The following is a 110662-nucleotide window of genomic DNA, read 5'->3' on the forward strand; positions in this document are numbered from 1 at the left end:
AATGGGACATGGGCTCAACTATCAATATGGCCTGTTCCGCCAGACCTTTGATGATGGGCAGCAAAAAGAGGCACCGGACGACTGGCAGCGTGATAGCTATCCCTGGTTTCGCCATAACGCCGCGCAGGATGTGCAGGTAGGCATTGGCGGTAAAGTGAAGAAAAATGAAGATGGCACGCTGCAATGGCGGCCGAAATTTCATTTAAAGGGAGAAGCCTGGGATTTGCCGGTGGTGGGTTATCGTAATGGCGTGACCTTACCGCTACGGCTGTGGAAAGCCACCAGCGCACACCCGTTTGATCTCACCCTGTTCAACAATGGTAAATTCCTGCAGGCCGAGCAGCCAGGGATCGACGCCGATAAACTGACCAAGGTGCTCTATCCGAATGATAATCATGCGGAAGGCAAGCGACTGCGCCTGATGCAGCAGTATTTCCAGTGCGCCTGTGCGGTGGGAGATATCCTGCGGCGTCATCATTTTGCCGGGCGTTCGATTCACAGCTTGCCTGAGTTCGAAGTGATTCAACTCAACGATACCCATCCCACCATTGCCATCCCGGAAATGCTGCGTGTGCTGCTGGATGAACATCAACTGAGTTGGGATGAAGCCTGGCATATCACCAGCCGGGTATTTGCATATACCAACCACACGTTAATGCCAGAAGCGCTGGAGCGATGGGATGAACAACTGGTTCGCGACCTGCTGCCGCGCCATATGCTGATTATCCGTGAAATTAATCAGCGCCTGAAAAAAGTGGTGAAGAAGCAGTGGCCGGGTGATCGCGAGATTTGGCATAAGCTGGCCGTGGTGGCCGAAGGGCAAGTGCGCATGGCAAACCTGTGCGTGGTGAGCTGCTTTGCGGTTAACGGTGTTGCCGCGCTGCACTCTGAACTGGTGGTGAAAGATCTGTTCCCGGAATATCACCAGCTCTGGCCAAACAAATTCCATAATGTCACCAATGGCATCACGCCGCGTCGTTGGCTCAAACAGTGTAATCCCCTGTTATCTAACCTGATTGATGAAACACTGCAGGTCGAGTGGGCTAACGATCTGGATGCGCTGGAGTGGCTGGCACCTTACGCACGTAAGAAGGCCTTTCGTCAGCAGTTCCGCACCATTAAGCAGCAAAACAAGCTGCGCCTGACGGTATATATCAAACGCGTCACCGGCATTGATGTGAACCCCGATGCGCTGTTTGATGTGCAGATTAAGCGTCTACATGAGTACAAACGCCAGCACCTCAGCCTGCTGCATATGCTGCACTGTTATCGCCAGCTACGTGAAGATCCGAAAAATCCTGACGTCGTACCGCGGGTGTTCCTGTTTGGCGCAAAAGCCGCGCCGGGTTATTACCTCGCTAAAAATATTATCTATGCCATCAATAAAGTGGCAGAAGTGATCAACAACGATCCGAAGGTGAGCGATCGGCTCAAAGTGGTGTTTATTCCGGATTACCGCATCACGGCGGCGGAATTGATGATTCCCGCCGCCGATCTTTCTGAACAGATCTCCACCGCCGGTTATGAAGCTTCTGGTACCGGTAATATGAAGCTGGCGCTCAACGGGGCGCTCACCATTGGTACCCTGGACGGTGCCAACGTCGAAATTGCCGATGCGGTGGGCGAAAAGAACATCTTTATCTTCGGCAATACCGTCGATGAGGTGAAGGCGCTCAAAGCCAACGGCTATAGCCCGAAAAAACTGCGCAAAAAGAACCCGTATCTTGATGGCTTGTTGAAGGACCTGGAGAAGGGCAAGTTTAGCGATGGCGATAAACAGGCGTTTAATTTGCTGCTCGATAGCCTGACCAAAAATGGCGATCCCTGGCTGGTGCTGGCGGATTTCGATGCATACATCGCCGCGCAGCAGCAAGTGGAAGCACTGTGGAAGAATCCAGAGGCTTGGACCAAGGCGGCCATCCTTAATACCGCGCGTACCGGGCGTTTTAGTTCGGATCGATCCATCCGCGATTATCAACAGCGTATCTGGCAGGCCGCACGCTGATGTCAGGTCGCCCTTAATGGCGACCTGACAACGCGATTACACGATTTTGTAGGGTGCGCATTTATGCGCACCGCGCCAGAGGAGAAAACCATGACGCTCAGCAAACTGGATCAGGACGCGCTGGCCGCCGGTATCGCCGTGGAATTTATCAATGCTAAAGGTGAACCGGAAAGCATCAGTGATGTGACTAAACGAGCCCTGCTGGCGGTAATGGATACGCCAGTAGGTAAGGTGCCGCCGCTGCCACCGGTGCAAGTCTTTACGCCGCGCGCCAAACGGCAGCTTACGCCTCAGGGCAAAGGCGAGTTTAGTTGGCAGCTCCAGAGCGAACAGGGCAAAACCTTCAGTGGGACCCTTCAGGGTGGGGAAGCGTTAGCGCTCCCGCCGCGCCTGCCGCAGGGCTATCACAGCTTCACGTTGCGTCAGGGACGCAAACAGTGGCAAACGCGCATCATTATCGCACCACGCCGTTGCTATCTGCCCGAGCCACTGCAACAGGGTGAAAAGCGTTGGGGCGCCTTGGTGCAACTTTACACGCTGCGATCTGACAGCAATTGGGGCATCGGTGATTTCGGCGATTTGCAGCAGATGCTGGAGCAGGTTGCGGCCAACGGCGGTGATTTTGTTGGCCTCAACCCTCTGCACGCCCTCTATCCGGCTCAACCGGACCATGCCAGTCCTTACAGCCCAACGTCGCGTCGCTGGCTGAATGTGCTCTACATTGACGTCAACCAGGTGGCAGCCTTCGCACAAAGTGAAGAGGCGCAGCGCTGGTGGGAGCTCGCGAAAACCCGTACCGTATTAAAACAAGCTCGTGCCACTGATTGGGTGGACTACAGTGCGGTCGCTGCGCTGAAAATAGCGGCATTACGTTTTGCCTGGCAAAGCTGGAAACCCGATGCCGATTTTCAGCAGTTTGTTGCTGAGGGCGGTGACGCGCTGCGCTATCAAGCGGCTTTTGATGGCATCCTTGCGGAACGTGCCGCCAGTCATCCTGACGAATGGGGCTGGGAGAAATGGCCGGAAGGTTGGCGTCACGCGCACCAGCCTGAGGTGCAGCAGTGGTGTGCCGATCATGAAGATGAGATTCAGTTCTGGAGTTGGCTGCAGTGGCTGGCGCAGCAACAGTTTGCGGCCTGCTGGCAGCGAAGCCAGCAACTGGGTATGGCGGTTGGGCTGTATCGTGATTTGGCGGTTGGGGTAGCGCAACACAGCGCAGAAACCTGGCTGGACCCGCAGCTCTATAAGCTTGGCGCGTCAGTGGGCGCACCGCCCGATCGTCTGGGGCCGCTGGGGCAAAACTGGGCGTTGCCGCCGCTCGATCCGCATGTGATGCGTGCACGGGGATATCAGCCGTTTATCGACCTGCTGCGTGCCAATATGCGTGACTGCGGCGCGTTGCGTATCGACCATGTGATGGCGCTACTGCGGCTGTGGTGGATCCCTTATGGCGAAGGTGCTGACAAGGGCGCGTACGTTTCGTATCCGGTCGACGAGTTGATGGCGATCCTCGCACTGGAAAGCCAGCGGCATGGCTGCATGGTGATTGGCGAGGATTTAGGCACGGTGCCGCCGATGATCGTTCGTATGTTGCGTAGCCACGGCATCTTTTCCTGGAAGGTTCTCTTTTTTGAACAGGAAAGAGATGGCCGATATCGCCCACCTTCTGCCTATCCTCGCCAGTCGATTGCCAGCGCCAGTACGCATGATTTGCCGACGTTAAGTGGATTCTGGCAGGCCGGTGATTTGACGTTGGGCGAGAAACTGGGGATGTACCGCGGAAGCGTACTGCAATCACTGCAACAACAGCGGGTCACGCAGAAGCAAGCGTTACTGGATGCATTACAGCAGGCGGGGGCACTGTCTGCACAAGGCACTGAGCTAGCGAATGAACAATCCCTCACACCCGCGCTGAATTTGGCGATGCATCGTTTTCTTGCTCAGACGGGAAGCGCTTTACTAGGACTACAACCGGAGGATTGGCTGGGAATGACTTCGCCAGTCAATGTACCGGGTACAGTGAATGAATATCCGAATTGGCGACGGAAGTTGAGCATCACGCTGGAAGAAATGTTTGATGATAAAGCGGTACAGCAGGTGATGAAAGCGGTCACCGTGGGGCGCAAAGAGGCATAAGAGAGCGGCAGCACGGATGCGCTGCCGCCACAAAATCAGTAGTAAGAGTGCTCGCCGCGCTGGTGTTCGGTGAGGTCACGCACACCTTTCAGCTCAGGGAAGGCTGCCAGTAGCTCTTTCTCGATACCATCTTTCAGCGTCACGTCGATCATTGAACAGCCGTTACAGCCGCCGCCAAACTGCAGAATGGCATAGCCGTCATCGGTGATTTCCATCAGCGATACGCGACCGCCATGGCCAGCCAGTTGCGGGTTGATCTGCGCCTGCAGCAGATACTCTACACGCTCAACCATTGGCGCATCGTCAGACACTTTGCGCATCTTGGCGTTCGGCGCTTTCAGCGTCAGCTGGGAACCGAGGTTGTCAGTGACAAAATCGATCTCGGCATCTTCCAGATAAGGAGCGCTCAGCTCATCGATATAAGCTGACAGCTTTTCGAACTTCATTTCGGTGTCAGTGGCTTCTACTGCATCGGGTGGGCAGTAAGAAACGCCGCATTCCGCGGTCGGCGTACCCGGATTAATGACGAATACGCGAATTTGCGTGCCGTCTTCTTGTTTCGACAGCAATTTCGAGAAGTGCTCTTGCGCAGCATCAGTAATAACGATCATGGCGATTGCTCAATAGTTGACTAAATTACTTGGTTATAATACGCCCAACACCGACGCTCTACAAGGTACGGCACAGGCAGCCAATATGTACGCTGGACGCGCCTTGCGCCAGCAGGATGCGGCTGATTTCTGCCACCGTGCTTCCGGTGGTCACCACATCATCGATGAGTAAGATATGACGTCCGCGCACCGACATTTCAAGGCGAAACGCGCCGCGCAGGTTCTTTTTACGGGCAGTGGCACGCAACGCATGTTGTAAAGCACCCTGCCTTCGACGGCGAACGCCTTCGCGATATTCACAGCCTAACCAGTGCGCCAGCGGTTTTGCCACCAACCCGGCCTGATTGTAGCCACGTCGCCAGGCTCGGCGGCGATGCAGCGGTACACTCAACACTAAATCTATGCGTGGTAAAAGGTTATTGCGCCGATTTGTTAATAATTTTAACAAAAGTAGCCGTGCCAGCATCACTCTAAGTGCGGTGGCGCGGGAAAATTTTAGCTGCAATACCCAATCGCTGACCGGTGGCTGGTAATCACTGACGCAGGTTAAGCTCTGCCACGGCAGCGGATGGCGGATGCAGCGGCCGCAGAGCTGGGTACCGCAGGCGGGTAGTCCACAACAAGGACAGAGTGTGGGTAAGGGGGGAATCTGCCTGATACAACGGCTGCATATGCCATGTCCCGCGATCTGCAGCGGCAAGCGGCATAGCCAACACAGTGCGGGGATTGATAGCATAGCGGCCTCTTTTTCACTTTTCGGGAGTGTAACCGATGAGTTCGCTTTACTGGCACACTACAGGCGAAGGCGATCGCGATCTTGTGCTGCTGCACGGCTGGGGACTAAACGCGGAAGTGTGGCAAAACATCGTTCCTCGACTCAGCCCGCATTTTCGCCTGCATTTGGTGGACCTGCCGGGCTTTGGCCGCAGCCAAGGCTTTGGGCCGCTTACCTTGGCCGATATGGCGCAACAGCTGCTACCGCAACTGCCCGCGCGTGCGGTGCTGCTAGGTTGGTCGTTGGGAGGATTGGTTGCCAGCCAAATCGCCTTGAAGCAGCCGGAACGCGTTAGCGCATTGATTAGCGTTGCCTCTTCGCCCTGTTTTACCGCTCACGGTGAGTGGCCTGGCATCAAGCCGGAAACGCTGGAAAGCTTTCAACAGCAGCTAAGTAATGACTTCCAGCGTACCGTGGAACGCTTCCTGGCGTTACAAACCATGGGCACGGAGAATGCACGCCAGGATGCACGTCAGTTGAAGGAGGTGGTGCTGTCGCAGCCGATGCCTTCGGTTGAAGTGCTTGAGGGCGGGCTGAAGATCTTGCATGAGGTGGATCTGCGTGCTGAGTTGCCGCACCTGACGCCGCCATTGCTGCGTTTGTACGGAGCGCTGGATGGCTTGGTTCCACGTCGTATTGCGCCGATGCTGGATGAAGCATTACCAACTTCCCCATCAATCGTGATGGAAAAGGCGGCACATGCGCCATTTATCTCTCATCCTGACGCATTTTGTCAGCATATTATTGAGTTCATCCAATCAGTTGAGCGTTAATTCTGTTGCTGCGGTGGCAAATTTGTCACCAGCGGCAATACTTTTGACGTGAGCTGCACCGCTGCTTGGTGTGAACCTGTCTTTTTCTCGCCTGTTGTGCTTCGCGGACGCTTACATCCCAATAATGGAAAATATGGATGAGGGTAATGCTATGAAGATGATGAAATGGGCTGTGGCTTCTCTGGTGATGAGCGCGGTGTCGTTTTCAGCGTTCGCTGCAAAGGAAGTGACCAAAGAAGAAGTGCAAAAAATGAATCTTGAGAAAATCGGTACGGTGACAACTTCGGGAGAAGCGACTTCTCCGATGGATGCTAAACGTGCTCTTTCTAAAGCGGCTGACGAGAAAGGCGGAAAATACTTTCTGGTGATTGCGGGTCGTGAGCATGGTAAGTTCAGCGCCACGGCGGATGTCTATAAGTAATCAACCGCGCAGCCACATAAACTGCCAGGCAGCGAGCGTGAATGGCTCGCTGCCATCTACTTTTTCCCCACTGATCACGTCCTGATAAAGTTTTGATTGCGGCAACTGCGTCGTGATGTCGCGGCTGCTGAGGTTAAAAATGCAGAGTAACCCCTCGTCGCTACCTGTTTGATGGCGACGTAGCATCAGCAGTGCATTTTCACTCTCTAATAACGTCATCGGGTTGTCGGGATGAAAGGCAGGCTGGCGCGTGCGGAGCTGAATCAAGGCGCTCAGGCGTTCATACACCTGCTGACGCAGCGTGTTGCCACCGCTGATCCATGCTTCCATGTCATGCAGGCTGTATTTTTCTCGATTGATCGCGCGGTTATGTCCGGCGGCATGCACGCCTTCGTTATCATTGCGCGAACCGAGGATGCTCTGGATGTAAATCGCGGGCACGCCGGGGAATACCAGCAAAATGGCGTGTGCGAGCAAGAATCGACGTAAACGCGTGTCATCATCATCAGTTTGATGGTTGAGTGCATCGAGGTAGGTCACGTTGATTTCATAAGGGCTGGTGGTGCCATCCGGATTGTTCTTGTAAGAGACCAGAGCGCCCTCCAGCGCTAACTCACGCACCAGCGCCACAATTTCGATTTCCGACAAAATCCCGCGAGCCGGGTTTAGGCCTATGCCATCGTGCGAAGCGAGGAAGTTGAAGAAAGTGGTGGTGCCATTTCCCGTGTCCAGCGTGCTGGCCCACTGGCGTAACGCACGTGATGAGCCAGAGTGAATGGCGTGCAGCACCAACGGCGGCAGGGAGAACTGATAGACCATTTGCGCTTCGTCATGACCGTTGCCAAAGTAGCTGATGTTGTCCTTATGCGGCACATTGGTTTCGGTGACAATCACCGTGCCGGGCGCGACCTCGTTGGCGATGGCACGAAACAGCTTCACTAACTGGTGCGTTTTAGGCAGATGGATGCAATTAGTGCCTGGCGTTTTCCACATATAGCCAACGGCATCGAGTCGCACATAATCGGCGCCTTTGTTGAGGTAATCCAGTAGCACGCCCACCATACGAATCAATACTTCCGGGTTGGCGAAGTTGAGGTCAATTTGGTCGGCACTGAAAGTGGTCCAGATAAAGCGTGTTTCGCCGTTAGCCAGAGTGAAAGGGGTGAGCAGCGGTGAGGTGCGTGGCCGCGTGACCGCACTAAGGTCCGTGGCGGGCGGCATGCTGATAAAAAAGTCATTCCAGCCGGGGTCCTGCGCGAGGAAATGTTGAAACCACTGGCTGTGCGCGGACATGTGATTACAGACGAAATCGAACATCAGCCGGGTTTCACTGTGCAAGGCAGCAATATGCTGCCAGTTGCCGCAGATCGGATTGACCTGGTGATAATCAATCACCGAGAAACCGTCATCAGACGAATAAGGGAAAAACGGCAGCAGGTGCACCAGGCTGAACGTCGATTGTAAGTGCTGCTGATAAAAGCGTGAGAAGCTGGCGAGCGTGGGCTGATCGGGTTCGCGGAACTGATCGGCATAGCTGATCAACACCACATCTTTTTCATCCCAGTGCGCTTTGCGTGGCAGTTTGGCGGTATCACGCGCAGCGCGAATGTGCGAAAGCAGGCGCTCACGTGCGGCGACGGGAAAGCGGCCTTCGTAAATCTCATCAAGTAATGCGTTGATTTTGTCCATCAGATCGTTGGGCCACGCGGAAGGTCATTTTTTCACACGGATTTTTTCAGCGTAGACGGTAGGGGGGATTTATCAACTTGAGAGGGTCATGCAGAGGCGCGTTTTAGGGCGGCATGAAGGCCGCCCTACACATGATGAGTTTAGCGCTTTTTACCGAAAGCCGCGGCCAATGCATCGCCCATGGCGCTATTGCCTGCTGGCGCACTGGCGGGTTTGCCGCGAGCTTTGTTGTGAGCAGTTGGGCGGTTCTGCTCTTTGCCACTGCTGCGGTTATTACCGCCGCGCGCATTGCTTTCGCCAGGTTGCTCATCCAGACGCATGGTGAGGGCAATACGTTTGCGCTGCATATCCACTTCCATCACCTTCACTTTGACAATGTCGCCGGCTTTCACCACTTGATGCGGATCTTCAACGAACTTGTCGGAAAGTGATGAGATGTGAACCAGACCATCCTGGTGTACGCCGATATCGACAAAGGCACCGAAGTTGGTGACGTTGGTGACTGCGCCTTCCAGAATCATGCCTGGCAGCAAATCATTCAGCGTTTCTACACCTTCAGCAAACTGCGCGGTTTTGAATTCAGGACGTGGATCGCGGCCCGGTTTCTCCAGCTCTTTAATGATGTCAGTGACAGTCGGCAGACCAAAACGCTCATCGGTAAAGTCACGCGCGTTGAGGTCACGCAAACCACCAGGATTGCCCATCAACTCGTTCAATGCCTGCTCGGTTGCCGCCAGAATACGCTCAACCAACGGATAGGCTTCTGGGTGCACCGTTGAGGCATCCAGCGGGTTATCACCCTGGTTGATGCGCAGGAAGCCCGCACACTGCTCAAACGCTTTTGGCCCAAGACGGCTGACTTTTAACAGCTGCTGACGGTTCTGGAAGCGACCATTCTCATCACGCCAGCTGACAATGTTCTGCGCCATCATGCGCGTCAAGCCTGCTACACGGGTCAACAGCGCCACCGAGGCGGTATTGAGGTCAACCCCTACGGCGTTCACGCAGTCCTCTACCACGGCGTCCAGTTTCTTCGCCAGCTGGCTTTGGCTGACGTCGTGCTGATACTGGCCCACACCGATAGATTTCGGGTCGATTTTTACCAGTTCGGCCAGTGGATCTTGCAGACGGCGTGCGATGGAAACGGCTCCGCGCAAAGAAACGTCTAAATCGGGGAACTCCAGTGCGGCCAGTTCAGAAGCCGAGTAAACGGAGGCGCCCGCTTCACTGACGATCACTTTCTGCGCGTGGATTTGCGGGAACTGCTTCTGCACGTCGAGGAAGAAGCGCTCGGTCTCGCGTGAAGCGGTACCGTTGCCGATGGCCACCAGTTCAACCTGATGTTTGGCACAGAGCGCGGCAATTGAGTTCGCTGCTTTTGCGACTTGTCCGGTGTGCGGATAAATCGTGTCGGTCGCGACTAATTTGCCGGTGGCATCCACCACGGCGACTTTTACGCCGGTACGCAGGCCTGGATCGAGGCCCATGGTCGCGCGCATGCCAGCCGGAGCAGCCATCAGCAGATCGTGCAGGTTGCGGGCGAAGACATTAATTGCTTCATCTTCAGCGCGTTCACGGATGGTGCCCATCAGCTCGGTTTCGAGGTGCAGCAACACCTTGATGCGCCAGGTCCAGCTCACCACGGCTTTACGCCAGCTATCCGCCGGAGCGTTATTCAGTCGCAGTTGCAGGTGTTCGGTAATCAGTGTCTCTCCGTGGCTTTCACGGGGTGCTTCATCAAATTGCGGATCGGCATTCAGCGACAGTTGCAGCACGCCTTCATTGCGACCACGGAACATCGCCAATGCACGGTGCGAAGGCACAGAACTCAGGGCTTCATGATGATCGAAGTAATCGCGGAATTTCGCGCCTTCTTCCTCTTTGCCTTCCACCACGCGGGACACCACGTGCGCATTCTTCCACAGATAATCTCGCACTTTCGCCAGCAGCGTTGCGTCTTCGGCAAAGCGTTCCATCAGGATGTAGCGTGCGCCGTCCAGTGCTGCGCGCACGTCGGCAACGCCTTTATCCGCATCGACATAACCCGCTGCCAGTTGTTCTGGGTCCTGTGAAGCATCGTGCCACAGCGTTTCAGCCAGCGGTTCCAGACCGGCCTCAATGGCAATTTGACCACGGGTACGACGTTTCTGCTTATAAGGCAGGTAAAGGTCTTCCAGCTCGGTTTTATTCAGTGTGTTATGGATCGCGCTGGCGAGTTCTGGAGTAAGTTTGCCCTGTTCGTCGATGGATTTTAGAATCGACTGACGGCGATCTTCCAGCTCACGCAGATAGCCAAGACGGCTCTCAAGCTGACGCAACTGGGTGTCGTCCAGCCCACCGGTCACTTCCTTACGATAACGTGCGATAAACGGCACGGTGTTCCCTTCATCCAGCAAGCGAACGGCTGCGTCAACCTGGTCGGCGCGCGCCTTCAGCTCACTTGCGATAATCTGGCTCAGTGAATCTTTCATCATCATTAACAATGCTTACACAGGGTTGGAAATAGGGGACAGTTATACGGATTGAGACTGCAAATTGCCAGCCGGGGGCAAGTGAATCCGTCTTTTTCTGAATGCAGCGCGCACATTGTTGGGCACGCCTTGCTGAAGGCTGAACAGTCGCTTATTGTTGGCTTCCTGACGACCTGAAATGCTGTTACCACGAGTAGATGTGATGAAAACTCAATTGATTACCCGCGAAGGCTACAACAAATTACGTGCCGAGCACGACCATTTGTGGAATGAAAAGCGTCCGGAAATCACCAAAATTGTCTCCTGGGCTGCGAGCCTTGGCGATCGCTCGGAAAATGCCGATTACACCTATAACAAGCGTCTGTTGCGCCAGATTGATCGCCGTGTGCGCTATCTGCGCAAGTGCCTCGCCGATCTCAAAATCGTTGACTATGCCCCACAGCAGGAAGGCAAAGTGTTTTTTGGTGCCTGGGTGGAGGTGGAGAATGAGCAGGGCGAGGCAAAGCGGTTTCGTATTGTTGGGCCCGATGAAATTTATGGTGAAGGGATAAAAGATTACATCTCAATTGATTCGCCGATGGCGCGCGCGTTGATCAAGAAAGAAGTGGATGACGAGGTGACGGTGAACACGCCAGAAGGACAAAAGATCTGGTTTGTGAACAGCATTGAATACGTTAAGGATACGGAATAAAAAAGAGGCGGAGAATAATGGCTTGGGTAAAAAAGCCTTGGGCGCTACTTATTCTCCGGTGGCGAAATGGGCTGGCAGTAAAAAGGGAAAAGCGCCGTAGCCTTGCCGCGCTCTGAAGATACGAATTATTTGCCGGGCGTGGTGGCTGTGGTGGTAGACGTGCTGCTTGAGCCTTTGTCACCCCCACCCATGGTGGCTAATGCCACGCCAAGCAGTGCACCAACGGCACCGACGCCAATGGCGTCTGAGTTACCTTTAGCGGTGGTTGAGGCTTGTGCCCCTGCCGCTTCGCCCGCGCTGGTGGCAGCCTGCGCCTGAGAAAGGCTGGTCAGAACCAGTGCACTCAGCAAGACCATCGTTTTTTTCATTTTTCTTTCTCCAAATAGACGCAATATCTGCAGGAACTCGTGCAGTTTCTGAGATCCATGTCTGAGAGGAAAGTGATGTTTACTCACTGATTAATCTGTCTTTATTTAATACTGGACTTGATTGGGGCGGGTTTGGCAATGTTCCGAGAGCAGTCAGGTACCTAAAACAGAAAGTGCCAGATAATCTGCTGTGATTATCCCTATATCGAAAGATACTTCCCTGGTGACTTAAGCCAAATGGCGCGGCATAGCCACGTGCGTTGCGGCTAAAGGCAAAATGATCCAGACGCGAACAGAAAACCGCGTGAATTTTCAGATAAGGGCTAAGCGGGTTGAAAGTACAGACAAAAAGCGCGAGACAATGCGCATTTCAGGGCTAAAATTAAATATAAGCTGCTGTTTAATATGCTTTGTAACAATTTCGGCTAGAATATAAACCATTAATGACTGTCACATGTAGGCATCTTTTTTACACAATATTGGCTCAGGCAATGGCGCCTTTGGGAGTTGAACATGCAAGAGAACTACAAAATTCTGGTCGTCGATGATGATATGCGTTTGCGCGCACTGCTCGAACGTTATCTCACCGAACAGGGCTTTCAGGTGCGCAGTGTCGCCAACGCCGAGCAGATGGATCGTCTGCTGACTCGTGAATCATTCCATTTAATGGTGCTTGATTTAATGCTGCCAGGCGAAGATGGCTTATCCATCTGCCGTCGCTTACGTAGCCAAAGCAACCCGATGCCGATCATCATGGTCACCGCCAAGGGTGAAGAGGTCGATCGTATCGTTGGGCTGGAAATCGGTGCCGATGACTACATTCCTAAGCCGTTTAACCCACGTGAGCTGCTGGCACGTATTCGTGCCGTGTTGCGTCGTCAGGCTAATGAGCTGCCGGGTGCACCTTCACAAGAAGAAGCGGTTATCGCCTTTGGTAAGTTCAAGCTGAACCTCGGTACGCGTGAAATGTTCCGTGAAGATGAGCCAATGCCGTTAACCAGTGGTGAGTTTGCCGTGCTGAAAGCCTTGGTGAGCCATCCGCGTGAGCCGCTGTCACGTGACAAGCTGATGAACCTGGCGCGTGGTCGTGAGTACAGTGCGATGGAGCGTTCTATCGACGTGCAGATCTCGCGTCTGCGTCGCATGGTAGAAGAAGATCCGGCGCATCCACGCTACATTCAGACCGTATGGGGTCTTGGCTACGTCTTTGTTCCGGACGGCAGCAAAGCATGAGGCGATTGCGCTTCTCTCCTCGCAGTTCGTTTGCCCGCACTTTGCTATTGATCGTTACCTTGCTGTTCGTCAGCCTGGTAACGACCTATCTGGTGGTGCTGAATTTCGCCATTCTTCCTAGTCTGCAGCAGTTTAATAAAGTTCTCGCTTACGAAGTCCGTATGTTGATGACTGACCGGTTGCAGCTGGAAGATGGTACGCAGTTGGAAGTGCCTCCGGCATTTCGCCGTGAGATTTATCGTGAGTTGGGTATTTCGTTGTATACCAACGCGGCGGCGGAAGAGAGCGGCTTGCGCTGGGCGCAGCATTACGAATTCCTCAGCGAGCAGATGGCGCAACAGCTTGGCGGCCCGACCGATGTGCGTGTCGAGGTGAATAAGAATTCCCCAGTGGTCTGGCTGAAAACCTGGTTGTCGCCAGACATCTGGGTGCGCGTTCCACTGACGGAAATCCATCAGGGCGACTTCTCGCCGTTGTTCCGCTACACCCTGGCGATTATGCTGCTGGCGATTGGCGGTGCCTGGCTGTTTATTCGTATTCAGAACCGACCCCTGGTCGACCTGGAGCACGCAGCGCTGCAGGTCGGTAAAGGCATTATTCCTCCACCGTTACGTGAGTACGGCGCCTCTGAAGTACGTTCAGTGACGCGGGCATTCAATCAGATGGCTGCGGGGGTCAAGCAGTTAGCCGATGACCGCACACTGTTGATGGCTGGCGTCAGCCACGATTTGCGTACGCCATTGACGCGTATTCGTCTCGCGACTGAGATGATGGGTGAGCAGGACGGTTATCTGGCTGAGTCGATTAACAAGGATATCGAAGAGTGCAATGCCATCATTGAGCAGTTCATCGATTATCTGCGTACTGGTCAGGAGATGCAGACCGAACGTGCCGATCTGAACAGCGTGTTGGGTGAAGTGGTGGCTGCGGAGAGCGGCTACGAGCGTGAGATTGAGAACGCGGTGATGCCAGAAGAGTTAATGCTGGATATTAACCCGCTATCGATCAAACGCGCAGTAGCGAATCTGGTGGTCAATGCGGCACGTTATGGCAATGGCTGGATTAAAGTCAGTAGCGGTCAGGAGCTGAATCGCGCCTGGTTCCAGGTGGAAGATGATGGCCCGGGCATTAAGCCGGATCAGCTTCAACATCTGTTCCAGCCGTTTGTTCGCGGTGATAGTGCGCGCAGTACCAGTGGCACCGGCTTAGGCCTGGCGATTGTGCAGCGTATTATTGATGCGCACGATGGGTCGCTGGAGATTGGTGACAGTGAGCATGGCGGATTGCGTATCCGCGCGTGGCTGCCGATTCCCGAGCATAGTGCACCGGCGTTGATCAGCAATCATCAAAGTTAAAAAAAGTAGCGGCGCAATTTATTGCGCATCATTCAGCGATATTACCGCTTCAGGTATGCGCGATAAATCGCGCCGCTACCGAATTTGCGCCCAACGAGCCGCCTTCTGGCGGCTCGTTCATATCACAACTGCGGGCCAGCCTGCACCAGCGCCTTACCTGCATCGTTATCGGTGTACTTCTCGAAGTTAGTGATAAAACGCTGCGCCAGATCTTGCGCGGCTTGCTGCCATGCGGCTTCGTCCTGCCAGCTGCGACGCGGATCCAGAATCGCATCGTCCACCTGCGCCAGCGAAGTGGGCATCTGCAGGTTAAATACCGGTAGTGTCTTCGTCTCGACGTCATCCAGCTCACCCGTCAGAATCGCGTTGATAATGGCACGCGTCTCTTTCAGCGAAATACGTTTACCACTGCCGTTCCAACCGGTGTTCACCAAATACGCTTGTGCCCCAGCCGCTTCCATACGCTTCACCAGCACATCAGAGTACTGCGTTGGGTGTAACGTCAGGAAAGCGGCACCAAAGCAGGCAGAGAACGTTGGAGTGGGCTGCGTGACACCGCGCTCGGTACCCGCCAGCTTGGCCGTAAAGCCAGACAGGAAGTGATACTGCGTCTGTTCCGGCGTTAAGCGTGAAACCGGCGGCAGCACACCAAAGGCATCTGCCGTCAGGAAAATCACGCGCCTGGCATGCCCGGCTTTAGAAACCGACTGCACAATGTTGTCGATGTGCTCAATCGGATAGGAGACTCGGGTATTTTCGGTCTTGCGGGCATCCGCATAATCAACGCTACCGTCGGCGCGGACCACTACATTCTCCAGCAGAGCATCACGGCGGATGGCGCGATAGATTTCCGGTTCGGCTTGCTCAGACAGATTGATGGTTTTAGCGTAGCAGCCACCTTCAAAGTTAAACACGCCATCATCATCCCAACCGTGTTCGTCGTCGCCAATTAACTGGCGATCGGGATCGGTGGAGAGGGTGGTCTTGCCGGTACCAGACAGGCCGAAAAACACCGCGACATCGCCAGTTTTACCGACGTTTGCGGAACAGTGCATGGCAGCGATGCCTTTTAACGGCAGCAGGTAGTTCATGATGGCGAACAGGCCTTTCTTCATCTCACCACCGTACCAGGTGCCGCCAATCAGCTGCATGCGTTCGGTGAGATTGAAGGCGACAAAGTTCTCAGAGTGCAAACCCTGCGCCTGCCAGTCTGGATTCGTGCACTGTGCCGCGTTCATCACCACGAAATCGGGCTTGAATGCCGCCAGTTCCGCTTCACTTGGGCGAATAAACATGTTTTTGACGAAGTGCGCCTGCCATGCCACTTCCATCACAAAGCGCACGCTGAGGCGGGTGTCCGGATTTGCGCCGCAGTAAGCGTCCACAACAAACAAACGCTTGCCCGAGAGCTGTGCGGTGCAGCGGTCTTTCAGCGCCTGCCAGGTTTCCTGTGACAGCGGCTGGTTGTCGTTCTTGCCGTTGCCGACGTCGTTCCACCACAGGGTGTCACGCGTGGTGTCATCCCGCACAATGTACTTATCTTTTGGCGAGCGCCCAGTGAAGATGCCGGTATCCACGGCAACAGCGCCGCTCTGCGTCAGGATGCCTCGCGCATAACCTTCCAGTTCCGGGCGGGTTTCTTCCTGAAACAGCGTATCAAAGTCAGGGTTGTACACCACTTCCGTGGTGCCGCTGATGCCCAAAGTGGCGAGGTCTTGCGATGTCAGGCCGTTAGCGCGCATGTGGCTGCTCCTTAAATCGTACTTCATAGCATTTTATGTGGGGGATTCTGCGTCCTGCCTCGCATAGCCGGGCAGGGCAGATCGCGCGCAGTCTACACGTCTCGGCGGGCTGTAAAAGTGAGGATAGTTAAAAATGCGAGCTGGAACGTGACAAGCAGCGAAATCTGCCACTTAAGAAATTAAAGTCAGCGTAAATTAGTTAATTTTCGCCGGGAGTGATGGGGGAATGTCTGAAGAAATGCGGGCGGCATCACCGCCCGACAGAGAATTAATGCACTTGATCGCTGTTGTTGGTTGGTGCATTGCGAATAGCTGCAATGTCTACCGCATCGTACACATAGTGCGAACCGCAATAGTCGCAATGCATATCGATTTTACCGTCTTCCTCAAGGATCTCGTCCACTTCCTCAACAGGTAACGTATTCAGCACTTCGCCGCAGCGTTCGCGTGAGCAGGTGCATTTGAAGCTGACTGGTGTAGGGTCAAATACCGTCGCTTCTTCCTGATGGTAGAGGCGCCACAGTACATCGGTCGCAGGCAGTTCGATCAGCTCTTCGCTCTTCACGGTTTCGGTCAGCGTGGCGAGATGGTTGAAGTCATCCTGGCTTGATTCCTGCGCAGGCAACACCTGCAGCAGAATACCGGCTGCGCCTTTCTCGCTGGTGCGAATAAACAGACGTGTTGGCAACTGCTCAGAGCGCATGAAGTAATCTTCGAGGCAGCCTGCCAGCGTATCCGCTTCCAGACCGACCACGCCCTGATAACGCTCGCCTTTTTCAGGTGAAATGGTGATCACCAGATAGCCGTTGCCGACCATCTCTTTCAGGCTGCTGCCTGGGGCAATCTCCGCGTCTTCTTTCACGCGCGCCACACCGCGCAGTTCCTGATTATTATTGCCATTAATCACTGCCAGCGTCAGCGGGCCATCGCCCTGTAACTGCACAGTGATGTCGCCGTCAAATTTCAGCGTAGCGGTCAACAGGCTGGTCGCAACCAGCAGTTCACCCAGCAGGATTTTTACCGGCTCAGCATAGTTGTGGTCCTTGACGATTTCGCGCCAGGTTTCAGAAACGTTGACCAGCTCGCCGCGCACGGCGACGTTTTCAAACAGGTAACGGTGCAGTTGATCTTGAACAGACATAGTGTTTCTCTCGTTGGGGCGGATATTACTCATCGCCCGACAATTTAAATTTCATCAGATCGCGACGCTCTTTCTTATCCGGGCGGCGATCGGGATGCGGCATCGTAAGGGCGTTCATCTTGCGTGCCAGCGCGGTTTTCTCACGCTTCTCAATACTGGCGGCAGTTTCCGCGTACATCTCTTGCGCTTCACTGGCGGGGCGGCGTTGCTCACCAATCGCTGTGATGATGACCGTGCGCTCATCGTTGCCCTGACGCAGCGTTAGCTCGGCCTGCAATTCAACGATTTTGCTCGGTTTGCTGCGTTGACCGTTGTAATGCACTTTGCCGCCTTCGATCATTTCGCGGGCGATGGCGCGGGTTTTATAAAAGCGCGCAGCCCACAGCCATTTGTCGAGGCGGACGCCTTCGCTGGTTTTCTCTTTCATTGCGGCTCCTGCTTTAGCGCAGCGTTTCACACAACTGGCGATAGTCTCGCACTGCCGTATGACGCTGGAAAGTTTGATCGGGCCGACCGGAATCCGGGTTGCTGACACCTAAGCACCAGCGAATCCCCCAACGGGCAGCCGCATCCAGAATCGGCTCGCTGTCATCAATGAAAAGCGTGCGCGTACTGTCGAATGCAGTTTGCTGCTGAACGGCCTGCCAGAGACGTGGATCCTCTTTCGGATACCCAAAGGTATGGGTGGAAAGTAATAAATCAAGGTGGGCAGCTAATCCGGTCTGTTCCAGCTTCACATCAAGATTGTACGGGTGTGCATTGGTCAGCAAAATGGTGCGCTTGCCCGCAGCCCGCAGCGCCTGCAAAAAAGGCACTGTGTCATCACGCATCGCCGCGCGGTGGCGTTTTTCCCACGTCATGGCGCGGATATCCAGCGCCAACTCCTGTGACCAGTAATCAAGACAATACCAGTTTAGCGTATGCGCCACGGCTTGATACTTTTGCTGAATCAGCTGATGCGCTTCCGCCAGCGTGATGTCACGTTCGCGGCTCAGGGTTTCCGGAACATGTTCCAGCCAGAAATGGCGATCAAAGGCGAGATCAAGCAACGTGCCATCCATATCCAGCAGCACGGTATCGATCTCAGACCAGTTAAGCATTGGCATCTTCACCCCCTAAAAACAGGGCGACAGGGTAGCACAGAAGGAAAGGGCTCAGAACAGGGAGCGCACGCTCTGCATAGTGCTGAGATTGTGGTTGAAGCACTTGTCGTAATATTGCTGGATTTCCACCATCCGTAGGCGATTTCGGTGAATGCGGCGCAGAGCCAGCAAGCCGTTGGTGACACCACAGAGAATCAGCACCAGCATCAACAAGGCGGTACCCAGATAGCGCCACTGCGCCATGGAGTCGGGTTCATTATGCAGCGCAATGTGACGCGTGCCGTTGGCGTCAGTGGTAATGCTGGTAATGATGCCATTGGCGGCGAATGGCGTATGTAACAGCATGCCGGACATGCGTTGCAATTCACGCCACTGAGACGGCGCATCAAGGTCAAACAGCGAGACTGACGGCTGCGGCTGTGTCACCATCTGACGGCCCTCATCGCTGATAATCAGGAAACCACCGGGTGGTGGGCTATTCAACGTTTCCGCTGCGCGACGGGTTTCACGTGAGAAGAAAGTGGAGGTGGCGGTATTGACCAGATTCTCCAGCGCTTCGGCGCTCACCGGACGCAGCAGAACGTTCATACCGTTGAGCTTGCCCGTATCTGCGCGATGGATGAGTGAATCCCAGTCTTTCGCATTACCCAAGTTCACCAGCGCGTTCTTCAACCGCACACAGTCTTGCTGCTGGCTGCACAGATCCTGCGTTTTCAGCACCAGATCGGAGAAGTCATCCAGCAGAATCATGCCTGACTTTTGAATGGCAGAGGCGAGCTGCGGGTTGAGTTTAGGATCGGTATTGGTTTCCGGATGCAACTGGCGCGTGGTGGTATCCAGCAGCGCGGCAGCCTTATCAATGATGTCAGACTGAGGTTGCGGCAAAGGTGCTGCATTGTTCCAGTAAATCGCTGAGCAGTCGAACGGCATATAAGCATAGCTACGATTGCTCTGGTAATTTCCTGGCACTGAACACATGCCGGTACCACTCACTTTCAGGTTGTCGCCAATGTGCAGCGGCAGTGCACTTAGCTTATCGACGCTATTGACCTCAATGCTCTCTGTGCCTTTTACCCACGCGAGACTGAGCTTGATCGGCATGCCCAGTGGAATCCAGGTAAACAGCATCACCAGTACCAGCAGTGAACCACAGGCCAGCACCAGATTTCTACGCCAGCGCTGCACGGGGAAGTTGCGCACTTCATCATGGAGTGAGAGGAAGCGGCCCTGGCGCACGACCTGGCGGTTAAGGTAAATATCGACATCCGTCATCTGACCCAAGTCATGTGCAACGTAGGGCTGCCAGTGGGTCGGGTAAACTAAATCGATAATACCGAGTGAGATGTTGCTCTGCTCCTGATTGGATTCACCAAACAGGCCCCAGCGTTTTGGCGCGCCGCGCAGGCAGTGCACTTCTCGCAATCCTTTCTCGCCAGGGAAACGGTAGAGGAACCATAAACTGGTGGCGATGATCAAGCCGGCGGGCAGGGCAATCCACACCATCAGGCTACCTGGCAGCACCAGACTGAGGAACAACAGCAAGAAAGCGAAACAGATCGCGACGGCTTCGCGTGTGCCGTCCGGACGTGACAAACGATACTCTTCGGGCGTTTCTTTACGCACCTGCAGCAATTCGACATTTTCACTCTCTTCCTTGCGGATGGAGGCGTTCGTCGACATTGACCGCACCAATGGCGGCAGCGCAGGCTGCTCGATGGCATAGTTCACCAGTGAGTGACCGTTGAGAGAGATCACCAGCGGCATTGTCTGCGTGCGAATCAGTTCTACATAGTTCTCTTCAGCGATGTACTGTTCCCACAACGGAGGAAGATGGACTTCCACTTCATCCAGGTAATAGCGCCATTGATGGGCGTCATCGGTAGAAAGGCCGTAGCGGGTAATAGAACGCGTGACGGGATAGACATTGTTGCTTTGCGCGGTAAGCGTCAGGGCTTCTGGCTCTCGGGACTTCTTAGAGGAGCGGGCATCGCTGCGTTGTCGCTGTTTCGCCAGTGACGCAATGTAGGTTTCCACTGCACTGCGTTCTTCATCGGTGAGTTTACGGCAGGGCGGACTAATAAACGGCAGTGGTTTCGCCAACGGCGGACGATGCCGCATAGCGTACCAGTAGCCAATGCCTGCTACTAATGAGCAGACCAGCATGACAGCCAGAATGATGATAAAAGTGCTCATGCTTTGCTCAATCCAGCCAAAAAACTGCCTTCACGTTTAAGATGTACTCCCGGTGGAACCATCAATACAAGTCAATTTTGGCGAGCAGAAGTCATTCTGACAAGAAAAAACTCAGATAAAATAACGCACAAAATCATTGAATTATAAATTATTAGATTATTCCTTAGTGGGATGTTAACCAGGCGGCACTCAATTAAATATCGGTATTTTCTGAATTTAGTCAAACCCGGTTGACTTATTGTGAAAATTTAAGTCTAGCGATAACAAGAAGTTGTTAGCAGCGGTAAGTGGATATGTGTCACCATGCTTTCCATTCGTTGCGTGTCGCACAATGCTTCGGGCTTCGGTATGCTGGCATTATCGCGTTTCACAAGGTTGTGCAAAGTTTGAGGCTGATATGAAAATGACATTGAAAAAACCTGACATCCTCAACGTGGAAGCTGTCGCTCGCTCCCGATTATTCACCATCGAAGCGGTTGATCTCGCTTTCAGTAATGGTGCACGCCGCGTCTATGAACGTATGAAACCTTCCGATCGTGAAGCGGTGATGATCGTGCCGATTATCGGTGAGGATGTCATCCTGATTCAGGAATATGCCGTCGGGTTGGAAAGCTACGAGTTGGGCTTCCCAAAAGGGTTGATTGATCCTGGCGAAAGCGCCTTTGAAGCGGCCGACCGTGAACTCAAAGAGGAAGCGGGTTTTGGTGCCAGGAAGCTGGAAGCGCTGGGCAAACTCACCATGGCACCCTCCTATTTCTCCAGCAAGATGAACATTGTGGTGGCGGAAGAGTTATATGAAGAGAAGCTGGAAGGGGATGAACCGGAACCGCTGATTGTCCGGCGTTGGCCGCTTAACAACCTGCTGGCACTGCTGGACGAGCCGGATTTCCGTGAAGCGCGTAACGTCAGTGCGCTGTTTTTGGTACGTGAATGGCTGGTGAAGCAGGGGCGTTTAACCTACTGATTTACGCCCTGCACAGATAAAAAAGCCGGCAAACAGTGCCGGCTTTTTTCATTAGAACAGTTCGTGGCTTTCACCGTTGTCCATGATAGTGGTGCCGACATCATGGGACGAGTACTCGGTGGGCTGAGTACCGTTGATAAAGTACTCCTGACGGGTATTGCCTCCGCCGTTAGCCAGTTTGCCGGTACCACGATCGATGGTCACGGTGACCACGCCATCCGGCGGTGTCAGAGGCTGCACAGGCACACCATCCAGAGCGGATTTCATGTAATCATCCCACGCTGGCTGCGCACTTTTCGCGCCACCCTCATAGCCAGAGATCTGATCTGGAATGGCACCTGACATGGTCGAGCGGCCCAGCGCACGCGAATCATCGAAACCGATCCACACCGAGGTCACCACGCCCGGGCCATATCCAGAGAACCAGGCGTCTTTCGAGCTGTTGGTGGTACCGGTTTTTCCGCCGATATCATTACGCTTTAGATCGCGGCCTGCACGCCAGCCCGTTCCCATCCAGCCCGGTTCGCCAAAGATATTGGAGTTCAGCGCGCTTTTGATCAGGAATGACAGCGGCGTGTTAATCACGTGCGGTGCATATTGCTGATCGCCAGCCGGCTGTGGCTGAGCGGGTACTTGCTCCAGTTCCGGTTGTGGCACGGTCTGATTTTGCGATTGATCGGAAGTCGAAATGTTTTCCACACTCTCTTCGTTCAACGCCACGGATTTCTTGGTTTCACCGTAAATCACCGGCAGGTTGCACTGCGGACAGGCAATTTTCGGCTTCTCTTCAAATATCACGCCACCCTGTTCATTTTCAATTTTGGTAATGAAGTAAGGGTCGATCAGGAAGCCACCGTTCGCCATCACCGAATAACCGCGCGCCATTTGCATTGGTGTAAATGAAGCCGCACCTAAAGCCAGTGACTCGGTATGGATAATGTTTTGCGCCGGGAAGCCGAAGCGCTGCAAATATTCAGCGGCATAATCCACGCCCATGGCGCGCATCGCACGGACCATCACCACGTTTTTAGACTCGCCCAGGCCCTGACGTAAGCGAATGGGACCCGCGTAAGTCGGTGGTGAGTTTTTCGGACGCCAGTCGGCACCGGCACCGGCATCCCAACGCGAAATCGGTACGTCGTTAAGGATAGAAGCCAGCGTCAAACCACGGTCCATGGCGGCGGTATACAGGAACGGTTTGATGTTTGAACCCACCTGACGCAGCGCCTGCGTTGCGCGGTTAAACATACTTTGGTTGAAGTCAAAACCGCCGACCAGCGCGCGTACCGCACCGTCTTCCGGATTGAGCGACACCAGTGCTGAGTTCACCAGCGGCACCTGACCTAACCACCAGTCATTATTCACTTTGCGCACCCAAATCTGCTGGCCGGTTTGCAGCACCTGCGTCACGCTGCGCGGCGTTGGACCCTGCAACGTGTCAGATTTGTACGGACGCGCCCAGCGGACGCCTGCCAGGCTCAGCGATACGCTGCTGCCATCTTTCATCATTGCAGTCGCTTCATCAGCGCTGGCGCTGGTGACCACGGCGGCATTCAATGGGCCGTAAGTCGGCAAGTCTTTCAGGGCGTTTTGAATACGGCTCTTATCCCAGCTGGCTTCACCCACTTTCCACAGCACGTTGGTGGGGCCGCGGTAACCATGACGCATGTCGTAAGCCATCACGTTATTACGCACGGCTTGCTGCGCGGCTTCCTGTAGATGACGAGTGACAGTGGTATAGACCTTGTAGCCATCTTCGTAGGCGCTATCACCGTAACGCTTCACCATCTCCTGGCGCACCATTTCGCTCAAATAAGGGGCAGAGAACGCAATTTCGGGGCCGTGGTAGACCGCGACCAGTGGCGTATTGCGCGCCTCATCATACTGCTGCTGGGTGATGTAATTCTGGTCGAGCATACGCGCCAGCACCACATTACGACGCGACAGCGCGCGGGCATGTGAGTAAAGCGGGTTGAACGTTGAAGGTGCTTTCGGCAAACCAGCGATCATCGCCATTTCGCTTAACGACAGCTGATCAACGGGTTTACCAAAATAGACCTGTGCCGCCGCCCCTACGCCATAGGCGCGATAGCCGAGATAGATTTTGTTGAGATACAGCTCGAGGATTTCATCTTTACTCAGCAGCTGCTCAATGCGAATCGCGAGGAAGGCCTCTTTGATCTTACGCATCAGCGTGCGTTCAGGACTAAGGAAGAAGTTACGCGCCAGCTGTTGCGTAATGGTACTCGCACCCTGTGAGGCGTGTCCGGATACCAGCGCAATGCTGGCGGCACGGAAAATCCCCACCGGATCGACACCATGGTGCTCGTAGAAACGGCTGTCTTCGGTCGCAATGAACGCTTTAATCAGCTCAGGCGGCATCTGTTGCAGGGTGAGCGGCACGCGGCGCTTCTCACCATACTGGGCGATCAACTCGCCGTCAGCGCTGTAAACCTGCATGGGGGTTTGCAGACGCACGTCTTTCAATGTGTTCACGTCTGGCAGCTGTGGCTCAATGTACTTGTACAAGCCATAGACCGTGCCGGCTCCCAGCAAGATGCAACACACTGCAAGAATCAATAAATACTTTACGAACTTCACCTGAGAATTCCCATCTGTTGTCGTTTGGGCAGTTTATAAACAATCGCGCGGTAGTATAAAGGCAAGCCTGACGCTTTGATATACCCGTCATACTTCAAGGGGTAGGTGCGCCAGGGTAGACCTTTTTTTACCTTTAAAGATAAGGAGATCGCGCACATGGCTTTTCAGCGCTGGCAAATCGGACTGGACATCCAAAATGGACAACTCTGCGCCTTGGGCATTGAACGCCGACGTCATGGTTGGCAACTGCGACACTGGTGGCAGCAACCGGTGCCGCACGATACGTTACGCAACGGCGTGTTGCAAACGACCCCGTTGTTACAGGAGATGTTAACGCGCTGGCAGCGTCATCTGCCTAAGCGTTATTCTCTCCGCGTTGGGCTGCCTCCACAGTTGGTGCTGCAACGCACGTTGCCGTTGCCGGAGACTTCTCTGAGTGAGCCGGCCATGAGCCGCTATGTTGCCTCTTCGGCGCAACGTTTATTTCCTGTCGAGCCCGCTTCGCTGTCAATTGACTACCGAGCCGCAGGGAAAGCTTCGCAGATATGCATCACCGCCGCGCGGCGCGAGGTGATTGCACAGTGGCTCTCACCGTTGAAGCAATCCGGCTTGCGGCCTGATGTGTTTGAACTCAGTAGCCTGGCGCTAACCCAGATTGCCATGCGCATGCCACTGCAGCGTGACCAGCTGTTGATCCATCCTCTGCACGACCACTGGCTGTGGACGCTAGCGGGCGAACAGACCACATCAGGTGCCGGGTCTGAACCTTTGACACTGGCGCAATTACGCGACACTTTCCCGCAGGCCGCTGCAGTATTCTGTACCTCTTCGCAAATACTGTCTGAACCCGGCGTGACCTGCTGTAAACCCCTCTCATTACTGCAATATCGACAGCCGCCGTTGCCTGCTCACGAAGGTGACTTTTCAATTGCGCTTGGTTTAGCGCTGCGTCCAGAGGATGCATGATGCTGGCCGTCAATCTGCTTCCCTGGCGCAGACAGCAGTGGCAGCGTCGCCGTCGGCAGAGCGTTGTGCTGTTGGGATGTAGCCTGACAATAACGGGGATTGCTTTACTGGCAGGGTGGTGGCGCAGCAGCGAGGCCTTGTACCAGCAACAGGCGAGGTTAAACGAAGTCAGCCATCTTCGAGACGGTCTACAACAACAGCTCACGCTACAGTATTCACTGCTTCAGCAGCGTGACGCACTCCTGCGTACGCGCTTTGTCTGGCAACAACAGCAGGCAGAACATCAGCGTTGGCAGCTATTCTGGCAACAGTTGCCCGCGTTGATGCCAGACACGCTGTGGTTGAATCGAGTGGAGCGGCGGCAAGGCGTGCTGGTGCTGGAAGGGCAGGCACAGAGCATGTTGTCAGTAAGAGATTTCCGCCAGCAACTGATGACGCAACCGCTGTTGGCCAAAGTCAGGCCGGGCCACGTGCAGCGTCTGTCTGGCGGTGATTATCGCTTCACATTACAAGCACGTGTACAGGAGATAGCGAATGAATGAAGCGCTGCTTCGTTGGTTGGCACTCTCTCTGGCCATACGCATGGCGTGCCTGGTCATGATGTCAGCGCTGCTGCTGGCGCTGGCGTGGTGGGTTCTGTTGCGGCCACTACAGCAGCGGCATGATGTGCTGGTGCGACAGCAGGATGACATGACACAGCAGGTTCACCTGGGTCAGCAGCAACTCGCCGCGCGCCCACCCATCAATACGTTAGAAAGTGAGATCGCGCTGTTATTGCAGCCCGCGAGGGCAAACGTCGTGCGGCAAACCCTCGAAAATCTGGTGGCGGCACGTGGAACACAGCTGGAGAGCTGGCAGCCCACGAGCCAACCTCAGCAGCTGCATCTGCGGCTTGACTGGCCGCAATTTCTACCTCTCTTCGATGAGCTGGCACAGGCGCACGTTTCTGTTCCGCAGCGCTTTGAGCTGCGCACAGAGAAGGGGACGCTGATAACGCAGATGTGGCTGGAGGATGAAAATGCGGATTAGTGTCGGGCTGTTGCTGCTGTGCAGCAGCCTGGCGCTGGCTCGCGATCCTTTTCAGTCGTTGACAGAAAGGCTCTGTCTGCCGCAGGCGGCAGAACCCGATGGCTGGCGTTTGCAGGGCATTGTCGGGACGTCGCAGCGTTATGTCGCCTGGCTGGTTTCACCACAGGGCAAAAGTCATCGCCTCACGACGCAGGCCACATTGCCACACACCGCGTGGCAGGTTACAGAACTCACCTCGCGTAGCCTCACATTGCGTGCAGCACAGCGTTGCCCGCCACAGCAAATCACTTGGGTAATAAAAGGAGGATTTTATGAAATGGATGGCCCTGACATTATGGCTGATCCTGAGCGCGCCACTGCTGGCCCGTGAGGATCGGTTAAGCCTGGTGTTTGATGATGCGCCGGTTGAACGCATTTTGCAGGCATTGGCCGATTACCAGCAAACCAACCTGTTGATTGCACCAGGCGTTGAAGGGCGACTATCACTGCGCCTTGAGGATATCGGCTGGGACCGCGCGTTGGCGTTGGTGACGCAATTGGCAAAATTGACCGTGGTACAGGAAGAGGGCGTGCTATTGGTGTATCCGGAGAGCTGGCAGCAAATGCAGACGCAGCAGGCTAAAGCGGAGCAGGATGAGCGACAGCAGCAGTTACCCCTTGAGCAGCAGACCATCATGTTGCATTACGCGAGTGCCAACGATATTTATCGCAGTTTACTCGCAGAGCGCTCACTACTGACGCCTCGCGGTAGCGTGACGGTGGATAGCCGTACCAACAGCTTGCTGCTGCGAGACACCGCTAAAGCACTGCAAGACACCACGCGCTGGTTGAAGGCTTTGGATAGGCCACTGGAACAAATCGAGTTAGCGGCTCACATCATTACCATTAATGAAGAACACCTGCGTGAGTTAGGTGTGAGCTGGAACACATCTCCGGCTCAGAGTGTGACAGCGGCGTTGCGCCAACCTCAGTTAGCCATTCCCCTAGCGTTGGATAATCCCGCTTTGCGCGCAGGCGTGACGCTTGGCCAGGTCAGCGGTGAGTTACTTAACCTTGAGCTCAGCGCGCTGGAGCAGGAAAACCACATCGAAATCATCGCTAGCCCGCGCCTGTTTACCTCTAACCAGCAGACCGCTTCTATCAAACAGGGGACTGAGATTCCTTATCAGGTGAAGTCCGGTAATAGCGGCGCGACGGCGATTGAATTTAAAGAAGCGGTATTGGGCATGGAAGTGACGCCAGTGGTGTTGGGCAATGGGCGTATCCAGTTAAAACTGCGATTAAGCCAAAATATGCCGGGACGCAGTCTGAACGTGGGGGAAAACAACGTGTTGAGCATTGATAAGCAGGAAATTGAAACCCAGGTGACGCTGCGCGATGGTGAAACCCTGGCGCTGGGCGGTATTTTCCAGCAACAGCGTTCGCAGGGTGAAAAGCGTGTGCCAGGCTTAGGCGACATCCCCCTTGTAGGAGGGTTGTTCCGTCAGCAAACGGAAGAGCATAAAAAGAAAGAACTGGTGATCTTCATTACCCCTCGACTGGTCAGGGAAGCAGCGCTTACTGCAGGATAAAGCGGAAAATTCACTCTGAATGACCAACTGCGTTGACGCAGGGCAGGAATTAGCTTACAAGGTTTAGCGATTTTTAAAACGGTGTAACGGAACGCGGCAGGATAACCTTCCGATGGGCGTCAGTCACAAGCGATACTGGCGTCAGAATAGATTTTCCCTAAAAAAATCGAGTTAAAGTTCGATGGCAAAAACGTGAATTCCAGCACTGATAAGCATCAGTTATTGGAATGCTCACATGCGGCCAACACGCTTGTAGCTTGAAGTGTGAGGGAAAAAAGGAGGGGCGTTACCGTCTCGCGAACCACAGACCGGTCCTGTTCGTAGGTCGCCGGGGGCAATTTATTCGGTTGCCAAACGGCCATGAGTGTTGAGATAATTTTCCGTCTGACTCTTGTTAATGCTCATGAGGTCTCAGTTCCTGTCCCGCCAGCAACGCTGAACGCGGGGTATCATCAACGAATTCTTAGTAATACCGATAAAATGGCAGAGAAACGCAATATCTTTCTGGTTGGGCCGATGGGTGCCGGCAAAAGCACTATTGGTCGTCAGTTAGCTCAGCAACTCAATATGGAATTTTTCGATTCCGATCAGGAAATTGAGCGACGTACCGGAGCGGATGTAGGCTGGGTATTTGATGTGGAAGGCGAAGCTGGCTTCCGCGATCGCGAAGAGAAGATCATCAACGAACTGACCGAGAAGCAAGGCATTGTCTTGGCAACCGGTGGTGGTTCTGTCAAATCCCGTGAAACCCGCAATCGTCTCTCCGCCCGCGGCGTGGTCGTGTATCTCGAAACCACTATCGAGAAGCAACTTGCTCGTACTCAGCGTGATAAAAAACGTCCGCTGTTGCAGGTTGATGAGCCACCGCGTGAAGTACTGGAAGCGCTAGCTGGCGAACGTAATCCGCTTTATGAAGAGATCGCTGACGTCACCATTCGCACTGATGATCAAAGTGCAAAAGTTGTCGCCAATCAGATCATCAACATGCTGGAAAAAAATTAATCCAGCGCCCTGAGGGCTCAGCAAATAGGTATCGGTCATCATGGAGAAGATCACTGTCTCACTCGGGGATCGCAGTTACCCCATCACCATCGCTGCCGGACTGTTTAACGATCCGGCTTCTTTTTGGCCCCTAAAGGCAGGCGATAACGCCATGCTGGTGACCAATGAGACGCTGGCCCCGATCTACCTTGATAAGCTCTCGTCACTGCTTAGCCAGGCGGGAGTAAAGGTGGATCAGGTGATTTTACCTGATGGCGAGAAGTACAAGACGCTGGCCGTCATGGACGAAGTCTTTACCGCATTGCTGCAGAAACCACACGGCCGTGATACCACGCTGATTGCGCTTGGTGGTGGTGTGATCGGTGATCTTACTGGATTTGCAGCAGCCAGCTACCAACGTGGCGTGCGCTTTATCCAGGTGCCTACCACGCTGCTCTCTCAGGTCGACTCCTCTGTCGGCGGCAAAACGGCCGTCAATCATCCGCTTGGCAAAAACATGATTGGTGCTTTCTACCAGCCCGCTTCTGTGGTGGTGGATACCCAATGTCTGGCGACGCTACCCGCACGCGAACTGGCGTCGGGTCTGGCGGAAGTGATCAAATACGGCATTATCCTTGATGGTGATTTCTTCCAGTGGCTGGAGCAGAATCTTGATGCGCTGCTGGCACTGGATGAAAAAGCTATGGCGTACTGCATCCGCCGCTGCTGTGAACTCAAAGCCGAAGTGGTTGCCGCCGATGAACGTGAAACCGGTCTGCGTGCACTGCTCAATTTGGGCCATACTTTTGGTCATGCGATTGAAGCGCACATGGGGTATGGCAACTGGTTACATGGTGAAGCGATCGCGGCGGGCATGGTGATGGCAGCGCGCACTGCTGAACGCCTGGGGCAGTTCTCATCTTCAGATACCGATCGCATTATTGCGCTGCTGTTGCGCGCTGGATTACCGGTGCATGGCCCGGCCAGCATGAAGGCAGAAGAGTACTTGCCGCACATGATGCGTGATAAAAAAGTGCTGGCAGGTGAAATGCGTTTGGTGCTGCCTCTCGCAATTGGTCGCTCTGAAGTGCGCGCCGGTGTTGCGCATGATATGGTGCTGGCAGCGATTAACGATTGTAATAATTCCTAATGAAGACCCTCATCATTCGAGTCGCAGCCAGTCGATAATTGAATGTGTGATTAAGCACAGCCAGCCTGGCAGCAGCTTGAAGTATGACGGGTACAGCGGTGAGTTGTGATGCGGTGCGTGGGAAGCGTGCCGTTTTACGGAGGAGGCTAGATGGATGAGTTCAAACCGGAAGATGAGTTAAAACCTGATGCCAGTGACCGCCGTCCAACGCGGCCTCGCAAACAGTCTTCCGCCCCGAAAACCAAGGTGCCGGTATCACGTCAGCATATGATGATGGGCATCGGGATCCTGGTGCTGCTTTTAGTGGTGCTGGGCATCGGTTCTGCATTAACCGGCCCGGATGAGAAGAAACCCGCGGCTACAGCCAGCAATGGCAGCGCGGCGCCAGCTTCTGGTGGCGGTGAAAAAAGCATCGACCTTTCCGGTTCGACGTCCATGAGTGGCCAGCAGAACGCCGCGCCGTCTGCAGACGGTAGCGCGCCTCAGGCTCCTGCGGGTACGCAAGCTCCTGCGAACAGCGATTCCAACGCCATCTCGATGCCTGCGGTCTCCTCGACGCCGACTCAGGCTGCGCCAGTGGAGACTCCCGCTAATCAGCAACGTGTGACATTGCCGGGCGATCTCAACAGCGCGTTGAACAATCAGCAAGGCCAGGTGGATAACGCCGCTCAGGGTGCGCAGGGCAATAGCTCTTTACCGACTGCACCGGCGACGGTCAGTGGCAACGGTAAAGCGATCACTCCGCCAGCCATGCGCTCTGAAACACCATCTCGCACCAGCAGCAACGGCACGCGTGAGACGCACAACAGCACCACGCACAAAGCACCAGCGGCGAACACCAAGCCCGTGCCAGTGGTCAAAGAGAACAAAACGCATACCACCGCCGCGCACAATGCACCGGCTGGTGCCAGCAAGTCTATCCCAACGGGCGGCAACTACACGCTGCAGTTGAGTGGTGCTTCAAAAGAAGAGAGCCTGAATGCGTGGGCGAAGAAACAGAATCTGAGCGGTTACCACGTGTATAAAACCACGCGTAACGGTGAGCCGTGGTATGTGTTGGTGAGCGGTGCTTATGCCACTCCAGCAGATGCCAAGCGCGCGGTGGCGTCACTGCCTGCCGAAGTGCGTGCGGCAAATCCGTGGGTGAAACCGCTGAGCCAGGTGAAAAAAGAAAGCCAGTAATTGATGTGGGGCTGCGGACACGTGGCCCCGTTTAAAGCGCAGAGCTGCTGTCGGTTCCACCACAGCCAATAATTAAGATGTAATAACCACGACAGCATGAAGAAAAATCGCGCTTTCCTTAAATGGGCCGGAGGGAAATACCCGCTGCTTGACGATATCCGTCGTCATTTGCCACAAGGTGATTGTCTAATCGAACCCTTTGTCGGTGCCGGTTCCGTATTCCTCAACACTGATTATGACCGCTATCACCTGGCGGACATTAACGGTGATCTGATCAATCTGTATAACATCGTCAAAACCCGCACTGCAGACTTTATTGACGATGCGCGTCTGCTGTTTACGCCTGAAGGTAATATGGCGGAGACCTACTATGCGCACCGCCTGGCGTTCAACGCCAGCAAGGATCCGTATCAGCGCGCGCTACTGTTCCTGTATCTCAATCGCCACGGCTACAACGGTCTGTGCCGTTATAATTTGCGCGGTGAGTTTAACGTGCCTTTTGGCCGTTATCGGAAACCTTACTTCCCAGAAGCAGAACTGCTGTGGTTTGCCGAACGGGCACAAAAAGCGACCTTTGTCTGTGAATCGTACGATGTTACTCTGAACAACGCCCCTGCTGGTTCAGTGGTTTATTGCGATCCGCCGTATGCGCCCTTGTCAGCGACGGCCAACTTTACCGCATATCACACCAACAGTTTTAGCCTGCGCGAGCAGCAGCATTTGGCTGAACTGGCCAACAAGCTGGCGCAGGAAAACGGTATACCGGTACTGATTTCTAACCACGACACGCTGCTCACTCGCGAGTGGTATCAGAATGCGGTGTTAAATGTAGTCAAAGCCCGGCGTTCCATCAGCCGAAGCATAAGTGGTCGCACTCAGGTTGACGAACTGCTGGCGCTTTTCCGCTAGTCTGTTTCGTCCGCGACCAACGCATTTCGCCAGCTGTGGCTGGCGCACAACATTGGGAGAATCGGATGAAACAATTTTTGCTGGCCCCTTCAATTCTTGCTGCTGACTTTGCCCGCTTAGGTGAAGACACCGCGAAAGCACTGGCAGCAGGAGGGGATGTGGTTCATTTCGACGTGATGGACAACCACTATGTTCCCAATCTGACCATGGGGCCAATGGTGCTGAAAGCGCTGCGCGATTACGGCATCACCGCGCCCATTGATGTGCATCTGATGGTCAAGCCGGTTGATGCGCTGATCCCTGAGTTTGCCAAAGCCGGTGCGACTTACATTACTTTCCATCCTGAAGCCAGCGAGCATGTGGATCGCACACTGCAACTGATTAAAGAGCACGGTTGCAAAGCCGGTCTGGTATTCAATCCCGCCACGCCACTCGATTACCTCGATTATGTGATGGATAAACTCGACATTATTCTGTTGATGTCAGTGAACCCAGGTTTTGGTGGCCAATCCTTTATTCCGGGTACGCTGGATAAGCTACGCCAGGCGCGTCGTCTGATTGATGTGAGTGGCTACGATATCCGCCTGGAAGTGGATGGTGGTGTGAAGATCGATAATATCGGTCAGATCGCGGCAGCGGGCGCGGACATGTTCGTGGCCGGTTCAGCTATCTTTGGTCATCCTGATTACAAAAAAGTGATCGACGAAATGCGTGGCGAACTGGAGAAAGTTAATGGCTCATTTCACTGATATCCGTGCCTTAGCCTTTGATCTGGATGGCACGCTGGTGGATAGCGCACCAGGTCTGGCACAGGCCATCGATCATGCTTTGGGCGATTTGCAGCTGCCACCGCCGGGTGTGGCACTGGCTTCAACATGGATTGGCAACGGTGCCGACGTGATGATGAGCCGCGCACTGACATGGGCCTTAGGCCGTGAGCCGCATGCCGAAGAGCAACGCGATGCGCGTACGCTGTTTGACAAGTATTACGCCGAAACGGTGGAAGCCGGCAGTACGCTGTTTCCACAGGTAAAAGAGACGCTGGCCGCATTACACGCGAATGGCTGGCCGATGGCGATTGTGACGAATAAGCCGACACCCTTTGTCGCGCCATTATTGCAGTCCCTGGGCATTGCCGATTTCTTCACGCTGATTATTGGCGGTGATGATGTGGTGGTGAAAAAACCGCATCCCGCAGCGATCTTCCTTGTTTTGGGTCACTTTGGCGTACTGCAGAAAGAATTACTGTTTGTGGGTGATTCCCGTAATGATATTCACGCGGCCCAGGCAGCGGGTGTACCGAATATCGGCATGACGTTCGGCTACAACTACGGTGAGCCGATCGCTGCCAGCCAACCCGATTTAACTCTCGATACTTTTAGCGAACTTTTGCCCGCTCTCGGGCTGTAATTATCAGGACATATTATGAGCAAACCCATCGTTTTCAGCGGCGCCCAGCCTTCCGGTGAACTGACCATTGGCAACTACATGGGTGCGCTACGTCAGTGGGTGCAGATGCAGGATGATTTCCACTGCATTTACTGCATCGTTGATCTGCACGCCATCACCGTTCGTCAGGATCCGACTGCGCTGCGTAAAGCCACGCTGGACACCCTGGCACTGTACCTGGCTTGTGGTATCGACCCGGCGAAAAGCACCATCTTTGTTCAGTCGCACGTGCCAGAACATGCGCAGCTGAGCTGGGTGCTGAACTGCTACGCCTACTTCGGCGAGCTGAGCCGTATGACGCAGTTCAAAGATAAGTCTGCACGTTACTCAGAAAACATTACTGCGGGTCTGTTCGATTATCCGGTGCTGATGGCAGCGGATATTCTGCTGTATCAGACTAACCAGGTTCCGGTGGGCGAAGATCAGAAGCAGCATCTGGAACTGAGCCGCGATATCGCTGGTCGTTTCAACGCCCTGTATGGCGATGTCTTCAAAATCCCTGAGCCGTTTATTCCAAAATCTGGCGCCCGCGTGATGTCATTGCTGGAGCCGACTAAAAAAATGTCCAAGTCGGACGACAACCGCAATAACGTGATTGGTCTGCTGGAAGACACCAAAGCGGTGGTGAAGAAGATCAAACGCGCAGTAACTGATTCCGCTGAGCCACCCGTGGTACGTTACGATGTGAAAGAGAAAGCCGGAGTGTCAAACCTGCTGGATATTCTGTCTGGCGTCACCGGCAAATCTATCCCGCAGCTGGAGCAAGAGTTCGAAGGCAAAATGTATGGCCACCTGAAGGGCGAAGTGGCTGAAGCGGTTTCTGGCATGCTCACCGAACTGCAGGAGCGCTATCATCGTTTCCGTAACGATGAGGCATTCCTCAATCAGGTGATGCGTGATGGCGCGACCAAAGCGCGTGCACAAGCGCAGGAAACGCTGAAGAAAGTCTACGAAGCCGTGGGTTTTGTGGCACAGCCATAAACCATGCGTGAAATGATCTAAAAAGGCGAGTCATTATGACTCGCCTTTTTTGTTTAGAACCAGCGTAACTGGCTGCGCAGGCCCACCACGTGCCCGACAATGATCAGCGCCGGGCTGGCAAACTGCTGTGCCAGCTGACTGAGTTCTGCCAGGGTGGCGGTTTCCACCTGCTGTTGCGGGGTGGTGCCATTCTGCACAATCGCCACCGGCGTGTTGGCGTCCATGCCATGTGCCAGCAGTTGACGCTGAATCTCTGGTGCCTGCGTCAGCCCCATATAAAACACCAGCGTCTGTTGTTCTGCGGCCAGTTTTCCCCACTCCATTTCACCCTGCTGTTGCAGATGCCCGGTGACAAAACGCACGCTCTGCGCGTGATCGCGATGGGTCAGTGGAATACCGCTGTAGGCCGCGCAGCCGGAAGCGGCCGTGATACCCGGCACCACGCTGAAGGGAATGTTGTGCTGTGCCAGCACCTCCAGTTCCTCACCTCCGCGACCGAAAATAAAGGGATCGCCACCCTTTAGTCGCACTACGCGTTTGCCGCGCTGTGCCTGCTCGAGCAGGAGCTGATTGATTTGCGATTGGGGCACACAGTGATTACCCGCCTGTTTACCGACAAAGATGCGTTCCGCGTCGCGACGCACCAGATTGAGGATCGGATCCGAGACCAGGCGGTCATAAACCACAACATCGGCCTGCTGGATACTCTGCAAGCCTTTCAGCGTCAGTAAACCCGCATCTCCTGGACCCGCGCCCACCAGCACCACCTCGCCCTGCTGGGTCAGTGGCGCGTCAAACAAGGTATCGACGATGTGGTTCGCACGCGGTTTATCATGATTAGCCAGTGTTTGTGCCAGGCGATCGCTGGCAAAGAAGCGTTCCCAAAATGCACGTCGCTGCGCCATGCTATTGAAGGTCTGCTTGACTCGGCCACGTAACGAACCGGCAAGGGAAGCCAGTTGACCAAGATGCTGTGGCAGCATCGCCTCCAGCTTTTCCCGTAGCAGGCGAGCCAGCACCGGCGCACGGCCACCCGACGAGACGGCAATCATCAGCGGCGAGCGATCAACAATCGATGGCATGATCGCGCTGGCTTCCTGTGGCGCATCCACCAGATTGCAGAAGATACGGCGCAGCTCGGCTGCATCCCCCACTTGTTGATTGACGGCGTCATCATCGGTGGCGGCAATCACCAGCCAGCAACCTTCCAGCCAGCTCTGCTGAAAGTGGCCGGGCAGTAACTGTAACTTTCCCTGTTCAGCCCACTGTTGAAAAACAGGGGAGAATTCCAACGCACCGACATGCAGATCGGCACCGGCATCCAGCAGCAAACGCGCTTTGCGTTCTGCCACATCACCACCCCCGACCAGCAAACACCGTTTACCCTGCAGACGGCAAAACAGGGGGAAATAGTCCATCGCTCATCCTCAAAAAAGCCCGCGAGCTGCGCGATGGTTATCCATTAATCAACCTGGTTTCAGCTGGCACAATCGGTAGCGGCGCGATTTATCGCGCAGGGGTTAAAACACGCGCAATAAATTGCGCCGCTACAAATCTGTGTGACCTTAGGATTGATAACGTGATTCACATAACAACACTTGCGGGCTCAGAAATATTTAAACCGATTTAAGCGCAGCGGCTTGTGTTGCCGCTTGCGGTCTCTGAGCGTGTGGTGTGGCGTACCAGTAACCAAGGCCCATCAATACCATGCCGGAGAACATGTTACCCAGCGTGACCCACAGCAAGTTATGGCCGATTCCACCCAACGTCAGGTCGGCATTATGCTGGCCAAACCACGACAGTGCAAAGACCGTCATATTCGCTACCGAGTGCTCATAACCGGAAGCGATAAACGCCAGCAGGCACCACCAGATGGCGATAAATTTCGCTGTGCCTTCGGTGCGCACCGCCATCCAGATTGCCAGACAAACCAGCCAGTTGCAGAGTGCACCTTTGAAGAACAGTGCCATCGCGGGTTGCGTGGTTTTCGCCAGCGCTGCGCTGTGAATCAGTGCGTTAGCATTCGGCAGCATAGCACCCGCTGCGTAGTAGTAGAGCAGGGCGACAAACACCGAGCCAATCAAGTTGCCCAGCCAGGTTTGTGGCAGTACGCACCACATTTGCCCGTGGCTGATGGTGCCAGACTTAGCGCCAACCATCAGGAACATCGTGTGGCCAGTGAACAGCTCCGAACCGGCGATGATCACCAGTGTTAAAGCGATACCAAAAGTCGCGCCCATGATCAGCGGTCGATAGGCCGGGTCCGCAAGATTACCGAGGGTAAAAATCAGGATGATAGCCAAGCCAACATAGGCACCAGCCATGGCTGAGCTGATCCAGAAGGCCAGCGGGCTCTGCTGTGCAGTACGCACGATGCGCGCCGCATTGGCGGCGCATTTGTTCAGGGTGTCAGTAAACATAGTGACGTCTCATAAAGTGAAGGAATTCTGTCAGGCGCACACTTCGACCAGCCCCTCACTGACGCGCACCGGATAGCTCGCCACTGAACGGGATTCATCATCCATGCAAACACCATCGCTCAAGCGGAAGCGCTGTTTTTTCAAGGGGCTGGCGACCCACAACGTCTTCTGGTGCTCGGCAATCAGGCCGCGCGATAACACGCTGGCTTCAGAAAAAGGATCGATATTGCTTAATGCAAACAGTTGCTCATCGTCACGCGGACGGAAGATGGCGATCTGCTGGCCTTTGACCAGCGCACAGACGCCGCTGGCAGGCAGGATTTGCTCTATTTCACACACCGGATGCCACTGGCTCATGCGTCGATCTCCTCAATCATGGCAACGGCAATGCGCTCGGCGGGACGTGCCGGGCGATGTTGATCGCGCTGGTGAATGTGCTGTATCAGCGGATCTCGCTGATCGCTGTTGATAAAGGTGCTGAAGTGGCTTTGCTGCTGCGGATCGTTCACCGTCGCAGTCCATTCGCATGCGACTTCACCGCGCAGGCGGGTCAGTTCGCTTTCCAGCTGCGCATTGATGCTGAGTTTGTCGTCGATGATCACGCTACGCAGATAGTCGATGCCGCCTTCCATGCTCTCCAGCCACAGCGAAGTGCGCTGTACGCGGTCTCCGGTGCGGATGTAAAACATCATGAAGCGATCGAGGTAGGTCAACAGCGTGTCGCGATCGAGATCGGCGGCCAGCAGATCGGCGTGGCGCGGCTTCATGCCACCGTTGCCACAGACGTACAGGTTCCAGCCTTTCTCGGTGGCGATGATGCCCACGTCTTTACCCTGCGCCTCCGCACATTCGCGGGTACAACCTGAGACGCCAAACTTCATTTTGTGCGGGGTACGGATGCCTTTGTAGCGATGCTCCAGCTCGATGCCAAAACCGAGGCTGTCGCCGACACCATAGCGGCACCAGCTGCTGCCGACGCAGGTTTTCGCCATACGCAGCGCTTTGGCATAGGCCTGGCCGGTTTCAAATCCCGCATCGATGAGCTGAGCCCAGATAGCGGGCAGATCGTCACGCTGTGCGCCAAACAAGCCAATACGCTGTGAGCCGGTGATTTTGGTGTAGAGGTTGTACTGACGCGCCACGGCACCCACGGCCATTAAGCCTTCAGGGGTGATTTCACCGCCGGGTGAACGTGGGATCACGGAATAGGTGCCATCTTTCTGGATATTGCCGAGGAACAGATCGTTACTGTCCTGAAGCGGTGCATGCTGCGGTTTCAGCACATACTCATTCCAGCAAGACGCCAGCAGCGAGGCCACGGTGGGTTTGCACACCTCACAACCGTAACCCTGGCCATATTTCGCCAGCAGCGCCTCGAAGGATGTGATCTCTTCAACGCGCATCAGGTGATACAGCTCCTGGCGCGAATAGGGGAAGTGCTCACACAGGTTATGATTGACTTCAATTCCCTGACGGCTCAGTTCCGCATTGAGAACTTGGGTGATCAGCGGGATACAGCCGCCGCAGCCGGTGCCGGCGCGGGTTTCAGTTTTCAGCATCGCCACGGTATGGCAGCCGCCTTGCACTGCGTTGATGATATCGCCTTTGCTGACATCGAAGCAGGAGCAAATTTGCGCGCTGTCCGGCAGCGCATCCACGCCCATCACCGGTTTGTCGCCGCTGCCAGCGGGCAGAATCAGTCCCTCCGGTTGGTCTGGCAGTGGGATGTTATTCAGTGCCAGCTGCAGCAAATTGCCGTAGTCGCTGGTATCACCCACCAGCACTGCGCCGAGCAGGGTGCGGTTGTCTTCGCTGACGATCAGGCGTTTATAGATGTGTTTCTGCTCGTCGAGCCACATATAGCTGCGTGCGCCCGGCGTACGTCCCTGCGCATCGCCAATGCCGCCCACGTCGACGCCCAGCAGCTTGAGCTTGGCGCTCATATCCGCCCCGGCGAAGGCATTGTCACGGCCCAGCAACACGTCACTGGCAACCTGCGCCATTTTGTAGCCTGGCGCCACCAGGCCGAAAAGACGATTGTTCCATGCGGCACACTCCCCGACGGCGTATATGGCCGGATCGCTGGTCTGGCAGCGTTCGTTAATGGCGATACCGCCGCGTTGGCCAAGCACCAGCCCGCACTGTTTTGCCAGTTTGTCTTGTGGGCGAATACCGGTAGAGAAGACGATGAAATCGACATCCAGCGCGCTGCCATCGGCAAACTCCAGCGTTTTTCCCCCTGTGGCATGATGCACAATCTGCTGGGTGTTTTTGCCGGTATGCACTCGCACACCCATCTGTTCGATCTTACGGCGTAGCTGTTCGCCGCCTTGTCCATCCAGCTGTTCCGCCATTAAGCCAGGCGCGAACTCGATGACGTGGGTTTCGATGCCGAGGTTTTTCAAGGCGCCAGCGGCTTCCAGCCCCAGCAGGCCGCCACCCATCACAGCACCACGTTGGCTGCGGCGCGCGCAGGCTTCAATAGCATTAAGGTCTTCGATAGTGCGATAGACAAAGCAGTCACTGCCCTCTGATCCCTTAATCGGCGGGATCCATGGATAAGAGCCAGTGGCGAAGATCAGCGTGTCGTAATGCACCGCGCGACCAGTGTTGGAGTGAATCAGTTTTTCGTCGCGGTTGATGGTGATAGCACGTTCACCCATCAGCAGATTAACCTGATGCTTCTCGTAGTAACCCGGTCGCACCAGAGAGAGCTCTTCAGCAGTGTGATGGGAGAACCAGGCGGAAAGGTGGACGCGGTCATAGGCGGCGCGGGGTTCTTCACAAAAGACGGTCAGGGCGAATTGACCGGGGTCGGCTTTGTCGATCAGTTCTTCGATAAAGCGGTGGCCAACCATGCCGTTACCAATAATCACGACATTGTGCTTGCTCATGCTTGCCTCAAAATTTGCGGTATCTGCGCCTACCTTAACGCGCTACTTTTGCCGCTCATTGATGTATATCAAGCGTCACGCCATATACTCATTTTGAGGTATGTAACTGATTTTGAACATTTTTCGTAAGTGGCTTATTTGGTTGATCATTGTGCAATGCGGGCAACCCAAAAATCGATGACGCTGGTGAATGGCTATTCGTGCTAGCTTAACCTGTTGCTTTAAAACAGGAGAGAGGCATGGCGAACCGGTCACTGAAGTGGATCAACAACCTGCGCTTAGCGGGCCAGCAAGGCCTGTGGCAGATGGAAATCAACGGCGGGAAAATTGCGGCGATTCGCCCCCAACCCCCGCAGGTGCAGGAGCAGGGCGATGCGCTGGATGCCGAAGCCGGGCTGGCAAGTGCACCTTTTATTGAGCCGCATATTCACCTCGACACCACACAAACCGCCGGTCAGCCTGCGTGGAACCAATCCGGCACGCTGTTTGAGGGCATTGAGCGTTGGGCAGAGCGCAAAGCGCTGCTCAGCCATGAAGATGTCAAACAGCGCGCGCAGCAGACGCTGAAGTGGCAAATTGCCAACGGTATTCAGCATGTGCGCACTCACGTTGATGTCTCCGATCCCACACTTACCGCGTTGAAAGCCATGCTGGAAGTGAAAGCCGAGATGGCACCGTGGATCGACATCCAAATTGTGGCTTTCCCTCAAGAGGGGATCCTCTCCTATCCCAACGGCGAAGCGCTGCTGGAAGAGGCGCTGCGCCTCGGTGCGGATGTGGTCGGTGCTATTCCGCATTTCGAATTCACCCGTGAGTATGGCGTAGAGTCACTGCACAAAGCCTTTGCCCTCGCCAATCGCTATGACCGGATGGTGGATGTGCACTGTGATGAGATTGACGATGAACAGTCGCGCTTTGTTGAAACGGTGGCGGCACTGGCGCACCGTGACGGCAATGGCGAGCGGGTGACAGCCAGCCACACCACGGCGATGCACTCCTACAACAATGCCTACACTTCACGTCTGTTCCGGCTGCTGAAGCTGTCAAAAATCCACTTCGTGGCGAATCCGCTGGTGAATATCCATCTGCAGGGGCGTTTTGACAGTTATCCGAAACGACGGGGCATCACGCGCGTGAAAGAGTTGCTCGACGCCGATATCAACGTCTGCTTTGGCCATGATGATGTGTTTGATCCCTGGTATCCGCTGGGCACCGCCAGCATGTTGCAGGTGCTGCACATGGGGTTGCATGTCTGTCAGCTGATGGGCTACGAGCAGATCGACAATGGCCTGAAACTGATTACTGAGAACAGCGCCAAGGCGATGCAACTGGATCACTACGGTCTTGCTGTAGGAGATGATGCCAGCCTGATTATCCTGCCTGCGGAGAGTGGATTTGATGCAGTACGCAGGCAAGTGCCGGTGCGTTATTCGATACGTCAGGGAAGGGTGGTGGCTGCCACGCAGCCTGCAAGGAGTGAGATTTACCTGGGCGCAGCGGAAGCGGTCACGTTTAAACGGTAGTGAGATCGACGTGGGCGGCCTGAAGGCCGCCCATTCAAGCAGGTTAGTGCGTTACATGGCCGTGCTGGCGATGTTTGGTCACAAAGCCGAGCAGTACACACATCACGAACACCACGGCATACAGACCGTTGGCGGTAGAGAGGGCCGCATGTGCGCCACCGCTCGCCACAATCGGGCCAGTCACGACGAAGGTCAGCATGGTGCCGACGGTGCCGCATGTCAGGATAAAGTTCACCAGCTTCGGTGAAGAGACTTTGGTTTGCAGCGATCCCAGCGTAATGATGGTGGTGTAGATAGCGCTGGAGCTGAAGCCCAGAATCATGATGATCCAGTGCAGCATGCTGGCATCATTTGTGGTGACGAACCAGTACATCAAGCCCGTTGCCAGGGCGGCCAGAACCATCAGAATACGTTGCAGATCGAAGAAGCGCAGCAGGAAGCTGAACACCCACATACCCACCATGTAGGCGGTCCAGAAGTTACCTACCAGCTGACCAGCCGCGGCGATATCCATGCCCATCGATTTGGTAGCGTACTCCGGTACCCAAGAGATAAAGCCCAGCTGACCAAGGATATAGCAGAGTGCGGCAATCGACAGGAACAGCACGCCAATACCCCATTTCTCTTTCTCGCCGCCTTGCACCGCAGCTTCGCTTTTCAGCTCAGGGAATTCCACCATCAGCGTGAGGACGAAGATCGCCAGGTAAATCACGCCAATGCAGGCATACACCCAGTACCACGGCAGCGCACGCGCCAGCAGTACACCCGCGATGATCGGGAAAATAGTGCCGGCCATGCTAAAGAAAGAGTCGGTAAACAGCAGACGTGAACCGCGCTGGCGGCCATCATACAGATGCGTAATCAGGAAGGTGCCGATCGACATCGTAATGCCGCTCACCACGCCAAGCACAAACATGCACAGCGAGAAGATGGTCAGATCGTGGCTGGTCATCAAGCCCGCGACGGCAAGGATCATCAGCACAAAGCCAAAGATCAGCTGGCGTTTCAGCGGCACAATCACCATCAACCAGGCGTTCAGGAATACCGCGACCAAAATACCGGCATTCAGGAAGGTGAAGGTGTTGCTCATTTCTGAAATCGGCAACTGGAAATACTGGGCAATATTATCCAGCACCATGCCGGTAACAATAACCAGCGCGCCGGTGAGCGCGTAAGAGAAAAAGCTGATCCAGGTAAGGCCAATGCGATTACGGTTTGTCATGTTCTGAACCTGTGAAGCGCCGGGATGGGCAAAAAGTGTCATGAATTGTAAATGGAACTGTGATCTTAATAAACAACGAGTGAAACAAGCGCGAAATATTTCATTAATAGTGTGATTTTCGTCACGCAAATGATTGCGTGAGCGCAAAAGTATGACAATCGCAACATCAGCGTAAATATCGGTAAAACGCTGGCTCTTGTATAACTTGCTCTTTACAATCAATCTCGTTTTGAGCTTGCACTCCATGGTAAGGAATCATTCATGTTTAAACGTACTTTGACAGCGGCGGTTGCCCTGTTAGCGCTCTCTTCTGTATCCGCTACTGCTCTTGCAGCAAAAGGGGATACGCATGTGCTGCTCACCACTTCTGCGGGCAATATCGAACTCGAACTGAACAACCAGAAAGCCCCGGTTTCGGTGAAGAACTTTGTCGACTACGTCAACAACGGTTTCTACAACAACACCATTTTCCATCGCGTGATCCCTGGCTTTATGATCCAGGGCGGCGGCTTCACAACGGACATGCAGCAGAAGCAGACCGTTGCACCGATCAAGAACGAAGCCGATAACGGTTTGCGTAACCTGCGTGGCACCATTTCGATGGCGCGTACTGCAGATAAAGATAGCGCGACCAGCCAGTTCTTCCTGAACGTTGCGGATAACGCCTTCCTCGATCACGGTCAACGTGATTTCGGTTATGCGGTATTTGGTAAAGTTGTGAAAGGCCAGGATGTGATCGATAAGATTGCGCAGGTGCCAACTAAAGATGTCGGCCCATACCAAAATGTGCCGTCAAAACCGATTGTTATCCTCTCTGCCAAAGTCCTGCCTTAATCGTCTGACGCGCCATTCTGCAGTGGCGCGCTCTGCCGTGCTCCGGCAAAGCTAAAATTTGCTCTTATACTTAGGGCAAATCGCTTGCCGGAGGCCCTATGACCAGCAAACTCACTGAAAAACAGAAAACCACACTGTGGCAGCAGCGCCGTGCGGCCAGTTATCAGGCCAGTTGCCGCCTGGCCGGTTATGCGCCTATCGAAATCCCCACTGAGCAGCAGGAAGATCGACTGGAATCATTGAGGAGGCAATATGGCGGATAACAGTCTGGCGGTGCGCGATCCCTATCTTTGGCATAACGACAGGGTGCTAAAAAATCGTCTCGATATTCATGATGAAGCGCAACTGCGTAAAGCGGAATTGGCTTTTAGCGCGGCACGTCTGGCTACGCTGGAGTTAGGGCCGCGCAGCAGAGGGATGCCGTGGCTGTGCCATATTCACCGCACCCTGTTTCAGGACCTCTACAGTTGGGCCGGTGAAGTGCGCAGCATAGATATCTGGCGCGACGAAACGCCATATTGCCACTGTGAATATATTGAGAAAGAGGGCAATGGGCTGATGGCGGCGCTGGAGGATGAGCAACAGCTGGTCAACCTGCCGCAGACGGAGTTTGTGGCACGTCTGGCGCACTATTACTGCGAGATATTTGTGCTGCATCCGTTCCGCGCGGGAAATGGGCGGACACAGCGTATTTTCTTTGAACAGCTGGCGCTGCATGCCGGTTATCTGCTGACGTGGGATCAACTGGAGCGAAACGCCTGGCGCAGCGCGATCTTTGCCGGTGTGGCGGGCGATCTGGCACCGTTGACGGCGCAGTTTGCGAAAGTGGTGAGCCCCGCTCGTTAAAATGCGTAGAATAGCGGCGGTTTTTCTGGCCTGAGGGCACTATGCTGCTGCTAATTGATAACTACGACTCCTTCACCTGGAATCTCTACCAGTACTTCTGTGAGCTGGGCGCGGATGTGCGCGTAGTGCGTAATGACGCCATTACCGTGGCGGAAATCGAGGCGCTGCCGCTGACACATCTGGTGATTTCTCCTGGCCCCTGTACCCCGGATCAATCCGGTGTCTCGCTGGAGGCGATTCGCCACTTTGCTGGACGCCTGCCGATACTTGGCGTGTGCCTTGGCCATCAGGCGATTGCGCAGGCATATGGTGCGCAGGTGGTTCGCGCGCGCCAGGTGATGCATGGGAAAACTTCCGTAATCCAGCACACCCAGCAAGGCGTGTTTCGCAACCTTAATAATCCTCTCACCGTGACGCGCTACCATTCACTGATTGTGGCGCGCGATACGCTGCCCGCAGAATTCGACGTCACCGCCTGGAGCCTGCGCAACGGCGAGCCGGATGAGATCATGGGCTTCCGCCATCGCACCTTGGCGCTGGAAGGGGTGCAGTTCCATCCTGAGAGCATCCTCAGCGAGCAGGGCCATCAGCTCTTGGCTAATTTTCTGAACGCGTAACTTATGTTTGCCTTCGTGTGATTTTTTATGCATATTTTGTGATTATAATTTCACTTCAGCTCAACAAATAACCCAATGAGGTCGGCAATGGCAGCGGAAAAACTAGCGGTAACCCGGGAAACGTTCGATAACGTGATTTTGCCTGTTTATGCACCTGCGCAGTTTGTGCCGGTTAAAGGTAAGGGCAGCCGAGTCTGGGATCAGCAGGGCAAAGAGTATATCGACTTCTCCGGCGGCATCGCGGTAACTGCTTTAGGCCATTGCCATCCGGCGCTGGTGGAAACGCTGAAATCGCAGGGCGAAACCTTGTGGCACACCAGCAACGTATTCACCAACGAACCGGCACTGCGTCTGGCCAGCAAACTGATTGCCGCGACATTCGCCGATCGTGTGTTCTTTGGTAACTCAGGCGCGGAAGCCAACGAAGCGGCTTTCAAACTGGCGCGTTATTACGCCTGCAAGAAACACAGCCCGTTCAAAAGCAAAATTATCGCCTTCCACAACGCGTTCCATGGCCGTACCCTGTTTACCGTCACTGTAGGCGGTCAGCCGAAATACTCTGACGGTTTTGGTCCGAAGCCTGCCGATATCGTGCATGTGCCGTTTAACGATCTGGATGCCGTCAAAGCAGTGATTGATGACCACACCTGCGCCATTGTCGTCGAGCCGATTCAGGGCGAGGGCGGTGTGGTGGCGGCGACCGCAGAATTCATGCAGGGCCTGCGCGCGCTGTGTGATGAGCATAAAGCGCTGTTGGTGTTGGATGAAGTGCAAAGCGGCATGGGGCGTAGCGGCAAGCTGTTTGCTTACGAGCATTACGGCATCAAACCCGACATCATCACCAGTGCAAAAGCGCTGGGCGGCGGTTTCCCGGTGAGTGCGATGTTGACCACCAACGAAATTGCCTCCGTGATGGCACCAGGCGTGCACGGCACCACTTACGGCGGTAACCCGCTGGCCTGTGCGATTGCCGAAACCGCGCTAGATATTATCAATACACCAGAAGTGCTGAATGGCGTGGAAGCGCGTCGCCAGCAGTTCGTGGAAGGTCTGCAGGCCATCAACAGTCAATTTGAACTGTTCAGTGAGATTCGCGGCAAAGGTTTACTGATTGGTGCGGCGTTGAAACCGCAGTACGCCAGCAAAGCACGCGACATCCTCAATGCATCAGCCGCAGAAGGATTGATGGTGCTGACGGCGGGCACCGACGTGATTCGTTTTGTGCCTTCGCTGGTGATCGAGCCAACCGATATCGCAGAAGGCATGGCGCGTTTCGCCAAAGCCATTGAGAAGGTGCTGGTGGCGTAATTAACTTTTTGGCCGTAATACTTTGAGCCAGCGACCATGATGCGGTCGCTGGCTCCATGCCAGTGAAGAGATAGTGTGCATCACGTTCAGGTGTTGCAAGATGCGCTTCACATGCTGTTCCACAATCGTCACCGGCCCCTCATTCAGATTCTCCGGCGCTTCCAGAATGTTGCTGTCATTGCCTGGTCCATCGTATGCCAGCCGCTGCTGACAGCGTTGCAACGCAATTTCACAGGATTGCAGATAACGCTCCGCCAGTTTCGGCGTCAGCATGGTGTGCTCACGCGCCAGAATCGTCATGGCGTTGAGATGCTCGACGATAAACTGACTGTGTGTTACCCACATGCGCATATCTTTCAGGTACTGCGCGTTGAAGCCCGGTTCGCTTGATGCCTGGTTAAGCGAGTTGAACAGCGCATTGTGCGCCTGATTGACCTTCATGCGCTGGTACGCCAGCTTTTCCGGCGATTGTTCAGGCCCCAACAGCATTCGTAACGCTTCCTGATAGGCTTCCAGCGCATCATGGGCGTTGCTGCGCAGCAATCCGCTCTGCCACTGCGGCCACAGCCAGATCATGCCTGCAAACGCAATCAGACAGCCCATCAGCGTATCCATCATGCGCGGCAATAAGAACTGTGCGCCATTGAGCGACAGCAGCTGTAACGAATACACGGCGGTAACGGTGAAGCCAATCATCGACCAGCCATAATATTTGCGCGTCACCAGATAGCTGGCGAGGGTGATGGCCAGCATAAACAGTAAGGTGACCGATTCGGGTACGGCCAGTCGCAGTGAGGCTGCCGCAATCAGCAAGCCGGCAAAGGTGCCGAGCGCACGGTGCTGAATGCGCACCCGCGTGGCGCTGTAGCCATTCTGACTGACAAACATGATGGTCATCAGAATCCAGTAGGGCTTAGGAATGTTGAAGAACAGCGCGACTGCGCTGCCGAACATTAGCATCACCGAGATGCGTGCGGCGGTGCGTAAAGCGGCAGATTTCAATGACAGATAGCTGCGCAACGCGGGGAAGAACGGCAGACGGCGCTGACGATCCGCCATCAGGTCACGCGTGTACAACGGCTTCTGCGTGCGTAAGACGCGTGCGATACGGCTGAAGTGGTAGTAACAGAAGTTGCCGACCGGATTATCTGGGTGCTGGCGCGCGATTTTTTCCAGCGCCCCGAGTGGCTTCTCCATATGGAAGCGCTCCGGCAACTGATGATAGAGAATCGCATCGGCGAGGATGCGCAGGCGCGCGGAGATGGTTTTCGCATTCCAACGGATCACCGCCTCAGCGTGGCTCTGCTCGACCAGCTTTTGCACCTCTTCCGGCTGATGCAGGCTCACCGAAATGTGTTCCTGTAAATCCAACGCCACCTGAAACGCTCGCGTCAGACGCTTATGGCTGTTATCGCGGCTGGCCGAGAGCATATGCATCTGCTGATAACAGGTGGTGATCAGATCGACGGCTTTTTGCTGGCGTGCCAGTAGCGGCGGTAACGCTTTTTCAGGATCGGTGAGTTGCGTCAGCAGCGTGTATTTCGCATCACAGTAATCTGCCAGTTCGCGATACAGCAGGCTCAGGGTTTCACGCATCGGCTGCTCTTTCCACAGCCAGAACCAAAACCAGTTAAACAGGCCGTACCAGAACGTACCGCCGATATACAGCAGCGGCGGCACCCAGACCGGCATCCTTCCAACCAGGCTGAGGCTAAAGATGGCGGCGATCAGGGTGGCTGGCAGCAAGCGGCCATGCAACGGGCTGATTTCGCCGGTGACACCAATCAGCAGCGGCAGCACAAACAGAATGAGCGGCAGCGGAATCTGATAATCCGTGAGCAACTGGATCGAAAAACTGCCGATGGCAAACAGCGAACCGCCGACAATCAGACGTTTGAAGAAGCGTTTATGCGGGGTATCCAGACCGGCCATGTTGCAGCAGGCAGGCACTAATGAGAACAACAGGCCTTTTTGCAGATCGCCAAACAGCCAGCCAAGTGCCACAGGCAGGCACAGCACCAGCGTTTGCCGCAGGGCGTAGTTGACCTCAGGATGATAGATGATTCGGCGCCACATCAGCTCATCGCAAACAAAAACGGCGCGATGTTGCCATCACGCCGTGGGTGATAAGAAATTAGCGGGTGCCGTAAACGACGATGGTTTTACCGTGTGCGGAGATCAGGTTCTGATCTTCCAGCATTTTCAGGATGCGCCCCACGGTTTCGCGTGAGCAACCCACGATCTGACCAATCTCCTGACGGGTGATTTTAATCTGCATCCCGTCTGGGTGAGTCATCGCATCTGGCTGTTTGGCCAGATTAAGCAGTGTTTGCGCGATACGGCCCGTCACATCGAGGAAGGCAAGGTTGCCCACTTTCTCGGAGGTGATTTGCAGACGACGCGCCATTTGCGACGAGAGTCGCATCAAAATATCCGGGTTTACCTGAATCAGCTGACGGAATTTTTTGTAGGAAATTTCAGCCACTTCGCAGGCAGTTTTGGCACGTACCCAGGCACTACGTTCCTGACCTTCTTCAAACAGGCCGAGTTCGCCGATGAAATCTCCCTGATTGAGGTAGGAGAGGATCATCTCTTTGCCTTCTTCATCTTTGATCAGAACCGCAACGGAACCTTTCACGATGTAGTACAGCGTTTCCGCTTTCTCACCCTGATGGATGAGCGTGCTCTTTGACGGATATTTGTGAATATGGCAATGGGACAGGAACCATTCGAGTGTAGGGTCTGTTTGCGGTTTGCCGAGAACCATTCGCTATTATCCTCTATTGTAATCGTGCCCAAAGCACAGGGGGCAGTTTTCCCTGTCAGGCGGTGTAATCGTCGAGCGTTTTATTTCCGGGTGATTCTTAAGCTACGCTTTTGATTCTTCCCGCCTTCGTCTGTTACGACGAAAATATTTTCAGCACTGTTTGTAGCACAGCTTTTGCAAGCTGTCTTCTGTTGTCTCGCTTCAGCAACAGGCGGAAGAGTCTGGATTGCTGTTTATCAACTGAAAGCGTACTCTGGCGGCAAAATAGCCACTTCAGGAGAAAGAATAATGCAGGCACGAGTGAAATGGGTGGAGGGGTTAACCTTTCTCGGAGAATCCTCATCTGGCCATCAGGTATTAATGGACGGTAATTCAGGGGATAAAGCGCCGAGTCCAATGGAGATGGTTCTGATGGCGGCGGGCGGCTGTAGCGCGATTGACGTGGTGTCTATCCTGCAAAAGGGCCGTAATGATGTGGCCGATTGCGAGGTGAAGCTCACCTCTGAACGCCGTGAAGAAGCGCCACGTATTTTTACCCACATCAACCTGCATTTTATTGTCAGCGGCAAAGCGTTGAGTGATAAAGCCGTGGCCCGCGCGGTTGATCTCTCCGCTGAGAAGTACTGTTCAGTAGCGATCATGCTGGGCAAAGGCGTGGAAATCACCCACAGCTATGAAGTGGTAGAGCTGTAATTCTACTGTAGCGGCGCGATTTATCGCGCGGTGTGATGCACGCCATACATCGTGCCGCTACAGAAATTCTGGATTATTCAATCCGTTTACCTTCTATCAGCCGTTGCACCAGCGGTGTCATGATCAATTCCATCGCCAGCCCCATTTTGCCCCCCGGCACCACCAGCGTATTCATGTGTGAAATGAACGAGCCCTGAATCATTGCCAGCAGGTAAGGGTAGGCAATCCCCTCCAGACCACGGAAATGGATCACCACAAAACTTTCGTCGAGCGAAGGGATCTCACGTGCGGCAAACGGGTTGGAGGTATCCACGGTCGGCACGCGCTGGAAGTTGATGTGGGTGCGAGAGAACTGCGGCGTGATGTAGTTGATATAGTCCTCCATCGAACGCACCACGGAATCCATCACCGCTTCACGAGAATGCCCACGTTCGCTGGTGTCGCGCACCAGCTTTTGAATCCACTCCAGGTTCACAATCGGCACCACACCCACCAGCAGATCCACATGCTCTGCCACGTTGTGCGGTTGGGTCACCACACCGCCGTGTAACCCTTCATAGAACAGCACATCGGTGTTGTCCGGCAGCGGCTGCCACGGCGTAAAGGTGCCCGGCACCTGATTCCACGGCACCGCTTCATCATAGGTGTGCAAATACTTGCGCGATTCGCCCTGACCGGTTTTTCCGTAGTGCTTGAACGTCTGCTCTAATAAACCAAAGTCATTGGCTTCGGGGCCAAAGTAGCTAATGTGACGACCCAGATCGCGCGCTTTACGGATCGCCATGTCCATCTCTGGACGGGTGTAGCGATGGAAGCTGTCACCTTCCACTTCCGCAGCGTGCAGATCCAACTGCTGGAATATTTTACGGAAGGCGAGGCTGGTGGTGGTGGTACCGGCTCCGCTGGAACCGGTAACGGCAATGATTGGATGCCTGGCTGACATAACAGAACTCCCTGTGAGGTCCGGCGATGAGCATTGTTACCACGAATTGCCGCGCGGTGCATTAACCGCGAAAATCTCGCGCAGGCATGATATTCACTGATTCATGCAGTTCAGACCACACCAGCACGACTTCGCCGCGTTCCAGTTGGCGGCGCACATCGGCCACCTTCTGCGCCAGGCTGCGCTCCTGCTCGCCGTAATCGGTACCTTCACGTAACACGAAAGTTTCAATCAGGTTTTCCAGCGTTGTCACTTCAAGTTCTTGCCAGGGAATAATCACGATCACACATCCAGATAGGTTGAAAGCCAGTCAGGTACACGCTGTTCCAGCCACATTTTCGGCTTCAGCAAGGTGCCGCCAACAAAACCAACATGACCGCCTTGTTGCGTCAGCTGATATTCAATGGAGGGTGACAGCTGTTCTGGTTGCGGTATCACTGCATCGGTCATAAATGGGTCGTCTTTGGCGTGAATGACCAGCAACGGCTTGCGTACGCCGCTGAGCAGCGGCATGGCGCTGGCACGTCGATAATAGTCATTGGCATCCAGAAAACCGTGCGCGCGTGCGGTAATCGCATCATCGAACTCACGAATGCGGCGAAAGGCGCGCAGCTGGCTCAGTTCCACCGGCAGCGTGCCGGGCCAGGCCAGCAGTTTACGCGTGGCGTTCTGTTTCAGCTTAGTGAGCAAATAGTGCTGATAGAAGCGCGAGAAGCCGGCATCCAGCTTTTCGCTACAGGGTTCAAGGGCAAAGGGAGCTGAAATCGCAACGGCGGCATCAACCAGAGCATTGTTGCCCTGCATGCCCAGCAAATAGGCCAGCATATTCCCCCCGAGTGAAACGCCCACCGCTGCCGTCGGAACCGTACCCCATTCGCGCTGGAGCCAGTGCAGGAAAAAGGTGGCGTCTTCGGTTTCACCGGAATGATAAATGCGCTGCAGGCGATTGGGCTCGCCACTGCAACCCCGGAAGTGCATCACCACTGCCAGCCATCCGCGTGCCTGGCAGGCCTGCATCAGGCCGTGAGCGTAGGGGCTGCGGAAGCTGCCTTCCAGGCCGTGGAACATCACCATGCGGGGTTTATGGCGCGCCTGCGCGGGATCTTCGCTCCACGCGAGATCAACAAAATCGCCGTCCGGCAGGTCAAGGCGCTGCCAGTGCGGGCGTAAGGTTACGCGCCGACGCAGAATGCGCGGCAGCAGTGTTTGTAGATGCGCGTTACTGAATCCGCGCAGCGGTGTAAAGCGCTCGCCGTCGGGGCGATCAAAATAGCTTGGGTAAAGGCTTGTCTGATGCATAAGTCGCTGATAGCTTCGATGGGTTGTCCGCTTTACTGGGTGAGGAGCACCCGAATATACATGGAACTGAGTCTTTTTTTATCAATGTTGGGCTTTCTTTGGGTCGCTGCCATCACGCCAGGCCCCAATAATATGTTACTTACTGCCTCAGGTGCTAATTTTGGCTTCCTGCGCACCATTCCGTTGCTCATTGGTATCATGATTGGCATGCAAGTCATGTTGCTGATGGTGGCATTTGGCATCGGCGGTCTCATCCTGCTTTATCCTTCTCTGCATCTGGTGCTGAAGATTGCTGGTAGTCTCTATTTACTGTGGCTGGCGTGGAAAATCGCGACTGCGGAGTACGAGAAGCTGGAAACGGAAGACGCCAGCGTGAAGCAGATGCCATTCTGGCAGGGCGGATTGCTGCAACTGATCAACCCTAAAGCCTGGTTGATGGCATTGGGTGCGGTCGCCAGCTTCAGCCTCGCAGGCGATGCTTACCTGCATTCGGTGATAGCCATCAGCATCGGCATGGCACTGGTCAACGTGGTATCCGGCGTAATCTGGATGGGGTTTGGTTCGATGATTGGCCGCCTGCTGCGCAGCCCGCGCGCGTGGAAAATCTTCAACCTCGCCATGGGAGTATTGACGGCCGCCTGCGTGCTGTTGATTTGGCGTTAAGTCAGCTGGAGGCGCGTTCAACGCGCTTCCAGGGTAACACCTCGCGCACCACCTCACTTTGCGGCTGGCGGATGCGATTCAGTAACAGCTGAACACTGCGCGCCCCCAGCCGGTTCATCGGTTGTTCAATGGTCGTCAGCGGCGGGTTGAGGCTGCTGGTAAACGGAATACCATCAAATCCCACCACAGCCAGATCTTCCGGCACGCGCAATCCGGCCTCCAGCGCGGCATGGATCACACCGACGGCCAGCACATCCGACACCGCAAACACCGCGTCTGGCCGTTCCGGGTGCAACAACAACTCCCGCAGCGCAGCGCTTCCCGACTCGCACGAAATGTTTTCAGCATAGGCCACGGCGCCCCAGCTCAGTTCTAACTGCTCCAGCGCCTCACGGTAGCCACTCTCTCGCTGATGGGAATAGAGGTAGCGCATATCGCAATTCACCAACGCAATGCGGCGACGGCCTTTACTGGCCAGGTAACGCACAGTTTCAAAGGCGGCTTCTTTATTATCGATGGTGACGCTGGAGGCCGGGATCGACGGATCGTATTCCGCGCACTGCACCCAGGGCGCATCACCAATCATACCTTTCAGCTCCTGTAGGCAGGCGGCAGCGTCCATGGTGATCACGCCATCCACCACTTTACCACTCAGCAACGCCAGGTAAGCGGCTTCCCGGGGTAACTGCGAGGCCGAATTGCACAACAGGATGTGATAACCCTGTGCCTCGGCTTCAGCTTCAATGCCTTGCACCACGCGCGAACAGAAGGGATTAGTGATGTCTGAAATTAACACCAGTAACATATGGCTTTGCGCGGTACGCAGCTGACGCGCCAGCAGATTGGGTTGGTAGTCGCAATGCTCAATGGCCGCCAGCACCTTCTCACGCGTGTCCGGTCGCACACCGGGATGATGATTTAACACCCGTGATACCGTGGCTTTTGATACGCCAGCGAGATGCGCAACTTTCTCAATCGACATGGATTCAGTACCGGCAACAGGGTTGTAAAATCAGGAGCCTATCAATAACACAGTCAGGATGTGAGCGCGTGACATATTTCTGTCTTTACGCCTTCTTTGCAATTGCGTATTCCGCATAGCTTTGCCCGATGTTGATCTAAGAACAGATTTTCATTAGGGATAATTTTTAATTCCTTTATGAAATTACCCGCACTGGAGAAACTGCCGTCACGACATAACATTGGGGTGAACGATGATGGCAGTGAAAAAAACAATAACAGCAGTGGCAGCAGCATTCGCCCTGATGGCTTTTCAGGCGCAAGCGGTTAACGTGACGGTGGCGTATCAAACTTCGGCAGAGCCGGCCAAAGTGGCGCAAGCCGATAACACCTTTGCCAAAGAGAGTGGCGCAACCGTTGACTGGCGTAAATTTGATAGCGGTGCCAGCGTGCTGCGCGCATTGGCCTCGGGCGATGTGCAGATTGGCAATATCGGTTCGAGTCCGCTGGCCGTGGCAGCCACGCAACAGCTGCCGATTGAAGCCTTTTTGTTGGCCTCTCAGCTCGGCAATTCCGAAGCGCTGGTGGTCAAGAAATCCATCACCCAACCTAAAGATCTGATTGGCAAACGCATTGCGGTGCCTTTCATCTCCACAACGCATTACAGCCTGCTGTCTGCGCTCAAACATTGGGGCATCAAGCCATCACAGGTGCAGTTAGTGAACCTGCAACCGCCCGCCATTATTGCCGCGTGGAAACGCGGTGACATCGATGGTGCCTATGTCTGGTCTCCTGCGGTGAATGAGCTGGAAAAAGACGGCACGGTGTTGACCGACTCTTCTCAGGTGGGCAAATGGGGCTCACCGACGCTGGATGTCTGGGTGGTGCGCAAAGACTTCGCGCAACAGCATCCTGAGATCGTCACCGCCTTCGCCCGCAGCGCGATTGACGCACAACAGGCGTATATCGCCAATCCCGATCAGTGGCTCAAGCAGCCAGACAACCTGAGCAAGCTGTCACGCTTAAGCGGCGTGCCGGAGAGCGATGTGCCGGTGCTGGTGAAAGGCAATACCTACCTGACCGCGCAACAACAGCTCGAACAGTTGGGTAAACCCGTGAACAAGGCAATTGTCGACACCGCGCACTTCCTGAAAGAGCAGGGCAAAGTGCCGGATGCCGCCAGCGACTACAGCAGCTACGTCACCACTCGCTTTGTTGCACCCTTAGCGAAGTAACGGAGGTTTTATGCTCAGCATCACCAACCTGAATGCGCGTTACGCCGGACAACCCGCGCTGCAAGATATCAATTTGCAGCTCGACCAACGCGACCTGCTGGTGGTGCTGGGGCCTTCTGGTTGCGGAAAAACCACACTGCTCAATCTGATTGCCGGTTTTCTGCCGCTGGAGTCGGGCAGCATTACGCTGGATGGCAAAGCGGTGAACGGGCCTGGTGCCGAGCGCGGCGTGGTATTCCAGAACGAGGGATTGCTGCCGTGGCGTAACGTCATCGATAACGTGGCCTTTGGTTTACAACTGGCGGGAATGGCGAAAGCCGAGCGCCGCGCTATCGCCCGACGTTTGATCCGCAAAGTGGGACTGGAAGGGGCAGAAAAGCGTTTTATCTGGCAGCTCTCTGGGGGTCAACGTCAGCGCGTGGGTATTGCCCGTGCGCTGGCGGCTGACCCTCAGCTGCTGCTGTTAGATGAGCCGTTTGGTGCGCTGGATGCTTTTACTCGCGAACAGATGCAAACGCTGCTTCTGACGCTGTGGCGGGATACCGGTAAACAGATTTTGCTGATAACCCACGATATAGAGGAAGCGGTGTTTCTCGCCAGCGAACTGGTGCTGCTGTCGCCGGGGCCGGGGCGCGTGGTTGAGCGTATCAAACTCGACTTTGGCCAACGGTTTGCCGCGGGTGAGCCGTGTCGCAGCATTAAATCCGATCCGGCCTTCATCGAACGTCGTGAGTATGTATTGAATCAGGTCTTTTCCCAGCGGGAGGCGTTTGTATGAGTGCGGTGATTGATGAGAAAACCCAGACGCGGCGCCGCTCGCTGCGCTGGCCGTTTTCACCCCAGTTTTCTCTCAGCTTGCTGAGCGTAGCTTTAATGCTGCTGGTGTGGTGGGCGGTTACCGCCCTCGGTTTAGTCGCGCCTTTATTCCTGCCGCCGCCCCAGCAGGTGTTGCAAAAGTTACTGCTGATCGCCAGCCCGCAAGGCTTTATGGATGCGACGCTGTGGCAGCACTTGGGTGCCAGCCTCACGCGCATGCTGGTGGCGTTGTTCTTTGCCGCACTGATCGGTATTCCGGTGGGCATTGCGATGGGATTGAGCCCCGCGATTCGTGGGCTGCTGGACCCGCTGATTGAACTCTATCGCCCGGTGCCGCCACTGGCTTATTTGCCGCTGATGGTGATTTGGTTCGGCATCGGTGAAACCTCGAAAATTTTACTGATCTATCTGGCAATCTTCGCACCGGTGACGCTCTCGACGCTGGCAGGCGTGAAAAATGCGCAGCAGGTGCGGATTCGTGCGGCTCGGGCATTAGGCGCGTCGCGCTGGCAGCTGTTGCGTTACGTGATTCTGCCGGGGGCGCTGCCGGAAATTCTGACCGGTTTGCGGATTGGCCTGGGCGTGGGATGGTCAACGCTGGTGGCCGCCGAACTGATTGCTGCCACGCGCGGGCTCGGATTTATGGTGCAGTCGGCGGGCGAGTTTCTCGCCACCGATGTGGTGCTGGCGGGTATCGCGGTGATTGCGTTAATTGCCTTTAGTTTAGAGCTGGGACTGCGCGCTCTGCAGCGCCGTCTGACACCCTGGAATGGAGAACAACAATGAATGAACGTGTGACTTTTACCACGCTAGGCCCGCATATCGGCGCACAGGTCGGCGATCTCGATCTCAGCCGCCCGTTAAGCGACGCGCAGTTTGAACAGCTTTATCACGGCCTGTTACGCCATCAAGTGTTGTTTCTGCGTAATCAGGTGATCACACCCGCACAGCAGCGTGCGCTGGCGGTGCGCTTCGGCGATCTGCATATCCACCCGGTTTATCCGCATGCGGAAGGGGTGGAAGAGATTATCGTGCTGGACACCCATCAGGACAATCCGCCGGATAATGATAACTGGCACACCGATGTGACCTTTATCGACACGCCTCCAGCGATTGCGATTCTCGCCTCGAAGCTGTTGCCGGAGAGTGGCGGCGATACCTTGTGGTCCACCGGGATAGCAGCCTATGAAGCGCTGTCTGAACCCTTTAAGCAGCTGCTGAGTGGTTTGCAGGCCGAGCACGATTTTAAAAAATCGTTTCAGGAGTATAAGTACCGTAAAACCGAAGAAGAGCATCAGCGCTGGCAGCAAGCCGTCGCGAAAAATCCACCGGTGCAACATCCGGTAATCCGAACCCATCCGGTGAGCGGGCGCAAAGCGCTGTTTGTGAATGAAGGTTTTACCACGCGCTTGCTGGGATTGAGCGAGAAAGAGAGTGATGCACTGTTGGGTTTCCTGTTCGCGCATACCGCCAAACCCGAGTTCCAGGTGCGCTGGCGCTGGCAGGAGAATGATGTGGCAATCTGGGATAACCGCGTGACGCAGCATTACGCGAATGCGGATTATTATCCGGCACGAAGGGTGATGCATCGGGCAACGGTGTTGGGGGACAAACCGTTTTAAAACGTCCGTAGCGTGTTGCGATTGCGTTGCCGCGGCGCGGCATCATGCCGCACCTGGCGCCTTATCTCGCTACGCTACGATCGTTTTCAGCATACTGTGATGCTTTAACTCGCCAGCATCTGCTCCAACTGCTCTTGCGCATCCAGCCATGCCATTTCAACGTCTTCCAGCGCGGATTTACTTTCGGCCTGACGTTGCAATGCTGTGTTGAGATCGGCTTTACGGCTTTGATCGTAAATCGCACTGTCGGAGAGTAAGGCTTCGGCTTCGCTCAACTGGCTTTGCCATTTCGCCATCTGCTTCTCAAGTTTCTCGATCTCTTTACGCAACGGCTGAGTCTGCGAACGCAGTTCGGCATCGCGGCGTTTCTGATCTTTGCGTGACTGGGCGCTGTTGGCGTTATCCTGCTTTGGTGCGGCATCCTGTTGCGCTTGTTGCTTCTGCAAGTCGCTCAACCACTGCTGATAGTCATCGAGATCGCCTTCGAAGACATCGACTTTACGGTCATGCACCAGATAGAGGTCATCGGTGGTCGAACGCAACAGATGGCGGTCATGCGAAACCACAACCAGCGCGCCTTCGAAGTCAATCAGCGCTTCGGTCAGTGCCTGGCGCATGTCGAGATCAAGGTGGTTGGTCGGTTCATCAAGCAGCAGCAGGTTAGGGCGCTGCCACACAATCAACGCCAGCACCAGTCGCGCTTTTTCACCGCCGGAGAAGCGTTCGGTGATCTCGCTGACTTTGTCACCCTGGAAGCCGAAACCGCCCAGATAGTCGCGCAGCTGCTGTTCCAGCGTTTGTGGCGCAATGCGCGCCAGATGCTGTAAAGGGGACTCGTCAGCGCGCAGATACTCAAGCTGATGCTGTGCGAAGTAACCGAGTTTGATGCCTTTGGCCAATCCGACTTTGCCATCCAGCGCTTCAATTTCGCCCGCCAGCAGTTTAATCAGCGTCGATTTACCTGCACCGTTGCGGCCCAGCAAGCCAATGCGTGAACCGGGCACCAGGTTGAGTTTGATGGCATCAAGGATGATGCGCTCACCGTAACCCGCCGTCACTTTCTCCATTTTTAATAACGGATTTGGCAGGCTTTCTGGCGCACGGAAGCTAAAACTGAAGGGATTATCGACGTGTGCCGGGGCAATCAACTCCATGCGCTCCAGCATTTTGATACGGCTCTGCGCTTGCTTGGCCTTGGTGGCCTGCGCGCGGAAGCGATCGATGTACTTTTGCAGGTGTTGTACTTTTTCCTGCTGACTCTGGAACAACGCCTGTTGCTGCGCCAGTTTGGCCACGCGCTGGCGTTCGAACGAGCTGTAGTTGCCGGTATATTCGAACATCGTCTGCTGCTCGATATGGATAATCTTATCCACCACCGGATCAAGAAAATCTCGGTCGTGCGAGATCAGGATCAGCGTGCCTTCGTAGCTTTTTAACCAACGCTCAAGCCAGATCACCGCATCGAGATCGAGGTGGTTGGTGGGTTCATCAAGCAGCAGCAGATCGGATCGGCACACCAACGCCTGCGCCAGGTTAAGGCGCATACGCCAGCCACCGGAGAAATCACTCACCGGCCGCATCAACTGTTCCTGGCTAAAGCCCAATCCGTGCAGCAGACTGGAAGCGCGTGCGTGTATGCTCCATGCCTGAATCGCATCGAGCTTGCCGTGTACCAGAGCGATGGCATTACCATCATCTTTGGCATTAGCTTCCGCTAATTCGGATTCAAGCTGACGATATTCGCGGTCGCCATCAATAACATATTCCAGCGCGGCTTTACTTAACGCGGGGGTTTCCTGATTTACCCATGCCAGTGCCCAGCTATTGGGAAAGGTGAAGTGACCTGCATCGCTGCTGAGTTCACCTTTAAGCAACGACAGCAGCGTAGATTTGCCACAGCCGTTTTTGCCCACCAGACCGACTTTTTGGCCGGGATTAATGGTGGCTGTTGCGTTATCCAGCAGCACATTGGTGCCGCGGCGGATTTGTAATGAGGAAAATACAATCATAAGCGCCGTATCGTCAGAATATGTTAATTTATCGGCAACATAATTCGAGAATGTTTAGTTGCGTCGAGCATGGTAGCGGAATTCCTCTGCTGTGACGACGCTTTGGAGGGGAACGATGTCGCAGCCACCCAAAATTTTGCTGCTTTACGCCCATCCGGAATCACAGGATTCGATTGCTAATCGGGTTTTGCTGCAGTCGGCTATGGAACTGGACCACGTCACGGTGCACGATTTATATGCCCACTATCCGGACTTTTTTATTGATATTCACCACGAGCAGCAACTGTTACGTGAGCATCAGATCGTGGTGTTTCAGCATCCACTTTATACCTACAGCTGCCCAGCACTGCTTAAAGAGTGGCTGGACCGCGTCTTGTCACGCGGCTTTGCCAGCGGTACAGACGGCAATGCGTTAGAAGGTAAGTATTGGCGCAGCGTGGTGACCACCGGGGAGCCGGAAACGGCTTATCATGCGCATGGGTTAAATCGCTATCCTATGAGCGATATCATGCGTCCGTTTGAGCTGACGGCCCAGATGTGCCGTATGCACTGGATGACGCCGATGGTGATCTACTGGGCACGCCGCCAGACGTCAGATGTGATGCGTAATTATGCGCAGGCATACCGCGACTGGCTCACTGCGCCGTTGCCACAGGGAGTCATGTAATGGAAGGACAAACCTTACTGACTGCCGGGGTGATCTATCTGGTTGCCGCGGTGCTGATCGTGCCGATTGCGGCGCGCCTCGGTATTGGCGCGGTGCTGGGCTATTTGCTGGCGGGTATCGCCATCGGCCCTTGGGGATTAGGTTTTATCAGCGACGTCGATGAGATTCTGCATTTCTCTGAACTCGGCGTGGTGTTCCTGATGTTCATCATCGGCCTTGAGCTGAATCCCGCAAAGCTCTGGGCGTTACGCCGCTCGATCTTTGGCGTGGGGGCCGCGCAGGTGCTGGTTTCTGCCGCCATTCTTGGGGTGCTGCTGTGGCTCACGAACTTTAGCTGGCAAGCGGCGGTGATTGGCGGGATTGGTCTGGCCATGTCTTCAACCGCCATGGCGCTGCAGCTGATGCGAGATAAAGGCATGAACCGCAGTGAAGCGGGTCAGCTTGGCTTCTCGGTGCTGCTCTTTCAGGATTTAGCGGTCATCCCCGCTTTGGCGTTGGTCCCGCTGCTGGCAGGGGGGGACAGTGGCCATGTCGACTGGCTGAAAGTGGGGATGAAGGTGCTGGCGTTTGCCGGCATGCTGGTGGGCGGCCGCTATTTGCTGCGTCCTATCTTCCGCTTTATTGCGGCTTCGGGGGTGCGTGAAGTGTTCACCGCAGCCTCGCTGTTGCTGGTGCTCGGCTCTGCGCTGTTTATGGATGCGCTGGGGCTGTCGATGGCGCTGGGTACTTTTATTGCCGGTATCCTGTTGGCAGAAAGTGAATATCGCCACGAGCTGGAAGTGGCGATTGAACCCTTTAAAGGGTTACTGCTGGGGCTGTTTTTTATCTCCGTTGGCATGGCGCTGAATCTTGGCGTGCTCTATACCCACATCGTCGAAATCATTCTTGGCGTGGTGATTCTGGTGGCGGTGAAAACGCTGGTGCTCTATGTGCTGGCGCGTATTTACGGGCTGCGCAGTTCTGAGCGCCAGCAGTTTGCTGGCGTGTTGAGCCAGGGCGGTGAGTTTGCGTTCGTGCTGTTCTCGGCGGCTTCCTCCGCCAAATTGTTCAGCGGCGATCAACTGCCGCTGCTGCTGGTGACGGTGACGCTATCGATGATGACCACCCCTCTGCTGATGCAGGGCGTGGATAAATTGCTCGCGCGCCGTTTCAATGAGCCAGATGATGACAGTGAAAAGCCGTTTGTCGAAGACGATCAGCCGCAGGTGATTGTGGTGGGCTTTGGGCGTTTCGGTCAGGTGGTGGGCCGCCTGCTGATGGCCAACAACAAACGTATCACCGTACTGGAACGTGATATCTCGGCAGTCAGCCTGATGCGCAAATATGGCTACAAGGTTTACTATGGCGATGCGACCGAGCTGGAGCTGTTGCGCGCTGCCGGCGCAGAAAATGCGCAATCGATCGTGATTACTTGCAATGATCCGGAAGATTCGATGACCATCGTGCATCTTTGCCAGCAGCACTTCCCGCAGTTGGAAATCCTGGCGCGTGCACGTGGTCGTGTTGAAGCGCATGAGTTGTTGCAGGCGGGTGTGACGCTGTTCTCACGTGAAACCTTCTCGAGTGCGTTGGAGCTAGGCCGCAAAGCGCTGATCTCATTGGGTATGCATCCGCACCAGGCGCAACGTGCTCAGCAGCACTTCCGTCGGCTGGATATGCGTATGCTGCGTGAACTGGTGCCAAGCCACGATGACAGTGCCCAGGTTTCACGTGTGAAAGAAGCGCGCCGTGAGCTGGAAGATATTTTCCAGCGGGAAATGCAGCACGAAAAACGCCAGTTTGACGGCTGGGATGACGAGTAGAACTACACTTAACGTATCCGTTCACTAATAACGGGCAGGAAAGAGTATGCGTAAACGTTTTATTGCCGGTGCAGTCTGTCCACAATGTCAGGAAAAAGACACCCTGGCGCTGTGGCGTGAAAACAATGTCGATGTGGTGGAGTGCGTCAAGTGCGGCCACCAAATGCGCGAAGCGGATAAGCAGGTTCGCGAGCAGGTGCGCAGCAACGAGCAAGTGATCGGCATTTTTCATCCTGAATAGCGGAATGGCGCAGCTTTTTTTAAGCTTAAACTTACAGCGGGATTGAATTCCGTTACAATCGGCGCCATTAACGCTGAGCAGTATGCAGCAACACATTTGTTGGCATCCTCAGTCTTGAACCTTTCTGGTTGGTTATTGCACGCAAATAGACCAATGAGACGGGATCTCAGTTCTCAACGGTTAGGAGATATCATGAAAGTAGCAAAAGACCTGGTGGTGAGCCTGGCGTATCAGGTTCGTACCGAAGACGGTGTGTTGGTTGACGAGTCACCGGTGAGTGCACCGTTGGACTATCTGCACGGTCATGGTTCCCTGATTTCTGGTCTGGAAAAAGCGCTGGAAAATCATGATGTAGGCGATAAGTTTGATGTGCATATCCCAGCAAACGACGCTTACGGTCAGTATGATGACAATCTGGTTCAGCGTGTACCAAAAGACGTGTTCATGGGCGTGGATGAACTGCAGGTTGGCATGCGCTTCCTGGCAGAAACCGATCAAGGCCCGGTTCCGGTTGAAATCACCGAAGTGGAAGACGAGCATGTTGTGGTTGATGGTAACCACATGCTGGCAGGTCAGAACCTGAACTTTAACGTGGAAGTGGTCGCGATCCGTGAAGCTACGGAAGAAGAAATCGCTCACGGTCACGTGCATGGTGCACACGGCCACGATCATGATCACGACCATGGTCACGATCACGGCCAAGGCGGCTGTGGTACTGGCGGTTGCGGCTGCAGCCACTAAGTTTTGCCTGAAGAGACAAGAGGCCACCGCTAGGTGGCCTTTTTTATGCCAGCAGCACAGCCATTCTGGGCATCAGTAGTGCGGCGGCGGCGTCTCTTCTGATTGCGAAGCCAGCAATGAAGGTGTCGCGGCTTTCACCTTATCGACCAGCAAACGCACCTGTTCACGCATCCTGCTCATCTCCAGTTCATGCTGGGTCACCGTGTGATTGAGCTGATCGATAGTGTCTTCCTGAAAAGCCAGCTTGCTCTCCAGTGCCTCAAGGCGTTGTTCCCACTCTTCCTGTTGCATCATCTCTTCTCCTCTTACGGTGCTGCGCCTGGCGCGTATCGGGCGTGATTCTACGGCCTTTAGCACCAGAATCACCCGATTTTTAACCTTAATATCGCCAGAAGGTTGAAAACAGCGCGAATGCCTTCATCTCTGGTGAAACTTCCTGATGCAAAAAAGGTCGGATGTTAAGCGGGTAATTACGTTGTGGGAGTGTTCGCCGCTGCCACGTAAAGTTATAGTGTGGGCCACTGTCCGCAATGATTCCCGAGGTTTAGATGCTTCGGTTTTGGAGAAAGGATGAAATCACTGTTTAAAGTCACATTGTTAGCTACCACCATGGCCGTCGCGCTGAATGCACCGCTGGCAATGGCAGCAGAAACCACCGCAGCTCCGGCTGACGCAGCGCAGGCTGCGCCACAGGCACCTAAGAACGCTGCCTTCAAAAACGAAGACCAGCAGTCAGCCTATGCGTTGGGCGCCTCTTTGGGTCGCTACATGGACAATTCTCTGAAGGAACAAGAGAAACTGGGCATCAAACTGGACAAAGATCAGCTGATCGCAGGTGTTCAGGATGCATTCGGTGGCAAGAGCAAGCTGTCTGATCAAGAGATCGAGCAGACGCTGCAAGCCTTCGAAGGCCGCGTGAAAGGCGCAGCACAGGCGAAGATGGAAAAAGACGCGAAGGAGAACTCTGATAAGGGTGCCGCTTACGCTGACAAATTCGCCAAAGAAAAAGGCGTGAAGAAAACTGAATCAGGCTTGCTGTACCAGGTAGAGAAAGAAGGTACTGGCGACGCACCAAAAGACAGCGATACGGTTGTCGTGAACTACAAAGGTACGCTGATTGACGGTACCGAGTTCGATAACTCTTACACCCGTGGCGAGCCACTGTCGTTCCGTCTGGATGGTGTGATTCCAGGCTGGACCGAAGGTCTGAAGCACGTGAAGAAAGGCGGTAAGATCAAGCTGGTGATCCCACCAAACCTGGCTTACGGTAAAAATGGCGTTCCGGGCATTCCGGCTAACTCCACCCTGGTGTTTGATGTTGAGTTGCTTGATATCAAACCCGCGCCTAAAGCGGATGAGAAAGCTCAGGCTCCAGCCGAAGCTGACAAGAAAGCGCAGTAATCTGCCATTTCTTATACCGCCGCCTTCGGGCGGCGGTTTCATTTCTACTGAATTATTTAGGTGGCTAATAACCACGACATTTGCCAGACTAGCAGCTGCATAATAATCACCATATGAGTCTGCCCCAATGCTGTCGAGACAGGCTCCAGCCATTTAGGGTAATGTCTTCGATGTCTAATCCATTCAATCCCGGTGAACTGACTGACTTCGATTTACTGGAGCAACGTCCGTTCGAGCAAGCCGACTACGATATTCTCAAATCTTACGAAGCGGTGGTCGATGGTCTGGCGATGCTGATCGGTTCGCACTGCGAAATCGTGCTGCACTCACTGGAAGATTTGAAATGCTCGGCAGTGCGTATTGCCAACGGCGAACATACCGGCCGTAAAGTGGGTTCACCGATTACCGATTTGGCTCTGCGTATGCTGCATGATATGCACGGCGCAGACAGCAATGTTTCTCGTGCTTATTTCACGCGCGCGAAAAGTGGCGTGCTGATGAAATCGGTGACTATCGCCATTCGCAATCGCCAGCAGCGTGTCATTGGTTTGCTGTGCATCAACATGAACCTTGACGTGCCTTTCTCCCAAATCATGTCGACATTTATGCCGCCAGAAATGCAGCAGGTTGATTCCAATGTCAACTTCGCCAGTTCCGTCGAAGACCTGGTGATGCAAACGCTGGAGTTCACCATTGAAGAGGTGAGTGCTGACCGTAATGTGTCGAACAACGCGAAGAATCGTCAGATTGTGCTCAATCTGTATGAGAAAGGTATCTTCGATATTAAAGACGCGATTAATCAGGTGGCTGACCGCCTGAATATCTCTAAACACACGGTTTATCTCTATATCCGCCAGTTTAAAAACGGTGATTTTCAGGGGCAGGATCGCTAATGCGCTACATCTTGCTGGTCACCGGCCCGGCTTACGGTACGCAGCATGCCAGCAGCGCACTGTTGTTTGCGCGTGCGCTGGTCGGGGCGGGACATCAGCTGGAGAGTGTCTTCTTTTACCGTGAGGGCGTGTTGAATGCCAATCAGCTGACGGCCCCCGCCAGCGATGAAATCGATATGGTGCGGGAATGGCAGCATCTGCATGAGCAAAGCGGCGTGGCGTTGAATATTTGCGTGGCGGCGGCACTGCGTCGTGGCGTGACCGATGCGCAGGAAGCCGCGCGATTGCAACTTTCTGGCAGTAATCTGCAAGCGGGTTTTGAACTCAGTGGATTGGGTGCGTTAGCGGAAGCCGCACTCAGTTGCGATCGGCTGGTGCAATTCTGATGAATCGAGTGGCTTTTCTGTTTACTCAGGCTCCGCACGGCAGCAGTGCCGGCAGGGAAGGGCTGGATGCAGTGTTGGCGACAGGGGCGTTAAGTGAAGATATTGCACTGTTCTTTGTGGGTGATGGCGTGCTGCAGCTTAACCCGCACCAGCAGCCGGAAAAGATTCTGGCACGCAACTACATTGCTACCTTTGGTGTGCTGGAGCTTTATGACATCGACCAGTGTTTTGTCTGCGAGGAGTCACTGCTGGCACGTGGGCAGCGTGTGACGGCCAACCGCGTGTTGACGGCGGAGGTGCTGAATGCAGCCGCTCTGCGCCAGAAACTCGCGACTTATCACCGTATTATCCGCTTCTGAGAAACGACCATGCTTTACACGCTGTTGCAATCCCCTTGGCAATGCGATCTCGATAGCCTTCTGCTGCTGTTGCAAGAGGGGGATGATGTATTGCTATTACAGGATGGCGTCACCGCCGCGCTCGAGGGCAGCCAGATGTTCCTCAAGCTGTCGTCTTCGCCTGCAACGCTGTGGGTTTTAGAAGAAGATGTGCTGGCACGTGGTCTTGTTGGCCAAATTTCGACCAATATCCAGCCTCTGGACTATACTGGGTTCGTTGCCTTGACGATAAAGCACCAACAACAAGTGGCCTGGTAACAGCGAAAACCTGGTTATTTCTTGACACCCTTTTGACACAGTCCTAGAATTCTGCCTCCTCGTAGAAATACGAGGCGATTTATTACGTGTTTACGAAGCAAAAAGCTAAATCCCAGGAGCTATTTAATGGCAACAGTTAACCAGCTGGTTCGCAAACCACGCGTACGCAAAGTTGCAAAGAGCAACGTGCCTGCGCTGGAAGCTTGCCCGCAGAAACGTGGTGTTTGTACTCGTGTGTACACCACTACCCCTAAAAAACCAAACTCAGCACTGCGTAAAGTTTGCCGTGTGCGTTTGACTAACGGTTTTGAAGTTACCTCCTACATCGGCGGTGAAGGTCATAACCTGCAGGAGCACTCAGTGATCCTGATCCGTGGCGGTCGTGTTAAAGACTTGCCAGGTGTGCGTTACCACACCGTTCGTGGCGCGCTGGACTGCTCAGGTGTTAAAGACCGTAAGCAGTCACGCTCCAAGTATGGCGTGAAGAAGCCAAAGGCTTAATGGTTCTCCGTTAAGTAAGGCCAAACGTTTTAACTTTAATGTCAAAATAAACTCGTAGAGTTTTGGACAATCCTGAATTAACAACGGAGTATTTCCATGCCACGTCGTCGCGTCATTGGTCAGCGTAAAATTCTGCCGGATCCTAAGTTCGGATCAGAGCTGCTGGCTAAATTTGTAAACATCCTGATGGTAGATGGTAAAAAATCTACTGCTGAATCTATCGTCTATACCGCACTTGATACCCTGGCTCAACGTGCTGGTAAAGATGGTCTGGAAGCTTTCGAAGTTGCACTCGAAAACGTACGTCCGACTGTAGAAGTTAAGTCACGTCGCGTTGGTGGTTCAACCTACCAGGTTCCAGTTGAAGTCCGTCCGGTTCGTCGTAATGCTCTGGCAATGCGTTGGATCGTAGAAGCTGCTCGTAAACGCGGTGATAAATCTATGGCTCTCCGCCTGGCGAACGAACTTTCTGATGCTGCAGAGAACAAAGGTACTGCAGTTAAGAAACGTGAAGACGTTCACCGCATGGCAGAAGCCAACAAGGCGTTCGCACACTACCGCTGGTAACAGCTGCGTAGTTGTTATTAACCCAGCGGGCGTCCCAGTGACTCACCTGCTGGGCTTTTTTAACTTAGAACGTCTCAGAATCAGAGGAATCAAATGGCTCGTAAAACACCCATTGAGCGCTACCGTAACATTGGTATCAGTGCGCACATCGACGCCGGTAAGACTACTACTACCGAACGTGTTCTGTTCTACACCGGTGTAAACCACAAAATCGGTGAAGTACATGACGGCGCAGCAACCATGGACTGGATGGAGCAGGAGCAGGAGCGTGGTATTACCATTACCTCTGCTGCGACTACCTGTTACTGGTCTGGTATGGCTAAGCAGTTCGAACCACACCACGTAAACATCATCGACACCCCGGGACACGTTGACTTCACCATCGAAGTTGAGCGTTCTATGCGTGTGCTTGATGGCGCGGTAATGGTTTACTGTGCAGTTGGTGGCGTTCAGCCACAGTCTGAAACCGTATGGCGCCAGGCTAACAAATATAAAGTTCCACGCATCGCGTTCGTTAACAAAATGGACCGTATGGGTGCTAACTTCCTGAAAGTTGTTGGTCAGATGAAAGATCGTCTGGGTGCAAACCCAGTACCACTTCAGCTGGCTATCGGCGCAGAAGAAGGTTTCACCGGTGTTGTTGACCTGGTGAAAATGAAAGCGATCAACTGGAACGAGGCCGATCAAGGCGTCACCTTCGTTTACGAAGATATTCCAGCGGATATGCAGGAACTGGCTGAAGAATGGCGTGCTAAGCTCGTTGAAGCTGCAGCTGAAGGTTCTGATGAGCTGATGGATAAATTCTTCGGCGGCGAAGAGCTGACTGAAGAAGAGATCAAAACCTCTCTGCGTAAGCGCGTTCTGAACAACGAAATCATCCTGGTAACCTGTGGTTCTGCGTTTAAGAACAAAGGTGTTCAGGCGATGCTGGATGCGGTTGTTGAATACCTGCCAGCACCAACTGACGTTACCGCGATTAACGGTATGCTGGACGACGGTAAAGACACGCCGGCTGAGCGTCACTCAGACGACAAAGAGCCGTTTGCTGCACTGGCGTTCAAAATCGCTACCGACCCGTTTGTTGGTAACCTGACCTTCTTCCGCGTTTACTCAGGTGTTGTTAACACGGGTGATACCGTTTATAACCCAGTTAAGTCAAACCGTGAGCGTCTGGGCCGTATCGTACAGATGCACGCTAACAAACGTGAAGAGATCAAAGAAGTTCGTGCGGGCGACATCGCAGCAGCGATCGGCCTGAAAGATGTGACCACTGGTGACACCCTGTGTGACCCAGACAACGTCATCATCCTTGAGCGCATGGAATTCCCTGAGCCAGTAATCTCAATCGCCGTTGAACCAAAAACCAAAGCTGACCAGGAAAAAATGGGTCTGGCTCTGGGCCGTCTGGCTAAAGAAGACCCATCATTCCGCGTATGGACTGATGAAGAATCTAACCAGACCATCATCGCCGGTATGGGTGAACTGCACCTCGACATCATCGTTGACCGTATGAAGCGTGAGTTCAACGTGGAAGCAAACGTGGGTAAACCACAGGTTGCTTACCGTGAAGCGATTCGCTCTAAAGTTACCGATATCGAAGGTAAACACGCCAAGCAGTCTGGTGGTCGTGGTCAGTACGGTCATGTTGTTATCGACATGTACCCTCTGGAGCCAGGTGTTAACCCGAAAGGTTACGAATTTGTCAACGATATCAAGGGCGGTGTGATTCCAACTGAATACATCCCTGCGGTTGATAAAGGCCTTCAGGAGCAGCTGAAATCAGGTCCACTGGCGGGTTATCCGGTAGTAGATCTGGGTGTTCGTCTGCACTTCGGTTCATACCATGATGTCGACTCCTCAGAGCTGGCGTTTAAACTGGCTGCTTCTTTAGCGTTCAAAGAAGGCTTCAAAAAAGCACAACCTGTGCTGCTTGAGCCAATCATGAAGGTTGAAGTTGAGACTCCGGAAGAGAACACCGGTGACGTTATCGGTGACCTTAGCCGTCGTCGTGGTATGCTCAAAGGACAGGAATCTAACGCTACTGGCGTTCAGATCCATGCTGAAGTTCCACTGTCTGAAATGTTCGGATATGCAACTCAGCTGCGTTCTCTGACCAAAGGCCGTGCTTCTTACTCCATGGAGTTCCTGAAGTACGATGATGCGCCGAACAACGTCGCTCAGGCCGTTATTGAAGCTCGTAGCAAATAAGCTACGGTTTAAAAATTGTGAACTGCTGCCTTCATGACTCATGAAGGCACAACGTAAGGAATTATCGCCATGGCGAAAGAGCAATTTCAGCGTAACAAACTGCACGTAAACGTCGGCACCATCGGTCACGTTGACCATGGTAAAACCACTCTGACTGCAGCAATCACCACCGTTCTGGCTAAAACCTACGGCGGTAAGGCAAGTAAATTCGACGAGATCGATAAAGCGCCTGAAGAGAAAGCACGTGGTATCACCATCAACACTTCACACGTTGAATATGAAACCCCGACTCGTCACTACGCTCACGTTGACTGCCCAGGCCACGCCGACTATGTGAAAAACATGATCACCGGTGCTGCGCAGATGGACGGCGCGATCCTGGTTGTTGCTGCGACTGATGGCCCAATGCCACAGACCCGTGAGCACATCCTGCTGGGTCGTCAGGTTGGCGTTCCTTACATCATCGTGTTCCTGAACAAGTGCGACATGGTTGATGACGAAGAGCTGCTGGAACTGGTAGAGATGGAAGTTCGTGACCTGCTGTCAGCATACGACTTCCCAGGCGATGATACTCCAATCATCCGCGGTTCTGCTCTGAAAGCGCTGGAAGGCGACGCTGAGTGGGAAGCTAAGATCATTGAGCTGGCTGGTCACCTGGATACCTATATCCCAGAGCCAGTACGTGCAATCGACATGCCGTTCCTGCTGCCAATCGAAGACGTATTCTCAATCTCAGGCCGTGGTACTGTTGTAACCGGTCGTGTTGAGCGCGGTATCGTTAAAGTGGGCGACGAAGTTGAAGTTGTTGGCCTGAAAGACACTGTGAAATCAACCTGTACTGGCGTTGAAATGTTCCGCAAACTGCTGGACCAGGGTCAGGCTGGCGAGAACTGTGGTGTTCTGCTGCGTGGTATCAAGCGCGAAGACATCGAGCGTGGTCAGGTACTGGCTAAGCCAGGCACCATCAAGCCACATACTCAGTTCACTTCAGAAGTTTACGTTCTGTCTAAAGATGAAGGCGGTCGTCATACTCCGTTCTTCAAAGGCTACCGTCCTCAGTTCTACTTCCGTACTACTGACGTGACCGGCGACGTTCAACTGCCAGAAGGCGTTGAAATGGTAATGCCAGGCGACAACGTGAAAATGACTGTTACTCTGATCAAGCCAATCGCTATGGATCAGGGTCTGCGTTTCGCAATCCGTGAAGGCGGCCGTACTGTTGGTGCGGGCGTTGTTGCTGAAATTATCGCTTAATTGCGTTAATGCCGGTGGCTGCTTAGGTGGCCACCGCAGCACGAAAGAAGAGCACTTCGGTGCTCTTTTTTTTCGTCAAAATTTCATGACAGATAGAAAAACCACACAAAATCTACGTTTGAAATAAAAACCATTCTCATTTACACTTTGATCAGAAATTGTACTGGAGCATGCAGTAAATGTACGTCTGTCTGTGTAATGCCGTGAGTGATAAAACCCTCCGCGAAGTTGTTCGTCGTTATCAGCCCAAATCCATTCAGCATTTGCGTCAGCTGGTTCCTATCGGTAAACAGTGCGGCAAGTGTATTCGCGTGGCGCGTGAGATCATGGATGACGAGTTGCAGAAGGTGCCTCTGTACAAAGAGATAGCCTGATAATTCCTTCCAGACCCTAATAACCACAAAAACTGTCCAGTTTTTTTGACTTCTTTTTATCCGCATCTACGATCTATTTACCTGGAAGCGGAGGAAGCAAAATGAAGGGCGACAGTAAAATCATAACGCATCTCAATAAACTGCTGGGGAATGAACTGGTTGCGATTAATCAGTACTTTCTTCATGCGCGCATGTTCAAAAACTGGGGGCTGATTCGCCTCAACAACGTCGAGTATCACGAATCCATTGATGAAATGAAGCACGCGGATAAGTACATCGAGCGCATTCTGTTTCTTGAAGGCATTCCCAATCTTCAGGATCTGGGCAGGCTGCGCATTGGTGAAGATGTCCCGGAGATGTTGCAATCCGATCTGACGTTGGAGTTGGAAGGGGCGAAGGATTTACGTGAAGCCATCGCCTATGCTGACAAAGTTCATGACTACGTAAGCCGTGACATGATGATTGAGATTCTGAGTGAGGAAGAACATCACATCGACTGGCTGGAGACAGAACTCGACCTGGTACAAAAACTCGGTTTGCAGAATTACCTGCAGGCCCAATTACAACAAGAAGAGCACGCGGACTAACCCATTTTGCATCAGCAATGTCGTGAGCCTGTACGGGTCGTTATCCGATCGGTACAGGCTTTTTTGTCTTTTAGTTGAAATGATGTGGTTAAAAACGCATCACGGGTTGCTTCCTGAACTGATTTGCGTATAATGCGCGGGCCTGCCGATATTGGTATGGCGCGATTCGAGCAGAATCGCAGGCGATAGCGAGTGATGTATCGCCTGACAATACTCCCGATTGGGGAGTTATATGCTGAACGATTACACTCCTCCATCAATCGTAATGGGTGTGGGTAGTAATTCTTTTCGTTTATAAAATGTTTGGAGCCTTGGTCTCATGTCGAACCAAAGAATCCGTATCCGTCTTAAAGCGTTTGATCATCGCCTGATCGATCAATCAACCGCGGAAATCGTTGAGACTGCCAAGCGCACTGGTGCGCAGGTACGTGGTCCGATCCCGCTGCCAACTCGCAAAGAGCGTTTTACCGTTCTGATCTCTCCGCACGTTAACAAAGACGCGCGTGATCAGTACGAAATTCGCACTCACAAGCGTCTGGTAGACATCGTTGAGCCAACTGAAAAAACCGTTGATGCACTGATGCGTCTGGATCTGGCTGCCGGTGTTGACGTGCAGATCAGCCTGGGTTAATCAGGTCATCGAGCGATTGAGAGGTTGATACAATGATTGGTTTAGTCGGTAAAAAAGTGGGCATGACCCGCATCTTCACTGAAGATGGCGTTTCAATCCCAGTAACCGTAATCGAAGTTGAAGCAAACCGCGTTACTCAGGTCAAAGGCCTGGAAAACGACGGTTACCAAGCTATCCAGGTGACCACCGGTGCTAAAAAAGCAAACCGTGTTGGCAAACCAGAAGCAGGTCATTTTGCTAAAGCTGGCGTTGAAGCTGGCCGTGGTCTGTGGGAATTCCGCACCGAAGGTGAAGAGTACTCAGTAGGCCAGAGCATCAGTGTTGAAATCTTCGCTGAAGTTAAAAAAGTAGACGTTACCGGTACCTCTAAAGGTAAAGGTTTCGCAGGTACCGTTAAGCGCTGGAACTTCCGTACCCAGGACGCTACACACGGTAACTCCTTGTCTCACCGCGTTCCGGGTTCTATCGGTCAGAACCAGACTCCGGGCAAAGTGTTCAAAGGCAAGAAAATGGCTGGTCAGCTGGGTAATGAGCGCGTAACCGTTCAGAGCCTGGAAGTGGTACGTGTTGACGCTGAGCGCAACCTGCTGCTGGTCAAAGGTGCTGTTCCGGGTGCAACCGGCAGCGACCTGATTGTTAAACCAGCTGTGAAGGCGTAAGGGGATAGCAATGGAATTAGTACTGAAAGACGCGCAGAGCGCGCTGACTGTTTCCGAAACTACCTTCGGTCGTGATTTCAACGAAGCGCTGGTTCACCAGGTTGTTGTTGCTTATGCCGCTGGTGCTCGTCAGGGTACTCGTGCGCAGAAAACTCGTGCTGAAGTAACTGGTTCAGGCAAAAAGCCTTGGCGCCAGAAAGGTACCGGCCGTGCGCGTTCAGGTTCTGTAAAGAGCCCGATCTGGCGTTCAGGTGGCGTGACCTTCGCTGCGCGTCCACAGGACCACAGTCAAAAAGTTAACAAAAAGATGTACCGCGGCGCGCTGAAAAGCATCCTGTCCGAACTGGTACGTCAGGACCGTCTGATCGTTGTCGAGACGTTCTCTGTAGAAGCACCGAAAACCAAGCTGCTGGCACAGAAACTGAAAGACATGGCGCTGGAAGACGTGCTGATCATCACCGGCGAACTGGATGAGAATCTGTTCCTGGCTGCGCGTAACCTGTACAAGGTTGACGTGCGTGATGCAGCGGGTATCGACCCAGTTAGCCTGATCGCCTTCGACAAAGTCGTTATGACTGCGGAAGCAGTTAAGCAAGTTGAGGAGATGCTGGCATGATCCGTGAAGAACGTCTGCTGAAAGTCGTGCGCGCGCCGCACGTATCTGAAAAAGCATCTACTGCGATGGAAAAAACCAATACCATCGTTCTCAAAGTTGCTAAAGACGCGACCAAAGCAGAGATCGTTGCTGCTGTTGAGAAACTGTTCGAAGTTGAAGTTAAAGACGTAAACACCTTGGTTGTTAAGGGTAAAGTTAAGCGTCACGGACAGCGTATCGGTCGTCGTAGCGACTGGAAAAAAGCTTACGTCACCCTGAAGGAAGGCCAGAACCTGGACTTCGTCGGCGGCGCTGAGTAAGTCGGAGGAGAAAGACAATGGCAGTTGTTAAATGTAAACCGACATCTCCGGGTCGTCGTCACGTAGTTAAAGTGGTGAACCCAGAGCTGCACAAGGGCAAACCTTTTGCTCCGCTGTTAGAAAAAAACAGCAAATCCGGTGGTCGTAACAACAATGGTCGTATCACTACCCGTCATATCGGTGGTGGTCACAAGCAGGCTTACCGTATTGTTGACTTCAAACGCAACAAAGATGGTATCCCAGCAGTTGTTGAGCGTCTTGAGTACGATCCGAACCGTTCTGCGAACATCGCACTGGTTCTGTACAAAGATGGCGAGCGCCGTTACATCCTGGCCCCTAAAGGCCTGAAAGCTGGTGATCAGGTTCAATCTGGCGTTGATGCTGCGATTAAAGCGGGTAACACCCTGCCTATGCGTAACATCCCGGTGGGTTCTACCGTTCACAACGTAGAAATGAAACCAGGCAAAGGCGGTCAGATTGCTCGCTCAGCTGGTACTTACGTGCAGATCGTTGCGCGTGATGGTTCCTACGTAACCCTGCGTCTGCGTTCTGGCGAAATGCGTAAAGTCGAAATCGACTGCCGCGCAACCCTGGGCGAAGTCGGTAACGCTGAGCACATGCTGCGCGTTCTGGGTAAAGCTGGTGCAACCCGTTGGCGTGGTGTTCGTCCTACCGTTCGCGGTACTGCGATGAACCCAGTCGATCACCCGCACGGTGGTGGTGAAGGTCGTAACTTTGGTAAGCACCCGGTAACTCCGTGGGGCGTTCAGACCAAAGGTAAGAAGACCCGTAGCAACAAGCGTACTGATAAATTTATCGTACGTCGCCGTAGCAAATAATTTTAGAGGATAAGCCATGCCACGTTCTCTCAAGAAAGGTCCTTTTATTGACCTGCACTTGCTGAAGAAGGTAGAGAAAGCGGTGGAAAGCGGTGACAAGAAGCCCCTGCGCACTTGGTCCCGTCGTTCAACGATCTTCCCTAACATGATCGGTTTGACCATCGCTGTCCATAATGGTCGTCAGCACGTTCCTGTCTTTGTTTCCGACGAAATGGTCGGCCACAAACTGGGTGAATTTGCACCGACACGTACTTATCGCGGCCATGCTGCAGATAAGAAAGCCAAGAAGAAATAAGTAGGAGGAAGAGATGGAAACTATTGCTCAACATCGCCATGCTCGTTCTTCTGCTCAGAAGGTCCGCCTTGTTGCTGACCTGATTCGCGGTAAGAAAGTGTCGCAGGCTCTGGATATTCTGACTTACACCAACAAGAAAGCTGCTGTGTTGGTTAAGAAAGTACTGGAATCTGCCATTGCGAACGCCGAACACAACGATGGCGCTGATATCGACGATCTGAAAGTCGCGAAAATCTTCGTAGACGAAGGCCCAAGCATGAAGCGCATTATGCCGCGTGCGAAAGGTCGTGCAGATCGCATCCTGAAGCGCACCAGCCACATTACTGTGGTTGTGTCCGATCGCTGAGACTCTGGAGACTAGCAATGGGTCAGAAAGTACATCCTAATGGTATTCGCCTGGGTATTGTAAAACCATGGAACTCTACCTGGTTTGCGAACACCAAAGAATTCGCTGACAACCTGGACAGCGATTTTAAAGTACGTCAGTTCCTTACTAAGGAACTGGCTAAAGCGTCTGTATCTCGTATCGTTATCGAGCGTCCGGCTAAGAGCATCCGTGTGACCATTCACACCGCTCGCCCGGGTATCGTTATCGGTAAGAAAGGTGAAGACGTAGAAAAACTGCGCTCGGTCGTCGCGAAAATCGCTGGCGTTCCTGCACAGATCAACATCGCCGAAGTCCGTAAGCCGGAACTGGACGCTAAATTGGTTGCTGACAGCATCACTTCACAGCTGGAGCGTCGTGTGATGTTCCGTCGTGCTATGAAGCGTGCGGTACAGAACGCAATGCGTCTGGGCGCGAAGGGTATTAAAGTTGAAGTCAGCGGCCGTTTGGGCGGTGCCGAGATCGCACGTACCGAATGGTACCGTGAAGGTCGCGTACCACTGCACACTCTGCGTGCAGACATTGACTACAACACCTCTGAAGCGCACACCACTTATGGTGTAATCGGCGTTAAGGTATGGATCTTCAAAGGTGAGATCCTGGGTGGTATGGCTGCTGTTGAACAACCGGAACCGGCTGCTCAACCTAAAAAGCAGCAGCGTAAAGGCCGTAAGTAAGGAGAGTCGCTGATGTTACAACCAAAGCGTACGAAATTCCGTAAAGTGCACAAAGGCCGCAACCGTGGTCTGGCGCAGGGTACGGATGTCAGCTTCGGTACTTTCGGTCTGAAAGCTGTTGGCCGTGGTCGTCTGACTGCTCGTCAGATCGAAGCAGCACGTCGTGCTATGACCCGTGCAGTTAAGCGTCAAGGTAAGATTTGGATCCGTGTATTCCCGGACAAACCAATCACCGAGAAGCCGCTCGAAGTGCGTATGGGTAAAGGTAAGGGTAACGTGGAGTATTGGGTTGCCCTGATCCAGCCAGGTAAAGTCCTGTATGAAATGGACGGTGTACCTGAAGAGCTGGCCCGTGAAGCCTTCAAGCTGGCAGCAGCAAAACTGCCTATCAAAACCACCTTTGTAACTAAGACGGTGATGTAATGAAAGCAAATGAGCTGCGTGAAAAAAGCGTTGAAGAGCTGAACACTGAGCTTCTTAACCTTCTGCGTGAGCAGTTTAACCTGCGCATGCAGGCAGCATCTGGCCAGCTGCAGCAGACCCATCTGCTGAAGCAAGTGCGCCGTGATGTTGCACGTGTTAAGACTTTACTGACTGAGAAGGCGGCGTAATGACCGATAAAATCCGTACTCTGCAGGGTCGTGTTATTAGTGACAAAATGCAGAAATCTGCAGTTGTTGCTATCGAACGTGTCGTGAAGCACCCGATCTACGGTAAATTCATCAAGCGTACGACTAAGCTGCACATCCATGACGAGAACAACGAGTGTGGAATTGGTGACGTGGTAGAAATCCGCGAAACCCGTCCACTGTCTAAGACTAAGTCTTGGGCTCTGGTTCGCGTTGTAGAGAAAGCGATTCTGTAATAGAATCCGTTTCCTCTAAAAAATAAAATGAACGGCTCGTCTGAGCCGTTCATTTTTTCTACCCATCTGCGAGAACCGGTGTTATAATGCCGCGCCCTCAATTATGGGGCTTTTTAACGACCTGAGGTTTGGGTCCCGAAGTAGTAGTTGACATTAGCGGAGCACTAAAATGATCCAAGAACAGACTATGCTGAACGTCGCCGACAACTCCGGTGCACGTCGCGTAATGTGTATCAAGGTTCTGGGTGGCTCGCACCGTCGCTACGCAGGCGTCGGCGATATCATCAAAGTTACCATCAAGGAAGCAATTCCACGTGGTAAGGTGAAAAAAGGTGATGTCCTGAAGGCGGTAGTGGTGCGCACCAGGAAGGGTGTTCGTCGCCCGGACGGTTCTGTCATTCGCTTCGATGGTAATGCATGCGTTATTTTAAACAATAACAGCGAGCAGCCTATCGGTACGCGTATTTTTGGGCCGGTAACTCGTGAACTTCGTACTGAAAAGTTCATGAAAATTATCTCTCTGGCACCAGAAGTACTCTAAGGAGCGAGCAATGGCAGCGAAAATCCGTCGCAATGACGAAGTTATTGTGCTTACCGGCAAAGATAAAGGTAAGCGCGGTAAAGTAAAGAATGTCCTGACTTCTGGTAAGGTCATCGTTGAAGGTATCAACCTGGTTAAAAAACATCAGAAGCCTGTCCCGGCTCTGAACCAACCAGGCGGCATCGTTGAAAAAGAAGCTGCTATTCAGGTTTCTAACGTTGCAATCTTCAATGCGGCAACCGGCAAGGCTGACCGTGTAGGCTTTAGATTCGAAGAAGGCAAAAAAGTCCGTTTCTTCAAGTCTAATAGCGAAACTATCAAGTAATTTGGAGTAGTACGATGGCGAAACTGCATGATTACTACAAAGACGAAGTAGTCCAGAAACTCATGTCTGAGTTCGGCTACAATTCTGTCATGCAAGTCCCTCGGGTCGAGAAGATCACCCTGAACATGGGTGTTGGTGAAGCGATCGCTGACAAGAAACTGCTGGATAACGCAGCAGCTGACCTGGCAGCAATCTCCGGTCAAAAGCCGTTGATCACCAAAGCACGCAAATCAGTTGCAGGCTTCAAAATCCGTCAGGGCTATCCGATCGGCTGTAAAGTAACTCTGCGCGGCGAGCGCATGTGGGAGTTCTTTGAGCGTCTGATCACTATTGCTGTTCCACGTATTCGTGACTTCCGTGGCTTGTCCGCTAAGTCTTTCGATGGTCGTGGTAACTACAGCATGGGCGTTCGTGAGCAGATCATCTTCCCAGAAATCGACTACGACAAAGTCGATCGCGTTCGTGGTTTGGATATTACCATTACCACTACTGCGAAATCTGATGATGAAGGCCGTGCTCTGCTGGCTGCCTTTGACTTCCCGTTCCGCAAGTAAGGTAGGGTTACTTAATGGCTAAGCAATCTATGAAAGCACGCGAAGTTAAGCGTGTAAAATTAGCAGACAAGTTCTTCGCTAAGCGCGTTGAGCTGAAAGCGATCATTTCTGATGTGAACGCATCCGACGAAGACCGTTGGGATGCTGTTCTTAAGCTGCAGAGTCTGCCGCGTGATTCCAGCCCTTCCCGTCAGCGTAACCGCTGCCGTCAGACAGGTCGTCCGCACGGTTTCCTGCGGAAGTTTGGGTTGAGCCGTATCAAGGTCCGTGAAGCCGCAATGCGCGGTGAAATCCCGGGTCTGAAAAAGGCTAGCTGGTAATTGTCACCATTTGAATCACGGGAGTAACACAGATGAGCATGCAAGATCCGATCGCGGATATGCTGACCCGTATCCGTAACGGTCAAGCCGCGAACAAAGTTGCGGTCTCTATGCCTTCCTCCAAGCTGAAAGTGGCAATTGCCAACGTGCTGAAGGAAGAAGGCTACATTGAAGATTTTAAAATCGAAGGCGACACCAAGCCTGAACTGGAACTGACTCTTAAGTATTTCCAGGGCAAGTCTGTGGTAGAGAGCATTCAGCGTGTTAGCCGTCCAGGTCTGCGCATCTATAAGAAAAAAGATGAGCTGCCAAAAGTAATGGCTGGTCTGGGCATCGCTGTAATTTCTACCTCTAAAGGTGTCATGACTGATCGTGCAGCGCGCCAAGCTGGTCTTGGTGGCGAAATTATCTGCTACGTAGCGTAATCGGAGGATAAAATGTCTCGTGTTGCAAAAGCACCTGTCGTTGTTCCTGCGGGCGTAGAGGTAAAACTCAACGGTCAGGAAGTTTCGATCAAAGGCAAAAACGGCGAGCTGACTCGTACTATCAACAGTGCTGTAGAAGTTAAGCATGCAGACAACGCCCTGACTTTCGCTCCACGCGAAGGTTTTGCGGACGCTTGGGCACAGGCAGGTACTGCTCGTGCGCTGCTGAACGGCATGGTTATCGGTGTTACCGAAGGCTTCACCAAGAAGCTGCAACTGGTTGGTGTTGGTTATCGTGCAGCTGTTAAAGGCAACTCTGTGAGCTTGGCCCTGGGCTTCTCTCACCCTGTTGACCATGCACTGCCGGCCGGCATCACTGCTGAATGTCCAACTCAGACTGAAATCGTGCTGAAAGGCGCTGATAAGCAGCTGATTGGTCAGGTTGCAGCGGATCTGCGCGCCTACCGTCGTCCTGAGCCTTACAAAGGCAAGGGTGTTCGTTACGCCGACGAAGTCGTGCGTACCAAAGAGGCTAAGAAGAAGTAAGGTAACACTATGGATAAGAAATCTGCTCGTATCCGTCGTGCGACCCGTGCACGTCGCAAGCTCAAAGAGCTGGGTGCTACTCGCCTGGTGGTACATCGTACCCCGCGTCATATCTACGCACAGGTGATCGCCCCGAACGGTTCCGAAGTTTTGGTTGCTGCTTCTACTGTAGAAAAAGCTATTGCCGAACAACTGAAGTATACCGGTAACAAAGACGCTGCTGCAGCTGTAGGTAAAGCTCTGGCTGAGCGCGCTGTCGAGAAAGGCATTACTAATGTTTCTTTCGACCGTTCCGGGTTCCAATATCATGGTCGTGTCCAGGCACTGGCAGATGCTGCCCGTGAAGCTGGCCTTCAGTTCTAAGGTAGAGGTCTAAGATGTCAAACATCGAGAAACAAGCTGGCGAACTGCAGGAAAAACTGATCGCGGTAAACCGTGTTTCTAAAACTGTAAAAGGTGGTCGTATTTTCTCCTTCACCGCACTGACTGTAGTGGGTGATGGTAACGGCCGCGTTGGTTTTGGTTACGGTAAAGCGCGTGAAGTTCCAGCAGCGATCCAGAAAGCGATGGAAAAAGCCCGTCGCAACATGATTAACGTCGCGCTGACTCACGGCACCCTGCAGCACCCTGTTAAAGGTGCTCACACGGGTTCTCGTGTGTTCATGCAGCCGGCTTCTGAAGGTACCGGTATCATCGCCGGCGGTGCAATGCGCGCTGTTTTAGAAGTCGCTGGAGTACATAACGTTCTGGCTAAAGCGTATGGTTCTACTAACCCGATTAACGTGGTTCGTGCAACTATCGATGGCCTGGGCAATATGAATTCTCCAGAAATGGTCGCTGCCAAGCGTGGTAAATCCGTTGAAGAAATTCTGGGGTAATCACGATGGCTAAGACTATTAAAATTACACAAACCCGCAGTTCAATCGGCCGCCTGCCTAAGCACAAAGCCACTCTGGTTGGCTTGGGTCTGCGTCGTATTGGTCATACCGTTGAGCGTGAAGACACGCCTGCTGTACGCGGTATGGTTAACGCGATTTCCTACATGCTGAAAGTGGAGGAGTAAGAGATGCGTTTAAACACTCTGTCTCCGGCCGAAGGGTCTAAACACGCTTCTAAGCGTCTGGGTCGTGGTATCGGTTCTGGTCTCGGTAAAACCGGTGGTCGTGGTCACAAAGGTCAGAACTCTCGTTCTGGCGGTGGCGTACGTCGCGGTTTCGAGGGTGGCCAGATGCCTCTGTACCGTCGTCTGCCGAAATTCGGTTTCACCTCTCGCAAAGCAATGGTCACTGCAGAAGTTCGTCTGTCTGACCTGGCGAAAGTTGAAGGCGGTATTGTTGACCTGAATACTTTGAAAGCAGCTAACATCATCGGTGTTCAGATCGAATTCGCGAAAGTGATTCTGTCTGGTGAAGTTTCTGCTCCGGTAACGATTCGTGGTCTGCGTGTCACCAAAGGTGCTCGTGCTGCGATCGAAGCTGCTGGCGGTAAAATCGAGGAATAAGTAGCAGATGGCAAAGCAACCGGGATTAGATTTTCAAAGTGCCAAAGGTGGCTTTGGTGAACTGAAGCGCAGACTGTTGTTTGTAATCGGTGCACTGATTGTCTTCCGTATTGGCTCTTTTATTCCAATCCCCGGTATCGATGCCACTGTACTTGCCAAACTGCTTGAGCAACAGCGTGGCACCATCATTGAAATGTTTAACATGTTCTCTGGTGGTGCTCTCAGTCGTGCCTCAATCTTCGCACTGGGTATTATGCCGTATATTTCGGCCTCTATTATTATCCAGTTGCTGACGGTGGTTCATCCAGCGTTGGCCGAGATTAAGAAAGAGGGTGAAGCTGGTCGTCGTAAGATTAGCCAGTACACTCGCTATGGCACCCTGGTTCTGGCTGTATTCCAGTCGATCGGTATTGCTACCGGTCTGCCGAATATGCCTGGAATGCAAGGCCTGGTGATGAATCCAGGTTTCGCATTCTACTTTACCGCTGTTGTAAGTCTGGTTACCGGGACAATGTTCCTGATGTGGCTGGGCGAACAGATTACTGAACGAGGTATCGGTAACGGTATCTCGATCATTATCTTCGCGGGTATTGTTGCGGGTCTTCCGCCGGCCATTGGCCATACCATCGAGCAAGCGCGGCAAGGTGACCTGCACTTCCTTCTGTTGCTGTTGGTTGCAGTTCTTGTATTTGCAGTGACGTTCTTTGTTATTTTCGTTGAGCGTGGCCAGCGCCGCATTGTGGTCAACTACGCTAAACGTCAGCAAGGTCGTCGTGTATATGCTGCACAGAGCACACATTTACCGTTGAAAGTGAATATGGCGGGCGTAATCCCGGCTATTTTTGCTTCCAGCATTATTCTGTTCCCAGCAACCATCGCGTCATGGTTCGGGGGCGGTACCGGTTGGAACTGGCTGACAACAATTTCGCTGTATTTGCAACCAGGACAGCCGCTATATGTGCTACTCTATGCGACTGCAATCATCTTCTTCTGTTTCTTCTACACGGCGTTGGTGTTCAACCCACGTGAAACAGCAGATAACCTGAAGAAGTCTGGTGCATTCGTACCGGGAATTCGTCCGGGAGAGCAAACGGCGAAGTATATCGATAAAGTAATGACACGTCTGACCTTAATCGGCGCACTGTATATTACCTTTATCTGCCTGATCCCGGAGTTCATGCGTGATGCCATGAAGGTTCCCTTCTACTTTGGCGGCACATCGCTGCTTATCGTAGTGGTTGTCATCATGGACTTTATGGCTCAAGTGCAAACTCTGATGATGTCGAGTCAGTATGAGTCTGCATTGAAGAAAGCTAACCTGAAAGGCTACAGCCGTTAATTCAGGCGCTTGAGAAGTTACGGAGAGTAAAAATGAAAGTTCGTGCTTCCGTCAAGAAATTATGTCGTAACTGCAAAATCATCCGTCGCGACGGTGTCGTACGTGTGATCTGCAGCGCCGAGCCAAAGCATAAACAACGCCAAGGCTGATATAGTCACATATTTTTCTTGCAAAGTCGGGTTGAGCTGGCTAGATTAGCCAGCCAATCTTTTGTATGTCGATGCGTTACCATTTGAGTATCCTGAAAACGGGCTTTTCAGCATGGGACGCATTTATTTAATTATAGGAGTGCATAGTGGCCCGTATAGCAGGCATTAACATTCCTGATCAAAAACATACCGTAATCGCATTAACTTCGATTTTCGGAATCGGCAAAACCCGTTCTAAAGCCATCTGCGCTTCAACGGGCATCGCCGAAGATGTTAAGATCAGAGAGCTGTCTGAAGAACAAATTGAACAGCTGCGTGAAGCAGTTGGTAAATTCGTTGTTGAAGGTGATCTGCGCCGTGAAATCACCCTGAGCATCAAGCGTCTGATGGACCTTGGTTGCTATCGTGGTTTACGCCATCGTCGTGGTCTGCCAGTTCGCGGTCAGCGTACTAAGACCAATGCACGTACCCGTAAGGGTCCGCGTAAACCGATCAAGAAATAATCGGGGTGAGTAAATAATGGCAAAGGCACCAGTTCGTGCACGCAAGCGTGTAAGAAAGCAAGTCTCAGATGGCGTGGCTCATGTCCATGCATCTTTTAACAACACCATCGTTACCATCACTGATCGTCAGGGTAACGCACTGGGTTGGGCAACCGCCGGTGGTTCCGGTTTCCGCGGTTCACGTAAATCTACTCCGTTTGCTGCTCAGGTAGCTGCAGAGCGCTGTGCAGAAGCAGTGAAAGATTACGGTATTAAGAATCTGGAAGTTATGGTTAAGGGTCCAGGTCCGGGTCGCGAATCAACTATTCGTGCTCTGAACGCTGCTGGTTTCCGCATCACTAATATTACTGATGTGACTCCAATCCCTCACAACGGTTGTCGTCCGCCGAAAAAACGTCGCGTTTAACGCCCGTTTTTAGGTTAGTTGGAGAAAGAAAATGGCAAGATATTTGGGTCCTAAGCTCAAGCTGAGCCGTCGTGAGGGCACCGACTTATTCCTTAAGTCTGGCGTTCGCGCGATCGATACCAAGTGCAAAATTGAACAACCACCTGGTCAGCATGGTGCGCGTAAACCGCGTCTGTCTGACTACGGCGGCCAGTTGCGTGAGAAGCAGAAAGTTCGTCGTATCTACGGCGTGCTGGAGCGTCAGTTCCGTAACTACTATAAAGAAGCAGCACGTCTGAAAGGCAACACCGGTGAAAACCTGTTGGCTCTGCTGGAAGGTCGTCTGGATAACGTTGTTTACCGTATGGGCTTTGGCGCCACTCGTGCAGAAGCACGTCAGCTGGTTAGCCATAAATCTATCCTGGTAAACGGTCGCGTTGTTAACATCGCTTCTTATCAGGTATCTCCGAATGATGTCGTAAGCATCCGTGAGAAAGCCAAACAGCAATCTCGCGTGAAGGCCGCTCTGGAGCTGGCTGAGCAGCGTGAAAAGCCAACCTGGCTGGAAGTTGATGCGACCAAGATGGAAGGTGTGTTCAAGCGTATGCCTGAACGTACTGATCTGTCTGCGGACATTAACGAACACCTGATCGTCGAGCTTTACTCTAAGTAAAGCTTAGTACCAAAGAGAGGACACAATGCAGGGTTCTGTGACAGAGTTTCTAAAACCGCGCCTGGTAGATATCGAGCAAGTGAGTTCGACGCACGCCAAGGTGACCCTTGAGCCGTTAGAGCGTGGCTTTGGCCATACTCTTGGCAACGCACTGCGCCGTATTCTGCTTTCTTCCATGCCGGGTTGCGCGGTGACCGAGGTTGAGATTGATGGCGTGCTGCACGAGTACTCCACCAAAGAGGGCGTACAGGAAGATATCCTGGAAATCCTGCTCAATCTGAAAGGGCTGGCGGTAAGAGTTCAGGGTAAAGATGAAGTTATTCTCACCTTGAATAAATCTGGCATTGGCCCTGTGACTGCAGCCGATATCACCCACGACGGTGATGTCGAAATCGTCAAGCCGCAGCATGTGATCTGCCATCTGACCGATGAAAACGCATCTATTAGCATGCGTATCAAAGTTCAGCGTGGTCGTGGTTATGTGCCGGCTTCTGCCCGAATTCATTCGGAAGAAGATGAGCGCCCAATCGGCCGTCTGTTGGTTGACGCTTGCTACAGCCCTGTAGACCGTATCGCCTACAATGTTGAAGCAGCGCGTGTAGAACAGCGCACCGACCTGGACAAGCTGGTCATCGAAATGGAAACCAACGGCACAATCGATCCTGAAGAGGCGATTCGTCGTGCGGCAACCATCCTGGCAGAACAACTGGAAGCTTTCGTTGACTTACGTGATGTACGTCAGCCGGAAGTGAAAGAAGAGAAACCAGAATTCGATCCGATCCTGCTGCGCCCTGTTGACGATCTGGAATTGACTGTCCGCTCTGCTAACTGCCTTAAGGCAGAAGCTATCCACTACATCGGTGATCTGGTACAGCGTACCGAGGTTGAGCTGCTTAAAACGCCTAACCTTGGTAAAAAATCTCTTACTGAGATTAAAGATGTGCTCGCTTCACGTGGTTTGTCTCTGGGCATGCGCCTGGAAAACTGGCCACCAGCAAGCATTGCTGATGAATAATCAGATCACAGGTTAAGGTTTCACTGAGAAGGATAAGGTCATGCGCCATCGTAAGAGTGGTCGTCAACTGAACCGCAACAGCAGCCATCGTCAGGCTATGTTCCGCAACATGGCCGGTTCTCTGGTTCGTCATGAGATCATCAAAACGACTCTGCCGAAAGCCAAAGAACTGCGTCGCGTAGTTGAGCCGCTGATTACTCTTGCCAAGACCGACAGCGTAGCTAATCGTCGTCTGGCATTCGCCCGCACTCGTGATAACGAGATCGTGGCAAAACTGTTTAACGAGCTGGGCCCGCGTTTCGCGAGCCGTGCCGGTGGTTACACTCGTATTCTGAAGTGTGGCTTCCGTGCTGGTGACAACGCTCCGATGGCTTACATCGAGCTGGTTGATCGTCCAGAAGCTCAAGCAGAAGCTGTTGCAGAGTAATCTGTAACAACGTAGAAAACCCGCTTCGGCGGGTTTTTTATTGCCTGTCATTCCTCTCCTCTTTCGCTATGCTGAACACTGTACTTTTAGCAGGAGTTCAATATGTGGTTTATCGATCAACTGGTAGAACAGCACATCCGCGCCGCGCAGGAAAAAGGTGAACTGAGTAATCTACCTGGAGAAGGTGCGCCTTTGCAGCTGGATGATGATAGTGCTGTGCCACCTGAACTACGTAGCGCCTACCGTTTGCTGAAAAACGCCGGCTTCTTACCTCCTGAACTGGCAATGCGGCGTGAAGCGCTAGAGATCAACGATCTTTTACGTCAGTTGGATCCTGCCGATCAGCAAGCTGAAAGTCTGCATAAAAAACTCACTTTGTTAGAGATGCAGTTGCGCCAGGCCGGGATGAGCACCGACTTTTTACGCGGTGACTATCGCGAATCCATAAGTCAGCGTCTGCAGCAGGAGAAGTAGCGTGTATAAAATTGGCCAACTGGCAAAACTTGCTGATGTTACACCCGACACCATCCGTTTTTATGAAAAACAGCAAATGATGGATCATGACATTCGCACTCAGGGTGGGTTCCGTCTTTACAGTGATGAAGATCTGCAGCGTCTGCGCTTTATCCGCTATGGGCGACAGCTTGGGTTTAGTCTGGATTCGATCCGTGGTCTGTTATCGATCCGTATCGATCCTGAACATCACACTTGCCAGGAATCGAAAGCGATCGTCGCTAAGCGCTTAGAGGAAGTGAATGGCATGATCGCAGAACTGCAAATCATGCAGCGCTCACTGGAACGTTTAGCCGAGACCTGCTGCGGCGATCAGCACAGCAGTGCCTGTTGCTCTATCCTTGAAGCGCTGGAAAAAGGAGAAGAACCGCATGCAGAAATTTGTTGTAGCAAAGATTGAATTTCACACGGGAAAGCCTATAGTTTCGCCATCATTCACTGGAGGACATTATGAGCCGCTATCAGCATCGAAAAGGTAAGATTAACGATAATGCCATTGAGGCACTGCTTCATGACCCGCTATTTCGTCAGCGAGTTGAGCAAAATCATAAAGGGAAAGGCAGTTATCGACGCAAAGATAAACATGCAAAAGGCGGGAACTGGGAGGCCGGTGGTAAGCAAAAATGTTTACCACTGGCCTTCTGCTTTACGGTCAAAAAAGCCGCCTGAGTGGGCGGCTTTCTTATTACACTTTGGTGTTTTGTTGCTTCAGTAAATCACGGATTTCAGTGAGTAACACTTCTTCATTGGTTGGTTTTGGTGCTGGCTTTTCCACTTCTTTTTTCTGATACAGCTTGTTCATGACTTTGATTGCCATAAAGATAGCGAAGGCTACGATGACAAAATCAAAGATGGTTTGAATAAAAGTGCCGTACTCCATCACCACTGCAGGGATATCACCTTCAGCGGGTTTTAGTACCCACTTAAACTGTTTGAAATCGACGCCGCCAATCAGCAAGCCCAGTGGCGGCATAATGATGTTAGCAACCAGCGATGAAACAATCTTACCGAAAGCGGCACCGATAATGACACCGACTGCCAGGTCAACCACGTTCCCACGCATTGCAAAATCACGAAACTCTTTGAATAAACTCATTGTTATCTCCTTGCCTTGGCCAATGGCTAAAGTCTAACAAACCTTTGTGCAATTGCCATTATCACAACGGATTAAGCAGAATTATCACGGCGGGCAATCGCCCGCCACGATCAGAGGAAGAAAGGACTCGGCTGGAACAGGCGCTCGACATCGGGGACAAACTTCTTATCTGTCAGGAACATAATCACATGGTCGCCCTGTTCAATACGGACATTATCGTTAGCGATGATCACATCATCCCCCCGCACAACTGCACCAATAATGGTTCCCGGCGGGAGTTTGATATCTTCAATTAGGCGGCCCACCACGCGCGAGGTTGTCTCTTCACCATGAGCGATCGCTTCAATCGCTTCAGCGATGCCGCGTCGTAATGATGAAACACCGACAATGTCGGCTTTACGCACGTGACTCAGCAGGGCCGAGATCGTCGCTTGCTGCGGGGAGATCGCAATATCGATCACGCTGCCTTGTACCAGATCGACATAAGCGCGGCGCTGGATCAATACCATTACCTTTTTGGCGCCCATCTTCTTGGCCAACATGGCCGACATGATATTGGCTTCGTCATCGTTGGTGACGGCAATAAACAGATCGACCTGTTCGACATGCTCTTCGGCCAGTAACTCCTGATCTGAGGCATCACCGTAAAACACGACGGTATCGTGCAAACGTTCCGCCAACTCAGCAGCGCGCTGTTGATTACGTTCGATCAACTTCACGCTGTACTGTTTTTCGAGGCGCTGCGCAAGCCCAAAGCCGATGTTGCCACCGCCGACTAACATAATACGTTTGTAAGGCTTCTCCAGACGCTGCATTTCACTCATTACCGCGCGAATATGCTGGCTGGCGGCGATAAAGAACACTTCGTCTCCGGCTTCAACAATGGTTGAGCCTTGAGGGCGTATAGGGCGATCCTGGCGAAAAATAGCGGCGACTCGCGTGTCGATGTGCGGCATATGCTCACGCAGTATGGACAACGGATTTCCGACCAACGGGCCGCCATAATAGGCTTTCACCACCGCGAGGCTGACCTTTCCTTCGGCGAAATTCACTACCTGTAAAGCGCCTGGATATTGAATCAAGCGGTAAATGTTGTCGATCACCAACTGCTCAGGCGAAATGAGGTGGTCAATCGGTACGGCTTCTGGCACGAACAATTTTTCCGCATCACGCAGGTATTCGGCTGCGCGAATACGTGCGATGCGGTTTGGCGTATTAAAAAGCGAGTAAGCGATCTGACAAGCGATCATGTTGGTTTCGTCAGAATTGGTCACGGCAACCAACATATCGGCATCTTCTGCTCCGGCCTCACGCAGTACGCGTGGATGGGAACCATGGCCGTGCACAACGCGCAGGTCGAATTTGTCCTGTAGTGCCCGCAGACGTGTTGCATCCGTATCGACTACGGTGATGTCGTTATTTTCACCCACCAGATTTTCTGCGAGTGTACCGCCTACTTGCCCGGCGCCGAGGATAATGATTTTCATCGTTGGATCGCTCTTGTCAGAATGCGCTGCACTATTTTTTCATTAACTTAGCGTAAAAGAAGCCGTCACCGCCATCTACGCTGGGGAATACTTGCCAGCCGTTGATTTGGCCTTCTGGTAGCTTCTCCGCGACCGCATCTTTGTGCTTCGTCAGGAACGTCGCGATCTGCTGATGGTTCTCTTCAGGCAAAATTGAGCAGGTCGCATAAATTAGGGTTCCGCCAGATTTCAGACGTGGCCAGACAGCCTCCAGAATTTCCCCCTGAAGATTGGCCAACTCTGCAATGTCACGATCGCGTCGCAGCCATTTGATATCTGGATGGCGGCGGATGACGCCCGTTGCAGAGCAGGGCGCATCCAGTAAAATGCGATCAAACTGTTGCTCGCCACACCAGTCTGACGGTGTACGCCCATCACCCTGGCGCACCTCTGCTTGCATACCTAATCGCTGCAAGTTTTCATGCACGCGAGTGAGACGTTGTTCATCGATATCCACTGCCAGCACTTGAGCCTGCGGTGCAATTTCCAGAATATGCGTGGTCTTACCGCCAGGCGCGGCGCAGAGATCGAGGATGCTTTCGTTATTGTGCGGCTCAAGCAGCAGGGCGCAGCGCTGTGCGGAAAGATCCTGCACGGTAACCCAACCCTGCTCGAAGCCCGGGAGTTGACTGACGGGTGCCGGTGATTCAAGACGCAGTGCGTCTGGCGCATCGCCAACGAATGCGACTTTTTCTTCGGCTTGTAACAATTCCAGCCATGCATCGCGGCTATGATGCTGGCGATTGACGCGTAGCCACATCGGGGGGCGCTGATTATTCGCCTCCACGATCTGCTGCCAGTTTTCAGGCCAGGCAGTTTGCAGGCGTTTCAATAACCAACCCGGATGCCAGTAACGCTGTGGCCCTTGGTCTACCTCAGCCATCAGCGTTTCTTGCTGACGCTGGAACTGACGGAGTACGCCGTTAATCAACCCTTTTAAATTAGTGCGTTTCAGCACTTCGGCTCCGGCAACGGTTTCTGCCAGCGCGGCGTGAGCGGGAACACGGGTGTATAACACCTGATATAAGCCAACCATAATCAGATAATGCAGCACACGCTGCTTGCCGGTTAACGGGCGCTCCATCAGCTTACCAATTAACGCTTCGAGCTGAGGTAGCGTACGCATGACGCCAAAGCAGATTTCCTGCAGCAACGCACCGTCTTTATCTGCCAGACTTTTTTGCGCACCAGGCAGAATGGCACTTAGCGATTCCCCTTTATCGACTACGCGTTCAATCAGTTGCGCGGCGAGGCTACGCAGGTTGGTTGCTTTTTTCATATTCATTCATCAAACAAAAGCCCGGTATGAACCGGGCTGAGGGTCAGGCCAGAATGGTGCCAGTGGTGAACCATTCACGACGCGAATTGAGCAGGTCTTGTGCGGACATTGCCTTTTTGCCTGCCGGTTGCAGCGACAGTAGATTCAGTACACCGTCAGTGGTTGCAACCTGAATGCCGTTTTTATCGGCATGGATGATCTCGCCTGGTTGCTTATTCTGATGAGGTAAGACGCTGGCCTGCCAGACTTTGACAGGTTGCTCATCGACCAGAAAATAGCTCATCGGCCACGGGTTAAAGGCACGAATGCAGCGTTCAAGTTGAGCAGCAGAAAGAGACCAATCAAGGCGGGCCTCTTCTTTACTCAACTTCTCAGCGTATGAAACCAGTGCTTCATCTTGCACTTCTGGTTGCGCACTACCCTTGGCCAGCAGCTCCAGTGTGTCGAGCATGCCCTGTGGCCCAAGCTGCGCAAGCTTGTCATACAACGAGGCGCTGGTGTCTTCAGGGGTAATAGGGCAGGCAAGTTTATGCAGCATGTCGCCGGTATCAAGGCCAACATCCATTTGCATAATAGTCACACCGGTTTCACGGTCTCCAGCCCAGAGTGAACGTTGAATGGGCGCCGCTCCACGCCAGCGTGGTAGCAGCGAACCGTGCACGTTGATGCAACCCAGGCGCGGCATATCAAGCACCGCTTTTGGTAGAATCAAACCGTAGGCCACCACAACCATGATATCGGCTTGTAGCTCAGCCACCAGATGCTGATTTTCTTCAGGCTTTAATGATTTTGGCTGAAACACGGGAACATCATGAGCCTGCGCCAGAACTTTAACCGGGCTTGGGGTGAGTTTATTCCCCCGTCCTGCTGGACGATCGGGCTGGGTGAATACGCCAATCACCTGATGCTCAGAAGCAAGCAGCGCGTCAAGATGACGCGCTGCGAAGTCAGGTGTACCGGCAAAGATGATTTTTAGCGGTGCAGACACAGTTTAACCTTCTGTTAGTGCTCAGGCTTCGCGTGCGTTCATGCGGGCGAGCTTTTCCAGTTTCTGTTTGATGCGCTGGCGCTTCAACGGTGACAGATAATCGATGAACAGCTTGCCATCAAGATGATCGATCTCATGCTGAATACAGATCGCTAACAGGCCATCAGTTTCTAACTCGAAACTGTTGCCGTCACGATCTTGCGCCCGCACTTTGACCCATTCCGCACGCGGCACAAAAGCACGCTGTTCAGGAATTGAGAGGCAACCCTCATCAATGCCGGTTTCGCCACCTTTATCCAGCAGTTCGGGATTGATTAACACCAAGCGCTCGTCACGATTTTCAGAAACATCGATGACGATGATGCGTTGATGAATATCGACCTGAGTGGCCGCTAAGCCAATGCCTTCTTCGGCGTACATGGTTTCAAACATGTCGTCGACGATGCGCTGAACGTCTGCATTAACCGTCGCTACGGGCGCAGCGATTTTACGAAGGCGATCATCAGGGAAATGTAATACCTGCAAAACTGACATAAATATCCAGATCTGTATGCGTTAAAGAAAAGATTACTTCCTCATATTGTAGACTTTTTGATGCCTGATTGACAGCATTGCCCCGCATGATAGCGGGCTGAACGGAGTGCAGCATGGAGAGAGTTGAAGGGATGCTCAGGCTGGCAAATGTCAAAGGGCTGCGCGGCCATCGCGCCATGGATTTAGCGCAGTGTCTGCAGACCAACATGTCCCTGGATGATGAGTTCCTACGCCATCTTGGTTTAAATGACATACAGCGCCAGCAATTCAACGATCTTTGCCCGCGGCAGTTGGAACGCACGCACCAGTGGTTGCATGACCCGATGCACCATTTGATTGCCTGTGTTGATACGCGTTTTCCTGCTCGGCTAACGGAAATCAGCCAGCGTCCCGTATTACTTTATGTCGAGGGAAATACGGATGTTTTGCTGCAGCCGCAGCTGGCAATAGTCGGTAGCCGATATTGTTCACATTATGGCAAACAATGGGGGCACTGGTTTTCACAGCAGTTATCGCTGAGTGGGTTGGTGATAACCAGTGGACTCGCGCGCGGCATCGACGGTATTGCGCACCGTGCCGCACTGGAGGCTCAGGGAAAAACGGTTGCGGTGCTGGGCAGTGGATTGCAACAGGTCTATCCCAAAAGCCATCAGTCACTGGCAAAGGAAATCATAGATAACGAGGGCGCGCTGGTTTCAGAGTTCCCGCTCAATACGATACCGCATCCGCTGAACTTTCCGCGCAGGAATCGCATTATCAGTGGCTTAAGCCAAGGGGTGCTGGTGGTCGAAGCCTCGCTTAAAAGTGGTTCACTGATCACGGCACGCTATGCACTGGAACAAAATCGCAATGTTTATGCGCTGCCCGGTGCACTCGGGAATAAGGGATGTGAGGGGACGCATTGGTTAATCCAGCAGGGCGCACTATTGGTCGCACACCCCAATAACATTCTTGAAGATTTACACTCCGCGCTTGAATGGCTGCCAGCAACCACAACAGAAACAATATATTCACAAGACAGTGACGATGTTCCATTGCCATTTGCTAGCGTGTTGGCTAACGTAGGTGATGAGGTTACACCTGTTGACGTCGTCGCTGAACGTGCCGGCCAACCTGTGCCAGTTATCTCAGCCCAGTTGCTGGAGCTGGAGTTAGCAGGATGGATCGCAGCTGTACCCGGCGGCTATGTCCGATTGAGGAGGGCATGCCATGTTCGACGTACTTATGTACTTGTTTGAGACCTATATCCACAACGAAGCTGAAATGCGCGTTGACCAGGATAAATTGACCGATGATTTAACCGATGCCGGTTTTCATCGTGAAGATATCTACAATGCGTTGAATTGGCTTGAGCGGTTAGCGGATTATCAGGATGGTCTGGTCCCGCCAGTGTTGCTGGCTACCGATCCGCTCTCTATGCGAATCTACACGGAAGAGGAAAACCAGCGTTTAGATGCCGAGTGTCGCGGTTTTATTTTGTTCCTGGAGCAAGTTCAGGTGCTGAATATGGAAACGCGCGAGATGGTCATCGAACGTGTTATGGCCCTTGATACCCTGGAGTTCGATCTGGAAGACCTCAAATGGGTGGTGCTGATGGTGTTGTTTAATATCCCTGGATGTGAAAACGCTTATCAGCAGATGGAAGAACTGCTATTCGACGTCAATGAAGGTATGCTGCATTAATTTGCGATTAATACAGTCGGAATTATGAGTAAATCAGCATTATTCTCCGTGCGTAAACACGATCCCTGCCCCGCTTGCGGGGCAGATTTAGTGATACGTGCCGGTAAACATGGCCCTTTTCTTGGCTGTGTCAATTATCCAACCTGCGACTACATTCGCCCGCTAAAAAGCCAGGGTGATGGACACATTGTCAAAGTTCTGGAAGGTCATGCTTGCCCAGAATGTGGTGCGGACAAAGTTTTGCGTCAGGGAAGGTTTGGTATGTTTGTCGGATGTAGTCACTATCCAGAGTGTGATTATACCGAAACCATCGATAAGCCTGACGAAACTGCGATCGCTTGCCCCCAGTGTCAAAGTGGGAAATTGGTACAGCGGCGTTCACGCTACGGCAAAACCTTTCATTCCTGTGACCGCTACCCAGACTGCCAGTTTGCCATCAACGCCACACCGGTTGACGGTGTATGCCCACACTGCCAGTTCCCATTGCTCATTGAGAAGAAAACCGCACAAGGCATGAAGCGCTTTTGCGCCAGCAAACGCTGTGGCAAACCCATAGCTCAGGACGAATCATCATCATGAAACAACATCAGTATTTACCAGGCTCGCTTGATTTCTGCATTAAGCAACTCCAGCAGCAGGCAGTGATTGCTTATCCAACCGAAGCCGTTTTCGGTCTAGGCTGTGACCCCGATAGCGAAAGTGCGGTGATGGCGTTGCTGGCGCTTAAACAGCGCCCAGTTGAGAAGGGACTGATCTTAATTGCTGCCGATTACGCGCAGTTGGAACCTTATATCGCCGATCGTGAACTCACTGTTGTGCAGCGTGAGCGTATGTTTGCCAGCTGGCCTGGGCCCGTCACCTATGTGGTTCCGGCGACGCCTCACACCCCGCGCTGGTTAACTGGTCGTTTTGATTCGCTGGCTATCCGCGTGAGCGACCATCCTGATGTACAAGCGTTATGTCGAGGCTTTGGCAAACCCTTGGTATCGACCAGTGCAAATCTGTCTGGTGAGCCTCCATGCCGTAATGCCGAAGAGGTCGCACAGCAGTTCGGTACTGACTTCCCAGTGTTGCATGCTGCCACAGGGGGGCGACTCAATCCTTCAGAGATTCGCGACGTTATCAGCGGCGAACTTATTCGTCAGGGTTAATTCATGGAACATTTTGCCGTTTTTGGTCATCCCATTGCGCACAGCAAATCCCCGTTTATTCATGGCCTTTTTGCCGAGCAAACAGGTATTGATCACACCTATGGCCGTATTTGCGCGCCGCTTGATGGCTTCCTGCTATCAATCAGTGACTTCTTTGCCGCTGGCGGCAAGGGCGCTAACGTCACGCTGCCATTCAAGCAACAAGCGTGGGAATTCGCTGATGAGCTGAGTGAACGCGCAGCCTTATCCGGTGCGGTTAATACTCTGAAAAAAAGAGCGGATGGCTCCGTGTTCGGCGATAACACCGATGGCATCGGCCTGCTGAGCGACCTGCAGCGATTAGAGATGATTAGCCCTGGCGATCGTATTCTATTAGTGGGAGCGGGTGGTGCAGCGCGTGGTGTAATTTTGCCTCTGCTTTCTATGGGGTGTTCTGTTGTGGTGGCCAACCGTACCGTTGAACGTGCTGAGGAGTTGGCAGAGATATTTCAGCATAGTGGGAATATTCAGGCTGCACGTTTTACTGATTTATCCAGCAACACGTTTGACCTCATTATTAATGCCACCTCCAGTGGCGTCGATGGCAAAGTTCCGCCGTTGCCGGATACATTGATTTCCGCACAGACTCGTTGTTACGACATGTTCTATCAGCAGGGGCTAACGCCATTTCTGCTGTGGTGCCAGCAGCATGGCGCACACCAGCTTGCTGATGGCTTGGGCATGCTGGTGGGGCAAGCTGCGCATGCTTTCCAGCTATGGCACGGCACGATGCCGGAGATCACGCCGGTGATTGCTCAATTAAAGCAAGCGATGCAACAGTGAATCAGGCGATCCACTTTCCCGATCGTGAAAACTGGGATGAGGAGAAACAAGCGATCGTTTTTCCCGTCCTGGTTCAGGGAATGGGATTCACTTGCGCCATCCCTTCTGAAGCGTTGCATACCCGATTTGGTTCTGGAGAAGCGATGGCGCTGTTTTGCGCTCATCGCTGGGATGTGGAAGAGGAAGCCGAACAGCTGATCCGTGCAGACGAGATCAACGATCAAGGCTGGATCTGGCTCTCCTGATCGAGGTATTCATTCTTCCATCCAACATAGTTGTTTGATGAATAAAGTAAGCCCGCAATTTCAGTTTCGCTCAATGGGCGAACCTGCTTAACCGGGCTGCCGACATAGAGATAGCCGCTTTCCAGTCGTTTGCCGGGTGGCACCAGGCTGCCGGCACCAATCATGACATCCTCTTCTACAATTACGCCATCAAGCAAAATCGATCCCATCCCAACCAATACTCTGTCGCCAATACTGCAACCATGCAGCATGGCTTTGTGGCCCACCGTCACGTCTTCCCCAATCAATAATGGATAACCTTCTGGGTTGCTGGTGGACTTGTGCGTGACGTGCAACACGCTGCCATCCTGGATATTGCTTCTTTTACCTATCACCACTTTGTTCACATCACCACGAATAGCAACCAACGGCCAGATGCTGACATCATCGGCTAGCTGCACATCGCCCACTATCACGCTGCTGCGATCGATCATGACGCGATCGCCAGTTTGCGGAAAATGGTTCTTATAAGGTCGTAGGGCTTCTGACATGATCTTTCTCCTTTTGCACTTTATGTACCTAGCCTGCGGCTTATAGGGCTGGCAAACAAGATGATTTTTGAGCGGATCGCTCGCGATCGCAGCGAAAAGAACGAAAACTCGCCAGTCGATTAAAAAGATCGAAAAAAGGGGTTGTGCAAATAATTCGGATCCCTATAATGCGCCACCACTGAGACGGCAAAGCGACAACGCAGACGGCTCAGCAGGGAGTGAAGTGATTCACCCCGCCAGATGAAAAACGCTGAAAAAAGTGTTTGACTCTGAAGGAGGAAAGCGTAATATACGCCACCTCGCAACAGCAGCTTAAGGCGCTGATTGCACCGCTCTTTAACAATTTATCAGACAATCTGTGTGGGCACTCGCAGGATTGATATCAACGTCTCCGGACGTAAAAAATATCAAGTCTCACGAGTGAACACATAATGAAATTCATTATGACGTTTTACAGATGAGCATCGCTGCACTTGTTGCAGCAAATCAAGCTTTAAATTGAAGAGTTTGATCATGGCTCAGATTGAACGCTGGCGGCAGGCCTAACACATGCAAGTCGAACGGTAGCACAGAGAGCTTGCTCTCGGGTGACGAGTGGCGGACGGGTGAGTAATGCCTGGGAAACTGCCCGATGGAGGGGGATAACTACTGGAAACGGTAGCTAATACCGCATAACGTCTTCGGACCAAAGTGGGGGACCTTCGGGCCTCACACCATCGGATGTGCCCAGGTGGGATTAGCTAGTAGGTGGGGTAATGGCTCACCTAGGCGACGATCCCTAGCTGGTCTGAGAGGATGACCAGCCACACTGGAACTGAGACACGGTCCAGACTCCTACGGGAGGCAGCAGTGGGGAATATTGCACAATGGGCGCAAGCCTGATGCAGCCATGCCGCGTGTATGAAGAAGGCCTTCGGGTTGTAAAGTACTTTCAGCGGGGAGGAAGGCGGTGAAGTTAATAGCTTCATCGATTGACGTTACCCGCAGAAGAAGCACCGGCTAACTCCGTGCCAGCAGCCGCGGTAATACGGAGGGTGCAAGCGTTAATCGGAATTACTGGGCGTAAAGCGCACGCAGGCGGTCTGTCAAGTCGGATGTGAAATCCCCGGGCTTAACCTGGGAACTGCATTCGAAACTGGCAGGCTAGAGTCTTGTAGAGGGGGGTAGAATTCCAGGTGTAGCGGTGAAATGCGTAGAGATCTGGAGGAATACCGGTGGCGAAGGCGGCCCCCTGGACAAAGACTGACGCTCAGGTGCGAAAGCGTGGGGAGCAAACAGGATTAGATACCCTGGTAGTCCACGCCGTAAACGATGTCGACTTGGAGGTTGTTCCCTTGAGGAGTGGCTTCCGGAGCTAACGCGTTAAGTCGACCGCCTGGGGAGTACGGCCGCAAGGTTAAAACTCAAATGAATTGACGGGGGCCCGCACAAGCGGTGGAGCATGTGGTTTAATTCGATGCAACGCGAAGAACCTTACCTACTCTTGACATCCAGAGAACTTAGCAGAGATGCTTTGGTGCCTTCGGGAACTCTGAGACAGGTGCTGCATGGCTGTCGTCAGCTCGTGTTGTGAAATGTTGGGTTAAGTCCCGCAACGAGCGCAACCCTTATCCTTTGTTGCCAGCGGTTCGGCCGGGAACTCAAAGGAGACTGCCAGTGATAAACTGGAGGAAGGTGGGGATGACGTCAAGTCATCATGGCCCTTACGAGTAGGGCTACACACGTGCTACAATGGCGCATACAAAGAGAAGCGACCTCGCGAGAGCAAGCGGACCTCATAAAGTGCGTCGTAGTCCGGATTGGAGTCTGCAACTCGACTCCATGAAGTCGGAATCGCTAGTAATCGTAGATCAGAATGCTACGGTGAATACGTTCCCGGGCCTTGTACACACCGCCCGTCACACCATGGGAGTGGGTTGCAAAAGAAGTAGGTAGCTTAACCTTCGGGAGGGCGCTTACCACTTTGTGATTCATGACTGGGGTGAAGTCGTAACAAGGTAACCGTAGGGGAACCTGCGGTTGGATCACCTCCTTACCTGAAGATACCTTCCCGCGCAGTGCTCACACAGATTGTCTGATAGAAAAGTAACGAGCAGAAAAAACCTCTACAGGCTTGTAGCTCAGGTGGTTAGAGCGCACCCCTGATAAGGGTGAGGTCGGTGGTTCAAGTCCACTCAGGCCTACCAAATTTCTCCTCATGCTGCGTTAAAGCGCCGCTCGTATAGTCAACTATACGTCGCGACCCTTTGCCTTGCCTGAGAAGAAATTAGCATTCTTCGTGAGAAGGATGTGACTCCTGGTGAGTGGTAGTAGATGGTCTCTGCAGTAACTGTATGGGGCTATAGCTCAGCTGGGAGAGCGCCTGCCTTGCACGCAGGAGGTCAGCGGTTCGATCCCGCTTAGCTCCACCATTACAGTGACTCAAAACAATACTTCAGAGTGTACCGGCAACGGTGTGCTGCGAAGTATTATGCTCTTTAACAATCCGGAACAAGCTGAAAATTGAAACGACACGTCGTTTTCATTCTCCGTAATAAGAATGAAATTTACGATGTGTTCGAGTCTCTCAAATGCTTGCAGCTTGCATGCGTTGTAAAACGCCTGTGGGTTGTGAGGTTAAGCGACTAAGCGTACACGGTGGATGCCCTGGCAGTCAGAGGCGATGAAGGACGTGCTAATCTGCGTAAAGCGTCGGTAAGGTGATATGAACCGCTACAGCCGACGATGTCCGAATGGGGAAACCCGGTGCACTCTGTGCATCATCGTAACATGAATACATAGTGTTACGAGGCGAACCTGGGGAACTGAAACATCTAAGTACCCAGAGGAAAAGAAATCAACCGAGATTCCCCCAGTAGCGGCGAGCGAACGGGGAACAGCCCAGAACCTGAATCAGCTGGTGTGTTAGTGGAAGCGTCTGGAAAGTCGCAGGGTACAGGGTGATACTCCCGTACACAAAAGCACACCTTCTGTGAGTTCGAAGAGTAGGGCGGGACACGTGGTATCCTGTCTGAATATGGGGGGACCATCCTCCAAGGCTAAATACTCCTGACTGACCGATAGTGAACCAGTACCGTGAGGGAAAGGCGAAAAGAACCCCGGCGAGGGGAGTGAAACAGAACCTGAAACCGTGTACGTACAAGCAGTGGGAGCCTACTTGTTAGGTGACTGCGTACCTTTTGTATAATGGGTCAGCGACTTATATTCTGTAGCAAGGTTAACCGTATAGGGGAGCCGCAGGGAAACCGAGTCTTAACTGGGCGTTAAGTTGCAGGGTATAGACCCGAAACCCGGTGATCTAGCCATGGGCAGGTTGAAGGTTGGGTAACACTAACTGGAGGACCGAACCGACTAATGTTGAAAAATTAGCGGATGACTTGTGGCTGGGGGTGAAAGGCCAATCAAACCGGGAGATAGCTGGTTCTCCCCGAAAGCTATTTAGGTAGCGCCTCGTGAACTCATCTTCGGGGGTAGAGCACTGTTTCGGCTAGGGGGCCATCCCGGCTTACCAACCCGATGCAAACTGCGAATACCGAAGAATGTTATCACGGGAGACACACGGCGGGTGCTAACGTCCGTCGTGAAGAGGGAAACAACCCAGACCGCCAGCTAAGGTCCCAAAGTCATGGTTAAGTGGGAAACGATGTGGGAAGGCACAGACAGCCAGGATGTTGGCTTAGAAGCAGCCATCATTTAAAGAAAGCGTAATAGCTCACTGGTCGAGTCGGCCTGCGCGGAAGATGTAACGGGGCTAAACCATGCACCGAAGCTGCGGCAGCGACGCTTAGGCGTTGTTGGGTAGGGGAGCGTTCTGTAAGCCGTTGAAGGTGGCCTGTGAGGGCTGCTGGAGGTATCAGAAGTGCGAATGCTGACATAAGTAACGATAAAGCGGGTGAAAAGCCCGCTCGCCGGAAGACCAAGGGTTCCTGTTCAACGTTAATCGGAGCAGGGTGAGTCGACCCCTAAGGCGAGGCTGAAAAGCGTAGTCGATGGGAAGCTGGTTAATATTCCAGCACTTGGTGTTACTGCGAAGGGGGGACGGAGAAGGCTAGGTTATCCGGGCGACGGTTGTCCCGGTTTAAGCATGTAGGCGGGAGTTTTAGGTAAATCCGGAACTCTTTTAACGCTGAGGTGTGATGACGAGCCACTACGGTGGTGAAGTAACTGATGCCCTGCTTCCAGGAAAAGCCTCTAAGCTCCAGGTAACACGAAATCGTACCCCAAACCGACACAGGTGGTCAGGTAGAGAATACCAAGGCGCTTGAGAGAACTCGGGTGAAGGAACTAGGCAAAATGGTGCCGTAACTTCGGGAGAAGGCACGCTGTCGGTAGGTGAAGTCCCTCGCGGACGGAGCTGAAGGCAGTCGAAGATACCAGCTGGCTGCAACTGTTTATTAAAAACACAGCACTGTGCAAACACGAAAGTGGACGTATACGGTGTGACGCCTGCCCGGTGCCGGAAGGTTAATTGATGGGGTTATCCGCAAGGAGAAGCTCTTGATCGAAGCCCCGGTAAACGGCGGCCGTAACTATAACGGTCCTAAGGTAGCGAAATTCCTTGTCGGGTAAGTTCCGACCTGCACGAATGGCGTAATGATGGCCAGGCTGTCTCCACCCGAGACTCAGTGAAATTGAAATCGCTGTGAAGATGCAGTGTACCCGCGGCAAGACGGAAAGACCCCGTGAACCTTTACTATAGCTTGACACTGAACATTGAGCCTTGATGTGTAGGATAGGTGGGAGGCTTTGAAGCGTGGACGCCAGTCTGCGTGGAGCCATCCTTGAAATACCACCCTTTAATGTTTGATGTTCTAACGTAGACCCGTAATCCGGGTTGCGGACAGTGTCTGGTGGGTAGTTTGACTGGGGCGGTCTCCTCCCAAAGAGTAACGGAGGAGCACGAAGGTTGGCTAATCCTGGTCGGACATCAGGAGGTTAGTGCAATGGCATAAGCCAGCTTGACTGCGAGAGTGACGGCTCGAGCAGGTGCGAAAGCAGGTCATAGTGATCCGGTGGTTCTGAATGGAAGGGCCATCGCTCAACGGATAAAAGGTACTCCGGGGATAACAGGCTGATACCGCCCAAGAGTTCATATCGACGGCGGTGTTTGGCACCTCGATGTCGGCTCATCACATCCTGGGGCTGAAGTAGGTCCCAAGGGTACGGCTGTTCGCCGTTTAAAGTGGTACGCGAGCTGGGTTTAGAACGTCGTGAGACAGTTCGGTCCCTATCTGCCGTGGGCGCTGGAGAATTGAGGGGGGTTGCTCCTAGTACGAGAGGACCGGAGTGAACGCACCACTGGTGTTCGGGTTGTCATGCCAATGGCATTGCCCGGTAGCTAAGTGCGGAAAAGATAAGTGCTGAAAGCATCTAAGCACGAAACTTGCCCCAAGATGAGTTCTCCCTGAGCACTTGATGCTCCTGAAGGGACGTTGAAGACGACGACGTTGATAGGCCGGATGTGTAAGTGCAGCGATGCATTGAGCTAACCGGTACTAATGACCCGTGAGGCTTAACCTTACAACGCCAGAGGCGTTTTTGAGAAGACGCAAAAGTAGATTTTCAGCTTAGTTCACCGGATTTTAGATTTAGTTTTGTTCTGCGGACATGAGTACGAAGGATTTTGCGCTGAGGCAAGGCGCCGACCGAGACGGAACGAAGGAGCATACACAAGTATGTGACTGAGTAACGCGAGAGAAGGCAACGCCGCATCAGCACAAAAGACACAGGACAGAACACCAAGATTTGCCTGGCGGCTTTAGCGCGGTGGTCCCACCTGACCCCATGCCGAACTCAGAAGTGAAACGCCGTAGCGCCGATGGTAGTGTGGGGTCTCCCCATGCGAGAGTAGGGAACTGCCAGGCATCAAATTAAAGTGTGCTGATATGGCTCAGTTGGTAGAGCGCACCCTTGGTAAGGGTGAGGTCCCCAGTTCGACTCTGGGTATCAGCACCAGTTTTAAAGCGTGAGTTCGGTAAAAGAATTTGCAGTGCCCTGCGGACTCAAGTCCGAAGGATTTTACGCTGAAGCAATGCGGCAAGTAAGACGATGCGAAAGAGCATACTAAAGTATGTGACTGAGCAACGCGAATGCAGCAGTAGCGTAAAAGACACAGGACACGGCACACAGAATTTGCCTGGCGGCTTTAGCGCGGTGGTCCCACCTGACCCCATGCCGAACTCAGAAGTGAAACGCCGTAGCGCCGATGGTAGTGTGGGGTCTCCCCATGCGAGAGTAGGGAACTGCCAGGCATCAAACACAGAAGCCCTGAACGAAAGTTCAGGGCTTTTTTGTGCACAAAACCCCTGAAGATAACGTGTTAATCCTTTGTTTTCCCAGAGAACTACCATCTGAGAGCTGAAAAAAGCCCCTGATCCTGCGAACAGAGGCTTGAATCTAACGCTATGAAGTTTAGTGGATAACCTGAGACAGGAAGGCGCGGGTACGCTCAGATTTAGGGTTAGCAAAGAACTCTTCAGGCGGTGCCATTTCGACGATCTCCCCACGATCCATAAAGATCACGCGGTCCGCCACGGTACGCGCAAAGCCCATCTCGTGCGTCACACACAACATGGTCATGCCATCTTCTGCCAGACCAATCATGGTATCGAGCACTTCTTTCACCATCTCGGGATCGAGTGCTGAGGTCGGTTCATCGAACAGCATGATTTTGGGTTTCATACAGAGTGAGCGGGCGATAGCGACACGCTGTTGTTGTCCACCAGACAGCTGGCCTGGGAACTTGTGTGCATGTTCTGCGATACGTACACGTTGCAGGTAATGCATTGCCAGCTCTTCCGCTTCTTTCTTCGGCATCTTGCGCACCCAGATCGGTGCCAGGGTGCAGTTCTGCAACACGCTCAAGTGCGGGAACAAATTGAAGTGCTGGAACACCATGCCAACTTCGGTACGGACACGCTCAATATTGCGCACATCATCATTCAAATGAATGCCATCCACCACGATACGGCCTTGCTGATGCTCTTCCAGATGATTGATGCAGCGTATGGTCGTTGATTTGCCCGAGCCGGAGGGTCCGCAAAGGACAATGCGTTCACGCGGTTTGACTTGCAAGTTTATATCTTTAAGAACATGGAACTGACCGTACCATTTGTTCACGTTTTCAAGAGAAATCATCATGGCGTCAGCCGCATTACTCATCATATTTGTCATGTAAAACCTCAGTGCGCATTACGCCCGGTGTGAAAACGCTTCTCCAGATACTGGCTATAGCGCGACATGCTGAAACAGAAAATCCAGTAGACCATCGCAGCAAACACATAGCCTTCGGTCGACATACCCAACCAAGTGGGGTCAACGGTGGCTTGCTGCACGCTACTGAAGAGATCGAATAATCCGATGATGATCACCAGACTGGTATCTTTAAACAGGGCAATGATGGTGTTCACCAGCCCAGGTATGGTCAGTTTTAGTGCCTGAGGTAAAATGACCAGCAGCTGTGTTTTCCAGTAACCGAGTGCCAGGGATTCTGCCGCCTCAGTCTGGCCTTTTGGCAGTGCCTGCAGGCCACCGCGCACCACTTCCGCAACATAAGCCGACTGGAACAGAATAACGCCGACTAATGCACGTACCAGTTTGTCGATGGTGGTGCCTTCTGCCATAAATAACGGCAGCATGACTGATGACATAAAGAGCACGGTTATTAGCGGAACGCCGCGCCAGAACTCGATGAATATCACCGATAAAGTGCGTACCACCGGCATTTTTGAGCGACGCGCCAGCGCCAGTAAAATGCCCAGTGGTAGTGCGCCTGCGATACCCACTGATGCAATGATCAGGGTCAGCGTCAAACCGCCCCACTGGCGGGTTTCAACCCGGTCCAACCCCAAATAGCCACCGTACATCAGCAGCCAGACAGCGATGGGATAAACCACAGCCCAGCAGGCGATATAGCGACCACGATTTGGCATCGATTTGAGGAACATTGGAATGATGGAAATCAAGCCAATGACCAGCGCCAGGTTAATGCGCCAGCGCAGCTCGTGTGGGTATAGCCCATACATAAACTGGCCAAAACGCGCGTGGATAAATACCCAACATGCGCCCGCTTTGGTGCAATCAGCACGGGTTTCTCCAATCCAGTTTGCCTGGAATACCAACCAGTTCAATGCCGGCGGGATCAGGCTCCAGATGATCCAGATACTGAACAGCGTTAATAGCGTATTCAGCCAACTGGAAAACAGGTTTTTGCGTGCCCAAAGCCAGGCTTTTCCAAGCGCATTGCTGGGTACTGGTGATGTTTCGTGTGTGGTTACAGACATAATGATCCCGTTCTCTTAACGCTCAACCAGCGCAATTTTGCGGTTGTAGAGGTTCATCAGCAGCGAAATGATCAGACTGATGATCAGGTAGACCGCCATGGTAATCGCAATGGTTTCTATCGCCTGGCCCGTTTGGTTCAGCACGGTACCGGCGAACAACGACACCATATCCGGATATCCAATGGCGGCCGCCAGCGATGAGTTTTTCACGATGTTAAGGTACTGGCTGGTTAAAGGCGGGATGATCACGCGCATCGCCTGGGGAATAATGACCTGACGCATCGTGACTGGATTAGGCAAACCCAGTGAACGCGCGGCTTCATTCTGACCATGTGGTACGGACTGAATACCCGAACGGATCACTTCAGCAATAAATGATGAGGTGTACACCGACAACGCCACGGTTAACGCTGCCAGCTCAGGGATCATGACAAAACCGCCACGGAAGTTGAATCCGCGCAGTTCGGGTACATCCCAATGCATAGCCGCACCAAACAACGTGTGGGCGATCAGTGGCAGCAGCACAATCAATCCTACAGCGGCAGGCCATGTACGGCGCAACTGTCCGGTTTTCAGCTGATGCTTACGGTTGAAGCGGAACAGTGCCCAACTGGCGAAAAGTGCCAGTGCCAGTGCAATCAGGAAAGGCCAGGTGCCGGGCGCGTATTCAGGCCAGGGAATATACAAGCCACGATTACTGACGAAAGCCAGATCGAAGGCATTTAATGCCTGACGAGGCCCTGGCAAATTGCGCAGTACGGCAAAATACCAGAAGAAGATCTGCAGCAGCGGCGGAATGTTGCGGAACGTCTCGATGTAGATAGTGGAGAGTTTGCGCAGCAGCCAGTTGTCAGAAAGACGAGCAAGGCCGATGGCAAAGCCAAGAATAGAAGCAAACACAATACAGAGCGCAGAGACCAGCAGGGTGTTGGTTAACCCCACCATAAATACGCGCGCGTAAGTGTCGCCTTCAGTGTAATCAATTAGGTGCTGGACGATGCCGAAACCGGCATTGCGCTCAAGAAATCCAAAACCGGATGTAATGCCGCGATTGGCCAGGTTAATCACGGTGTTGTGGATGAGATATCCCACCACAGCGAAAACCACCACAATCGCGATGATCTGGTAAAGCCAGGCGCGAACCGTAGGATTACCAAATGAAAAATCCCTCTTTACGGTTGGGCGTTGTGACATGTTGAAACCTCAGTGAAGAATACGCGTGGGCACCGCAGGGTGCGGTGCCCGACTGGCAAGTCAGAATTAGCGTACTGGTGGAGCGTACTGGATGCCGCCCTGATTCCAGAGTGCGTTCTGGCCGCGCGCGATTTTCAATGCGCTGTCTTTACCAACGTTACGATCAAACACTTCCTGATAGTTACCGACCTGCTTGATGATGTTGTAAGCCCATTTGTTATCCAGCTTCAGATCTTTACCGAAGTCACCTTCAGCACCTAACAGGTGTGCCATATCAGGGGTAGTTGGTTTCGCTGCCATCTGGTCAACATTCTTCGAGCTCACGCCCATCTCTTCCGCGTTCAACATGGCGTAGAGTGACCACTTGACGATGGTGAACCAATCGTCATCACCACGACGAACCACCGGGCCCAGCGGCTCTTTAGAGATCACTTCTGGCAGCACGATGAAATCATCTGGCTTGCCGAGTTTAACGCGCAGTGCATACAGCTGAGATTGGTCAGAAGAGAGGGTATCGCAGCGACCGCTGTCGAGTGCTTTCGCGGATTCGTCAGAGCGGTCGAAGGTTACTGGGGTGTACTGCATTTTATTGGCTTTAAAATAGTCAGCCACGTTCAGCTCGGTATCGGTACCAGCCTGGATACAGACAGTGGCGCCATCCAATTCTTTTGCACTTTTCAGTCCGGCTTTCTTATGGGTCAGGAAGCCGATACCGTCATAGTAGTTTACGCCAGCAAACAGGAAGCCCATGCCGCCATCGCGTGATGAAGTCCAGGTGGTGTTACGTGACAGAATATCCACTTCGCCTGACTGCAGCGCAGTGAAGCGCTCTTTGGCTGTCAGCGGGGTGTATTTCACCTTGCTGGCATCACCAAATACCGCCGCCGCAGCAGCGCGACAAACGTCCACGTCGATACCGGTAAATTTGCCGCTTGCATCAGCATAAGAGAAGCCTGGCAGGCCGTCGCTGATACCGCACTGAACGAAACCTTTCTTCTTAATGGCATCCAACGTGGTGCCCGCATGCGCTTGTTGAGCAACTGCGAACAGCGAGGCAGCAGCGACCAGGGTGGAAAGCATCATCTTTTTCATAAAGCATCCTGTGTGGCGAGATCGTGTGTTGTTATGTTTACGCGCACTTTTATGTGCGCTTTTTTCTGTCTGTGGCGGTGAGCCATCCACAACTCTGCAAAGGTAATGCCAGGTTTGCAGAATCCTGAATTCACTGGAAAGATCTTTTAATAAACTGAAAGAACCAGAAAGTTATGGCTACTATGGCGCACCAAAAGGCAGCATGACGAGACGCCACGATCACAAATAGTGCAAAAAGTTTCACTATATGGAAGCAGTGTGAGCTATCACTCAGGACAAAATGTATAGGTTTGCAAGCTTACGTCTGAAAGGGTGCAGGATCACAGTGAGAAAGGGCTGGCGGGCGTTATGGCGCACAAGCACAGGGACATTTTAGGACAATGCGTTAGCGCTTAGGGTGACACAATATCACGGATGCAATTGCAACTATCGTTACCATATCCGCGACAATTGTTTCATGCGTTGTTAACGCAGGGAAACTATCTGGGCGATACAAACAAAAACGCCAACCCGAAGGTTGGCGTTAGCGCAGCAAAGAACAATCAGTTCATGCCGTATTTTTTCAGCTTCTTACGCAGGGTACCACGGTTGATACCCATCATCAGTGCTGCACGGGTCTGGTTGCCACGGGTGTACTGCATGACCATGTCCAACAGAGGCTGCTCGACTTCAGCCAGTACCAACTCATACAGATCACTAACATCCTGACCATTCAGTTGAGCAAAATAGTTCTTCAGTGCCTGTTTAACCGAATCACGAAGTGGCTTTTGCGTCACCTGATCCTGTGAGTTAACGGTTGAAACGGTCAGTACATCAGAATTTACGCGTTGTTCGAACATAGTTCTTTCAGCTCTTTATTTCGTTTACGCAAGATTTTCGAAGTATGCCTCCAACGCCTCCAGCTGTTCGCTGGCATCCTCTATGGCGTTGAATGTGCGCCGAAACTGGTCATCAGGAGCACTTTCCTGTAAATACCAGGAAACGTGTTTACGAGCAATACGGTATCCCTTGCGCTGACCATAAAAGTCGTGCAACTCCCGTATGTGCCCAATCAGCATTTGCTTCACTTCAGCCAGCGGCTTCGGTGCCAGCAGCTCCCCTGTGTCCAGATAATGCTGGATTTCCCGGAAGATCCACGGTCTTCCCTGAGCAGCGCGACCAACCATCAGAGCATCGGCTCCGGTATAGTCGAGCACCGCTCTGGCTTTATGCGGGTCAGTAATGTCACCATTCGCGATGATCGGAATGGAAACGTTCTGCTTAACTGTCCGAATGCTGTCGTATTCAGCTTGCCCTTCAAACAAACAGGCGCGCGTGCGGCCATGAATGGTGAGAGCCTGAATGCCACAACGTTCAGCCAATTGGGCAATTTCTACACAATTACGATTATCTTTGTCCCAACCAGTGCGAATCTTCAGCGTAACCGGTACATCGACTGCGTTGACTACCGCAAGGAGGATAGACTCCACCAGTTGCGGATGCTGCAGCAGCGCTGAACCTGCCATCTTACGATTCACTTTCTTGGCCGGGCAGCCCATGTTGATATCAATGACTTGCGCGCCAGACGCCACATTAATGCGTGCGGCAGCCGCCATATCATCAGGATCGCAACCGGCAATTTGCACGGCGCGAATACCGGGCTCGTCACTATGCACCATACGCAAACGGGATTTGTCAGTGGCCCAAACTTCTGGGTTGGATGACAGCATCTCGGAGACAGTCATACCGGCGCCGTTCTCATAACACAAGGTGCGAAATGGCTTGTCGGTTACCCCGGCCATAGGCGCAGCGATGAGTCGATTACGTAGCTGATATTGTCCAATGCGCATGAAAAAGAAGTGACCCTAACTGTTCGCAAGGCGGCGTATATTACGCATTTTTTACCGAAGATGAAAGGCCAAACTTTGAACAATTCGCCGTCAAAGATCATGGAAATCGGCCTGAACATAAGCTCATCTTATAATAGTCTTTAAAATTCAGTGCATTAAAAAAATATGCTGAAATTGTGAACAAACATTTTTCTTAAAACATGCACAAAATCACAAAATAAAAACCGCTACATCAGGTAATTAGCCAAAGAAATGACGGCAATGTGATTATTAATTGTACTAATTTTGCGAGGGTAGGGTACAGGTAGGGCTTTTCAAAGCATGGCGATGGCGAATGTCAGGGCTCAGCGCTTCAAACGGTTAACTGGCCAGCTTGGGCTGGCCAGTGATGAAGACTAGCGACGTACGCCGGTGATGCGGCACCACTCTTCTTTCTCGGCCACCGGGTCCAGCGCAAAGCGTTCGGCATAGGCTTCGCAAACCCCTTCTGCCTGGCTTGCCAGTACGCCAGACAGCCCCAGATGGCCACCTGCTTTTGGCAAGACGCTAATCAGCGGTGCCAGCTCGCGCAGTGGGCCGGCAAGGATGTTAGCTACGACGACATCAGCCTGCAGGTTATCGGGCTGTTGGTGCGGTAGATAGAGTGAAAGACGTTCAGAGACGCCATTGCGCTCGGCGTTATCGCGGCTGGCCTGAATGGCTTGCGGATCGATATCGATACCGATGGCCTGTGCAGCCCCCAGTTTCAAGGCTGCAATCGCCAGGATCCCGGAACCGCAGCCGAAATCGATCACGGTTTTACCCTGTAAATCGAGACCGTCGAGCCAGGTCAGGCACAGTGAGGTGGTGGGATGGGTACCCGTACCAAACGCCAGTCCCGGATCCAGCATCACATTAACGGCGTTTGGATCGGGCACATCACGCCAGCTTGGACAGATCCACAGACGTTCACCAAAGCGCATTGGGTGGAAGTTATCCATCCATTCGCGTTCCCAGTCTTTGTCCTCGATCTGTTCGATCTTGTGGTGGAAGTGCGATCCCAGCAGGGGATGCTGGCTCAGTTCGGCTACCACATCGTCCATCTCAGTTTCGGCGTCAAACAGGCCAATCACATCAGTATCGCCCCACAGACGGGTTTCCCCTGGCAGCGGCTCATAAACCGGGTTGTCATGGGTATCCTGGAACGTCACTGACACTGCACCGACATCCATCAGTGCATCGCTAAGGGGTTCGGCATTTTCACCGGTACTGTTAATTTTGATTTGAATCCAAGGCATAGCGTTTCTCTTTTATTCCACTGCAGCATTGCGCACATCAGGCGTTCTGCCAAACAGGTTGCCTGCGATAAAGGCCAACAGGCTTAAGGTCAATGCGGGGACGATAGGGTGGAACCCCCACAGTTCGATATTCAGGCTAGCGAGCAAGGTATAACAGGCCGCACCCACCACCATGCCGCTAATCGCGCCAGTCGCATTCGCTCGCTCCCAGTACAGGCCCAGTACCAGTGGCCAAAGGAACACTGCTTCCAGCCCGCCAAATGCCAGCAAATTGAGCCAAATAATCATATCGGGCGGATTCCAGGCAGCCAGCAGTAATAGCACACCCAGCACAAAGGTGATGCTGCCTGACAGCATACGCAAGCGTGCTTCATTTTCGCTGTGCTGGGGCGCAACACGCAGGTACAGATCCTTGATCAGCGTAGCGGAGGATTGTAATAGCTGCGCGTTAATCGTCGACATGATTGCCGCCATCGGCGCGGCGAGGAATATGCCTGCCGCCATTGGAGGCAGCACCGTGATCATTAATGTCGGAATGACGCGATCGGGAACGGTCAGGTCTGGAATAATGGCACGCCCCAGCGCACCCGCCAGATGCATACCCAGCATCAGGATCACCACCACAATCGTGCCGAGCACAATACCGCGGTGCATGGCTTTACTGTCTTTATAGGAAATACAGCGCACAGCCGTATGCGGTAAGCCAATCACGCCAAAGCAGACCAGCACGGCGAAAGAGCTCAGGAAGGTGGGATTGATGACATTACCCACGCCTTCTGGCGAGACCAGCTGCGGGTCGATGGTGCGTAGTTTCGTTACGGCAGTTTCCAGCCCACCGGCTTGGTGGATAACGGCAAACAGCAGCAGGAAAGTGCCGATCAGCATCACCAGGCCTTGCATCGCATCATTGAGTACGCTGGCGCGGAAACCGCCAAAAGCCGTGTACAGTGCGATAGTACCGCCAAATATCAGCAAACCAGTGTCATAAGGAATACCTGCCGCCGTTTCCAGCAGACGAGCACCGCCGATAAATTGCACCGTCATCGCGCCGATAAAGGCCACTAACAAGCTAATGCTGGAAAGCCAAATCAAGAGCGTGCTGCCATACCGGCCATACAGCATGTCATTTAGCGTAACGGCATTGTAGCGGCGGGCCAGAATGGCAAATTTTTTGCCCAGCACGCTAAGGGAAAGCCACACGGCGGGCACCTGA

Annotated in this window: 122 protein-coding genes, 3 tRNA genes and 4 rRNA genes (2 of these 129 cut by a window edge); 91 read left to right on the forward strand and 38 right to left on the reverse strand. The window is 53.3% G+C overall.

Annotated features, from left to right (window positions below; translation table 11 throughout):
- Both malP and malQ read left to right on the forward strand, forming a co-directional pair.
- Positions 1–2005, forward strand: the 3' portion of a protein-coding gene (gene malP / locus LK04_RS00515) for a maltodextrin phosphorylase (RefSeq protein WP_039332653.1). 401 nt of this gene lie to the left of the window's left edge; the window shows 2005 of its 2406 coding nt (coding positions 402–2406); the start codon falls outside the window, past its left edge; it ends in the stop codon at positions 2003–2005.
- 90 nt (positions 2006–2095) lie between these two features.
- Positions 2096–4141: a 4-alpha-glucanotransferase gene (malQ, locus tag LK04_RS00520; protein WP_039332655.1), complete on the forward strand. Its 2046-nt coding sequence runs from the start codon at positions 2096–2098 to the stop codon at positions 4139–4141.
- Positions 4142–4176: 35 nt separating this feature from the next.
- Here malQ and nfuA read toward each other — a convergent pair whose 3' ends face one another.
- Entirely contained in the window at positions 4177–4752 is a 576-nt protein-coding gene (gene nfuA, locus LK04_RS00525) for a Fe-S biogenesis protein NfuA (RefSeq protein ID WP_039332658.1), read from the reverse strand.
- A gap of 58 nt (positions 4753–4810) precedes the next feature.
- Positions 4811–5488, reverse strand: a complete 678-nt coding sequence (locus tag LK04_RS00530) for a phosphoribosyltransferase family protein (RefSeq protein ID WP_039332660.1) — start codon at positions 5486–5488, stop codon at positions 4811–4813.
- A 35-nt stretch (positions 5489–5523) separates the two neighbouring features.
- On the opposite strand from LK04_RS00530, the gene bioH reads away from it, so the two are divergent.
- Both bioH and LK04_RS00540 read left to right on the forward strand, forming a co-directional pair.
- Positions 5524–6300 carry a pimeloyl-ACP methyl ester esterase BioH gene (bioH, locus tag LK04_RS00535; protein ID WP_039332662.1) on the forward strand — a complete coding sequence of 259 codons (777 nt, stop codon included), beginning with the start codon at positions 5524–5526 and terminating at the stop codon, positions 6298–6300.
- A 151-nt stretch (positions 6301–6451) separates the two neighbouring features.
- Entirely contained in the window at positions 6452–6721 is a 270-nt protein-coding gene (locus LK04_RS00540; protein WP_039332755.1) for a DUF1471 domain-containing protein, read from the forward strand.
- Here the strand turns inward: LK04_RS00540 and LK04_RS00545 are convergent, their stop codons facing one another.
- Complete coding sequence (locus LK04_RS00545; RefSeq protein WP_039332664.1) at positions 6722–8410, reverse strand: alpha-amylase family glycosyl hydrolase; 1689 nt, start codon at positions 8408–8410, stop codon at positions 6722–6724. It lies immediately after the preceding gene.
- A 140-nt stretch (positions 8411–8550) separates the two neighbouring features.
- Positions 8551–10881, reverse strand: a complete 2331-nt coding sequence (locus tag LK04_RS00550) for a Tex family protein (protein ID WP_039332757.1) — start codon at positions 10879–10881, stop codon at positions 8551–8553.
- Between the two features lie 202 nt (positions 10882–11083).
- Here LK04_RS00550 and greB point away from each other — a divergent pair, with 202 nt between their 5' ends.
- On the forward strand, positions 11084–11572 hold the full coding sequence (gene greB / locus LK04_RS00555; protein WP_039332666.1) for a transcription elongation factor GreB: 489 nt from the start codon (positions 11084–11086) through the stop codon (positions 11570–11572).
- A gap of 125 nt (positions 11573–11697) precedes the next feature.
- Here greB and yjbE read toward each other — a convergent pair whose 3' ends face one another.
- Positions 11698–11940, reverse strand: coding sequence for an exopolysaccharide production protein YjbE (gene yjbE / locus LK04_RS00560; RefSeq protein WP_039332668.1), 243 nt, complete (start codon positions 11938–11940; stop codon positions 11698–11700).
- Between the two features lie 513 nt (positions 11941–12453).
- Here yjbE and ompR point away from each other — a divergent pair.
- Positions 12454–13173, forward strand: coding sequence for a two-component system response regulator OmpR (gene ompR, locus LK04_RS00565; RefSeq protein WP_001157751.1), 720 nt, complete (start codon positions 12454–12456; stop codon positions 13171–13173).
- Positions 13170–14528: a two-component system sensor histidine kinase EnvZ gene (gene envZ, locus LK04_RS00570; protein ID WP_039332673.1), complete on the forward strand. Its 1359-nt coding sequence runs from the start codon at positions 13170–13172 to the stop codon at positions 14526–14528. Before ompR ends, envZ begins: the two co-directional genes overlap by 4 nt.
- Before the next feature lie 122 nt (positions 14529–14650).
- Here the strand turns inward: envZ and pckA are convergent, their stop codons facing one another.
- The 5 genes from pckA to LK04_RS00595 form a co-directional block, all read right to left on the reverse strand.
- A complete protein-coding gene (gene pckA / locus LK04_RS00575; RefSeq protein ID WP_039332674.1) occupies positions 14651–16270 on the reverse strand; it encodes a phosphoenolpyruvate carboxykinase (ATP) in 1620 nt (539 codons plus the stop codon).
- A 268-nt stretch (positions 16271–16538) separates the two neighbouring features.
- Positions 16539–17411, reverse strand: a complete 873-nt coding sequence (gene hslO / locus LK04_RS00580) for an Hsp33 family molecular chaperone HslO (RefSeq protein ID WP_039332675.1) — start codon at positions 17409–17411, stop codon at positions 16539–16541.
- Positions 17412–17436: 25 nt separating this feature from the next.
- Positions 17437–17838: a ribosome-associated heat shock protein Hsp15 gene (gene hslR / locus LK04_RS00585; RefSeq protein ID WP_039332676.1), complete on the reverse strand. Its 402-nt coding sequence runs from the start codon at positions 17836–17838 to the stop codon at positions 17437–17439.
- A gap of 13 nt (positions 17839–17851) precedes the next feature.
- Entirely contained in the window at positions 17852–18511 is a 660-nt protein-coding gene (yrfG, locus tag LK04_RS00590) for a GMP/IMP nucleotidase (protein ID WP_039332759.1), read from the reverse strand.
- Between the two features lie 54 nt (positions 18512–18565).
- Positions 18566–20707 carry an intracellular growth attenuator family protein gene (locus LK04_RS00595; RefSeq protein ID WP_039332677.1) on the reverse strand — a complete coding sequence of 714 codons (2142 nt, stop codon included), beginning with the start codon at positions 20705–20707 and terminating at the stop codon, positions 18566–18568.
- Positions 20708–21104: 397 nt separating this feature from the next.
- On the opposite strand from LK04_RS00595, the gene nudE reads away from it, so the two are divergent.
- Positions 21105–21671: an ADP compounds hydrolase NudE gene (gene nudE / locus LK04_RS00600; protein ID WP_039332679.1), complete on the forward strand. Its 567-nt coding sequence runs from the start codon at positions 21105–21107 to the stop codon at positions 21669–21671.
- 51 nt (positions 21672–21722) lie between these two features.
- Here the strand turns inward: nudE and mrcA are convergent, their stop codons facing one another.
- Positions 21723–24272 (reverse strand): peptidoglycan glycosyltransferase/peptidoglycan DD-transpeptidase MrcA, encoded by a 2550-nt coding sequence (mrcA, locus tag LK04_RS00605; RefSeq protein ID WP_039332682.1) that lies wholly within the window; start codon positions 24270–24272, stop codon positions 21723–21725.
- 156 nt (positions 24273–24428) lie between these two features.
- Here mrcA and pilM point away from each other — a divergent pair, with 156 nt between their 5' ends.
- From pilM to trpS, 12 genes are all read left to right on the forward strand, one after another.
- Positions 24429–25238 carry a pilus assembly protein PilM gene (pilM, locus tag LK04_RS00610; protein ID WP_039332683.1) on the forward strand — a complete coding sequence of 270 codons (810 nt, stop codon included), beginning with the start codon at positions 24429–24431 and terminating at the stop codon, positions 25236–25238.
- On the forward strand, positions 25235–25780 hold the full coding sequence (locus tag LK04_RS00615; RefSeq protein ID WP_231568872.1) for a PilN domain-containing protein: 546 nt from the start codon (positions 25235–25237) through the stop codon (positions 25778–25780). The genes pilM and LK04_RS00615 overlap by 4 nt, the downstream gene beginning before the upstream one ends.
- Complete coding sequence (locus tag LK04_RS00620) at positions 25773–26267, forward strand: hypothetical protein (protein WP_039332687.1); 495 nt, start codon at positions 25773–25775, stop codon at positions 26265–26267. The genes LK04_RS00615 and LK04_RS00620 overlap by 8 nt, the downstream gene beginning before the upstream one ends.
- Positions 26257–26637, forward strand: coding sequence for a HofP DNA utilization family protein (locus LK04_RS00625; RefSeq protein WP_039332689.1), 381 nt, complete (start codon positions 26257–26259; stop codon positions 26635–26637). Before LK04_RS00620 ends, LK04_RS00625 begins: the two co-directional genes overlap by 11 nt.
- Positions 26579–27838, forward strand: coding sequence for a DNA uptake porin HofQ (gene hofQ, locus LK04_RS00630; RefSeq protein WP_072214946.1), 1260 nt, complete (start codon positions 26579–26581; stop codon positions 27836–27838). Before LK04_RS00625 ends, hofQ begins: the two co-directional genes overlap by 59 nt.
- A 480-nt stretch (positions 27839–28318) precedes the next feature.
- Positions 28319–28840 carry a shikimate kinase AroK gene (aroK, locus tag LK04_RS00635; protein WP_010617392.1) on the forward strand — a complete coding sequence of 174 codons (522 nt, stop codon included), beginning with the start codon at positions 28319–28321 and terminating at the stop codon, positions 28838–28840.
- Between the two features lie 40 nt (positions 28841–28880).
- The gene (gene aroB, locus LK04_RS00640; RefSeq protein WP_039332693.1) at positions 28881–29969 is read left to right on the forward strand and encodes a 3-dehydroquinate synthase; all 1089 of its coding nucleotides are present in this window, start codon (positions 28881–28883) and stop codon (positions 29967–29969) included.
- 150 nt (positions 29970–30119) lie between these two features.
- On the forward strand, positions 30120–31151 hold the full coding sequence (locus tag LK04_RS00645) for an SPOR domain-containing protein (RefSeq protein WP_039332696.1): 1032 nt from the start codon (positions 30120–30122) through the stop codon (positions 31149–31151).
- A gap of 96 nt (positions 31152–31247) precedes the next feature.
- Positions 31248–32060, forward strand: coding sequence for an adenine-specific DNA-methyltransferase (gene dam / locus LK04_RS00650; protein ID WP_039332698.1), 813 nt, complete (start codon positions 31248–31250; stop codon positions 32058–32060).
- 65 nt (positions 32061–32125) lie between these two features.
- The gene (gene rpe, locus LK04_RS00655) at positions 32126–32809 is read left to right on the forward strand and encodes a ribulose-phosphate 3-epimerase (protein ID WP_039332700.1); all 684 of its coding nucleotides are present in this window, start codon (positions 32126–32128) and stop codon (positions 32807–32809) included.
- Positions 32793–33470, forward strand: a complete 678-nt coding sequence (locus tag LK04_RS00660) for a phosphoglycolate phosphatase (RefSeq protein WP_039332702.1) — start codon at positions 32793–32795, stop codon at positions 33468–33470. The genes rpe and LK04_RS00660 overlap by 17 nt, the downstream gene beginning before the upstream one ends.
- A 15-nt stretch (positions 33471–33485) precedes the next feature.
- Entirely contained in the window at positions 33486–34490 is a 1005-nt protein-coding gene (trpS, locus tag LK04_RS00665) for a tryptophan--tRNA ligase (protein ID WP_039332703.1), read from the forward strand.
- Between the two features lie 53 nt (positions 34491–34543).
- Here trpS and cysG read toward each other — a convergent pair whose 3' ends face one another.
- From cysG to nirB, 4 genes are all read right to left on the reverse strand, one after another.
- Positions 34544–35908 carry a siroheme synthase CysG gene (gene cysG, locus LK04_RS00670; protein ID WP_039332705.1) on the reverse strand — a complete coding sequence of 455 codons (1365 nt, stop codon included), beginning with the start codon at positions 35906–35908 and terminating at the stop codon, positions 34544–34546.
- Between the two features lie 198 nt (positions 35909–36106).
- Positions 36107–36910 (reverse strand): nitrite transporter NirC, encoded by an 804-nt coding sequence (nirC, locus tag LK04_RS00675; protein ID WP_039332707.1) that lies wholly within the window; start codon positions 36908–36910, stop codon positions 36107–36109.
- 30 nt (positions 36911–36940) lie between these two features.
- Complete coding sequence (nirD, locus tag LK04_RS00680) at positions 36941–37267, reverse strand: nitrite reductase small subunit NirD (protein ID WP_039332709.1); 327 nt, start codon at positions 37265–37267, stop codon at positions 36941–36943.
- The gene (gene nirB / locus LK04_RS00685) at positions 37264–39804 is read right to left on the reverse strand and encodes a nitrite reductase large subunit NirB (protein ID WP_039332711.1); all 2541 of its coding nucleotides are present in this window, start codon (positions 39802–39804) and stop codon (positions 37264–37266) included. The genes nirD and nirB overlap by 4 nt, the downstream gene beginning before the upstream one ends.
- Before the next feature lie 239 nt (positions 39805–40043).
- Between nirB and LK04_RS00690 the strand changes: the two genes are divergently transcribed.
- Positions 40044–41327 carry a cytosine deaminase gene (locus tag LK04_RS00690; RefSeq protein ID WP_039332714.1) on the forward strand — a complete coding sequence of 428 codons (1284 nt, stop codon included), beginning with the start codon at positions 40044–40046 and terminating at the stop codon, positions 41325–41327.
- A gap of 43 nt (positions 41328–41370) precedes the next feature.
- Here the strand turns inward: LK04_RS00690 and tsgA are convergent, their stop codons facing one another.
- Positions 41371–42549 (reverse strand): MFS transporter TsgA, encoded by a 1179-nt coding sequence (gene tsgA, locus LK04_RS00695; protein ID WP_039332716.1) that lies wholly within the window; start codon positions 42547–42549, stop codon positions 41371–41373.
- A gap of 261 nt (positions 42550–42810) precedes the next feature.
- On the opposite strand from tsgA, the gene ppiA reads away from it, so the two are divergent.
- The 5 genes from ppiA (at position 42811) to argD (ending at position 46154) form a co-directional block, all read left to right on the forward strand.
- A complete protein-coding gene (gene ppiA, locus LK04_RS00700; RefSeq protein ID WP_034819591.1) occupies positions 42811–43383 on the forward strand; it encodes a peptidylprolyl isomerase A in 573 nt (190 codons plus the stop codon).
- Between the two features lie 98 nt (positions 43384–43481).
- Positions 43482–43646, forward strand: coding sequence for a YhfG family protein (locus LK04_RS19910; RefSeq protein WP_071885711.1), 165 nt, complete (start codon positions 43482–43484; stop codon positions 43644–43646).
- Entirely contained in the window at positions 43636–44229 is a 594-nt protein-coding gene (locus LK04_RS00705; protein WP_039332720.1) for a putative adenosine monophosphate-protein transferase Fic, read from the forward strand. Before LK04_RS19910 ends, LK04_RS00705 begins: the two co-directional genes overlap by 11 nt.
- 41 nt (positions 44230–44270) lie before the next feature.
- On the forward strand, positions 44271–44846 hold the full coding sequence (locus LK04_RS00710; RefSeq protein ID WP_039332722.1) for an aminodeoxychorismate synthase component II: 576 nt from the start codon (positions 44271–44273) through the stop codon (positions 44844–44846).
- 87 nt (positions 44847–44933) lie between these two features.
- Entirely contained in the window at positions 44934–46154 is a 1221-nt protein-coding gene (argD, locus tag LK04_RS00715) for a bifunctional acetylornithine/succinyldiaminopimelate transaminase (RefSeq protein WP_039332724.1), read from the forward strand.
- On the opposite strand, the gene LK04_RS00720 is transcribed toward argD, so the two are convergent.
- Both LK04_RS00720 and crp read right to left on the reverse strand, forming a co-directional pair.
- A complete protein-coding gene (locus tag LK04_RS00720) occupies positions 46155–48230 on the reverse strand; it encodes a YccS/YhfK family putative transporter (protein WP_039332726.1) in 2076 nt (691 codons plus the stop codon). It abuts the gene before it with no gap.
- Positions 48231–48288: 58 nt separating this feature from the next.
- The gene (gene crp, locus LK04_RS00725; protein WP_039332728.1) at positions 48289–48921 is read right to left on the reverse strand and encodes a cAMP-activated global transcriptional regulator CRP; all 633 of its coding nucleotides are present in this window, start codon (positions 48919–48921) and stop codon (positions 48289–48291) included.
- A gap of 288 nt (positions 48922–49209) precedes the next feature.
- Between crp and LK04_RS00730 the strand changes: the two genes are divergently transcribed.
- Positions 49210–49614 carry an OsmC family protein gene (locus LK04_RS00730; protein ID WP_021507440.1) on the forward strand — a complete coding sequence of 135 codons (405 nt, stop codon included), beginning with the start codon at positions 49210–49212 and terminating at the stop codon, positions 49612–49614.
- Positions 49615–49687: 73 nt separating this feature from the next.
- Here LK04_RS00730 and LK04_RS00735 read toward each other — a convergent pair whose 3' ends face one another.
- From LK04_RS00735 to LK04_RS00745, 3 genes are all read right to left on the reverse strand, one after another.
- Entirely contained in the window at positions 49688–50557 is an 870-nt protein-coding gene (locus LK04_RS00735) for a phosphoribulokinase (RefSeq protein WP_039332731.1), read from the reverse strand.
- 61 nt (positions 50558–50618) lie between these two features.
- Positions 50619–50837 (reverse strand): YheU family protein, encoded by a 219-nt coding sequence (locus LK04_RS00740; protein ID WP_039332733.1) that lies wholly within the window; start codon positions 50835–50837, stop codon positions 50619–50621.
- 2 nt (positions 50838–50839) lie between these two features.
- Positions 50840–51856 (reverse strand): hydrolase, encoded by a 1017-nt coding sequence (locus LK04_RS00745; protein WP_039332735.1) that lies wholly within the window; start codon positions 51854–51856, stop codon positions 50840–50842.
- Between the two features lie 60 nt (positions 51857–51916).
- Between LK04_RS00745 and LK04_RS00750 the strand changes: the two genes are divergently transcribed.
- Positions 51917–52519 (forward strand): LysE family translocator, encoded by a 603-nt coding sequence (locus LK04_RS00750; protein ID WP_039332737.1) that lies wholly within the window; start codon positions 51917–51919, stop codon positions 52517–52519.
- Between the two features lies 1 nt (position 52520).
- Here the strand turns inward: LK04_RS00750 and LK04_RS00755 are convergent, their stop codons facing one another.
- Positions 52521–53501, reverse strand: coding sequence for a LacI family DNA-binding transcriptional regulator (locus LK04_RS00755; protein WP_039332739.1), 981 nt, complete (start codon positions 53499–53501; stop codon positions 52521–52523).
- A 232-nt stretch (positions 53502–53733) separates the two neighbouring features.
- On the opposite strand from LK04_RS00755, the gene tauA reads away from it, so the two are divergent.
- Genes tauA through tauD form a run of 4 tightly spaced genes read left to right on the forward strand, consistent with a single transcriptional unit; the run spans position 53734 to position 57152 of the window.
- A complete protein-coding gene (gene tauA, locus LK04_RS00760; RefSeq protein ID WP_039332741.1) occupies positions 53734–54714 on the forward strand; it encodes a taurine ABC transporter substrate-binding protein in 981 nt (326 codons plus the stop codon).
- 10 nt (positions 54715–54724) lie between these two features.
- Entirely contained in the window at positions 54725–55492 is a 768-nt protein-coding gene (tauB, locus tag LK04_RS00765) for a taurine ABC transporter ATP-binding subunit (RefSeq protein WP_039332743.1), read from the forward strand.
- Positions 55489–56316 carry a taurine ABC transporter permease TauC gene (tauC, locus tag LK04_RS00770; protein WP_039332745.1) on the forward strand — a complete coding sequence of 276 codons (828 nt, stop codon included), beginning with the start codon at positions 55489–55491 and terminating at the stop codon, positions 56314–56316. Before tauB ends, tauC begins: the two co-directional genes overlap by 4 nt.
- Entirely contained in the window at positions 56313–57152 is an 840-nt protein-coding gene (tauD, locus tag LK04_RS00775) for a taurine dioxygenase (RefSeq protein WP_039332747.1), read from the forward strand. The genes tauC and tauD overlap by 4 nt, the downstream gene beginning before the upstream one ends.
- A gap of 104 nt (positions 57153–57256) precedes the next feature.
- Here the strand turns inward: tauD and LK04_RS00780 are convergent, their stop codons facing one another.
- The gene (locus LK04_RS00780) at positions 57257–59161 is read right to left on the reverse strand and encodes an ABC transporter ATP-binding protein (RefSeq protein ID WP_039332750.1); all 1905 of its coding nucleotides are present in this window, start codon (positions 59159–59161) and stop codon (positions 57257–57259) included.
- Between the two features lie 115 nt (positions 59162–59276).
- Between LK04_RS00780 and kefG the strand changes: the two genes are divergently transcribed.
- From kefG to slyD, 4 genes are all read left to right on the forward strand, one after another.
- Positions 59277–59828 carry a glutathione-regulated potassium-efflux system ancillary protein KefG gene (gene kefG / locus LK04_RS00785; protein ID WP_039332752.1) on the forward strand — a complete coding sequence of 184 codons (552 nt, stop codon included), beginning with the start codon at positions 59277–59279 and terminating at the stop codon, positions 59826–59828.
- The gene (kefB, locus tag LK04_RS00790; RefSeq protein ID WP_059109758.1) at positions 59828–61630 is read left to right on the forward strand and encodes a glutathione-regulated potassium-efflux system protein KefB; all 1803 of its coding nucleotides are present in this window, start codon (positions 59828–59830) and stop codon (positions 61628–61630) included. The genes kefG and kefB overlap by 1 nt, the downstream gene beginning before the upstream one ends.
- 46 nt (positions 61631–61676) lie before the next feature.
- Entirely contained in the window at positions 61677–61871 is a 195-nt protein-coding gene (locus LK04_RS00795; RefSeq protein WP_039336336.1) for a YheV family putative zinc ribbon protein, read from the forward strand.
- Between the two features lie 192 nt (positions 61872–62063).
- Complete coding sequence (slyD, locus tag LK04_RS00800) at positions 62064–62612, forward strand: peptidylprolyl isomerase (protein ID WP_039336337.1); 549 nt, start codon at positions 62064–62066, stop codon at positions 62610–62612.
- A gap of 72 nt (positions 62613–62684) precedes the next feature.
- Here slyD and LK04_RS00805 read toward each other — a convergent pair whose 3' ends face one another.
- A complete protein-coding gene (locus tag LK04_RS00805; protein WP_039336354.1) occupies positions 62685–62903 on the reverse strand; it encodes a SlyX family protein in 219 nt (72 codons plus the stop codon).
- Between the two features lie 279 nt (positions 62904–63182).
- Between LK04_RS00805 and fkpA the strand changes: the two genes are divergently transcribed.
- From fkpA to LK04_RS01015, 42 genes are all read left to right on the forward strand, one after another.
- Positions 63183–64013 carry an FKBP-type peptidyl-prolyl cis-trans isomerase gene (gene fkpA / locus LK04_RS00810; RefSeq protein WP_039336338.1) on the forward strand — a complete coding sequence of 277 codons (831 nt, stop codon included), beginning with the start codon at positions 63183–63185 and terminating at the stop codon, positions 64011–64013.
- A 170-nt stretch (positions 64014–64183) separates the two neighbouring features.
- Positions 64184–64906: a helix-turn-helix transcriptional regulator gene (locus LK04_RS00815; protein WP_039336339.1), complete on the forward strand. Its 723-nt coding sequence runs from the start codon at positions 64184–64186 to the stop codon at positions 64904–64906.
- On the forward strand, positions 64906–65292 hold the full coding sequence (gene tusD / locus LK04_RS00820) for a sulfurtransferase complex subunit TusD (RefSeq protein WP_039336341.1): 387 nt from the start codon (positions 64906–64908) through the stop codon (positions 65290–65292). The genes LK04_RS00815 and tusD overlap by 1 nt, the downstream gene beginning before the upstream one ends.
- Positions 65292–65651 carry a sulfurtransferase complex subunit TusC gene (gene tusC / locus LK04_RS00825; RefSeq protein WP_039336345.1) on the forward strand — a complete coding sequence of 120 codons (360 nt, stop codon included), beginning with the start codon at positions 65292–65294 and terminating at the stop codon, positions 65649–65651. The genes tusD and tusC overlap by 1 nt, the downstream gene beginning before the upstream one ends.
- A gap of 9 nt (positions 65652–65660) precedes the next feature.
- The gene (gene tusB / locus LK04_RS00830) at positions 65661–65948 is read left to right on the forward strand and encodes a sulfurtransferase complex subunit TusB (RefSeq protein ID WP_039336347.1); all 288 of its coding nucleotides are present in this window, start codon (positions 65661–65663) and stop codon (positions 65946–65948) included.
- Positions 65949–66074: 126 nt separating this feature from the next.
- Entirely contained in the window at positions 66075–66449 is a 375-nt protein-coding gene (gene rpsL / locus LK04_RS00835; protein WP_006120575.1) for a 30S ribosomal protein S12, read from the forward strand.
- Between the two features lie 96 nt (positions 66450–66545).
- Positions 66546–67016, forward strand: a complete 471-nt coding sequence (gene rpsG, locus LK04_RS00840; protein ID WP_007886246.1) for a 30S ribosomal protein S7 — start codon at positions 66546–66548, stop codon at positions 67014–67016.
- Between the two features lie 93 nt (positions 67017–67109).
- Entirely contained in the window at positions 67110–69224 is a 2115-nt protein-coding gene (gene fusA / locus LK04_RS00845; protein WP_039336352.1) for an elongation factor G, read from the forward strand.
- Between the two features lie 69 nt (positions 69225–69293).
- A complete protein-coding gene (gene tuf, locus LK04_RS00850; protein WP_059109759.1) occupies positions 69294–70478 on the forward strand; it encodes an elongation factor Tu in 1185 nt (394 codons plus the stop codon).
- A 179-nt stretch (positions 70479–70657) separates the two neighbouring features.
- Complete coding sequence (gene bfd / locus LK04_RS00855; RefSeq protein ID WP_039330903.1) at positions 70658–70852, forward strand: bacterioferritin-associated ferredoxin; 195 nt, start codon at positions 70658–70660, stop codon at positions 70850–70852.
- A 101-nt stretch (positions 70853–70953) separates the two neighbouring features.
- Complete coding sequence (bfr, locus tag LK04_RS00860; RefSeq protein WP_039330900.1) at positions 70954–71439, forward strand: bacterioferritin; 486 nt, start codon at positions 70954–70956, stop codon at positions 71437–71439.
- Between the two features lie 319 nt (positions 71440–71758).
- Entirely contained in the window at positions 71759–72070 is a 312-nt protein-coding gene (rpsJ, locus tag LK04_RS00865) for a 30S ribosomal protein S10 (RefSeq protein ID WP_006120582.1), read from the forward strand.
- 32 nt (positions 72071–72102) lie between these two features.
- The gene (rplC, locus tag LK04_RS00870; RefSeq protein WP_039330898.1) at positions 72103–72729 is read left to right on the forward strand and encodes a 50S ribosomal protein L3; all 627 of its coding nucleotides are present in this window, start codon (positions 72103–72105) and stop codon (positions 72727–72729) included.
- 10 nt (positions 72730–72739) lie between these two features.
- A complete protein-coding gene (gene rplD, locus LK04_RS00875; protein WP_034830751.1) occupies positions 72740–73345 on the forward strand; it encodes a 50S ribosomal protein L4 in 606 nt (201 codons plus the stop codon).
- Positions 73342–73644 (forward strand): 50S ribosomal protein L23, encoded by a 303-nt coding sequence (gene rplW / locus LK04_RS00880; protein ID WP_007891652.1) that lies wholly within the window; start codon positions 73342–73344, stop codon positions 73642–73644. Before rplD ends, rplW begins: the two co-directional genes overlap by 4 nt.
- Before the next feature lie 17 nt (positions 73645–73661).
- Entirely contained in the window at positions 73662–74483 is an 822-nt protein-coding gene (rplB, locus tag LK04_RS00885) for a 50S ribosomal protein L2 (RefSeq protein WP_034830746.1), read from the forward strand.
- A gap of 16 nt (positions 74484–74499) precedes the next feature.
- A complete protein-coding gene (gene rpsS, locus LK04_RS00890; RefSeq protein ID WP_001138115.1) occupies positions 74500–74778 on the forward strand; it encodes a 30S ribosomal protein S19 in 279 nt (92 codons plus the stop codon).
- A gap of 13 nt (positions 74779–74791) precedes the next feature.
- Positions 74792–75124 carry a 50S ribosomal protein L22 gene (gene rplV / locus LK04_RS00895; RefSeq protein WP_007891659.1) on the forward strand — a complete coding sequence of 111 codons (333 nt, stop codon included), beginning with the start codon at positions 74792–74794 and terminating at the stop codon, positions 75122–75124.
- 17 nt (positions 75125–75141) lie between these two features.
- Positions 75142–75840: a 30S ribosomal protein S3 gene (gene rpsC, locus LK04_RS00900; RefSeq protein WP_039330895.1), complete on the forward strand. Its 699-nt coding sequence runs from the start codon at positions 75142–75144 to the stop codon at positions 75838–75840.
- A 12-nt stretch (positions 75841–75852) separates the two neighbouring features.
- Complete coding sequence (gene rplP / locus LK04_RS00905; protein ID WP_002438716.1) at positions 75853–76263, forward strand: 50S ribosomal protein L16; 411 nt, start codon at positions 75853–75855, stop codon at positions 76261–76263.
- Positions 76263–76451, forward strand: coding sequence for a 50S ribosomal protein L29 (gene rpmC / locus LK04_RS00910; protein ID WP_039330894.1), 189 nt, complete (start codon positions 76263–76265; stop codon positions 76449–76451). The genes rplP and rpmC overlap by 1 nt, the downstream gene beginning before the upstream one ends.
- The gene (gene rpsQ / locus LK04_RS00915; RefSeq protein ID WP_038644333.1) at positions 76451–76705 is read left to right on the forward strand and encodes a 30S ribosomal protein S17; all 255 of its coding nucleotides are present in this window, start codon (positions 76451–76453) and stop codon (positions 76703–76705) included. Before rpmC ends, rpsQ begins: the two co-directional genes overlap by 1 nt.
- Positions 76706–76874: 169 nt before the next feature.
- On the forward strand, positions 76875–77246 hold the full coding sequence (rplN, locus tag LK04_RS00920; RefSeq protein ID WP_006120590.1) for a 50S ribosomal protein L14: 372 nt from the start codon (positions 76875–76877) through the stop codon (positions 77244–77246).
- Positions 77247–77256: 10 nt separating this feature from the next.
- Complete coding sequence (gene rplX / locus LK04_RS00925; protein ID WP_039330891.1) at positions 77257–77571, forward strand: 50S ribosomal protein L24; 315 nt, start codon at positions 77257–77259, stop codon at positions 77569–77571.
- A gap of 14 nt (positions 77572–77585) precedes the next feature.
- Positions 77586–78125, forward strand: coding sequence for a 50S ribosomal protein L5 (gene rplE, locus LK04_RS00930; RefSeq protein WP_006120591.1), 540 nt, complete (start codon positions 77586–77588; stop codon positions 78123–78125).
- A 14-nt stretch (positions 78126–78139) separates the two neighbouring features.
- On the forward strand, positions 78140–78445 hold the full coding sequence (gene rpsN / locus LK04_RS00935) for a 30S ribosomal protein S14 (RefSeq protein WP_007891666.1): 306 nt from the start codon (positions 78140–78142) through the stop codon (positions 78443–78445).
- 32 nt (positions 78446–78477) lie between these two features.
- Entirely contained in the window at positions 78478–78870 is a 393-nt protein-coding gene (gene rpsH, locus LK04_RS00940) for a 30S ribosomal protein S8 (RefSeq protein WP_039330888.1), read from the forward strand.
- Positions 78871–78882: 12 nt separating this feature from the next.
- Complete coding sequence (gene rplF / locus LK04_RS00945) at positions 78883–79416, forward strand: 50S ribosomal protein L6 (protein WP_039330885.1); 534 nt, start codon at positions 78883–78885, stop codon at positions 79414–79416.
- A gap of 9 nt (positions 79417–79425) precedes the next feature.
- The gene (gene rplR / locus LK04_RS00950; RefSeq protein WP_008104733.1) at positions 79426–79779 is read left to right on the forward strand and encodes a 50S ribosomal protein L18; all 354 of its coding nucleotides are present in this window, start codon (positions 79426–79428) and stop codon (positions 79777–79779) included.
- Between the two features lie 14 nt (positions 79780–79793).
- Positions 79794–80294 carry a 30S ribosomal protein S5 gene (gene rpsE, locus LK04_RS00955; protein ID WP_007891679.1) on the forward strand — a complete coding sequence of 167 codons (501 nt, stop codon included), beginning with the start codon at positions 79794–79796 and terminating at the stop codon, positions 80292–80294.
- A 5-nt stretch (positions 80295–80299) separates the two neighbouring features.
- Complete coding sequence (rpmD, locus tag LK04_RS00960; protein WP_021186404.1) at positions 80300–80479, forward strand: 50S ribosomal protein L30; 180 nt, start codon at positions 80300–80302, stop codon at positions 80477–80479.
- 3 nt (positions 80480–80482) lie between these two features.
- On the forward strand, positions 80483–80917 hold the full coding sequence (rplO, locus tag LK04_RS00965; RefSeq protein WP_034830738.1) for a 50S ribosomal protein L15: 435 nt from the start codon (positions 80483–80485) through the stop codon (positions 80915–80917).
- A gap of 7 nt (positions 80918–80924) precedes the next feature.
- Entirely contained in the window at positions 80925–82256 is a 1332-nt protein-coding gene (gene secY, locus LK04_RS00970; protein WP_039330881.1) for a preprotein translocase subunit SecY, read from the forward strand.
- A gap of 32 nt (positions 82257–82288) precedes the next feature.
- On the forward strand, positions 82289–82405 hold the full coding sequence (gene rpmJ / locus LK04_RS00975; RefSeq protein WP_004160566.1) for a 50S ribosomal protein L36: 117 nt from the start codon (positions 82289–82291) through the stop codon (positions 82403–82405).
- A 146-nt stretch (positions 82406–82551) separates the two neighbouring features.
- Positions 82552–82908 (forward strand): 30S ribosomal protein S13, encoded by a 357-nt coding sequence (rpsM, locus tag LK04_RS00980; protein WP_039330880.1) that lies wholly within the window; start codon positions 82552–82554, stop codon positions 82906–82908.
- A 16-nt stretch (positions 82909–82924) separates the two neighbouring features.
- On the forward strand, positions 82925–83314 hold the full coding sequence (rpsK, locus tag LK04_RS00985) for a 30S ribosomal protein S11 (protein WP_004160563.1): 390 nt from the start codon (positions 82925–82927) through the stop codon (positions 83312–83314).
- 31 nt (positions 83315–83345) lie between these two features.
- Positions 83346–83966 (forward strand): 30S ribosomal protein S4, encoded by a 621-nt coding sequence (gene rpsD / locus LK04_RS00990; RefSeq protein ID WP_039330879.1) that lies wholly within the window; start codon positions 83346–83348, stop codon positions 83964–83966.
- Positions 83967–83991: 25 nt separating this feature from the next.
- Positions 83992–84981, forward strand: a complete 990-nt coding sequence (locus LK04_RS00995) for a DNA-directed RNA polymerase subunit alpha (protein ID WP_007891688.1) — start codon at positions 83992–83994, stop codon at positions 84979–84981.
- Between the two features lie 40 nt (positions 84982–85021).
- On the forward strand, positions 85022–85408 hold the full coding sequence (gene rplQ / locus LK04_RS01000; protein WP_004160560.1) for a 50S ribosomal protein L17: 387 nt from the start codon (positions 85022–85024) through the stop codon (positions 85406–85408).
- 102 nt (positions 85409–85510) lie between these two features.
- On the forward strand, positions 85511–85882 hold the full coding sequence (locus tag LK04_RS01005) for a DUF1992 domain-containing protein (protein ID WP_039330878.1): 372 nt from the start codon (positions 85511–85513) through the stop codon (positions 85880–85882).
- Position 85883: 1 nt separating this feature from the next.
- On the forward strand, positions 85884–86321 hold the full coding sequence (zntR, locus tag LK04_RS01010) for a Zn(2+)-responsive transcriptional regulator (protein ID WP_039330877.1): 438 nt from the start codon (positions 85884–85886) through the stop codon (positions 86319–86321).
- A 50-nt stretch (positions 86322–86371) separates the two neighbouring features.
- Positions 86372–86590, forward strand: coding sequence for an alternative ribosome-rescue factor A (locus LK04_RS01015; RefSeq protein ID WP_039330876.1), 219 nt, complete (start codon positions 86372–86374; stop codon positions 86588–86590).
- A 16-nt stretch (positions 86591–86606) separates the two neighbouring features.
- On the opposite strand, the gene mscL is transcribed toward LK04_RS01015, so the two are convergent.
- The 5 genes from mscL to def all read right to left on the reverse strand — a co-directional run bounded on the left by mscL (position 86607) and on the right by def (position 91344).
- Positions 86607–87017 (reverse strand): large-conductance mechanosensitive channel protein MscL, encoded by a 411-nt coding sequence (gene mscL, locus LK04_RS01020; RefSeq protein WP_039330875.1) that lies wholly within the window; start codon positions 87015–87017, stop codon positions 86607–86609.
- A gap of 110 nt (positions 87018–87127) precedes the next feature.
- Positions 87128–88504: a Trk system potassium transporter TrkA gene (trkA, locus tag LK04_RS01025; protein WP_039330874.1), complete on the reverse strand. Its 1377-nt coding sequence runs from the start codon at positions 88502–88504 to the stop codon at positions 87128–87130.
- Between the two features lie 31 nt (positions 88505–88535).
- The gene (gene rsmB / locus LK04_RS01030) at positions 88536–89822 is read right to left on the reverse strand and encodes a 16S rRNA (cytosine(967)-C(5))-methyltransferase RsmB (protein WP_039330873.1); all 1287 of its coding nucleotides are present in this window, start codon (positions 89820–89822) and stop codon (positions 88536–88538) included.
- 43 nt (positions 89823–89865) lie between these two features.
- Positions 89866–90810 (reverse strand): methionyl-tRNA formyltransferase, encoded by a 945-nt coding sequence (gene fmt / locus LK04_RS01035; protein ID WP_039330872.1) that lies wholly within the window; start codon positions 90808–90810, stop codon positions 89866–89868.
- 21 nt (positions 90811–90831) lie between these two features.
- On the reverse strand, positions 90832–91344 hold the full coding sequence (gene def, locus LK04_RS01040) for a peptide deformylase (protein ID WP_039330871.1): 513 nt from the start codon (positions 91342–91344) through the stop codon (positions 90832–90834).
- A gap of 113 nt (positions 91345–91457) precedes the next feature.
- Between def and dprA the strand changes: the two genes are divergently transcribed.
- From dprA to LK04_RS01065, 6 genes are read left to right on the forward strand one after another with little or no spacing between them, the layout of a single operon-like run.
- A complete protein-coding gene (dprA, locus tag LK04_RS01045) occupies positions 91458–92582 on the forward strand; it encodes a DNA-protecting protein DprA (RefSeq protein ID WP_039330870.1) in 1125 nt (374 codons plus the stop codon).
- A complete protein-coding gene (smg, locus tag LK04_RS01050) occupies positions 92554–93027 on the forward strand; it encodes a DUF494 family protein Smg (protein WP_039330869.1) in 474 nt (157 codons plus the stop codon). Before dprA ends, smg begins: the two co-directional genes overlap by 29 nt.
- 24 nt (positions 93028–93051) lie before the next feature.
- Positions 93052–93606, forward strand: a complete 555-nt coding sequence (locus LK04_RS19915) for a type I DNA topoisomerase (RefSeq protein ID WP_071885712.1) — start codon at positions 93052–93054, stop codon at positions 93604–93606.
- On the forward strand, positions 93603–94178 hold the full coding sequence (gene tsaC, locus LK04_RS01055; RefSeq protein WP_039330868.1) for an L-threonylcarbamoyladenylate synthase type 1 TsaC: 576 nt from the start codon (positions 93603–93605) through the stop codon (positions 94176–94178). The genes LK04_RS19915 and tsaC overlap by 4 nt, the downstream gene beginning before the upstream one ends.
- A gap of 3 nt (positions 94179–94181) precedes the next feature.
- Positions 94182–95000 carry a shikimate dehydrogenase gene (gene aroE / locus LK04_RS01060; RefSeq protein ID WP_039330867.1) on the forward strand — a complete coding sequence of 273 codons (819 nt, stop codon included), beginning with the start codon at positions 94182–94184 and terminating at the stop codon, positions 94998–95000.
- Positions 94997–95245 (forward strand): DUF1488 domain-containing protein, encoded by a 249-nt coding sequence (locus LK04_RS01065; protein ID WP_039330866.1) that lies wholly within the window; start codon positions 94997–94999, stop codon positions 95243–95245. The genes aroE and LK04_RS01065 overlap by 4 nt, the downstream gene beginning before the upstream one ends.
- Here the strand turns inward: LK04_RS01065 and LK04_RS01070 are convergent.
- On the reverse strand, positions 95221–95775 hold the full coding sequence (locus tag LK04_RS01070; RefSeq protein ID WP_039330865.1) for a gamma carbonic anhydrase family protein: 555 nt from the start codon (positions 95773–95775) through the stop codon (positions 95221–95223). The genes LK04_RS01065 and LK04_RS01070 overlap by 25 nt on opposite strands.
- Positions 95776–96270: 495 nt before the next feature.
- Here LK04_RS01070 and LK04_RS01075 point away from each other — a divergent pair.
- The 7 genes from LK04_RS01075 (at position 96271) to rrf (LK04_RS01105) (ending at position 102026) form a co-directional block, all read left to right on the forward strand.
- Positions 96271–97810: ribosomal RNA gene (locus LK04_RS01075) — 16S ribosomal RNA — on the forward strand.
- A gap of 74 nt (positions 97811–97884) precedes the next feature.
- Positions 97885–97961, forward strand: a tRNA-Ile gene (locus LK04_RS01080).
- 149 nt (positions 97962–98110) lie between these two features.
- Positions 98111–98186: transfer RNA gene (locus LK04_RS01085), tRNA-Ala, on the forward strand.
- A 203-nt stretch (positions 98187–98389) separates the two neighbouring features.
- Positions 98390–101295, forward strand: a 23S ribosomal RNA gene (locus LK04_RS01090).
- Between the two features lie 228 nt (positions 101296–101523).
- Positions 101524–101639: ribosomal RNA gene (gene rrf / locus LK04_RS01095) — 5S ribosomal RNA — on the forward strand.
- Positions 101640–101654: 15 nt separating this feature from the next.
- A tRNA-Thr gene (locus LK04_RS01100) sits at positions 101655–101730 on the forward strand.
- Positions 101731–101910: 180 nt separating this feature from the next.
- Positions 101911–102026: ribosomal RNA gene (rrf, locus tag LK04_RS01105) — 5S ribosomal RNA — on the forward strand.
- The 16S, 23S and 5S rRNA genes sit together here with 3 tRNA genes alongside, the layout of an rRNA operon.
- Positions 102027–102186: 160 nt before the next feature.
- On the opposite strand, the gene LK04_RS01110 is transcribed toward rrf (LK04_RS01105), so the two are convergent.
- The 8 genes from LK04_RS01110 to panF all read right to left on the reverse strand — a co-directional run.
- Complete coding sequence (locus LK04_RS01110) at positions 102187–102948, reverse strand: amino acid ABC transporter ATP-binding protein (protein ID WP_039336895.1); 762 nt, start codon at positions 102946–102948, stop codon at positions 102187–102189.
- A gap of 8 nt (positions 102949–102956) precedes the next feature.
- A complete protein-coding gene (locus tag LK04_RS01115; protein WP_039336893.1) occupies positions 102957–104057 on the reverse strand; it encodes an amino acid ABC transporter permease in 1101 nt (366 codons plus the stop codon).
- Positions 104058–104072: 15 nt separating this feature from the next.
- Positions 104073–105251, reverse strand: coding sequence for an amino acid ABC transporter permease (locus LK04_RS01120; RefSeq protein ID WP_039336892.1), 1179 nt, complete (start codon positions 105249–105251; stop codon positions 104073–104075).
- Between the two features lie 66 nt (positions 105252–105317).
- Positions 105318–106343 carry an amino acid ABC transporter substrate-binding protein gene (locus tag LK04_RS01125; RefSeq protein WP_039336890.1) on the reverse strand — a complete coding sequence of 342 codons (1026 nt, stop codon included), beginning with the start codon at positions 106341–106343 and terminating at the stop codon, positions 105318–105320.
- Positions 106344–106885: 542 nt separating this feature from the next.
- Positions 106886–107182: a DNA-binding transcriptional regulator Fis gene (gene fis / locus LK04_RS01130; RefSeq protein ID WP_003855228.1), complete on the reverse strand. Its 297-nt coding sequence runs from the start codon at positions 107180–107182 to the stop codon at positions 106886–106888.
- Positions 107183–107206: 24 nt separating this feature from the next.
- The gene (dusB, locus tag LK04_RS01135) at positions 107207–108172 is read right to left on the reverse strand and encodes a tRNA dihydrouridine synthase DusB (RefSeq protein WP_039336884.1); all 966 of its coding nucleotides are present in this window, start codon (positions 108170–108172) and stop codon (positions 107207–107209) included.
- Between the two features lie 395 nt (positions 108173–108567).
- Positions 108568–109449: a 50S ribosomal protein L11 methyltransferase gene (gene prmA, locus LK04_RS01140; protein WP_039336881.1), complete on the reverse strand. Its 882-nt coding sequence runs from the start codon at positions 109447–109449 to the stop codon at positions 108568–108570.
- Positions 109450–109461: 12 nt separating this feature from the next.
- A protein-coding gene (gene panF, locus LK04_RS01145; RefSeq protein ID WP_039336879.1) for a sodium/pantothenate symporter crosses the window boundary here: on the reverse strand, positions 109462–110662 show its 3' portion. The gene runs 245 nt beyond the window's last position; the window shows 1201 of its 1446 coding nt (coding positions 246–1446); its start codon lies beyond the right edge, outside the window — the gene reads right to left on this strand; it ends in the stop codon at positions 109462–109464.

Origin of the sequence: Pantoea vagans (assembly GCF_001506165.1) — a bacterium.
Lineage (GTDB): Bacteria > Pseudomonadota > Gammaproteobacteria > Enterobacterales > Enterobacteriaceae > Pantoea > Pantoea vagans_C.

What these genes read in the sequence shown, in the direction of transcription:
- kefB (WP_059109758.1), top strand. Translation starts at nt 59,828, where the DNA reads ATGGAAGGACAAACCTTACTGACTGCCGGGGTGATCTATCTGGTTGCC.
- envZ (WP_039332673.1), top strand. Translation starts at nt 13,170, where the DNA reads ATGAGGCGATTGCGCTTCTCTCCTCGCAGTTCGTTTGCCCGCACTTTG.
- rpsH (WP_039330888.1), top strand. Translation starts at nt 78,478, where the DNA reads ATGAGCATGCAAGATCCGATCGCGGATATGCTGACCCGTATCCGTAAC.
- bioH (WP_039332662.1), top strand. Translation starts at nt 5,524, where the DNA reads ATGAGTTCGCTTTACTGGCACACTACAGGCGAAGGCGATCGCGATCTT.
- LK04_RS00690 (WP_039332714.1), top strand. Translation starts at nt 40,044, where the DNA reads ATGGCGAACCGGTCACTGAAGTGGATCAACAACCTGCGCTTAGCGGGC.
- LK04_RS00745 (WP_039332735.1), bottom strand. Translation starts at nt 51,856, where the DNA reads ATGCATCAGACAAGCCTTTACCCAAGCTATTTTGATCGCCCCGACGGC.
- LK04_RS00660 (WP_039332702.1), top strand. Translation starts at nt 32,793, where the DNA reads ATGGCTCATTTCACTGATATCCGTGCCTTAGCCTTTGATCTGGATGGC.
- tuf (WP_059109759.1), top strand. Translation starts at nt 69,294, where the DNA reads ATGGCGAAAGAGCAATTTCAGCGTAACAAACTGCACGTAAACGTCGGC.
- LK04_RS00645 (WP_039332696.1), top strand. Translation starts at nt 30,120, where the DNA reads ATGGATGAGTTCAAACCGGAAGATGAGTTAAAACCTGATGCCAGTGAC.
- rplX (WP_039330891.1), top strand. Translation starts at nt 77,257, where the DNA reads ATGGCAGCGAAAATCCGTCGCAATGACGAAGTTATTGTGCTTACCGGC.
- dam (WP_039332698.1), top strand. Translation starts at nt 31,248, where the DNA reads ATGAAGAAAAATCGCGCTTTCCTTAAATGGGCCGGAGGGAAATACCCG.
- rplF (WP_039330885.1), top strand. Translation starts at nt 78,883, where the DNA reads ATGTCTCGTGTTGCAAAAGCACCTGTCGTTGTTCCTGCGGGCGTAGAG.
- crp (WP_039332728.1), bottom strand. Translation starts at nt 48,921, where the DNA reads ATGGTTCTCGGCAAACCGCAAACAGACCCTACACTCGAATGGTTCCTG.
- aroK (WP_010617392.1), top strand. Translation starts at nt 28,319, where the DNA reads ATGGCAGAGAAACGCAATATCTTTCTGGTTGGGCCGATGGGTGCCGGC.
- nirD (WP_039332709.1), bottom strand. Translation starts at nt 37,267, where the DNA reads ATGAGCCAGTGGCATCCGGTGTGTGAAATAGAGCAAATCCTGCCTGCC.
- yrfG (WP_039332759.1), bottom strand. Translation starts at nt 18,511, where the DNA reads ATGCTTAACTGGTCTGAGATCGATACCGTGCTGCTGGATATGGATGGC.
- rpsK (WP_004160563.1), top strand. Translation starts at nt 82,925, where the DNA reads ATGGCAAAGGCACCAGTTCGTGCACGCAAGCGTGTAAGAAAGCAAGTC.
- LK04_RS00545 (WP_039332664.1), bottom strand. Translation starts at nt 8,410, where the DNA reads ATGGACAAAATCAACGCATTACTTGATGAGATTTACGAAGGCCGCTTT.
- rplB (WP_034830746.1), top strand. Translation starts at nt 73,662, where the DNA reads ATGGCAGTTGTTAAATGTAAACCGACATCTCCGGGTCGTCGTCACGTA.
- ompR (WP_001157751.1), top strand. Translation starts at nt 12,454, where the DNA reads ATGCAAGAGAACTACAAAATTCTGGTCGTCGATGATGATATGCGTTTG.
- pckA (WP_039332674.1), bottom strand. Translation starts at nt 16,270, where the DNA reads ATGCGCGCTAACGGCCTGACATCGCAAGACCTCGCCACTTTGGGCATC.
- LK04_RS01110 (WP_039336895.1), bottom strand. Translation starts at nt 102,948, where the DNA reads ATGACAAATATGATGAGTAATGCGGCTGACGCCATGATGATTTCTCTT.
- LK04_RS00710 (WP_039332722.1), top strand. Translation starts at nt 44,271, where the DNA reads ATGCTGCTGCTAATTGATAACTACGACTCCTTCACCTGGAATCTCTAC.
- rsmB (WP_039330873.1), bottom strand. Translation starts at nt 89,822, where the DNA reads ATGAAAAAAGCAACCAACCTGCGTAGCCTCGCCGCGCAACTGATTGAA.
- tsaC (WP_039330868.1), top strand. Translation starts at nt 93,603, where the DNA reads ATGAAACAACATCAGTATTTACCAGGCTCGCTTGATTTCTGCATTAAG.
- hofQ (WP_072214946.1), top strand. Translation starts at nt 26,579, where the DNA reads ATGAAATGGATGGCCCTGACATTATGGCTGATCCTGAGCGCGCCACTG.
- rpsD (WP_039330879.1), top strand. Translation starts at nt 83,346, where the DNA reads ATGGCAAGATATTTGGGTCCTAAGCTCAAGCTGAGCCGTCGTGAGGGC.
- ppiA (WP_034819591.1), top strand. Translation starts at nt 42,811, where the DNA reads ATGTTTAAACGTACTTTGACAGCGGCGGTTGCCCTGTTAGCGCTCTCT.
- LK04_RS00805 (WP_039336354.1), bottom strand. Translation starts at nt 62,903, where the DNA reads ATGCAACAGGAAGAGTGGGAACAACGCCTTGAGGCACTGGAGAGCAAG.
- rpsC (WP_039330895.1), top strand. Translation starts at nt 75,142, where the DNA reads ATGGGTCAGAAAGTACATCCTAATGGTATTCGCCTGGGTATTGTAAAA.
- rpsQ (WP_038644333.1), top strand. Translation starts at nt 76,451, where the DNA reads ATGACCGATAAAATCCGTACTCTGCAGGGTCGTGTTATTAGTGACAAA.
- rpsG (WP_007886246.1), top strand. Translation starts at nt 66,546, where the DNA reads ATGCCACGTCGTCGCGTCATTGGTCAGCGTAAAATTCTGCCGGATCCT.
- pilM (WP_039332683.1), top strand. Translation starts at nt 24,429, where the DNA reads ATGGCTTTTCAGCGCTGGCAAATCGGACTGGACATCCAAAATGGACAA.
- LK04_RS01015 (WP_039330876.1), top strand. Translation starts at nt 86,372, where the DNA reads ATGAGCCGCTATCAGCATCGAAAAGGTAAGATTAACGATAATGCCATT.
- rplV (WP_007891659.1), top strand. Translation starts at nt 74,792, where the DNA reads ATGGAAACTATTGCTCAACATCGCCATGCTCGTTCTTCTGCTCAGAAG.
- rpsN (WP_007891666.1), top strand. Translation starts at nt 78,140, where the DNA reads ATGGCTAAGCAATCTATGAAAGCACGCGAAGTTAAGCGTGTAAAATTA.
- nirB (WP_039332711.1), bottom strand. Translation starts at nt 39,804, where the DNA reads ATGAGCAAGCACAATGTCGTGATTATTGGTAACGGCATGGTTGGCCAC.
- LK04_RS00595 (WP_039332677.1), bottom strand. Translation starts at nt 20,707, where the DNA reads ATGAGCACTTTTATCATCATTCTGGCTGTCATGCTGGTCTGCTCATTA.
- fusA (WP_039336352.1), top strand. Translation starts at nt 67,110, where the DNA reads ATGGCTCGTAAAACACCCATTGAGCGCTACCGTAACATTGGTATCAGT.
- tusB (WP_039336347.1), top strand. Translation starts at nt 65,661, where the DNA reads ATGCTTTACACGCTGTTGCAATCCCCTTGGCAATGCGATCTCGATAGC.
- LK04_RS01120 (WP_039336892.1), bottom strand. Translation starts at nt 105,251, where the DNA reads ATGTCACAACGCCCAACCGTAAAGAGGGATTTTTCATTTGGTAATCCT.
- rplC (WP_039330898.1), top strand. Translation starts at nt 72,103, where the DNA reads ATGATTGGTTTAGTCGGTAAAAAAGTGGGCATGACCCGCATCTTCACT.
- LK04_RS00750 (WP_039332737.1), top strand. Translation starts at nt 51,917, where the DNA reads ATGGAACTGAGTCTTTTTTTATCAATGTTGGGCTTTCTTTGGGTCGCT.
- cysG (WP_039332705.1), bottom strand. Translation starts at nt 35,908, where the DNA reads ATGGACTATTTCCCCCTGTTTTGCCGTCTGCAGGGTAAACGGTGTTTG.
- rpmJ (WP_004160566.1), top strand. Translation starts at nt 82,289, where the DNA reads ATGAAAGTTCGTGCTTCCGTCAAGAAATTATGTCGTAACTGCAAAATC.
- rpsL (WP_006120575.1), top strand. Translation starts at nt 66,075, where the DNA reads ATGGCAACAGTTAACCAGCTGGTTCGCAAACCACGCGTACGCAAAGTT.
- def (WP_039330871.1), bottom strand. Translation starts at nt 91,344, where the DNA reads ATGTCAGTTTTGCAGGTATTACATTTCCCTGATGATCGCCTTCGTAAA.
- LK04_RS00540 (WP_039332755.1), top strand. Translation starts at nt 6,452, where the DNA reads ATGAAGATGATGAAATGGGCTGTGGCTTCTCTGGTGATGAGCGCGGTG.
- fkpA (WP_039336338.1), top strand. Translation starts at nt 63,183, where the DNA reads ATGAAATCACTGTTTAAAGTCACATTGTTAGCTACCACCATGGCCGTC.
- tsgA (WP_039332716.1), bottom strand. Translation starts at nt 42,549, where the DNA reads ATGACAAACCGTAATCGCATTGGCCTTACCTGGATCAGCTTTTTCTCT.
- prmA (WP_039336881.1), bottom strand. Translation starts at nt 109,449, where the DNA reads ATGCCTTGGATTCAAATCAAAATTAACAGTACCGGTGAAAATGCCGAA.
- tusC (WP_039336345.1), top strand. Translation starts at nt 65,292, where the DNA reads ATGAATCGAGTGGCTTTTCTGTTTACTCAGGCTCCGCACGGCAGCAGT.
- rplQ (WP_004160560.1), top strand. Translation starts at nt 85,022, where the DNA reads ATGCGCCATCGTAAGAGTGGTCGTCAACTGAACCGCAACAGCAGCCAT.
- yjbE (WP_039332668.1), bottom strand. Translation starts at nt 11,940, where the DNA reads ATGAAAAAAACGATGGTCTTGCTGAGTGCACTGGTTCTGACCAGCCTT.
- rplN (WP_006120590.1), top strand. Translation starts at nt 76,875, where the DNA reads ATGATCCAAGAACAGACTATGCTGAACGTCGCCGACAACTCCGGTGCA.
- dprA (WP_039330870.1), top strand. Translation starts at nt 91,458, where the DNA reads ATGGAGAGAGTTGAAGGGATGCTCAGGCTGGCAAATGTCAAAGGGCTG.
- greB (WP_039332666.1), top strand. Translation starts at nt 11,084, where the DNA reads ATGAAAACTCAATTGATTACCCGCGAAGGCTACAACAAATTACGTGCC.
- rpsS (WP_001138115.1), top strand. Translation starts at nt 74,500, where the DNA reads ATGCCACGTTCTCTCAAGAAAGGTCCTTTTATTGACCTGCACTTGCTG.
- slyD (WP_039336337.1), top strand. Translation starts at nt 62,064, where the DNA reads ATGAAAGTAGCAAAAGACCTGGTGGTGAGCCTGGCGTATCAGGTTCGT.
- rpmD (WP_021186404.1), top strand. Translation starts at nt 80,300, where the DNA reads ATGGCTAAGACTATTAAAATTACACAAACCCGCAGTTCAATCGGCCGC.
- rplE (WP_006120591.1), top strand. Translation starts at nt 77,586, where the DNA reads ATGGCGAAACTGCATGATTACTACAAAGACGAAGTAGTCCAGAAACTC.
- nirC (WP_039332707.1), bottom strand. Translation starts at nt 36,910, where the DNA reads ATGTTTACTGACACCCTGAACAAATGCGCCGCCAATGCGGCGCGCATC.
- kefG (WP_039332752.1), top strand. Translation starts at nt 59,277, where the DNA reads ATGTCGCAGCCACCCAAAATTTTGCTGCTTTACGCCCATCCGGAATCA.
- secY (WP_039330881.1), top strand. Translation starts at nt 80,925, where the DNA reads ATGGCAAAGCAACCGGGATTAGATTTTCAAAGTGCCAAAGGTGGCTTT.
- nudE (WP_039332679.1), top strand. Translation starts at nt 21,105, where the DNA reads ATGAAAATGACATTGAAAAAACCTGACATCCTCAACGTGGAAGCTGTC.
- LK04_RS00780 (WP_039332750.1), bottom strand. Translation starts at nt 59,161, where the DNA reads ATGATTGTATTTTCCTCATTACAAATCCGCCGCGGCACCAATGTGCTG.
- nfuA (WP_039332658.1), bottom strand. Translation starts at nt 4,752, where the DNA reads ATGATCGTTATTACTGATGCTGCGCAAGAGCACTTCTCGAAATTGCTG.
- fis (WP_003855228.1), bottom strand. Translation starts at nt 107,182, where the DNA reads ATGTTCGAACAACGCGTAAATTCTGATGTACTGACCGTTTCAACCGTT.
- LK04_RS01115 (WP_039336893.1), bottom strand. Translation starts at nt 104,057, where the DNA reads ATGTCTGTAACCACACACGAAACATCACCAGTACCCAGCAATGCGCTT.
- LK04_RS01070 (WP_039330865.1), bottom strand. Translation starts at nt 95,775, where the DNA reads ATGTCAGAAGCCCTACGACCTTATAAGAACCATTTTCCGCAAACTGGC.
- bfr (WP_039330900.1), top strand. Translation starts at nt 70,954, where the DNA reads ATGAAGGGCGACAGTAAAATCATAACGCATCTCAATAAACTGCTGGGG.
- rplW (WP_007891652.1), top strand. Translation starts at nt 73,342, where the DNA reads ATGATCCGTGAAGAACGTCTGCTGAAAGTCGTGCGCGCGCCGCACGTA.
- tusD (WP_039336341.1), top strand. Translation starts at nt 64,906, where the DNA reads ATGCGCTACATCTTGCTGGTCACCGGCCCGGCTTACGGTACGCAGCAT.
- rpsJ (WP_006120582.1), top strand. Translation starts at nt 71,759, where the DNA reads ATGTCGAACCAAAGAATCCGTATCCGTCTTAAAGCGTTTGATCATCGC.
- trkA (WP_039330874.1), bottom strand. Translation starts at nt 88,504, where the DNA reads ATGAAAATCATTATCCTCGGCGCCGGGCAAGTAGGCGGTACACTCGCA.
- aroB (WP_039332693.1), top strand. Translation starts at nt 28,881, where the DNA reads ATGGAGAAGATCACTGTCTCACTCGGGGATCGCAGTTACCCCATCACC.
- argD (WP_039332724.1), top strand. Translation starts at nt 44,934, where the DNA reads ATGGCAGCGGAAAAACTAGCGGTAACCCGGGAAACGTTCGATAACGTG.
- hslR (WP_039332676.1), bottom strand. Translation starts at nt 17,838, where the DNA reads ATGAAAGAGAAAACCAGCGAAGGCGTCCGCCTCGACAAATGGCTGTGG.
- hslO (WP_039332675.1), bottom strand. Translation starts at nt 17,411, where the DNA reads ATGTCTGTTCAAGATCAACTGCACCGTTACCTGTTTGAAAACGTCGCC.
- mscL (WP_039330875.1), bottom strand. Translation starts at nt 87,017, where the DNA reads ATGAGTTTATTCAAAGAGTTTCGTGATTTTGCAATGCGTGGGAACGTG.
- rplO (WP_034830738.1), top strand. Translation starts at nt 80,483, where the DNA reads ATGCGTTTAAACACTCTGTCTCCGGCCGAAGGGTCTAAACACGCTTCT.
- LK04_RS00735 (WP_039332731.1), bottom strand. Translation starts at nt 50,557, where the DNA reads ATGTCAGCCAGGCATCCAATCATTGCCGTTACCGGTTCCAGCGGAGCC.
- LK04_RS19915 (WP_071885712.1), top strand. Translation starts at nt 93,052, where the DNA reads ATGAGTAAATCAGCATTATTCTCCGTGCGTAAACACGATCCCTGCCCC.
- LK04_RS01005 (WP_039330878.1), top strand. Translation starts at nt 85,511, where the DNA reads ATGTGGTTTATCGATCAACTGGTAGAACAGCACATCCGCGCCGCGCAG.
- dusB (WP_039336884.1), bottom strand. Translation starts at nt 108,172, where the DNA reads ATGCGCATTGGACAATATCAGCTACGTAATCGACTCATCGCTGCGCCT.
- malQ (WP_039332655.1), top strand. Translation starts at nt 2,096, where the DNA reads ATGACGCTCAGCAAACTGGATCAGGACGCGCTGGCCGCCGGTATCGCC.
- LK04_RS00815 (WP_039336339.1), top strand. Translation starts at nt 64,184, where the DNA reads ATGTCTAATCCATTCAATCCCGGTGAACTGACTGACTTCGATTTACTG.
- LK04_RS00995 (WP_007891688.1), top strand. Translation starts at nt 83,992, where the DNA reads ATGCAGGGTTCTGTGACAGAGTTTCTAAAACCGCGCCTGGTAGATATC.
- LK04_RS19910 (WP_071885711.1), top strand. Translation starts at nt 43,482, where the DNA reads ATGACCAGCAAACTCACTGAAAAACAGAAAACCACACTGTGGCAGCAG.
- LK04_RS00795 (WP_039336336.1), top strand. Translation starts at nt 61,677, where the DNA reads ATGCGTAAACGTTTTATTGCCGGTGCAGTCTGTCCACAATGTCAGGAA.
- tauC (WP_039332745.1), top strand. Translation starts at nt 55,489, where the DNA reads ATGAGTGCGGTGATTGATGAGAAAACCCAGACGCGGCGCCGCTCGCTG.
- smg (WP_039330869.1), top strand. Translation starts at nt 92,554, where the DNA reads ATGTTCGACGTACTTATGTACTTGTTTGAGACCTATATCCACAACGAA.
- rplP (WP_002438716.1), top strand. Translation starts at nt 75,853, where the DNA reads ATGTTACAACCAAAGCGTACGAAATTCCGTAAAGTGCACAAAGGCCGC.
- LK04_RS00720 (WP_039332726.1), bottom strand. Translation starts at nt 48,230, where the DNA reads ATGTGGCGCCGAATCATCTATCATCCTGAGGTCAACTACGCCCTGCGG.
- rpsE (WP_007891679.1), top strand. Translation starts at nt 79,794, where the DNA reads ATGTCAAACATCGAGAAACAAGCTGGCGAACTGCAGGAAAAACTGATC.
- rplD (WP_034830751.1), top strand. Translation starts at nt 72,740, where the DNA reads ATGGAATTAGTACTGAAAGACGCGCAGAGCGCGCTGACTGTTTCCGAA.
- tauD (WP_039332747.1), top strand. Translation starts at nt 56,313, where the DNA reads ATGAATGAACGTGTGACTTTTACCACGCTAGGCCCGCATATCGGCGCA.
- aroE (WP_039330867.1), top strand. Translation starts at nt 94,182, where the DNA reads ATGGAACATTTTGCCGTTTTTGGTCATCCCATTGCGCACAGCAAATCC.
- tauA (WP_039332741.1), top strand. Translation starts at nt 53,734, where the DNA reads ATGATGGCAGTGAAAAAAACAATAACAGCAGTGGCAGCAGCATTCGCC.
- trpS (WP_039332703.1), top strand. Translation starts at nt 33,486, where the DNA reads ATGAGCAAACCCATCGTTTTCAGCGGCGCCCAGCCTTCCGGTGAACTG.
- rpe (WP_039332700.1), top strand. Translation starts at nt 32,126, where the DNA reads ATGAAACAATTTTTGCTGGCCCCTTCAATTCTTGCTGCTGACTTTGCC.
- bfd (WP_039330903.1), top strand. Translation starts at nt 70,658, where the DNA reads ATGTACGTCTGTCTGTGTAATGCCGTGAGTGATAAAACCCTCCGCGAA.
- LK04_RS00705 (WP_039332720.1), top strand. Translation starts at nt 43,636, where the DNA reads ATGGCGGATAACAGTCTGGCGGTGCGCGATCCCTATCTTTGGCATAAC.
- LK04_RS00625 (WP_039332689.1), top strand. Translation starts at nt 26,257, where the DNA reads ATGCGGATTAGTGTCGGGCTGTTGCTGCTGTGCAGCAGCCTGGCGCTG.
- rplR (WP_008104733.1), top strand. Translation starts at nt 79,426, where the DNA reads ATGGATAAGAAATCTGCTCGTATCCGTCGTGCGACCCGTGCACGTCGC.
- LK04_RS00550 (WP_039332757.1), bottom strand. Translation starts at nt 10,881, where the DNA reads ATGAAAGATTCACTGAGCCAGATTATCGCAAGTGAGCTGAAGGCGCGC.
- rpmC (WP_039330894.1), top strand. Translation starts at nt 76,263, where the DNA reads ATGAAAGCAAATGAGCTGCGTGAAAAAAGCGTTGAAGAGCTGAACACT.
- LK04_RS00730 (WP_021507440.1), top strand. Translation starts at nt 49,210, where the DNA reads ATGCAGGCACGAGTGAAATGGGTGGAGGGGTTAACCTTTCTCGGAGAA.
- LK04_RS00755 (WP_039332739.1), bottom strand. Translation starts at nt 53,501, where the DNA reads ATGTCGATTGAGAAAGTTGCGCATCTCGCTGGCGTATCAAAAGCCACG.
- LK04_RS01125 (WP_039336890.1), bottom strand. Translation starts at nt 106,343, where the DNA reads ATGAAAAAGATGATGCTTTCCACCCTGGTCGCTGCTGCCTCGCTGTTC.
- LK04_RS00620 (WP_039332687.1), top strand. Translation starts at nt 25,773, where the DNA reads ATGAATGAAGCGCTGCTTCGTTGGTTGGCACTCTCTCTGGCCATACGC.
- tauB (WP_039332743.1), top strand. Translation starts at nt 54,725, where the DNA reads ATGCTCAGCATCACCAACCTGAATGCGCGTTACGCCGGACAACCCGCG.
- LK04_RS00530 (WP_039332660.1), bottom strand. Translation starts at nt 5,488, where the DNA reads ATGCTATCAATCCCCGCACTGTGTTGGCTATGCCGCTTGCCGCTGCAG.
- LK04_RS00615 (WP_231568872.1), top strand. Translation starts at nt 25,235, where the DNA reads ATGATGCTGGCCGTCAATCTGCTTCCCTGGCGCAGACAGCAGTGGCAG.